The sequence below is a fragment of the Rariglobus hedericola genome (genome assembly GCF_007559335.1).
Taxonomy (GTDB): Bacteria; Verrucomicrobiota; Verrucomicrobiia; order Opitutales; family Opitutaceae; genus Rariglobus; species Rariglobus hedericola.
The window spans coordinates 851872-967214 of the sequence record NZ_VMBG01000001.1; the positions used below are offsets into that span (position 1 = coordinate 851872).

Genomic DNA, 115343 nt, shown 5'->3' on the forward strand with positions numbered 1-115343 from the left:
ACAATCCGCAGCTCCCCGCCGACGTGCAGGCCAACCAGGCCGCCCGCGATTTCCACCTCTCGACGTGGTCGTCGTTCGGAAACTAAGCGCAACGCCGAGACCGGTTAAAAAAGAAGGCGGGCCCACTTGGGCCCGCCTTCTTTTTTTACGAAATCAACCGGTTATTTCCGCGCGCTCAACACGTCGCGTTCGTAGGCCTTCACCGCCGGCAGCCACGAGCCGTCGGGCGCCGTGTTGTTGCGCACGCAGAACTCCGCCCACACCGCGCCCCACGGCAGCGACTTGGCGTCTTCTTGCAACGCGAGGCGCGAGGCGAGGTCGCCGGCGGTCTCGACCGCGACCAGCTTCGTGCGAGGCTGGAGCAATCCCATGAGCAACGCCTTCTTGGTGTTGCGCGCGCCGATGATCCACGCGGCGATGCGGTTGATCGAGGCGTCGAAGAAATCCATGCCGATGGCGATGCGGTCCATCGCTCCGCTTTGCGCGACTTCGGCCAGCATGTCCTTGGTCGCGTCGTCGAGCGCGACGACATGGTCGCTGTCCCAGCGCACGCCGCGCGAAACGTGGAAGAGGATGTGCGGCACGAAGAGCAGCAACGAGGAGATCTTGTCCGCGATGTTTTCGGTCGGATGAAAATGTCCCGCGTCGAGACAGTAGCCGATCTGGTTCTTCACCGCGTAGCCGAGATAAAACTCGTGCGAACCGGTAGTGTAGCTTTCCACGCCGATGCCGAAGAGTTTGCTTTCGACGGCGTCGAGGTTGTGCGCGGGGTTCACCTTGGCGGCGAAAACCGCGTCAAGCGACTCCTGCAGACGGGCGCGCGGCGCGAAACGGTCGGCCGGTGTGTCCTTGTAGCCGTCGGGTATCCAGATGTTGGTGACCGCAGGCTTGCCAAGCGCGGCGCCGAAACCGGCGCCGATGCGGCGCGACGCGATGCAGTGGTCGATCCAGAAGCGACGCACACCGGCGTCTTTGTTGGACAACGTGAAACCGTCCGCCGCGTGGCGGTGTCCAAAGCAGGTCGGGTTGAAATCCACGCCCCAGCCGCGTTGTTTGGCCCAATCCACCCACGAGGCGAAGTGCTCGATGGTGAGCGCATCGCGGTCCGCCTTGGCGGCGTTGTCGGTGGCGTAGTTGGCGTGCAGGTTGAGACGAAGCGGTCCGGGAATGAGTTTGGCGACCTGGTCGAGGTCGGCGGTCAGCTCGGCGAAGTTGCGCGCCTTGCCCGGATAGTTTCCGGTGGCGACGCAGCCGGAGCCGGCGTTGCCGGATGCGTTTTCAAAACCATCGACGTCGTCGCCCTGCCAGCAATGCAGGGAGACGGGCGTGGCGGCGAGGGTCGCGAGGGCGGCCTCGGTATCGACGCCCCAGACGGCGAACTGTTCTTTGGCGGATTGATAGGCGGTGGACATGGAGGGATCGGTGAAGGGTTCGGAAGCGTGGTTCAGGCGAAGATTTCTTTGATGGCGCGCAGGCTGGCGCGGAGTTCGGAGCCGAGGTGCGGGTCGCTGTAGTCGCGGCCGATTTTCGGCCCCATTATTTCGAGATAGCCGACAACGTCGTTGACCGGCCATTCGTCGGCGTGGGCGTCGCAGAGCGCTTTAAAGGCGGCCAGATCGACGATGCCTTTTTTCTTTTCCTCGGCGTTGAAGCCAAAGGTGGAGCCGTAAATGGCGTCGGTATTTTTGAAATGGAACTCGTTCATCATCGGAATCCCGGCGGCGAAGAGTTCGGTGTTGGAGTGGATGACCTTTTTATCGGCGTCGCAGAGGCCGTGGCTGATGTCACCGCACAGATAGGCGGGCACGGTGATCGCCGGATTCGCCGCGTGGTCGGCGCGCATCTCGCCGATGTAGTGGCGCATCTCGGCGGGAGTCGTCGGCGGCTCGGCTAGGCAGGACATCGGTTCCATGGTGATGCCTTTGAGCCCGAGCTGATGGGCACGTCGTGAAAGCTCCTTCAGATGGCGCAGGTAGGTCGCGGTGCCGGCGGCTTTTTGCGCAGCAGGCTGGTCGCGGTAAACGGCGCCGGGGTTGGAGCCGACGTAATCCGCGCCGACGAGCGCACCGACTTCCAACAGGCGGTCAAAGCCTTTGCGAGCGGCGCGTTCCATGCGGACGTCGCCGACGAAGAAGCCGCCGAGTTCACGATGGGCGGTGAAGACGGACTTGATGCGCAGTCCGCGTGCTTCGGCCTGGGCGCGGAGGTCCGTGAAGTAGGAATCTTCGAGGACGTAGAGCTCGTAGAAGGAGCCGAGCTGGACGTTTTGAATGCCTTCCTCCGCGAGGAGGTCGAAGAGCCAAGGAAAGCTGTAGCGGGTTTCAATGCAGTCGGTCTTGAGGCCGAGTTGGATTTTCATGAGAGAGGGGAGGTCGGATTTTTTTCACCACGAAACACACGAAATACACGAAAGTCGGAATAATGAGGGATCGGACCTTTTCGTGTGTTTCGTGTGTTTCGTGGTTAATCGGATTGGAAGTTCAGCCGCAGAGGTCGGGGCTGACTTTGAAGATGACTTTGTGGTGCCAGGCTTTGCGCCCATGGATGCTGGCCATGATCTCCGCGCCATTTTCGAGCGTCGGTGTGTCGCTGATCATCGGCGCGATGTGCAGACCGCGATCCATGAACTTGAGCACGTTGCTCCAGTCGTCGGTGCCAAGGGGAACGACCTTGCTGTTCCACGTGCCGTAGATCGTGAGTTCGCGCCGCAGGATGCTGGAGAAATCCTTTTCGCCGATTTTGAACTCGCCGTGGATGTTGCCCATGAAGACGACCTCGCCGAAGGCGGCGGCGACTTGCGTGGCTTGCAGGAACGTCGTCGGGTGGCCCACGGCTTCGACGACGCGTTGCACGCCTTCGCCGCCGGTCGCGTCGAGAATTTGTTTCACCGCGTCGCCGCCGCTCTTCGGGTTCACCGGGATGCAGCCGAGGGCGGCGACGAGGTCGAGTTTGCGTTGGTCCACATCGACGACGAAGACGCGCGCGCAGCCGGAAATCTTGAGCCACTGGGCGACGAGGTTGCCGATGGGACCCGCGCCGAAAACGGCTGCGTCGTCGCCGGCTTGGACCCGCATCTTGCGCACGCCATGGAGCGCGACCGCGGCGGGTTCGGTGCAGGCGGCGTGGAGCAGCGGCACGTGCGCGGGCACGGGCAGCAGGTTGCGCTCGGGAACAATAACGAATTCGCCCATGCCGCCGTCGCGGCGGGAGCCGAAGTAATCGTAGTGTTTCGTCTGCGCGTAGTCGCCCGTGTCGAAGGCCTTTTCGCCGGGTTTTGGGATCAGCGGGAATATGGCGACGCGGTCGCCTTTTTTGCGCGTGAGTCCGTCGGTCTCGACCACGCCGGAAAACTCGTGGCCGAGCACGAGCGGGTAATGATACGCGCCTCCGTCGAAGGCGCGGGGGATGTCGCTGCCGCACACGCCGCAGGCGGCGACGCGCACGAGGACGGTGTTTTCCACACCGAGGCCAACGGTGGGCGCAGGCGGGATCGGGCGGTCGGCGTGATAGACGAGCTGGCCGTTGGCTTCGAGAACGAGGGCGCGCATTTTTTAAAGTAGCGAGTAGCGGGTAGTGGGTAGCGAGTAGGACGGACAGGCGGCGTTCGGGGCTCAGTCCCAATTAATGATGACCTTGAGACTGTCGGAGTCGGCGGCGCGCTTGATCGCGGCGGCGATTTGCGAGTGGTGGAAACGCTCCGAGGCGTTGGTCATGAGTCCGATCTTGGGGAGCTTGCCGTTGCTAAGGAGATCGTGCGCGAGATTCACGCCGTGCATAGAGCTGCCGTGGGTGGCCTGGTAGCATTGGAGCTTGTAGTGGACCTCGTTGTTGAGATCGACCTCGTGGGCGATGCGGGGCTTGCCACCCGCGCCCTTCACGCCGGCGTGGGCGTCGAGCACCGTGCCGTAGCCCATGAGTTTCACCGAGAGCTCGTAGCCTTCGCGAGCCGGCGCGTTCATCATGACGAAGTGCGGCTCGTTGAAGGGACGGCATTCGCGGAAGACATTTTCGACGACGTTTTCGTCCCAACGCACGCCGACCACGCGCTCGTCGCCGAAATCGCGCAGCACTCGGGCGAGGCGCTCCGCGCCGCGGTTCACAAGGATGATCTTGCGCGCACCCATCGCCTGCGCGCATTGCAGCGCATAGGTGGACTGCGAGCCGGCACCGATCAAAACGACGACTCGATTCGTGATGCAGTTGTTGACGCGGGTCATGCCTTCGAGACCGCACGCGAGCGGCTCCAGTTGGCACGCATAATCAGGGTCGAAGCCTGCGGCGAACTTCACGATGGGGCCGAGATCGACAAACCACTTGGGTAGAATGGCGTGCGAGCGGGCAAAGCCGGGAAACTCGTGGCCGGTCGCCTGCGTGTTCGGGCAACTCGTCCAATCTCCGGTGCCCTCGTCGCCGCAGTAAATGCACGCGCGGTCACCGCACGGGATGTCGCAGCCGAGGCCCACCAGATCGCCGGGCGCGAACTTCGTCACGCTCTCGCCCACTGCCTCCACCGTGCAACTCGCTTCATGCAGGATCACCGCGGGCCACTTTTTGATGCGCGGCAGGCCCACTTTGTGAATCACCACATCCGACTGGCACACCGAGGTCCGGCGGGTGCGCAGGAGAATCTCTCCGGGACCGGGTGCCGGCAGTTGCTCAGTCACGGCGGTGAACACGCCGCCCGCTTTATCAAGGTGATACGAGGTGCAGGAACAGGTCATGATTTAAATAAGAGCTTAAAATGATTGATTAATGATTTAATTGAGAGCACTTATCGATCATAAATCAATCATAAATCCATTAAGCAACCCGTCCGATGACTCGTCCTATTCAGCTTTCTCCTTCGATGATGTGCGCCGATCCGTTCGCCCTGAACGAAGTCGTCGCGAGCTTCGTGGCCGGTGGCGTCGAGTGGCTGCACATCGACGTGATGGACGGGCGTTATGTGCCGAATTTCACACTTGGTCCGGACTACTGCCGGGCCCTCGCGGCGGCCTGCCCGGTCCCCCTCGACGTGCATCTGATGGTCGAGGAGCCGGAGCGGCACGTGGGCCTGTTCACCGGGTTTCCCAACGTGCGCGTGAGCTTTCATCCCGAGACGGTGCGTCAACCGGTGCGCTTGATTGAACGCATCCGTGAGGCGGGGGCGTCGCCGGGCATCGCCATCGATCCGGGAATCTCCGTCGAAAGCTGCGCACATCTGCTGCCGTTGGTCGACCAAGTCATGATCATGACAGTCAACCCTGGTTACGCCGGACAAAAGCTGCTCCCGTTCTGCCTGCCCAAGCTCACCCGCGCCCGCGAACTGCTAAACGCCTGCGGCAACGCGAAAGCGCGGGTGGAAGTCGATGGCAACGTCAGCTGGGCCAACATCGCGCCGATGGTCACCGCCGGCGCGGACATCCTGGTGGCCGGCACGTCTTCGCTGTTCGTCAACGGCCGCGTCGAGGCCGCCGCCATCGCCCGCATGCGCGAACTGGCCGCAACCGCGGTCCCCGCAAAAGTCTGACGACCATCCGCGTGTGCGCGCGCGCGCGCTGCACGATGTTGACCGGTCTCCCGCGCATCCCATTCTCCACGCTCTCATGCAACGACTGGAACGACAACGCGCGCTCATAGCCTTGGTGGAGCGCCAAGGCGATCTCACCTTGGAAGAAGCGTGCCGTTCCTTCGCCATCTCCCCCGCGACCGTCCGCCGCGACTTCACCGAAATCGTTGCCCGCGGCGCTGCCGAAAAAACTTGGGGAGGCCTGCGCAAAAACACGTCGGGCCCGGCGGTCAGCGACGATATGGTTCCCAGCGGTCTGCGCGAGACGCTCAACGTCGCGCTCAAGGAGCGCATCGCCCGCGCGGCGAGCGCGCTTGTGCAGGACGGCGACGTCCTCGCGATCGACGGCGGCACGACTACCCTTTGCATGGCGCCTCACCTGGCCAACCGCCCGGTGCGCATCATCACCAACTCGCTGCTCATCGCCCACCGCATCGACCGTCTGCGCACCACCCGCGAAGGCGCCGAGGTTTTTTTGACCGGCGGACTGCTCTACCCGGGCTCCGGTTCGTTGCTGGGGCCGCAAACCGTGGACAACCTCGGCCAATACCACACCCGCTGGGCGTTTCTTTCCTGCGGCGGCCTTGATGCGGAAGGAACTACCAACACCAACCAACTCGTGGCCGAGGCCGAACGCGCCATGATCCGCATGACCACTCAAGCCATCGTGCTGGCCGACTCCACCAAGTGGAGCAAACGCGACATGGTGCGAGTCTGCGGATGGAAAGAGATCTCACTCTTGGTGACCGATGCACCGCTCCCCGCAGATCTTCACACCTCAGTGAAAGTCCGCATCACGGACGCGTAGTCCGAAGTGGAAAACCAGCGATTTTCACTGACCACAGGAAACAATCACATGGCACTGAAATTATCACGTGACGCAGGCCTCACGGTTGCGCCAAATACGATATCCCGACCAACATGCCTGCTACGTAGCCGTCAGTCTTCGTGTCGCGCGATCAATTGTATCTTTTTACGCTTATTGGCCGCAAAAATTCTAGGCCTTTGGCAGCGAGCAGAAGCACGGCCCCTGCGCTGATATAGACGACGAATGTGTGCCGATTTCAAACGCAATGGCCCACAACAATACTGCACGCCTCCACGTGAAATGCGTATCAGTCCGATGCGATTTTCCTATTGAGAATATTTGCCACGGATTTGTCGCAAACACCATAAAGCTTTCTGTTTTTGGATAAAATGGGTTCGAATCCCTCCCTCTTCGCCATTCGTCTGTATCACCTCGATTCAAGGCAAGATGCCTGCGCATATCGCTTTCTTTTCAGCCGTTCCGGTTTCGCGCGGGCATCCGTTTGTGGACTTGCACGCGACCTGATCCCTTCGCAACTTTGCACCTCTCATGAAGAAAGCCCTCATCACCGGTATCACTGGCCAGGATGGTTCGTATCTCGCCGAGCTGTTGCTCGAAAAAGGCTACGAGGTCCATGGCGTCATCCGCCGTTCCTCGACCTTTAACACGAGCCGCATTGATCATCTCTACAGTGATCCGCATGTGAACGGCGTCCGTCTGTTCCTGCATTACGGCGATCTGGCAGACTCCGTGCAGATGGTGAAGCTGCTCTACCAGCTCCAGCCCGATGAGGTCTACAACCTCGGCGCCCAGTCCCACGTGCGCGTCTCCTTCGACGTTCCTGAATACACCGGCGATGTCGTCGGTCTCGGCGCCCAGCGCATTCTCGAAGCCATCCGCGAAGCCGGTCTCGTTGAAAAAGTCCGCTACTACCAGGCCTCGTCCTCCGAGATGTTTGGCAAGGTCCAGGAAGTTCCCCAGACCGAGAAAACCCCGTTCTGGCCGCGCTCACCCTACGGTTGTGCCAAGATGTATGCCTACTGGCTCACGGTAAACTACCGCGAGTCCTACAATCTCCACGCTTCCAACGGCATTCTCTTCAACCACGAGTCGCCCCGCCGCGGCGAAACCTTCGTGACGCGCAAAATCACCCGCGCCGTCGGACGCATCAAACTCGGCCTGCAGGACTCCATCTATCTCGGCAACCTCGATGCGCAGCGCGACTGGGGCTACGCCAAGGAATACGTCGAGATGATGTGGATGATGCTCCAGCAGGACAAACCCGATGACTACGTCGTCGGCACCAACGAAACCCACAGCGTCAAAGAGTTCTGCCAGGTGGCTTTCGCCCGCGCCGGTCTGGACTGGGAAAAGTATGTCAAATACGACGCCCGCTACGAGCGTCCCGCCGAGGTCGAACTCCTCATTGGCGATCCCGCCAAAGCCAAGAAGCAACTCGGCTGGGAGCCGAAGGTTCGCTTCAAAGAGCTCGTCGAGATCATGGTCGACCACGACATCGCCCTCGCCGAACGCGAGGCCCAGATTGCAAAATTGCCCCCGCTGTAAACGGTGTCCGCCGTGAAGCTCTACATCGCAGGTCACAACGGCATGGTCGGCTCCGCGCTCGTGCGCCGGTTCCAAAACGAACCGGGCGTCACGCTCGTCCTGCGCACGCGCAAGGAGCTAGATCTCACCTCGCAGACCGCCGTCGAGGCGTTCTATGCCGCCGAGAAACCGGACGTGGCCATTATCGCCGCAGCCAAGGTTGGCGGTATCCACGCGAACAATACCTACCCCGCCGACTTCCTCTACGAAAACATGGCGCTGGCCGCCAACACGATCCACGGCGCCTACCGCCAGGGCGTGAAGCGCCTGCTGTTCCTCGGCAGCTCCTGCATCTACCCGAAGCATGCGCCTCAGCCCATGCCCGAGAGCTGCCTGCTGACCGGCGAACTCGAGCCGACCAACGAGGCCTACGCCATCGCCAAGATCGCCGGCCTCAAGCTCGCCCAATACTACCGCAAGCAGCACGGAGTCCTCTTTCACTCCGCGATGCCCACCAACCTCTACGGTCCGGGCGACAACTATCACCCGCAGAACTCGCACGTGCTGCCCGCGCTCATCCGCCGTTTTGACGAAGCCCGCGCCGCCGGCAAATCCGAGGTCGTCGCCTGGGGCAGCGGCACCCCCAAACGCGAATTCCTTCACGTGGACGATCTGGCCGACGCCTGTGCGTTTCTCCTCAAGCAGGATAATCCGCCCGACTGGATCAACGTCGGCACCGGCACCGATGTGACTATTAAAGAGCTCACTGAAACGGTCGCCTCGGTCACCGGTTTCGCCGGCAAGATCACGTGGGATTCGTCCAAGCCCGACGGCACGCCGCGCAAGCTCATGGATGTCTCCAAACTGGCCAACCTAGGCTGGAGTGCCCGCATCGCCCTGCGCGAAGGTCTCGAAAAGACCTACGCCTCTTTCCAGGCCGAGCGCGCCGCCAATACGCTGCGCACCTGAGCACCCAGGCTGATTAATCGGAGCACAAAAAAGCGCGGACCGAAAAGGCCCGCGCTTTTTTATTAGAGTTTTGCCGCGGCCGCTTCGTCCACCAGCCAGACCACGCGGTCGGCGCAGCTTTTCAAAATCTGCGATGGCACGTTGATCGGATCATACGGCCCGCGAATCACGCGATGCAGCGCCTCGGCTTTACCCGCGCCGAGTGTCATCACGACGATGAGCCCGCAGTGGCGCAGACCGGTCGGCGTGATGGTGAGGCGCCAGCCTTTGCCCGGCACTTCCTGTCCGCCAAACATCAGTCCGGCATCGTCCTTGAGCAGCGGCGTGCCCGGAAACAACGAAGCCGTATGGCAGTCATCGCCCATGCCGAGGAAGCACACGTCATAAGTGCGTTCAGGGCCGGCGAGAATCAACATCGTGCGGCGATACGCTTCCGCGGCCTCGGCCACCGGCCAGGCCACCATCCACGGATGACGGCGATCCGTCGGCACCGAGAGCGGCTCGAGCAACTGACGCTCGGCATTGCCAAAATTACTCTCCGCGCTGCTGAGCAACACATGACGTTCATCGCTCACGGTCCACTCGATCATGCCGGCTTCGCCTGCTTCGAGTTTCTTCTCCGCGACGATCCAGTTATACCATTCCTTGGGCGTGCCGCCGCCGGTCAGCGCCCACAGGAAATGCGAGTGAGGCGTGCGGCGACGTGCGGCGACACCGAGCTCGAGTGCATGTTGGAAAAGGTCGGCCTTGGCGCCGACGAGGATGCGACCGTAGTCGGAAGTGATTTCACGCATGGCTCGATTTATTGAGATTTGAATCCGCCGTCGCCGGCTTCTTTAGAAAAACATCGCCTCACCCAGCGCCGCTTCGGGGCTGAGCAAGCTTACGGCCGTGGGCAGCGTTGTCTTGCCGGTGCCGAAATCGGCTGCGAAGTAACCGCTGCCATGGGCGAGATCACCGTTCCAGTGGAAGTGATGATCGTTCGAATAATTGAAGCACAATTCGAAGGAAACGCCGTCGGCGCGTTCACGCATTTCGATCGTCACGTCCTTGGCGCCGCAGTCGGCGAGACGCGCCTTCAGCCAGACGGACAACACACGCGCTTCGGCGGCGACCGACGGCTGATGGCTGAGCGTGATGTGCTGCAGACCGTCGATGATCTTGGCCGGCGCATACGCGCTGAGGAACTGGCCGATGCTTTGGCGCACGGGCAACAACCGCGCATGGGCGAGATCGCGCACGACCTCCGGCTTGGGCCAGGGGAACGTGAGGGAATCCGCCGGCGTGATCGCGCTGTCGAGGAGCACGCGTTGCGAGCGCTTGAGCAGGTATTGGAACTGGCCGATGCGCGCGCTCGAGATGAACCGGTGTGGCCAGTAGTAAAGCGGGAGATCCGACGAAAGACAGATGGACACCTGATCCTCAAGAAACGGTCGCGCCGCGAACGGATAGTTCAGCATCACGAACTCGCAGCAACGGGTGTCGCCCTTGGATTTGCCGAGATGGCATTCGCCGTAGATTTTGGCGCGCATCTCGGTCTCGGTGCTGTCGTCCGGCATCGGGCAAAGCACGACGACGCGGCAGGGGTAACGGCGTGAAAAACGCACCGCGATCTGGAACTGCTCCTGGGCGTCCTCGACCGTGGTGCGCAGGCCGAACTGCACGACGAAGTTCACCTGCGTGGCCTTGGAACCATCGCGCGCCGGCGAGGGCCCGCCTTCGTTGGCGGTGTCGTCCCACATGCGCGTCAAGCTGTGCTTGATCGAGCCAACGGGGACTTCGATGCCCGGCAGGGCGTGGAAAGTCTCGGACATGGCGGGCGCGGGTTAAGGCTGACGCCAGATGTGGTTGTTCTTGGCGGTGAGCGCGTCGCCCGAGGGCGGCCCCCAGGAGCCGGCGGGATAACTGTCCATGCCTTCGCGTCCGGCCTTGGCCCAGGCTTCGAGCACGGGCGTGTAAAGTTTCCACGAGGTCTCGGCTTCGTCGCCGCGGATGAACAGCGTGCCGTCGCCGGTCATGGCATCGAGCACGAGTCGCTCGTAGGCCTCGGGCGTGTTGGAGCCAAAGGTCGTCGAGTAGCGGAAGTTCATCTTCACCGGCTGCGTGCGCGTCTCGAGGCCGGGAATCTTGCCGTTGAGCACGAGGCTCAGGCCTTCATCGGGCTGGATCTGGAACGCGAGCGTGTTGGGCGCGAGATTGAAGCGCTCGCTCTCGGCAAACAAGGTGCCGGGCGGACGCTTGAAGTTGACCGCGATCTCCGTGACGCGGCGCGCCATGCGCTTGCCGGAACGCAGGTAGAACGGGACGCCCTGCCAGCGCCAGTTGTTGATCGAAAGACGGATGCCCGCGTAGGTCTCGGTGGCGGATTGCGGGTTGATGCCCTCTTCCTCGAGATAACCTTTGACGGGTTTTCCGCCCATCATGCCGGCGGCGTATTGAGCGCGGGCGACGTCGCCACCAGGGGCGAGATTGAGCGGCTGGATGGCGCGGAGGAGCTTCACCTTTTCGTCGCGAATCGCCTCGGCATCGAGCGAGACGGGCGGCTCCATCGCGGTAAGCGCGACCAGTTGCATCGTGTGATTCTGGATCATGTCGCGGAGCGCGCCGCTCTGCTCGTAGTAACCGCCGCGAGTGCCGACGCCGACTTCCTCGGCGACCGTGATCTGGACGGAATCGATGTAGTTGCGATTCCAGAGCGGTTCAAAAATGGAATTTGCGAAACGCTGCACCAAGAGGTCCTGCACCGTCTCTTTGCCCAGGTAATGGTCGATTCGATACACCTGATGTTCCTCGAGCACCTGACGGATGGTCTGATTTAGCGCGAGGGCCGAGTTGAGATCCTTGCCGAAGGGTTTTTCGATGATGACCTTCGAGTGATGCGGTTTGCCGAGATACTTGGAAGCGAGACCGCTGGCGCCGAGGTTGAGGAGAATCGACGCGAAGACCGAAGGCGGCGTCGAGATGTAGAAGAGCGCCTGCACTTCGCGGCCGAGGTTTTTTTCGATCTCGGCGATATGAGCGGCGAGACGGTCAAACGCGGCCTTGTCGTCGTAACCACCGGCCACGTAGGTCGTGCGCTGGGCGACGCGGCCCCAGACTTCCTCGTTCAGCTCGCGGCGGGAGAACTCTTTGATGGCGGCGGCGGCATCGGTGCGGAATTCCTCGTCGGGGATCGCCTTGCGGCCGTAGCCGACCAGGAAGAAATCAGCCGGCAACAGGTTGTCGAAACTGAGATTGTAGATCGCCGGGATGAGCTTGCGGGCGGTGAGATCGCCGGAAGCGCCGAAAATGACGACAACCGTGGGAGCACTTCCACGATGCTTGCTGAGTCCTTGAAGAAACGGATGACGTTGGGCTTCGGCCATGATTAAGGACTGAATTTCGCAAAGCCGCACGGGCTCAAGCAAGGCTAATGCGGTGAATTATCCGCATGGATTAGCACAATTCCGGTCATGATTGCTCACGGACGGAAATGCTTGGGGAAAAGCTCAATGTTCTCGTAGTGCCGCACCTCGGGTGCCCCGCCGTCGGCCGGCATGGACACCTCGACGACATCGAAGCGATACGTGAGCGGGGCCGGTCGCAGCAGCCGCAGGTAGGCCGTCGCCGCCCGGCGCACGACCTTCTTTTTACGCGCATCCACCGCATGGTAGCCGGCGACCAGCGCCCCGGCCGCACGGGTCTTTACCTCGACAAACACCACCACTTCGCCCTCGCGGCAAACGAGGTCGATTTCGTCGCGCCGATCCTGCGGGCTCCGCCAGTTGCGCGCCACCACGGTGTAGCCCAAACCTTGCAAGAAGCCCGCCGCCAGCCGCTCTCCGCGTTCACCGGTCGATACCGGCTTGAGAAACGGAATGCATCCCAGACAAGACTTTAAGCGTTGCCACATAAGTCGCACCGCAATCGCCGCGCGTGGTGATTGTCATTGCGAGCCCACGGCGCCGCTGGCAATTCCAGACTCCACCGATTCGCGTCTAAAATCACGTCACATGGCCACGCACTCACTCGCCAACACTCTCCGCCGCTCCCTTCTGATCAAGGTCATCTCCAAGCCGACGCCGAGCCGCGAGGATGTTGCGTCCGTCATCGAGTTGACCGCCTCGAAGATCGTCGAGGCCCTTCAGGCGCAGTCGATGACGCTCTATCTCGTCGAGGGTAACGACATCGTTTTTCGTCACGTTTACTACTCGCCCACCCTGTGGAATGGCGACGAGACCAAGGCCGCCGCGTTCAAGGCCACCGCCGCCAAGCTGCTCGAACTGAAACTTCCCACCGGCAAGGGTATCGTGGGCAAGGTCATCGCTGATGGTAAGCCCGTGTTCTTCCGCAACACCGAGACGCAGGTCCCGATGATGCTATCTATGGCGCAGACGACCGGCTTCGAGGTGCGCTCGATGCTCACGGTTCCCTTGAAGACCGGCAACGTCGTGATCGGCGCCATCCAGCTGCTCAACAAAGAGCCTGCCGTCCGTGCCGACAACGAATTCTCCGACGAAGATCTGCACTTGCTCCAGGAGGTCGCCGAGTATTCCGCCGCGCTCATCCAGCGCATGCTCGATCCGAAGTTCCAGCCCAGCCCCGATGACACCGCCAAGTTCATCGCCCGCCTCACCGACCATCCGCTCGTCACCAAGATCGATGAGATCGCCATCGACGACAATCTCGTCACCGCCATCGGCGACGCGATCATCCGCCGCGAACACATTTTCCCCTGCAAGCGCACGTCGCCCAATTCCATTGGCGTGCTCATGACGAACCCGCTCGACTACGCGCGCCGCGAGTCGTTCCAGCAGGCCACCGAGCTGGTCATCGACGAGATCCACATCGCTTCGATCACCCTCATCGAGGCCCTCCTTAAAAAGCATTTTAAGAACGACGCGGTGGTCAGCAACGGCGATGGCGATATCTCCAAGGTCGCCGATGTCATCACCTCGGCTTACTCCTCCGATGGTGCAAGCGAAGTCAGCGTCGCCGACCTCGAAAACGAGGAGTCCGGCCCCATCATCCAGCTCACCAATCGCATCATCGAGGATGCCTACATTTGCGGCGCGTCCGACATCCACATCGAGCCGCAGGAAAAGGACCTGATCATTCGCTACCGTATCGACGGTCTCTGCCAGGAAAAGCTCCGTCTTCCCCGCCAGGTAGCCAACGGTCTCGTCACGCGCCTGAAGATCATGTGCAACCTCGACATCGCCGAGCGCCGCCTGCCGCAGGACGGCCGCATCGTCTTCAAGAAATACACGAAGAAGAACATCGATATCGACCTGCGCGTCGCCACCGGTCCGATGAACCACGGCGAGAAGGTCGTCATGCGTATTCTCGACAAGACCAAGAGCACCCTGCCCCTGCCCGCCCTCGGTTTCTCGGAGGAGAATCTCGAGCGTTACCGTGAGTGCATCCGCCAGCCCTACGGCATGATTCTTCACTGCGGTCCGACCGGTTCCGGCAAGTCGATGACGCTCTACTCCGCCCTTGGCGAAGTGAACACGCCCGATGTCAACATCCAGACCGCCGAGGATCCCATCGAATACACGCTCGCCGGCATCAACCAGATGCAGATGAGCCGCGCCATCGGCCTCACCTTTGCCCGCGCCCTTCGCTGTTACCTGCGCATGGACCCCGACATCATTCTCGTCGGCGAAATCCGCGACGAGGAAACCGCGCAGATCGCCGTCGAGGCCGCGCTCACCGGTCACTTGCTCGTTTCCACGCTGCACACCAACGACGCGCCTTCCACCATCGCGCGTATCGGCGAGATGGGCGTCGAGCCGTTCAACATCTCCGCCTCGCTCGTCTGCGTCTGCGCCCAGCGCCTCCTCCGCCGCGTCTGCAAAAACTGCAAACAGCCCTATGAGCCCGCCGGTCGTGAAAAGAAGATCATGGACGAGGCCATCGGCTGGAGCGGCCAGATCTTCAAGGCCAACCCGCAGGGCTGCCCCGTGTGCAGCGGCACCGGCTACAAGGGCCGCGTCGGCATCCACGAGCTCATGATCAACAACGAGGAGCTCACCAACGCCATTAACAAAGAGGTCGAGGTCGCCGAGCTGAAGCGCATCGCCATGCGCAATGGCATGAAGACGCTCCACCAGGATTCGATCCTCAAGGTCAAGATGGGTCTCACCACCATCGAGGAAGCCCTGTCCAACGTCCCGCCCGACTTGATCAAGTAAGCGTCGGCGCGGGCTCCTCGGCCGGCGGTTTCAACAGGATCGCCCGGCCCTTGTTCCGGTCGAACGCCTTTTCCCACATCGCGACGACGACCATCGCGACCGCGTTGCCGCAGAGGTTGGTCAACGCGCGCGCCTCGGACATGAACCGGTCCACGCCGATCAGCAGCGCGAGGCCCGCCACCGGAATATGGCTTACCGAGGCGAGCGTCGCCGCCAGCGTCACGAAACCGCTGCCTGTCACGCCCGCCGCGCCCTTTGAGGTCAGCAACAACACACCGAGGATCGTCAGCTCCTGCGTCAGCGTCAGTGGCGTGTTCGTCGCCTGCGCCACGAAGATGGCCGCCATTGTCAGATAGATGGAGGTGCCGTCCAAATTAAACGAATACCCCGCGGGCAGCACGATGCCCACCACCGGACGCGCGCAACCGATGTCCTCCATCTTCTGCATCATGCGCGGCAGCACACTCTCCGACGACGACGTGCCCAGCACGATCAAGATTTCTTCCTTAATGTGCGCGAGCAGGCGGATGACGCTGAAGCCGTGCAGGCGGCCGATGATGCCCAGCACCACGAACACGAAAAACGCGCACGTGATGTAAACGCAGAGCATCAATTTCCCGAGCGAGACCAGACTGCCCAATCCGTATTTTCCGATGGTGAACGCCATCGCGCCAAACGCGGCGATCGGGGCGACTTTGGTCACCAGACTGACCATGCCGAAAAACGCCTTCGACACTTCGTTGAGCAAAACAATCACCGGTCGCGCGTGGTCACCCAAACGCGAGAGCGCGAAGCCAAACATCACCGACACCAGCAACACCTGCAAAATTTCGCCTTCGGAAAACGCGCTCACGAAGGTGTTCGGGATCACGTGCAGCAGGAACTCCACGGTTGATTGATGCGCCGCCGCCTTGGTGTAACTCGCCACCGCGCTCGCATCCAGCGTGCTCACGTCCGCATTGATGCCCTCGCCGGGCTTCACGATGTTCACGACGACCATGCCGATCACCAGCGCCAGCGTGCTGACGACTTCGAAGTAGAACATCGCTTTCGCGCCCACGCGGCCGAGCTTTTTCATGTCGCCCATGCCCGCGATGCCCACGACCACCGTCAGGAAGATGATCGGGCCGATCAGCATCTTGATCAGCTTGATGAACGCATCGCCGAGCGGCTTCATCTGCGCGCCGAGATCGGGGTTAAACTCACCGAGCGCGATACCCAGGGCGATCGCGATCAGGACCTGGACATAGAGGTGCTTGAAAAACTTCATGGGGTAAAAGGGCGGATACTGTTGGCCAACATTTTTATTAATGACCAGCCCTCAGTTACGTCACGCCCCTATCCTCGTCTCCCCATCCACTCTTAGCTCTAGACTCCCTCCGCCTACTCGCTACTCACTACCCGCTACTCGCTACTTTCCCAACATGTCCTTCATCGAAGATCTCCAATGGCGCGGCCTCCTGGCCGACTGCACCGACCTTGATGCGCTCACCAAGCGCCTGAGCGAAGGACCCATCACGCTGTATTGCGGCTTCGATCCCACCGGCGATTCCCTCCACGTCGGCCATCTCATGGGCCAGCTCACGTTGAAACGCTTTCAACTTGCCGGCCACCACGTGCTCGCCCTCGCCGGCGGCGCCACCGGCATGGTGGGCGACCCGTCCGGCCGCTCCTCCGAGCGCAATCTCCTCACGCGCGAACAGCTCTCGCACAATATCGCGTGCATCAAGGGCCAGCTTTCCAAGCTCCTCGACTTCGACGCCCCCGCCAACCCCGCCCGCCTCGTTGACAACGCCGACTGGACCGCGCCGATCAGCCTCCTCGATTTCCTCCGCGACGTCGGAAAATATTTCTCGGTGAATGTCATGCTCGCCAAGGACTCCGTGAAGTCCCGCATGGAGGGTGACTCCGGCATCAGCTACACCGAGTTCAGCTACCAGCTCCTCCAGGCGCACGACTTCCTGCACCTGCGCGACAAGTTCGCCTGCGAACTCCAGATCGGCGGCTCCGACCAGTGGGGCAACATCACCGCCGGCACCGATCTCATCCGCAAAAAACTCGCCGTCCCCGCCTGGGGCTGGACGTTCCCGCTCATCACCAAGAGCGACGGCACCAAGTTCGGGAAAACTGCCAGCGGCGCCGTCTGGCTCGATCCGGAAAAGACCAGCGCCTACAAGCTCTACCAGTTCTTCGTGAACACCGAGGATGCCAAGGTCTCCGAATACCTGCGCAAATTCACCTTCCTTTCCCGCTCCGAGATCGAGGAGCTCGAAGCCAAACACGCCGCCAACCCAGGCCCGCGCGAGGCTCACAAGGCCCTCGCCCGCGAGGTCACGCGTCTCGTCCACGGACAAGCCGCGCTCGACGCCGCGCTCAAGGCCAGCGACATCCTCTTCGGTGCCGAGATCGGCGACACCACCGAGGAGGTCTTCCGCGATGTCGTCGGCGAGATTCCCACCCAGTCAGTCTCCACCGCCCAACTCGACGCCCCCGGCTTCGGCCTCACCGATGCCCTCGTCCACGCCGGCCTCTCGCAGTCCAAGGGCCAGGCCAAAAAAGACATCGAGGGCGGCGGCGTGTATATCAACAACGTGAAGTGCGCCGACATCGCCAAGACCCTCACGCCCGCCGACCTGCTTTTCGGCAAGCACGTGCTCTTGCGCAAGGGCAAGCGCACCTACGCCGTCCTCAACGTCGCCTGAGTAGATCGCACTAGCCCGGCCTGCCCGATGACCGGGGCGTCGCCGGGCCTCCATTGACAACGTTGTGCACGAGGAAGCCGCCCGCTTCCCTCGTGCGCAACAGGTTGCCCGTTAATCTCCGCCTTGGGGCTTGATTAATAAAATTTTTACTATTCTAGGGTAATCACCCCTTACCCCATGAACGATAGCATACTGCCGGTTTACGCGCAGGCGGTCGATGAATTGACCCTGCAAACCTATGACCGGGGCCTTTACGGAAAGGCCCTTTGTGACGCCGAGGGCGATGAGTCTCGCGCCCGGTCTTACTACATCAAAGCCCGCGTCGCGCACCTCAATCAACAGCTCGCGCAGCAACAGCGGAACCTGGAAACCCAGCAACATCTCCAGCGCATCGCCGCGTGGAATGGCAACCGCATCCGCGTGCGCCGTCGTCGCACCTCTGACCATGCTCCGAAGCCGGCCATCACGTTCTGGAAGGGCGGCCAGTCGAGCTTTAGCATCCACCGGGCCTGCGACCCCCTCGTCAACCTGTTCCTAAAGTGGACCACCTTCTGAGCCGCCGTCTCCGGCGCTCATAAACAAAAATGACCGCGGTCGGCCTTTGCCGTGCCGCGGTCAGCAGGCCGACGGGGTTCGTCAGTCGCGACGCTGATTTCCCGCGAGGATCATCAGCACATGGATCAGCGAGCCGAGGGCCGCGACGAAGGCCGCGATATAAGTCAGCGCGGCCGCGTCGAGCGTCTCGTTGGCGCCCTTCATTTCGTCTTTATCCAGGATGCCGAGCGTCACCAGCTGCGCCTTGGCCCGACGGCTCGCATCGAACTCGACCGGCAGCGTCACGAGTTGAAACAACACGATTACGGCGAGCGCGATGGCACCGACCACGAGCAACTGGTAGCCGAGGGGATTTTTGAGGAACGTCAGCAGGAGGACGCCGCCCATGATCACGTAGTTGGAAACACCCGCGGCGATCTGCGTGGCGGGCGCGAGCGTCTGGCGCACGTTCATCATCGCGTAGCCCACCTTGTGCTGGATCGCATGACCGGCCTCGTGGGCGGCGACGCCGAGCGCGGCAAGACTGGTGCCGTTGTAATTGAGCTCCGACAACGCCAGGCGGCGATGGATCGGATCGTAGTGGTCGGTCAGCTGCCCGGGCACCTGCACAATTTCGACATTGGTGATGCCGGCGGAACGCATGACCGCATCGGCCGCCTCGCGACCCGTGATGCGACCGCGCGACAGGATCTTCACGTTTTTATTGTAGGCGCCGTGCACACGCATCTGCGCGTAGAGACCAAAGAGAAACGGACCGATCAAGATGGCGAGATACCAGAGTGAGTTCATGGGAGGAAAATAAGGCTGATGATAAAAGAGGAGTGAACCGCGACTTGCGGTCGTCGCAACCCCGACACGTCAAATCGCTCTGAGTTTCAAATCATTCGTGCGCAGCCCCGTGCAAGTGAAAGTTCCCGCCATGGAAACGTTCCGCCGGTTTATAAACCACCCGCCCGGTCCCGGAATTTGAAACGCAACGACGCCAAACCGCAAAGTAAGAGCAAAGCCCGCTTAATCGTCCTCTAGCCGAACCTTGGCCGGTCCTTCGCTCCCTCCCCTCGCCCTCTGCATTAAACCTCCAGCCTCAGCACCGCCTCCGCCCTCTTCCTCCCTCCGCGATCTCCGCGACCTCTGCGTTAATAACTCCGCCCCTCATCCGCTCCTCCTCCGCTCCTGAAAACCGGAAACGCCGGAGAGGGTTTAAAACCTCCCCGGCGTCGGATTTCCCTAACACACAAACGACGCGCGCAATTGCGCCGTCTGCGAATTGATTTTAGAGGCTCATAGCCCGCTCGCCGCAGGCAGTGAGTCCGACTACTCGTTACTCACTACCCGCTACCCGCTACTTCTCAGCTCGGCTGAGCAGCTCAGGCCAGCTTCGGCACATCGACCCACTTGCGCTTCGCCCACGAGTCGAGCGCGAGCTCGGCGAGCTGAACGCCCTTGGCGCCTTCCTTGAGCGTCCAGGGGAACGGCTCGTCCTTGACGACGTGCTTGAGGAAGAGCTCCCACTGCACCTTGAAGGCGTTGTCATAGACGGCCTGGTCCGGCACGCGGGTCCAGCCGTCTTTGTATTTGATCGGGCTGTCGATGTCGGGATTCCAGGTGCAACGCGGGGTGGCCGCGAGCGACTGGGCTTTGCAATCGCGCAGACCCGCGACCGCCGTGCCGTGCGTGCCGTCCACGTGCAGGGTGAGCAGGTCGTCGCGGTCCACGCGCGTGGCCCACGAGGAGTTGAAGTGAAGGATCGCGCCGTTGTGCAGCTCGAACGTCGCATAGGCGGCGTCGTCGGCGGTGCACTTGTATTTCTTGCCGGCTTCGTCCCAACGCTCGGGGATGTGGGTCGCACCGATGCAGGTCAGGCTCTTGATGTCGCCAAAGAGATTCTGGATCACATACTGCCAGTGGCAGATCATATCCACGATGATGCCGCCGTCATCTTCCTTGCGGTAGTTCCACGACGGACGCTGCAGCTTCTCGTGCTCGCCGGTGAACACCCAGTAACCGAACTCGCCGCGCACGGAGAGGATCTTGCCGAAGAAGCCCTGGTCGATGAGCCACTTGAGCTTCACGAGGCCGGGCAGCCAGAGCTTGTCCTGGACAACGCCGTTCTTGAGGCCGGCCTCGGTCACTTCCTTGTAGAGCGCGAGCGCTTCCTTGGAAGTCGTGGCGGTGGGCTTTTCGCAGTAGATGTGTTTGCCGGCCTTGATGGCCTTGCGCACGCCGGTCGGACGCTGACCGGTCAGGGTCGAGTCGAAGTAGATGATGTTGTTCGGATCGGCCAGCGCGGTGTCGAGATTCGTGGTGATGCGGTCCTCGGGCAAACCTGCGCGCACGGCGAGTGCGGCGAGCTTGGAAGCACTGCGACCGACCAGGATCGGATCGGGCATGATCACCTCTTCGTCGGACAGCTTGATGCCGCCCTGCGCGATGATCGCCGCGATGGAGCGCAGCAAATGCTGGTTGGTTCCCATGCGGCCGGTGACGCCGTTCATGATGATGCCGACTTTATGTGTGGTCATGGTATTTGAGAAAAAGGGACGAAAGGGGGAAAGCCTCGGGGGTTGACTGAGCGGCCACATCATACGCGCAACCAAGTCTTGCCGTTAGAACTAAGCCGACCTTTGCTAGCACCAATCCGACTCACCCCGATGCTAGCCTGGAGCCCCATCCTCATCCAAAAAATCGAGATTCAAGCCCTCGGTTTTGTCCTGCGTAAACTGCAACTCAACCGCCACCGTGAAGCCGAGGTCGCCGAGCACACACACGACTTCACCCAGCTCATCCTGTATCTCTCCGGCGAAGGCTGGCAGACGATCAAAGGCCGCCGCCGCGACGCCCACGCCGGCGACCTCTTCGTGATCCCCGCCGGCATGCCCCACGGCTTTTCGCAACAAGGCTCCAGCCGCCCGCTCTGCCTCGTGCTCGACTACGATCTGGAGACGCACAACCGCGTCCGCAGCGGCCACCGCAAGCTCCCGCAAAGCACGCTCAACGAACTCCACGACCTCCTCGCCCGCGTCCCGCGCAAAGGTCGCCTCACCCTCTCCGACTACCCCGCGATCATCGCCGTGATCGCCCGCCTCCTCGAGTCGTCCCCCGAACGCGCCGCCCCCGCCGGCCCGGTCCCGCTCTTCGAACGCGTGAGCACGTTGCTCCGCACGCCCGCCCCGCTGGCCGCCGTCGCCAAGGAAACGGGCTACCAACCCGACTACCTCAACCGAAAGTTAAAACGCGAAACCGGCGTCGGCCTCCGCGCCCTCCGCGACCGCCTGCGCCTCGAAGCCGCGCAAAAATCCCTCCGCGACGACGCCACCATCGCCGACGCCGCCGCCCGCGCCGGCTTCGACGACCCCAACTACTTCGCCCGCTGGTTCAGAAAGCAAACCGGCTCGACCCCCAGCGACTGGCGACGTTCGTGAAAAGTAGCGCGTAGTGAGTAGCGGGTAGCGAGTAGTCCGAACAACGAACCCTAGCGCGAACTGACAGCTGCTTACTGCCACTGGCGTCCACTACTCGTTACTCACTACCCACTACTCGCTACTTCGCGCAGCGCGCTCCCTTAATCTTCAACTTCCACCTTAAACGGGGCGACAGCCACCTCCGGCCGCCCCCTTCATTCTCGCTAGTAACAGCCGATGGGATTAATCTCCAAAAACCAATCCCATGCGAACCCTCCGGACTTCCCTGGCCCTCCTTGCTCTCACCTGTCTGGCCACGTTCGCTTCGGCGGTGGTGCCGCTGACCACGTTCACGACCGTGTTCTATGCCGATGTCGAGGGCGTGCAGACGCAGGTTGGCACAGGTATTCTGAGCGTTGCGGGGTCGTATCCCGCGGATGGCATCTACGACTACGATCCGTTTACCAATTTTCACATGACGCTCACATTCGACGGCGGCCACGTGTTCACGGAGGACAACTTCTGGTTTAGTCCCGAATATTCCCGACTGGTCATCACCGGCACCGAGTTTCAGTTCACCGGCGGGCCCGATGGCGAGATGGGAGGCTCGATTGATTTCAAGAACCAAGACAACGACTACATCTCCTTCAGCAACGCGGATGATCCCAGCGGCTACACCTACCTGCTGGTGATAAATTATAACGGCCCCAACCCCGAAGAGCACACCGCTTTGTTCGCAGGCCCCTACGGCCCCTTGTCCATCCCCGAACCCGCCTCCGCCGCCCTCCTGATGGGCACGGCCTCCCTCGCCGCCCTCGTCTTCCGCCGCAGATCGGTAGCTTAAAAACGCCCGCCCGCGCGCCGACGGATAGCTCCCCGCTTCTGGTTCTCCTCAGCCTACTCGCTACCCGCTACTCACCACTCGCTACTTTCGGCATCTTCCCCCGAAACCAGCGTTGCGCTAGCCGTTTGCGGGCCTCACAACCCTACGATCCTGCCTGCTTTTTACCTCAAAAAACTCACTGAACGTATCGCCGCATGACGAAACAGGAAAAACAGCAGCTTAGCGAAATCGACATCTGCGATCTGTTCATCACCCCCGCGATCAAAGGCGCTGGATGGGACCACCTCACCCAGATTCGCCGAGAAGTTACCCTCACCCCCGGCCCCGTTATCGTCCGTGGCAACATGTCGTCGCGGAACAAGAAGAAGAAGAAATTCGCTGACTACGTTCTGCTCAAAGAAACAGGCGTCCCCATCGCCATCGTCGAAGCCAAAGAGAACAATTACACCGTCAGCCACGGCCTCCAGCAAGCCTTGGGCTACGCCGGAATTCTCAACGTTCCTAGCGCGTTCAGTTCCAACGGCGACGCGTTCGCCTCTCACAACAAAGTGCCGGCCGCCGGCGAAGACATTGAGTGCGAATTCCCCCTCCCTTCCTTCCCCTCGCCCGACGAGCTCTGGAAACGCTACAAAAAGCACCGGAACATCAAGGACGCCGAAGAGGAACTCGTCCTCGAGCCCTACCATTTGGACGCCTACGGCAAAGAACCCCGCTACTACCAGAGCGAGGCCATCAACCGCACCCTGGAGGAAATAGCCAAGGGCAAGAAACGGCTCCTTCTGGTCATGGCCACCGGCACGGGCAAAACCTACACGACCTTTCAAATCATTTGGCGGCTCTGGAAGGCCAAGAAGGCCAAACGCACTCTCTTCCTCGTCGATCGCAACATCCTCGCCGACCAGACCCTCGTTAATGACTTCAAGCCGTTCGGTTCGGTGATGACCAAGATCAAGAACCGCAAGATCGACCCTTCCTACGAAATTTACCTCGGCCTCTACCAAGCCCTCACCGGACCCGACGAAGAAGACAAAATCTTCAAAAACGTTTCTCGCGACTTCTTTGACCTCATCATCATCGACGAGTGTCACCGTGGCAGTGCCGCAGATGATTCTGCTTGGCGCGAAATCCTCGATTACTTCTCCGGCGCCACTCAGATCGGCCTCACCGCCACGCCCAAAGAAACCAAATACGCCTCCAACATCACTTACTTTGGAGACCCTGTATACACCTACAAATTGAAGCAGGGCATCGAAGACGGCTTCCTCGCTCCTTACAAAGTAGTCCGTTACCATCTCGATAAAGACCTCATCGGCTGGACGCCCCCGCCCGGCATGACCGATGACCTCGGCAAGGAGATCGAGCAGCGCACTTACAACCAGGCCGATATGGACCGCATCTTGGTTCTCAACCAACGCACCAAGCTGGTCGCCAAGTGCGTCATGGAACTGCTCAACGCCACGGACCCGTTCTCGAAGACGATCATCTTCTGCGAAGATATCGATCACGCCGAGCGCATGCGTGTCGCCATCACCAACGCCGCCGGCCGTCTCGCCCTCGATAATCCTAAATACGTCATGCGCATCACCGGCGACAGCGTGGAGGGCAAGGCCGAGCTTGATAACTTCATCGACCCCGAGTCCAAGTTCCCCGTCATTGCCACGACCTCCGAGCTGCTCACCACCGGCGTCGACGCCAAGACCTGCAAACTCATCGTTCTGGATAAAACCATCAACTCCATGACCACGTTCAAGCAGATCGTCGGTCGTGGCACTCGCATTGACGAAGAATTCGGCAAATTCTTCTTCACTGTGATGGATTTCAAGAATGCCACAGAGCTCTTTAAGGATAAAGACTTCGACGGCGACCCCGTCGTAATTTACGAGCCCGGCCCAGAAGACCCTCCCGAACCACCCGACCCGCCCGAGCCCGATGATGATATCGTCGAGGAAGGCCCTGGAGAATACGACTCCAAGAAAATCCACGTCAGCGGCGTAGAGGTCAAAGTCCTCGCCAAGACGGTCGAATACCGCGGCGACGATGGCCGCATGGTCACCGAGTCTTACTGCGACTACAGCCGTAAGCACATTCGTAAGGAATACGCCTCGCTCGACGAATTCATCACCACATGGAACGCCTCCAAGAAAAAGGAAGCCATCATCAAGGAGCTTGAGGAATACGGTATCGAGCTGCCCAAACTTGCCGAGGAGGTCGGCAAGGAATACGGCGACTTCGATCTGATCTGCCACATCGCCTATGACCAACCGCCGCTCACCCGAAAAGAGCGGGCCGACAAAGTCAAAAAACGCGATTACTTCACCAAATACGGCGACAAGGCCCGCGCCGTCCTCGTAGCCCTCTTGGATAAATACGCAGACGAGGGCATCCTCACCATCGAGAGCCCCAAGGTTCTCAAACTCACCCCGTTCAATACGATGGGCACGCCCGTCGAGATCATCAACGACGCCTTCGGCGGCAAAGCGAACTACGAAAGCGCCCTGCAGGACCTCGAGCGCGAACTCTTTAATCAAAAAGCATCAGCATGAGCAACGTAAGCGGAGTCATTAAATCTATTCAGGACATCATGCGAAAGGACGTCGGCGTCGATGGCGATGCCCAGCGCATCAGCCAGCTCGTCTGGATGTTCTTCCTTAAGATCTACGACGATCGCGAGGCAGAGATCGAACTCTTGGAGGACGACTACACCTCGCCCCTCCCCGAGCACCTACGCTGGCGCAATTGGGCCGCTGATTCCGAGGGTATGACCGGCGACGAGCTCAGCGACTTCGTCAACTTGCAGCTCTTTCCCACCCTCAAGTTAAAGCTAACCCTGGAAGGCCCGAACGGCAAACGAGCCCAAGTCATCCGCAACGTCTTCGAGGATGCCTACAATTACATGAAGTCCGGCACGTTGATGCGCCAAGTCATCAACAAGATCAGCGAGATAAACTTCAACAACACCGAAGACCGCCACACCTTCGGCAGCATCTACGAGCAAATCCTCAAGGACCTGCAAAGCGCCGGCAACGCGGGGGAATTCTACACCCCGCGCGCCGTCACCCAGTTCATCGTCAACCGCGTGGACCCGAAGCTCGACGAGATCGTGCTCGACCCCGCCTGCGGCACCGGCGGCTTCCTCGCCTGCACCATCGACCACAAGCGCAAGAACTATCGCAAATCGCCGCAAGATGAGGAGGCCCTCATCGAGAGCATCCACGGCGTCGAGAAGAAGGCCCTGCCCCACATGCTCTGCACGACCAACATGATCCTGCACGGCATCGATACGCCGACCAATATCCGCCATGGCAACACCCTCGCCCGCCCCTACACGGCCTACACCGACAAGGACCGCGTCCACGTCATCGTCACCAACCCGCCCTTCGGCGGCACTGAGGAGGACGGCATCGAGAACAACTTCCCCGCCACCTTCCGCACCCGTGAGACCGCCGATCTCTTCATGGCGCTCATCATCAAGCTGCTGAAAAACCACGGCCGCGCCGCCGTCGTCCTGCCCGATGGCTTCCTCTTCGGTGAGGGCATGAAGACCCGCCTCAAGCAAGACCTCGTGGAGAAGTGCAATCTCCACACCATCGTCCGCCTGCCCAACGGCGTCTTCGCGCCCTACACCGGCATCAAGACCAACATTCTCTTCTTCACCAAAAAGCCCGAGAGCGAGCAGCCTGCCACCTCGCACATCTGGTTCTACGAGCACCCCTACCCGGAAGGCGTCACCAGCTATAACAAGACGAAGCCGATGCGCTTCGAGGAGTTCCAGCCCGAGATCGATTGGTGGGGCGACGAGGCCGACGGCTTTAAGGCCCGCGTGGAAAACGAGCAGGCTTGGCGCGTCTCCATCGACCAGATCAAGGCCGGCAACTACAACCTCGACCTCAAGAACCCGCACACAACCGTCGAGAGCCATGGAGAGGTCGACGAACTCCTGCCCAAATACGAAGACCTACTTCGAGACATCGCCAACACCCGCGCCCGGTTGAAAAACGAACTCCAACGCGCCCTCACCGCCACCGCCGGTTCCGCCGAATGAAGCTGGAGACGTTTTTCGAAAAGTTCGACCTGTTCGCCGACGCGCCCGATGCGGTGCCGAAGTTGCGTGAGCTGGTGCTGGACCTGGCAATTCGCGGCGGTCTGGTGCGCAATATTTCAGAAGAACCTGCGATTTCTTACATGTCCGTAGAGGACGCGACGCCAATAAACACCAATAAGGTCCCGTCAAATTGGCGCGTGGTGCTACTGGCAGACGCCATCAAAAACCGGAGCGGCAACAGTAAGCTAATCAAAGGAAAGCTTCACGAAGCTCCCGCCCCGGGGCTCTTCCAAGGATTCAGTGCTTCCGGAGCAGACGTTTGGTGCGACAACTTCGAGCACGAAGGCCAAGCAATCATCATATCCGCGGTTGGCGCGCGCTGCGGAAAGGCATTCAAGGCGGCAGGAAAGTGGAGTGCGATAGCCAACACGAATATCACGCGTCCCGATTCCTCGCTGTTGGACTTTGATTTCGCCTACTTGGTTTTGAACAACGAACATTTCTGGGTGCGAGGCGGCTCGGCCCAGCCGTTCGTGAAGTTTCCTCCTTCGCTCGATCGGCACTTTGCCCTCCCGCCCCTCGCCGAACAGAAGCGGATCGTGGCGAAGGTGAATGAGTTGATGGCCTTGTGTGATCGGCTGGCTTTGCAGCAGCAGGAACGGGAAACACGACACGCCGCGCTAGCTCGCGCGTCGCTGTCCCGCTTCGCCGCCGCGCCTACGCCTGCGAGCTTAAACTTCATCTTTCATCCGTCCTACCACGTTTCCCCCGCCGACCTCCGCAAAGCCATCCTCACCCTCGCCGTCCAAGGCAAACTCGTCCTTCAAGACCCCAACGACGAACCGGCGGAGAAGTTGCTCGCACGCCTCGCGCGCGATCACACTCCCGAACAAAGCCGCAACCAAGCCTCACCACTCCCGCCAGTTCCGGTTGATGCATTACAATACGAAGTTCCTGAGAGTTGGGCATGGGCTCGCTTCCGTGATGTAGCGATTATCGCTTCAAATCTCGTGAAGCCTGATGAGTTCTTGGCCTTCACGCACCTCGCTCCAGACAACATCGAAAAAGGAAATGGCGTGCTCCTGCCATGTAGGACCGTGCGAGAGGACGAAGTTATCAGTTCGAATCACCGGTTTTTTCCAGGGCAAATCGTGTATTCGAAAATCCGCCCCAACTTGGCCAAGGTCGTAGTCGTAGACTTCGAGGGGCTGTGCAGCGCTGACATGTATCCCATTGATGCGCTCATAGACGCATCCTATCTCTGGCGTTACATGCTCTCGGCGTCGTTCCTCGCGCAAGCGGTGAAAACAGACACGCGAGTCGCAATGCCGAAGATCAATCAGACGGAACTGAACGCGATTGCAGTCCCTGTTCCACCCCTCGCCGAACAACGCCGGATCGTGGCCAAAGTAGAGCAACTGATGGCCTTGGTGGACGCGTTGGAACAACACCTCGCCGCCTCCCGCTCCACCGCCGGAAACCTCCTCTCATACCTCGTCGCCGAACTCACTGGCACTCCGCGCAACGGCAAAGTCTCGAAGCCAGCCGTCTCTGGCACCGGTCGCCGCGGTAGACCCCGCAAGTCGGCATAAAAACCAAGTTTCACAATTGCCGCTACACTACCTTCTGAAGCTGGCACCATGAAACTTCACCGGCTACAGATTAATTAAAGACTTACCGCTATGCGCTTAAGGCATGTCCATATCAGCGATTATAAGAATCTAAAGAACTTCGACCTCACTTTCGACGGTGATAGTTTTCTGGATGTATTCGTTGGCAAGAATGGCACGGGAAAATCAAACCTCCTCGAAGCGCTCATCGAGATTTTCCGCCATCTGGACGGAGCGGACGATGCCCAGATCGATTTCGATTACGACTTAGCCTACGAGATTAAAGGCGAGGAAATCGAGATCACATGGGAGAACTCAATACTCAGCGTAAATGGCAAAGAGCAAAAGACCCTCGGCAGCGCGCCCAAGCCGGACAACATACTGGTCTACTATTCCGGCCATAACGACACCGTCTCTACGCTGATCGAAAAATACCAAACGGCCTTTCGGAAAAACCTGATAAAAGCCGATGCATCCGAAACCCGATTTTTCATCGGCCTTGGCTCAGACTATAAAGAGCTATTGTTGACAACCGTTCTTCTTCAGCCGGAAGCAAGCATATGCCGCCAATACATCTGCCGCCGATTGGGAATTAAAGGTGTCGCGCCAGACCTTAAAGTTACTTTAAAGCGCCCTCATTACGCGCTGAAAAAGACGCAATTCGACTTTCTCACAAACGAAGAAGGGCCACAGTTCTGGGGAGCAGCAGGGAGCGCCAAGGACTTCTTAAGCGTTTTATATAGTTGCACTTCGATCCAGCCAGAGAAAGGCCCCATAAGAACGGAAGGGTATCAAGCCGATGACGATAAATATATTTTCTACGTTAACTGTCAAAAGCTCACTGACGCATTTTCGGGTAGAGACCCGCACGAACTTTTTAACGCCCTCGATAAGCTCAAGGTGCTAGAGATGCTGGACGGATTATCCGTCGAACTCCTGCTAGTTAGTGGGGCGTCTGCATACACAAGCCACTTTAGTGACGGGCAGTTTCAAACCGTCTATATCTACGCAATCACCGAGCTGTTCAAAACACGGCACTGCATCACACTGCTCGATGAGCCCGACTCGTTTCTCCATCCAGAGTGGCAACACGAGTTCCTCAGCCAGATTTCTGAAATCTCAGACGCCGCTGCCAAAACGAATCACACCCTGCTAAGCAGCCACAGCGCATCAACAATTTCATCGAGCAATGACAGTCTCATCAGCCTATTCGAAATCGACGGAGCTACCGTCAAAATCTCGAAGGTTCCCAAAAGCCAAGTCATCACGACACTGTCAGCCGGATTGATCACGTTCTCAGAAAAGGAAGCTCGCCTCACTATTCAGTTATTACTGCGAGGCACGACAAAGCCCGTGCTATTTACTGAGGGGGTTTCAGATGAAGTGATTCTTGAGACTGCATGGGGAAAATTATACCCAGGTGAAACCAGACCATTCGAAATTCAGAACGCGTTCTGTTGTGGCTTCCTCGGCGGTCTCTTACAAAGAGACGACATTTACGACAATCACCCTCGAAAAACTTTCTTTGGGCTTTTCGATTTCGACGACGCCTACAACGAGTGGAATGGTTGTAAAGGCGACAGCGTTGAGACCGACCCGCATAAATGTCTGACCAAAAAGTTAAGAGACAGAAATAGCTACGTCCTACTTTTGCCCGTGCCTACGGCTGGACCAATCAAAGACCAAGTGATTCACGCTCGGTCTGGCGAACACTTTAAGGCCAATTCACGTCTAGCGATGGAGCTACTCTTTCATCAAGTCCCATCGCTTTCAGGACATTTCGAAATCGATCCCAGCCGTCCAGGAAACGTAATCCGTTTTGTTGGAGAAAAAGTCAGATTCGCTAAAGAAGTCGTCCCACGTCTCGCCCCTGCGCACTTCAAAGTCTTCGAACCTATCTTCGATTTTATTAGATCAAAATGCCCCACCCCCGCTGCTGACAACTAACCCACTTATCCCAATGAATTTCGAACAGCCTAAGCCTGATTCAAAAAAATATGCTGATCTCATTTCAGACATCGAAAAAGGCATCATTAAGATCCCGAAGTTCCAACGTGAGTTCGTCTGGGGAATCGATAAGACGGCCAATCTTCTGGACAGCATTTTGAAAGGTTACCCTATAGGCACCTTCATTCTTTGGAAGACCAACGAACGGATCAACGACATCAAGAACGTCGGAAATCTCGATATTCCTCCTACTCCGGACGGCACGAAGGTGGAATACGTTTTGGATGGGCAGCAGCGGATCACCTCCTTGTTTGCCGCCTATCGCGGGGCCAAAATCCAAAAGGTTGGAGAGAAGAAGGTGACGGACTACAGCGACATCGTCGTGAACATCGATATCGATATCAGCGATAGTGACAGACAGGTCATTTCGGCCGAACCGACCGGCAAGAAATACATCTCGTTGAGCACCGTCCTGAACTTCAACTACGCCAAGTCGAAAGAACTGGAATCGCAGTTCAGCAGCAACGAAATGCAGCTCATCGATTCCTACTCGACGGCTTTTCGCACCTACGAATTTTCCACCGTGGTATTGAGGAAAGAAGACATCGATTCCGCGATCGAGGTTTTCACACGGATCAACACAGGGGGCCAGACTTTGACGCTGTTCGAAATCATGTCGGCGAAGACCTACGATGAAGAGCAGCAGTTCGACATGACGGTGAAGTGGGCAGACTTCGTTAAGGAGCTAAAGGACATCAAATACGAAGGGGTTTCAAACTCGGTTGTGCTGAGCCTCCTATCTCTGGTCCTCAGCCGAACCAAGGAATGCAAGCGCAAGACGATTCTTGCATTGGACAAGCAATCGATCATCGACGCTTGGGATGATGCTATCTCGGCGCTGAAGGACAGTATCGACTATTTCCGGACAACCTACCGAATCCCGGTCTCGCAAATCTTACCCTACGACGCACTCCTGATACCCTTTGGTTACTTTTTCTACCACCATAAGGACAAGCCCTCGGGACTTCAAAAGAAGCTCCTAGAAGAGTTCTTTTGGCGGATGTCCCTTAGCTTCCGATACTCCAGCTCCACGGAATCCAGGCTGGCGCAGGACATCAAGAGGATCGACACGATCCTTGAAGAGAATCGTCCCGACTACGCCGACATCAAAGTCGATTTGGATTCACCGCGAGCGCTGGTCGAGACGAACTTCAGCGCTGGGAACAGCTACTGCAAAGCCGTCCTGTGTCTGTTGGCCTATCAGGAGCCCAAAGACTTCAGAGACAACGGCAAGGTGATCTTGGACAATTCTTGGCTCAAAATCGCCAACAGCAAAAACTACCACCACTTCTTCCCCAAAGCCTACTTCAAGACAAAGGAAACCGCGAATGCCAACAGTTTGGTGAACATCACTTTTGTTAGTGATCATCTCAACAAGCGCAAAATCGGAGCGAAAGCTCCTTCGGTTTACATCCGCGATTTTCACGATGAAAACAGCGAGATTAATATCGCGCTGAACTCGCACTTCATCGACCTAAAGGGATTTGGAATCGAGAGCGACGACTACGCTACCTTTCTAGCGAAGCGATCGAAGCTGATTTATGACGCACTAAAGTCGCGCATCGAACTCACCCACCAGGAATCGGTGAACGAAGAGCTGGAGCAGCTCATACACGCGGGCGAAAGTGCTCGAGTAGAGTTCAAGTCCACTTTGCGCTACGATCTAAAAACCAAGGAAGTGAACAATAAACTGGAATTCGTGATCGCGAAGACAATCGCAGCTTTCCTGAATTCCGAAGGAGGAAACCTCCTGATAGGCATCGACGATAATTCGAATGCGTTAGGTCTGGAGAACGACCTACAAACGCTTGGGAAGCAGAATACTGATGGCTTCGAATTACATTTAATCGGGCTCATCAAAAAATACGTGGGCGCAGAATATGGAGGCCACACCAAGATTTCATTCCCCTTCTACGACAGCCAACAAATCTGCCGTATTCAGGTTTCTCGTAGTGGCACTCCAGTGTTCATGTCGTATGAAGGAAAGGATGAATTCTTCGTGCGCACAGGCTGCTCATCCCAATCCCTGAGCCGAGGGGAGCAAAGTATATACGAGAAAGAGCATTGGTTATGAGATAGTAGGGTCTTGGCTCAACTCCTCGCCCACCCCGGCCCCTTCCCTCCCCAGCACACCACCCGCAATCCTGCACCCCGTCTGCCTCCCCGCCCAAACTGCCGCCGTCGCCGACTCCGTCCAAGCCGCCATGGACGAACTCGTCCGCAAACGCCGCGCCGAACGCTCGTGCCGCCCCTGATTCCCAACACTTTTATGCACACCGATCCCGCCATCACCTCGCGCACGAACCATGTGTTCGTTGATTTCGAAAATGTTCATGAGGTCGATCACTCGGTCATTGGGAGCAAGACCACCACCGTCACGATTTTACTCGGACCAAAAGACACCAAACTCGACGTGGGGTTGGTTGAAAAACTTCTGGCCCATGCGGCCTCAGTCCAGCTCGTGCGACTGACAAGCTCTGGGAAAAACGCTCTCGATTTCACTCTCGCTTACTATGTCGGTCGTGCAGCGATCACCGATCCCGAGGGCTATTTTCACATCATATCCAGAGATGCAGGGTTCGATCCGCTGATTCAGCATCTTCGCAGCCGTCATATCCGAGCCCACCGGCACCCCGATTTTAGCAGTCTCTCATTCTCTTGCGCACCCAAGATGGCTGAGCATGTCCCGCCGCCGCCCAGTGACGACATGACCAAGGTGCTGGAGCATCTGCGTAAGAACACCACCAACCGCCCCAAGCGCAAAACAACCCTGACCAGCCATCTTCTTGGTCACTTGGGCAAAAACTCCACCGAAGCAGCCGTCGGTAAGCTGATCGCCGAACTCATCCAAGCCGGTCACCTCAGCATCGGCGACAAGGGCACTGTTTCCTACAGCCTCTAAAATCAAGTCCATGTCCTCCTACAAAAAACCAATCCTCGTTTCTGTTCTTCAGATCATTGGAGTGCTCAACGGTGTGGCCGCAGTCGCAACATCGCTCATTTCTTTTTCCCAAAGTCCGCTGGGTGTAATGCCCGGGATTATGTGCGTGTTGGGCGGAATCGTTGCCGTAACCCTCTTCTTCGGCCTCGCCCAATGCGTCGATTACCTCGGCCGCACCGCGTATCACACCGAGCGCACCGCCGACTTGCTTGAGCGGCAGAATCAACGCCCCACCTCACCCGCCGCCAAAGATGACGCGTGGCGCCGTGCGCAGGGCGGTCTTTAATCGGACAGGGTTCACAGCTTTCAATCTGATAACTTAACCCTTCCGTGTATTTCGGGTGTTCCGTGAAAAAAACCACTCTGAAACCACGCCACCACCGTTCCCTATAGTTTCCTGCGGCCCGCCGATTTTATCCGCTCGCATGAATCGAGTTTAGGACCAAATGTCTTTCAGTCATCGCCAAATCGAGTTCGGACGTAACGAAAGCTTCCACTGTTATCCCAAAAGGCTTCACGGCCATTCCGTTTGAGCCTTTCGCCTTCCCCAAAGCCTCCACGGTCATTCCCGTTGAAGCTATCGTTATCCCGAAAGGCTCCACGGTCGTTCCGTTGCAGCCTTCCGCCATGGCAAATGCCTCCAAACCCAGGAATGAAAGCTTCTGGCTAAAAGCTGTAAGATCCATACTACCAATCATCTAGAATCTGGACCCACTGCCCTCTCATCCGTGCCCCCCTCCGCGCTCTCCGCGTCCTCTGTGTTAAAACTCCTCCGGTCATCCGAATGAGTCCCCACAAAAAAGCCGCCCGCAGGCGGCTTTCGTTAAGAGTTAAAACCCCTCCGAGGGTTCGCTCCCTTCACCTTAAACTTTCGTCTTAACCGTGAGGCGCTGCGCGCATCAGAGCTTCGGGCTCGGCTCAGTCCCGAGCCACTGCGGCGCCGCGCCTTCGGGCAGCGGGGGGATGCCGTCTTTGCCGGCGGGGGGCAGCGTGCCGTTGAGCTCCTGGCGCCAGTGGGCGACGTCTCCACCGGGGCAATACACATACATCATGTGCATCGGCTCGCTGCCGGTGTTGGTGAGCTGGTGGAACTTGCCCGGGGGCATAAACACCGCCTGACCCGCCTTGATCGGCGAGCACTCGTTATCGACGCAGATCTGTCCTTCGCCCTGCACGATGAAATACACTTCCTCCTGCTCCTGGTTGTGCCAGGGCACCTGGCCGCCGTTGGCTTCGAGGATGGAGTAACCCATCGAAAACCCCTTGGCCTGGATCGGCTGCGGACCTTGTCCGACGAGACCGCGGCCCCAACGGCGCGCGGGAAAAGTTCCACCGGGTAGTTTGGCGAGATCAGCGATAATCATGGTGCCTCAACCCAAGCCCCGCCGACCCACCCCCGCGATGCTATTTTCCCCCAAAGACCAGCGACGTGCTAGTCCCCTCCGTTTCCGTGCTATCCCGAGCCATTTGAAACGCAAAGACGCCAAGTCGCGAAGGACGGAGCAAAATTTAGAGAGATAGTTCGGTTCTAACGAAGAGGATCGAAACTTGGATCGTCCTCTTAGCCGCTTCGCGTCTTTGCGTTTCAAGATCGATATCGCTTCGCTCAAAACGGGTGAGCCTACCGGCAATTTTCGACAGGATGAATACCGGGATGCCGATCCGTGGATATCGATCCCTGCCCCATCCTGTCATCCTGTCCAAACTCCCTGCCGGGTTTGGTCCTTCCGTCCGTCTCCCGTCCTCTGTCCTCCGTAGTCCGTTCTCCGTCCCCAGCAACTCCGCGCTCTCAGCGTCCTCTGCGTTAAAAACTCTGCACCTCCGTTGTCTTCAAAACGGAAAGCCCACCGAGAAATGCAGCGTGCCGCTCGGGTCGCCCGGACGCGGATTCACGTTGCGGCCATACTCCAGGCGCACCGGGCCGACGATCGTCTGGTAGCGGATGCCGAGGCCCACGGAATACAGCTGCTCGTCCCACGGGTAATCGCCCAGCGTCGCCGCTTCGCCGAGCGCATCGCCAAACACCACCACCGACCACGTCTTCGTGATGGCTTGCTCGATCTCCAGATTGAACAGCGTGTAGGTCTCCGCACCGATGAAGCGTCCGTCGGGACCGCGCGGGGCCGCCTCGTCTTTTTGAAAGCCGCGGATACTGCTGTCGCCGCCGGGATAAAAGCGTTTGTTCACCGGGATCAATTGTCCGTCGGGCGCGCCCCATTGCGTGATCGCCCCGTGGGTGAGGCCGAGGTGAATCCAACGGCTGCGGCCCCACGCGGTGTGATAGGCGGCACCGGCTTCGAACAACTGGTAATCCACTTCGCCGCCCAGCGTCTCGCTGGCAAACTCCGCCTGCGCGAACCAGCGGTAACCGCGACGCGGACGCAGCGGGTTGTCGCGCCGGTCCTTGGTCAGGCCCACATCGATACTGGCCACCTTCACGTTGTCCGCATCCACCGCGCTCGTGGTGAGTTCGTTGTCCTGATTGCTCAATGACTGGTAAGTGTAACCGAGCGAGCCCTCGGCCTTGAGCCAGGGAATGCGCCGGCGCACGCCGACCGTGCCGCCATACTCTTCGCGATCAAACGACTCTTCCTCGCGGCGCAGACCGAACACGCGCGCGGTGCCGTCGATCGATTCACCGAAGAGCTCGGGCACGGTGTAGGTGTATTCACCGCGCGTGCTCTTCACCGACTGCACCAGCACGAGGCGGCTCTGGTGCGCGCGGCCGAGGAGATTCGTCTGCTGCAACTCCACGCCGCCGCGCAGTTGTTCGTAGCTGCCATAACCGGCCAGCAAGCTCGCATCCCAACGCGGCATCTCGCGCACGGTGAACACGGCGTCGCGCTGCGTGCCGGTGGCCGGATCGTAGTGGAGATCGACCGTCTCAAACGACCCCAGGCGCGCCAGCCGGAAGCGCGAGCGTTCGAGGGCCAGCGGGTCCAACGGCTCGCCTTCGCGCGCCCGCACGCGGCGTCGCAGGATGGATTCGCGCGTATGCTTGTTTCCCTCGAAGCGCACATGCGCGAGCTTCACCGACGGACCGGGGGAGACCCGCACGGCCACGGAGACCTCGCGGCGGCCATCGTAGGGCTCGGCCACCGTCGGGATGACATCGACCAGCATGTCGGCGTAGCCTTCGCGATAAAACGTGCGGCGCACCTGTTCGCTGGTGTCCTGCTGCCAGTTGCGCGACCACGGCTGATTCAGGCGCAGGACGGTCGGCGCCAGCGTCACGCCGGTGTCCTCCGCGCCTTCCAACTGCGCCGCGGTGACCATCCAGCGCGGGCCCTCGACCACGGTCACGGCGACATCAACGCGACCGGTGCGTTCGTCGTTGCGGGTGACCACGGCTTTCACGGTGGCATCGGCGTAGCCGGACTGGCGCAAAGTTTCCGCGAGCGCATCGGTCGAGCGACGCAGGCGGGCCGGCGAATAGGCGCGCGCCTCGGTGCCGACCAACGGCACTTCGTTGGGACGGAAAAATCCGCGCGCCACCACGGGCTTCAACGCGGTGACACCAGTGATCGTCACGTCGTGCACGACGGAGCGCACGCCTTCGTCCACCTCGAAGCGCACGGCCGTCACCTCGAGTTCGCGCGGCAGCAGTGTGACTAGCGAGGCGTCGAAGGTGAAGACCCGCCGTTGCCCGTCGGTCGTGGTCGCGTTGACCGTGACGACCGGTTTCAGGTAACCCTCGCCGGCGAGCGCGGACACGATCATGAAGGCGGCGTCTTCCACGGTGGTCGGGCCGATCACCGGACCGCGTTCCTCGCCCAGCATGCGCTCCAAAGCGAGGCGTTGCTCGCGGTTGCCGAAGAAGCCGAGGCCGGACACCGAGAGCTTCGCCGGATCGGGCTTTTTCTCGGCGGCAGCCACCACGCCGGTCGGCAACAGCAAGAGCACGCACGCGGCGATGAGAGGGGTGCGGTTATTTCTTGGCATCGGTGGGCTTGTCTTCGCGCTTCTCTGAGAAGATGCGCCATTTCACGCCGAGGTTATACTCGTCGTATTCATCGTATTCGCCGACCAGTGACCAGCGCGGACTGAGCTCGTAGGAAATGCCGTAGGTCTCGCGGCCCTGTTCCGACACACGCTCGCCCACATCGATGGTTAATTTATCCGCCGCGGCGGGATCGGAGCCGAGCTGGTTGAGCAACGACTGCCCCAGATACGTGCCGAGCCGCGCGGCGCGTTCGCGGCCGGTGTAGTTGATTTCATTCTGCGGTGTCTCGCCGGCCATCACCATGAGCAATACCTGCTCCGACTCCAACGTGGGCGTGGAGAAGAACGTGATCTGCGGCTTCTCGGTGGTGCCGCTGATTTCCATGCGCAAATCATACCCGTAACGCCGGCTCGTGCCCACAAGGGAAATGCGCGGCTCGAACGGCGCCGATTCCGCGATGCGCACACTGCCCTGCCGCACTACGAAGGTCGCGAACGGCAGCATCACCTGACCTTGATTAATGATCGCATCGCCCGTGGCGCGGGGATCGCCCAGCGTGCCGCGTAACCGGAAGTGCGCTGAGACCACGCCGTTGAACACCGGCGTGCGCAAGCGCAGGAAGCGGTCGCCATCCACCGCCACGTCGATCTCCCACGCGTTGAAGGGCGGGATCGTCACCGCAAAATACGGCGGACGCCGGCCGGGTGCGTTGCGCGGGCCGCCACTCGGCAGGAGCGAACGAACATCCATCAGGAAAAGACTGTCGCCCAATTTCGAGTTGCCGGTGATGCGCGTGACGCCGTCCGCATCCGTAATGATGCGCAGGTCGATGTCGCCGCGAACCAGCAGACCGGCCTGGCGCACGAAGGGCAGTTTCTCACCGCGCAACGCGAGGTTGAGACGCGGGATCTTCGTATCAGTCAGATCGACCGAACCGCTCAACGTAACCGGTTGTCCGCCGGCCGAGGCGCGCACCTGGGTGAAGGTCACCGTGCGTCCGTTCAACTGGATGTCGGCGCTGATGGACTGCAGGATGCCCAGCGGACCGAGCGGCCGCGTCGCCGCATCCTTGAGCTTTACGAAGCCCTGCAGCTGGCCGCCTTTCTTTAGCGAAATATCGATCTGCAGTTTTCCGGCGGGCGAAAGATACGCGGGGGCGAGCGCGGCCAGTGCGGCCACATCCGCATCCGGAATCTCGATACGCGCCTCGCCATCGGCCTCGGCCAGCGAGAGCGGATCGGATATAAGCACCGCCCAGTCCTTGACTGGCAGACGACCGCTGGCGCGCACTTCCTGCCCGGCCACCCGCGCGTTGAACGACTCCAGCGCCAGTCCCTCGCGGGCACCGGTGAGCCGTGCCTTCACCGATTGAATCTCGGGCAAGGAACGCGCCCACACCGCACCGCCCGGAGCGATTTTTTCGATACTGATACTCCCCTCGCCCGTCGGTTTTTTCAACGTGCCGGCGATCTTCAAGTTCACCTCGGGACGCGTGAGCACGAGACCGGTGATCGACGTGATCTCATTCCAGAAGAGGGCGTGCGGCTCGGTCACGGCGTCCAGAACCAGCGGCGCGGAGTCATCGAAGCGCAACAGCGGTTTCTGCGCGGGCCACACCGCAACCGGCAGCCGGCCGGTCGCGCTCACCACCGGTTGCTGATCCATGGTGGCGCTCAATGTATCCAGCACCACGCCCTCGCCGTCGCCATGGGCGGACAACGCGACCTCGGCGGAGCGGCCCTCGTTGAGCTGCATGCGACCCGCGCCCGTCGTCGTAAACCGCAGCGGACCGCGATCCCAGTCGCCCTGCACCGCAAGCGCCGCGACGCTCCACTCGGGGCCCTTCAACTCCAGGAGATCGATTATCCACGACGACGCAAAATTCTGCACGTTGAGCGTGATGCGACCGGTTTCACCCAAAGCGAGTTGACCCTCAATACTGCCGCGCGGGCCTTTGAAAATGACCGGCTCAACCGTCCAGGCCGGCAGGCGCGCGATGCGCACGGGCTGCATCAGCCGCAGGCGATCTTCGCCGGACTGGGCCAGCACCAGCTCGCTCACCTTCACGGCGGAGGCATTGCCACTGGCCACCAGACGCACGCTGGTCTGGCTCGCGGTGGCATTGAGTTTCGCCTCATCGATGGTCGCGCCGGTGCCCGTCCACGAGCCCTGCACCGAGAGCGGGCGCACCGGCGAGACTCGCAAGGCCTGCGCGTTGACCTGCCCGCGATGCGTGATCGCCGGCCAGACGCCGCCCGCCGTGGCCTTGATGTCAAAAGTATCAAAGCCGGCGTCCTCGGGCAGCCAGCGGGCGGCCGTCGCACGGCTGATCTGTCCGTCCAACCGCGCGTCGATCAGCGTGTGTGTATCCGCATTCCAACCACCGCTCAACGCGAGTTGGTCACCCCCGACCAGTCGTATCGATGCCTTGGAGACTTGCACCTGCGGCCATTCCACGCGCACGGCGACGTCGGCCTGGGTCGTGCCCCAGTCGGCAATCGCGGCATCCACCGTGGTGAGCACCGCTTCGACCAAGGGAATGCCGGTGTCGCGCGGCGTCACATTCACCGAGCCGGTGACGCGACCGCGCCCCTTGAACCACGGTTGTTTCGCCAGGTCTGCGGTCAGCTCGAAGCGGGAGGCACCGCTGAACAACTGTCCGTCGCGGCCGATCTCAATCGGCTCGCTGAGTTGTCCGGTCACACCGGGCATCGCCACCTCCAGATGATCGATCGTCAGGCGGTCGGCCTGGCCGGAGCCTTGCAGCTTCACCTGCAACGGCGGCACTTCCTTGCCATCGACCGGCACGCCGGCGGCGTCGAGCTCGACCGAAAGCGTTTTGTCCTTCCAGACCACGACGCCATTGCCGCTGACCGTGGCGTAATACGCACCGAGCTTCGCGCGGTTGCCCGGCACGGTCCATTGCGAGGCCTTGGCCTGCGCTTCAAGCGGCAGCCAGCCGGTGGGCGCAAACTGCGCCGCCACCGTCCACGGTTGATCGAACCAGTTTCCTTTGACCGCAATCTCCGCGCCCGTGCTCACCGCGTCGGCCGTCCAATGCCCGGCCTGCTCGCGCACATCGAGCACCCAACGATCACCGGCAACATCGCACTTCAATCCGACGGCGGCATCGAGCTGCTTCCAGCGCAACGAAGCCACCTGCAGTTCGTTCTTCGTCCAGGTTACATTTGAAAAATCCAGCCGGCTGCCCGGCCACGTCACCGAGCCATTGCGGGCCGTCGCGGGCGGCAGCCAGGTGTCGAGTTTGTCCACGATGCGCCCGAGTAATTTGCGCAACACCAGCCAGCCGCGCGGGGGCTTGGGATTTTTCGACGGCGTCTTCGACGCGGTCACATCCACGCTCCAGTCATCAATCACCACGTTACCCGGACGACCCGCCAGCCAGACGAGCGGCGTGCCGAGCTGGACGCGCGAGGCCTTCACCTCGACCGACGCCACCTTCACATCGACATTCTCCAGTTCGAAGCGCGTGTAACCCACCCGACGATACTCGCCAAACGTGACCCCGTAATGCCCGCCGACCACGTTGAGCGCCGCGCCCAGCCACCACGGAAGCGACACCAGCGCGAGTAATGCGCAGGCGACAACCGAGAGGGTGATAAGAACGAGTTTTCGACGCATGCAAGAATCCTACGCGGCAGGAACCAGACCGTTGCGGGCCAGCAACGCCGCGAGGTCAGGGTCACGACCCATAAAGCGGCGATACAGTTCCGCCGGCTCGGCCGAATTACCGCGACTGAGGATGTGCTCGACGAACTCCGCGCCCACCACGGAGCTGAACACGCCTTCGCGTTTGAAACGCGTAAACGCATCCGCATCGAGCACCTCCGCCCACTTGTAAGAATAGTAACCCGCCGCGTAGCCCACCGGATCGCTGAAGAGATGCCCGAAACGCTTCACGATGGTTTTCCCCGGCGGCTCGGTGGGAATCATGCAATCGGCCACGAGGGCGCGCGCATGCGTCTCGATATCGCCCTCGGCAAATTCTTGCGCGCGCATGTGCAGCAGCAGATCCATCCGCGCGAATTGCACCTGGCGGATCGTAGCGCACGCGGAGCGGAAGTTTTTCGCCGCGGTCATTTTCTGGAAGATGTCTTCCGGGATGGCTGCGCCGGTCTCGTGATGACGCGCAAAGAGATCGAGGCTCTCACGCTCCCAGCACCAGTTTTCCATGATCTGCGACGGGAGCTCGACGAAGTCCCACGCGACATTGACGCCGTTGAGCGACTTGATCTCCACCTCGCCGAGCAAGTGGTGCAACAAGTGGCCGAACTCGTGGAAGATCGTCTCGACTTCATCGTGTGCGAGCAGCGCGGGCTTGCCCTCGGCGGGTGGCGTGAGGTTGCCGCAAATATAACCGAGATGAGGCGTGCGCGTGCCATCGGGCTGCGGGCCGCCGGTGACGAGATAACCCATCCAGGCGCCGCCGCGTTTGGATTCGCGCGGATACCAGTCGGCATAAAACGAACCGAGATGACGCCCGGCCGAGTCCTTCAAATCGTAGAACTTCACCGCCGGATCCCACACCTCGACCGAACCGGCCGGACGCTCCGTGATGCGCAGGCCGAAGACACGGCTCGCGAGATCGAAGAGACCGGCGATCACGCGATCCATCGGCAGATACGGACGCAGCACCTCGTCATCGAAGTCGTAACGCTCCTGGCGAAGTTTCTCGGACCAGTAGCCGACTTCCCACGGCTTCAAGACCGAACGGGGCGCACCGGTGCGGCGGGCCTTGAACTCCTCGAGCTCCGCGCACTCGCGCACAAACGCCGCGTGCGCACGGCTGCCCATGTCCTCCATGAAAGCGAGCGCGCGTTCGCCTGAACCGGCCATGCGGCGCGCGAGCACGAGATCGGCAAAGTGTGGTTTCCCGAGGAGACGCGCCTTCTCGTCGCGCAAGGCGATGATGCGTTTCACCAGCTCCGAGTTGTCATGCGGCGCCTGCCCACCCACGGCGGTGGCGGCGGTCCACACCTCGCGACGCAGGCTCTCGTCGTCGGCATACGTCATGACCGGTTCCTGCGACGGCATGTGCAACGTGAAGCGCCAGACGGGCTTTTCGGGCGAGCCGAGGTTCTTGCTTTCCGCACTGCGCTTGGCGGCGGCGATCGCGTGCTCGGGAATGCCGCGCAGGCGCGTCTCGTCGGTCACGATCAACTCCCAGGCGTTGGTCGCATCGAGGACGTTGTCGCCGTATTTTTGAGTGATCTCGGCCAGCTCGGTTTGCAGTGCTTCGAGCCGCGTGCGTTGGGCATCGGGCAAATCTGCACCCGACTGACGGAACTCCTCGACCGTCTCGTCGATGAACCGGCGGTGAATCCCCGTGAGCGCGACCGCCTCGGGCGTGGCGGCAAAGGTCTTGAGCCGCGACCACAACGCGGGATTGAGGGAAATGCGCGCAAAGAACGCCGAGACCGTGGGCAGCAGCGCATTGTGCGCATCGCGAAGCGCGGGCGAATCGGCGACGGACTGGAGATGCGTGACCTTGCCCCAGGCGTAGTTGAGCTCCTCGGTGGCGCGTTCCATCGCGAGGAACGTGTTGCCATAAGTCAGCGCAGGGGACTCGAGCGCACCGATGGCATCAATGGCCGCCTGCGCGCGGGCGAGCGCGGCCTCGATGGCGGGCGCGATCAGCTCGGGCGTGTGTTGCGACCAGCGGGACTCGAACGTGGTATCAAGAAAAGGATTGGCGGACATGCGTTCGCACCAGCGAAGCCGATGTCCGCCCACGGGCAAGCCTGCTCCCCGAATGATTACCAGGCGTAACGCGCGCCGAGCGAAAACTCACGACGCGGACCGGGCACCAGCGGGACCTCTTCGAAGTAGGTATTCCACAAGTTGTCCACCTGCGCAGACAACGTGAGGCCCTTCACGCGCGGGACGGAATAATAAAGGCCGAGCGAACTCAGCACGACCTCGTCATTGCGACGGCGGAGCGCATTGGACTCCTGCACGCGGAATTCGTTGTCCATGCGGGCCTCGAAGCCGGCGCCGAGACGGGCCACGATCGCCGCCGTCACGCGATGCTCGGGGAAGTTGAACGCATAAAAACTATCCGTGCCCGGCGCGAGGTAGTCCTCGTTTTTGTGCAGCCAGGAATAGCCAAATACCAGGTCAACGTGCTCGAAGCTGCGGCGGGCCACGCTCTCAAAGCCGAGCGTATCCACATCGCCTTGGGCGGCGATGCGCGCCGCACCCGGCACCAACGGATTAAACGTCCAGTCGACCAGGTTTTCATCCTTACGGAAAAAGACCGCGGTCTTAAAAGTCCAAGCGGACACGGCGGTGTCGGCACCCAACTCGAAGTTTTTCGACTCGGAGCGACCGAGGTTGCGATTGCCACGGAAGAAACCCGCGGCCGAATTCGAATTCAACGCCGTGTAGGTCGGCAGCTGCGTGGCCTCGGCATACGAAACATAGAGACGCTTCAGCGCGCCCTTGTCCTGCAGCAACGCAATCTCCGCCACCGGCGAAACGGCGCTTCCGGAGCGGTTGCTCGCATCGTAGTTGGCACCGCCGGTCAGCACGAGCGAACGATCGGCATCGAGACTGATCGTGTGATCGGCAAACGCACCGGCGTAGCCCTGCGTGCGGTCATCATAACGCCCGCGGGTCGGCGCCACGAACAACGCGGTCGAATCGATTTTATCGGCCACGATGCCGGCGCGATAACGGATCGCCGTCGCTTCTGTGATCGAGGCGCGTCCCTCGAATCCGCCGCCGGTCACATCGGTCTGGTGGATGAAGTTGGCGTTGGGAGCGGCGCGGTTGAACTGATATTCGTCGTCGTTGCGACGGTAGTAAGCACCGGCTTGGAAGTAGTCGCCGTCTGCGCCGTAAGTAATGCGGTGATTCAGCGCGATGAGCGTGGTCTGCAGGTCATCGGTCTCGCGAGAGTTGAACGGTCCGGCGTAAAGCTCACGCCAGCCGATGAATTTATCCTGATAACCGGCGAAGAGATCCGTCTGCGAAACATCATCCGCGAGCTGGATGCGGGCGTTGTAGCGGGTGAGTTCGTGATCACCGAAATCACGCGAACCGTTGGACTCCGAATAGGCGACCGACGCATCGGCCGCGAGCACGCGACCGGCGAGTTTTTTGTCGCTCGTGTAACCGGCGTAGGCCTCGGTGCGCAGGAGATTGTCGCTGCCACCCGCCGCGGAAACGAAGCCGGTGTCACGGATGCGACTCCAGCCGTAAGCCACGCTACCGGCGGTGGCGTTCCAACCGTTGATCGAGTTATCCGCGCCGGTGTTGATCGACGGTGCGCTCAACATCGCCGGAGCCACCGGGAGTTCGCCGAAATAGTGTCCCGTCTGCGGATCGTAGATCGGCAGCGCACCGATGCTGAAGCCGGTGTTCTCAAACGTGCCGCCGCGAATGGAGATGTCGGACTGGCCTTCGGCAAAACCACGCGCCTGCACGTCGACCAGCGGCTCGAAACGCAGCGCGGTGATCGGCGTCGCATAGCTCGCCACCGGATCCTGATTGGCGACATCAGGCGAATACACCGTCACCGGCGAGAGCTCGACCGCATCGGTGACCGGAGCGGAATCCTGGGCTCGAAGAACGAGCGATGAAGCGAGTAACAAGGATGCGATACGCAGGCGTTGCATGAGGCGACGGGTAACGAACCGCTCATCGAGAACAAGCCTATTGTTATCTTTAATTAAATTTAGATTAACAATGAACCCAACCCCGACGCCACGCCTGACATTTACGGCCACAAAAAAACCCGCCGGCGAAGGCGGGTTTAAAATCAAATCAGACGAACAGGGCGTATCAGGCGCCGTCGTTGCCGATCGCTTCGACCGGGCAGCCTTCGAGGGCTTCCATGCAGAGAGCGACATCGTCCTCGGTCTCGGGCTGCTTATGGACAAACGAGTAACCACCTTCATCGTGGCGGCTGAAAAAAGCCGGTGCGGTTTCCCGACAGAGATCGCAATCGATGCATTGCTGATCGACGTAGAACTTACCTGCGGCGTTTTGCTCCCATTTGTCTGCGATATTGGCCATGATCTTCGCAAGAAAGACGAATGACCTAGGCTGTCAAGAGACCAGACGATCCTAGGCGTGAAATCGTCCACCGGCGTCCACCCTTAAAAATGCCGGATCAGGGGGCGTGGCGGCTTGTGTTTACGGTCCCTCGTTCCATCTTAAATCACTGCATGATTTCCGACCGGCCCTACATGCGCGACGACTATGGTCGCCAAAAAACTTCCGTGCTCACCTGGGTGCTTTGCATCCTCGGCGCAGCCTTTGTCGTTCAAAACATCTTCATTCGCTGGCTTAACCGCGACATCTCGGGCGCGTTTATGGACGCGGTCGAGCTCTCCCCTGCCGCCCTCGTTTCGGGCAAGGTCTGGACGCTCTTCACCTACGGACTGATCCACGACCCCGATCAGTTGTTTCACATCATCGGCAACCTGCTCGGCCTGTATTTCATCGGCCGCGTGCTCCTGCCGATCATGGGCTCGCAACGTTTTATTGGACTGCTGGTCGGCGCGGTGCTGGTCGGCGGACTGTGCTGGCTCGCGGTCAACTGGCAGCACGGCGGACACCTGCTCGGCGCCTCCGCGGCGGTATGCGCGCTCTTCGTGGTATTCGCCTGCCTGCAACCCAACCAGCCGATCACGTTCCTGATTTTCTTCATCATCCCCGTGAAGATGAAGCCGAAATACATGGCGTGGGGATTATTGGCTTTCGACCTTTTCGGCCTGCTCTTCTGGGAAATGCCCGGACAACACGGCGACGGCATCGCCCACTCCGCCCACCTCGGCGGCATGCTCGCGGGCTGGGTATATTTCCAAGTCATCCATCAACGCTCCGAATTCTCCTATGGTCGCAAATCCGCCATCGAACTGCCCCGCTGGTTTCGCAAAGCCCGCAAATCCGATGCGCCCCCCGCGTCCTTCAAGGTCAACCTGAGTGGCTCCGCCGAACTGCGCGCCGAAATGGATCGCATCCTCGACAAGATCAACAGCGAGGGATTCCAGTCCCTCACCCCCGAGGAAAAGAAACACCTCGATCAGGCCCGTGACCACCTCAGCCGGCGCTGATCAACCGCATTCCCGTCCCGCGACAGCCGCACCTAATCCCATAACTTTGGAAACTTTTCCCGTCCGGACCACTCCAACACCTTTGATGCACCCGCTCACCCGTTCCGTCCGCTCCCTGTTCGCCGTCGCAGCACTGTCCGTTTTTGCCGCGTGCGGACACGCACAACAACCGGCCGGAACCTTCGTCGCGTCGCCCACCCTCGACATCGAGGCGCGCACGCTGATCCGTTTACTTGAGGAGGTTCACTACAACCGCGACGCCGTCAGCTCCTCCAGTTATGCCGAAGTCATCCCCGACTACATGGCCGCACTCGACGGCCAGCACCTGTTCTTCCTGGACAGCGACAAGCAGTCCTTCATCGAACGCAACAAGCCCGATTCCCTTTATTGGACGATTACCTCCATGGGTAAAATTGATCCGGCCTACAGCATCTTTACCGTCTATCAAAAGCGCGTCACCGACCGCGTTGCCTGGATACAGGAAGCCCTCAAAAAGGACTTCGATTTCAAGACCAACGACACCTATGTGATCGATCGCGCCAAAGCCGTCTGGCCCAACACCGCGGCGGATGCCGACACACTTTGGGAACAACGCCTGCGCTTTGAACTCATCAAAGAGTTGCTCAACAAAAAGCCCATCGATGAAGCCAAGAAGGTCGTGAGCAAACGCTACGATCGCCTCCTCAAAAACATGAGCGACATCGAAAGTTCCGACGTCTCCGAGATGTTCCTCGGCAGCATCACGCGACTCTACGATCCGCACTCCACGTATTTCTCCGCGGATACCTACGAAGACTTCGGCATTCAGATGCGTCTTCAGCTCGTCGGCATCGGTGCCTTGCTCGGTCTCGAGGAAGACCAATGCGTCATCAAGGACATCATCCCCGGCGGCCCGGCCGATCTCGATAAGCAGCTCAAGGCAAACGACAAAATCGTCGCCGTGGCACAGGATGGCGCGGAACCCGTCGAAATCATCGGCATGAAGCTCCGCAAGATTGTCGATATGATCCGCGGCAACAAGGGCACCCGCGTGCGCCTCATCATCGAACCGTCCGAAGGCGGCGGTTCCGCGACCCGCAAGGAAGTCGTGCTCATCCGTAACGTCGTCAATCTCGACTCGTCCCGCGCCCACGCCGCCATCTTCGAAGTGCCCGATGCCGAGGGTAATATTTCACCCATCGGCGTCATCTCCCTGCCCACCTTTTACGGCCCCGACATCTCCAGCGATGGCAAGGCCCAGAACAGCGCCACCAAGGACATCGAGGAGCTCATCGTTCGCCTCAACGCCGCCAAGATCAAGGGCCTCGTGCTCGACCTGCGTCGCAACGGCGGTGGCCTGCTTAGCGAAGCCATTTCCCTCACCGGTCTCTTCATCAAGGACGGTCCCGTCGTTCAGGTGCGCTCGTATTCCGGCGAAATCAAAGTCGATGACGACCGCGACTCCGCAGTCACCTACGACGGTCCGCTTTCCGTGCTCGTCGACCGCTTCAGCGCGTCCGCCTCCGAGATCGTCGCCGGCGCCCTCCAAAACTACGGCCGCGCCGTGATCGTGGGAGACAGTTCAACCCATGGCAAAGGCACCGTTCAAACCGTGCTCGAACTGCGCAACCTGGTTCCACAACTCGCACGTGATGGTATCAAGAGCGGCGCCACGAAGCTGACCGTCCAGAAGTTCTATCTGCCCAACGGCGCATCCACCCAGCTCAAGGGCGTCGTTCCCGACATCATCCTGCCCTCGATCGACGATTATCTGCCCATCGGCGAATCCGATCTTCCGCATGCACTCGCCTGGGACAGCATTCCCAGCAGCCGTTTCGACGGACGCCCGCTGACCGCTTCCATGCTCAGCCCGCTGGCCGCCGCCAGCGCCGAACGACAGAAAAAACTCCCCGAGTTTTCCTACCTGCGCCGCAACATCGACTGGTTCAAAACCCGCCAGGAGCAAAAGGCTGTCTCGCTCAATTTCGATGCGCGCAAGCAGCAGAAAGAGAGCGACCTCGCCTTCAAGAAAACCATGAAGACCGAGCGCAAGCAACTCGCCGCCGGCGACTATAAATTCAACGAGGTCATGCTCGCCCCGCCGGCCCCTCCCCGCCCGAAGCTCGACAAAAAAGACGACGACAATCCCCTCGACGAAGACGACGCCGACCTTAGCACCGACGAAAATCTACGTTATCCCTCGGTCGATATTCCGCTCCGCGAAGCCCTGCGCGTGGTGATCGATCTGCTTAAGGCACCTGCCACGAACACCGCAGTCGGCGATCCCAAGGCACACGCCAAAGTAGCCGTCGTGGCCACGCCCTGATCAAGCTCAGGCCGCCGGCTTGCGGGCAAAAATAAACCGGTCGCGATCCGTGAGGTCACGGCGCGATTCGGTTTCCACAAAGCCTGCTTCCGCGAGCAGGCCCAGCAACTCGGCATGCTGCGCGATCCCCGTCTCCAGCGCCAGTAAGCCGCCGGGGCTCAGGAATTGCCCCGCACCCGCAATGATCGTGCGCAGATCGGCCATTCCTTGATCCGCTGCCGTAAGCGCAGACACCGGTTCATGCACGCGCACCTCAGGTTCGGCGGCCGAGGTTTCTTCGGCGGTCAAATACGGCGGATTCGAAACAATCAGATCATAGGACTCCGCGGGCGTAAGCGCCTCATACCAACTCGAACGGATAAACTGGACGCGATCCGAGAGCTCGAGGAGGCGCCCGTTTTCCGCAGCGAGCGCCAGGGCTTCTTCGCTGTAATCAACCGCCGTCACTGCGGCATCAGCGTAGTGTTTGGCCAAGGCGAGGGCGATGGCACCCGAACCCGTCCCCAAATCGAGAATCCGCATCGCAGTCCCGGCGCAACGCGACGTGACCAGCTCGATGAGCATCTCCGTTTCAGGACGCGGAATCAGTGCGCGCCGGTCCACTTTTAGTTTCAGCCCCGACCACTCCGTTTCGCCGATGATGTATTGCAGCGGCTCGCGCAGACTGCGGCGTTTCACGAGCGGACGGATTTTTTCCAGTTCAGCCTCGGCCAGCACCCGCTCAAATTGCAGATACAGCTGCATGCGTTTCAAACCGAGCGCATGACCCACGAGCAACTCGGCGTTGAGCCGCGCCGACTCAACGCCCTTGGTCGTTAAAAAATCCGTGGTCTTCTGGATGATCTCAAGAAGTGTAAGTGGAGCGGCCATGATAACGGATAGTGGGTGGATGCAGGTTATTCGTCGTCGGACGAACCCGCACGGCGCGGAGTGTAAGGCTGGCCGGTCAACGCGGCAAATTTCTCTTCAAAGTCCGCGCGTTGCAGCGCCTCGATCACGGGATCAATCGCGCCCTGCATGATCTGGGAAAGACTGTAGAGCGTGAGCCCGATCCGGTGGTCGGTCATCCGACTTTGCGGGAAATTGTAAGTGCGGATGCGCTCGCTGCGCCCGCCCGTGCCGATCTGGCTGCGACGTTCGTCGGCATATTTGGCGCGCTCCGCATCTTCCTTCAGCTGCAACAGACGCGAACGCAGCACCGACATGGCACTGGCCTTGTTCTTCTGCTGCGAACGACCGTCCGCGCAATACACCATCATGCCGGTCGGTTTGTGAATGATACGCACGGCCGAGTCGGTTGTATTAACGCCCTGACCGCCGGGACCACTCGCGCGTTGGACGCTGATTTCCAAATCCTGCGGATCGATGTGGATATCGACTTCCTCGGCCTCAGCCAGCACCGCCACGGTGACCGTGGACGTATGAATACGTCCGTTCGCCTCGGTCAACGGGACGCGCTGCACGCGATGCACGCCGCTCTCAAACTTTAGCTGGCGATACACATCCTGGCCGGTGATCAAAAAGCTCACTTCGCGATAACCGCCGCGCTCGCTCAGGCTGCTGCCCATCGGCTCGATTTTCCAACCGCGCTCCTCGGCGTAGCGTTGATACATTCGCGTCAACTCGGCGGCGAACAAAGCGGCTTCCTCGCCACCCGTGCCAGCGCGTATTTCCATGACCGTGTTGCGCGAATCCGCCGCATCCGGCGGGAGCATCGCGCCCAGCACGGCTTCGTGCAGACGAATCCGCGCCGCCTGCAAATCGGGCAGTTCGGCTGCGGCGAGCTCCTTGAGTTCCGCATCGCCTGCGGGATCTTTGAGCAACGCCTGCGCCTCGGCGAGTTCCACGCCCGTCTTCTCGTAGGCCTTATGATCAGCGATGAGCTGGGCGAGCTTTTGCTGCTCGCGTGAAATCTCGGCGGCCTTGCGGGCGTTGGAATAAAACGAAGGCTCCGCCATCTGCGCATCGAGTTCATCGAGGCGACGTTGAAAGGGAAGAATCTCGGGCAGGGAATCCATGCGGAAAGAAAACGATCTGCGTCAGCGCGGGTCTATTTGCGCATTGCGAAGGCATGCAAGAGCGGCTTGCTTGAGCCCACTCAACCAAGAGCTACGGCACGTATGCCTAGCGGTGTTGATATGATGCAATGGCCACGACGCTTTTCACTCAGAACATAATCGCGTGCATCTGGGATTTCGACAAGACCTTAATCCCCGAATACATGCAGTCTCCGTTGTTTCGCCGTTACGGCGTCAACGAGCCCAACTTCTGGAACGAGACCAACAACCTCGTTTCCACGTATCATAAACGTGGCTACCAGCTCTCCAGCGAGATCGCCTACCTGAACCACATTCTCACCCATGTGCTCGCGGGACAAATGGCCGGCCTCAACAACCGCATCCTTCGCCAATGCGGTGCCGACATCAATTTCTACCCCGGCATGCCGTCCTTCTTTGACCGCAGCCGCACGTTCGTCCGCGAGAAAACCGAACACATCAAGCACGAGATCTCGCTTGAACATTACATCGTCAGCACGGGCTTGGCCGAGATGATCCGAGGCAGCGCTGCCGCCCCCGGCGTGGATGGCATCTGGGGCTGCGAGTTCGTGGAGAACCCGCTCCAGCCCGGCTTCCTCAAGCAAAAGGAAATGGATCTCACCGCCGAGGCCGAGATCGCCCAGATCGGCATGGTCATCGACAACACGACCAAGACGAAGGCCATCTTCGAGATCAACAAGGGCACCAACAAGAATCCGTCCATCGACGTGAATTCCAACATCAAGCCCGAGGACCGCCGCATTCCTCTGCAGAACATGATCTACATCGCGGACGGTCCGAGCGACATCCCGAGCTTTTCCGTGGTCAAGAACGGCGGCGGCAGTGCCTACGCGGTTTACAACCCCGATTCGACCGCCGAGTTCGAGCAAAACGACCGCCTGCGCCAAGCGGGTCGGATCGACCATTACGGCCCCGCCGACTACGAGGAAAAGAGCCAGACCTCCCGCTGGCTGCGCCTGCAGATCCACAAGATGTGCGACCGCATCGTGGCCGACCGCGAAGCCGCCGTGGCCCAGCGCGTCTCCCGCCCGCCCCGACACCTCTCGACCACTCCGGAAGAAGAAGCCGCCCGTCAGGCCGGCAAGGGTCCGCGCCAGACGTCGTTTATCGACGAGACGCCCTGAGGGATACCAGACGTCCGATTACCTTCCCACTGATTCAGCGCTCCATGAGTTAAAGTCATAAAACAAAAAAGCCGGCTTCTCTTTCGAGAAGCCGGCTTTTTTAAAGACCGATTACGTCTGGCTGGAAGGGCTGGCAATAGTCGGATCAATTACATTGGTATCGCTGTTGTTATCTTTGGTTTCAGATGTAGAGCCTTCTTCGGCGGCTTGGGATGCTTCGACAGGGCCCACGCTGCCATCAGACTGAACGGTGACCTGTTGACCAGGGAGAACCGTGACTTGGCCGCTAGGCGTGTTGAAGATGACAGCTCCGGCCGTGACCTTGAGCGTGACAACGCCAGAGGGAGAAACGGTGACCACGTAGACCGTGCCACGAGCAGCGGCAACGCCCTTCGGCGTGCGGATGGAGTAGTCGTTGATGGCCTTCTTGGAAGGATCGAGCTTGGAAACGACGTTGCCGACCTTGAGGTCAATCACGGCGCTCTGCTTGGTGACCGCGCCACCATCGGTGGTGAGGGACAGCTTGCTCAGCTCAGCAGTGGTGCTGGGCTTGATGGTGGTGGTGGAACCGGAGAAAGCACGCAGCTCAACCTCGGATGTGTCCGAAGTGGTGATGACGGTGCCTTGTGCGAGTTTGTCGCCAACCTTGATGGCGGATTGCTGACCACCGACAGTCGCAACAGGCGAACCGGTGACTTTAAGCACAACCGCTTCAGAGGCGGCTTCGGCAGCTTGAGCACACACGGCGGTCAGGCTGACGATAGCAGCGATGAACAGGGAATAGATCGATTTTTTCATTTTAGAGAGTTTGTCCTAGTAGAATTTGAATACTGCTGGCGATATGTAAAACACAGAGCGCATTCACAGCAAGCAAGAAGGCGGGCGAGAGGAAAATAACTGAGCCCGATCACTCCATCAACGTTAAGCCTTAACCTTAGCTGCACTTGGAAATCTTTAGCTCATTGTCGCCACGCAAACGGAACCCGTCAGGCCAGACTATTCCGCAATTCCAACACCCTGCGACGTAGATCACCGGCAAATATCTTCCTGTCAGCAATCGAACTCTTCAGGGGATCTCCCCACGCAACTCGCGCATTCACCCATGGCAGCGTCGTGAAATTCCACAAGTGCGGTGCCAGCGTCATGTCGCCCCACCAGCACACTTCATTTTGCACTGATCGCCCGGCAGGCACCGCGTAAACCAGCCCTGCCGGCACCACCAACCAATCGTTGCACACCGCCGGCTCCAGCAACGATGCCTTGAACGGCAGCACGTCCCGCCCGTCCGTCGTCGTTCCTTCCAAAAACAAAACAATCGTCAGCCCCGCCGCCATTACCGGACCGATCTCCTCGCCGATCCGCGCCACGTCGCCGCGCCGGCTGCGGTCGATGAACCGCGTCCCCGCCTTCTCCGCAAACCACCCGAACAGCGGCCAGCTCCGCACTTCCTTCTTCGACACAAAAACCACCGGCGTCAGCGATGCGATCACCAGAATATCGAGATAACTCATGTGGTTTGCCACGATCACCGCGCCGTGCGCCGGTTCGCCTCGTGACTCCACTTTCACCGCGAGCACGCGCAACGACCGCCGGCAGGTCAGCTGCAACCACCGCGCCTTGCTCACCGCATCTTTACGCTTCGATCCGCACACCGCATACGTTACCGCCCCCCACGCGATCACCGAAAACAACGCCACCAGCCGCCCCGCCCCGCGCACATTGTTCCAGAGTGTTGCCATCGTCGTCAGTGCGCCCGAGCAAACTCACCCCATGAACTTGCGCAACACCCGCGCAGGCATCGCCTGCAAATCCATCCACGTCAAAAAATCGATGGTCTTGAACTCCCGGTCGATCGCCGGCTCGCCGCACACCGCCGCCCCCGCCGCGAGATAAGCCATCATCAACCTCGGAATCGTTACCCGCGCCTTCGCCGCCTGCACCGCCTCCGCCGTCGCCTCGCAACGCCACGCCGCCAGCGGACGCGTCCGCCACTTCTCCGCGACCAGACTTCCTCGCGCGATCACCGCATACGCCGCCAGCCCTTCCGCCGCATCTTGCGATGTCAGCGAGCTGCACCCCACGAGATAACGCGCCCCGCGCTCCTGCGCATACTGCGCGATTCCGCGCCACAGCAACCCGAGCACACTCTGGTTCCGATGCTCCGCCGCCACGCACGCGCGCCCCAGCTCCACCATCTCACTTCGCACCGCCTCAAACGGCGCAAAATCAAACTCCCGCGCACTGTAATAACCCAGTCTCGACGCGCCTGCCATTACACCCGTCTGCAACCGATACGTGCCCACGATCGCCCCCGTCTCACGCTCCACGATCAGCAGGTGGTCGCACACCGCATCAAACTCGTCCGCATCCAGCCCCGTCGCCTCCGCGTCGGGCAAGCCTTCGCCCAGCTCCACGTTGAACACCGCGAATCGCAACCGCTGCGCCGCACGCACGTCGTCCGCGTTTTTCGCCAGCCTCAACTCATAACGCTCCGTGTTCATCGCAACAGCTCCCGTATCTCCGACACGCTTAACACCCGCGCCCCGCGCGCCCGGTTCGCCGCGCCGATCTCAAACGCCAGCGCCCACTGCCTGCACAACACCCGCCACCCAAACCACACCGAGTGCTTCGGGTCATAGATACTCGTCGCCTCCGATGTCAGTCCGTTCAGCTCGATCACCGTGAACTCCCCGCGCCGAAACGCCTCCGCCGACGTCGTCCGCACATCATACCGCCCGAAATAAAACCCCTCAAACGTCCGGCTCACCCGCTCCACTTCCTTCGTCAGCTCCGTCGTCATCAGTTCCGTTCCATCCAAAAACACTGCACCGCGGCAATGCGTGCCGAGCTCCGTCAACACCACGCGCGCCCCCGCCGCCGGCACTTCGTCCAACCGCACCGCAAACTTCTCCAGGAAAAACCGCCCCATACACACCGCTCGGTCATCACAGAGGATCAATTTCTCCAACGTGCTTCGTCCGTCCCCAATCAGTTCCACCATGCGCTTGTCCGTGATCGCAAAAATCTCCCCGCGCTCCGCCCCCGGTATCCGCACATAGAATACACCATACTCCACTCCCGCCACATACCGTTGCGCAATCAACACCCCCGGCTCGCCCGCCAGCGCCGCGCGCGCCTGCACCTCATCCCGCGCGATCACCACACCCGAACCGCGCTCGCCCACATCCGGCTTCACCACCACCGGCCAACCGTGCGTCTCTGCGAACCGTTTGACCACGTCCCAACGCGTCTCCACCTCGCCTGCATCAACTCGCACCCACTCCGCTACCGCGTCACCCGCACCCGCCAGCGCCGTCAGGATCTCGCTCTTCGATTCACCCACCAGTCCGCCGCCCGCGCCGATCCCCGGATTCGCCGCCGTGAACACGGTCGCCCCGCGATGTTTCACCGCGAGCCAGACACAATAAACCACCACCGGCGGATACACCGCCCACCTCGGCCAGAATTCCCACCTCGTCACCCGCCGCCATTTACCGAGCAGCAACCGCCGCCCGCGCCACGTCGCCGCCTGCACCCCAATCTTCGCCACCAACCACACGACCACGCCCGACGCGAGCAACCAGCCCACCGCCTCCGTCCACACGTCAAACCATCCCAGCACCGCATTGCCCGCCAACGCCGCTCCGCCCACCAGCAGCGGAGTCCACAGCGCGCATGCCAGCGCGAACCACAGCGTGAATTTCCTCCACGGCATCCGCAGCACGCCCGCCGCCACATACGTCGGCAACCGCGTTCCCGGCATGAACCGGCTCGCCAAAATCACCCACGCTCCACGTTCCGCAAACCACCGTTCCGCGCGCGTGACCGCCTCGGCCGACACCCGCCCGCGCAACGGCCACCGCGTCAACACCCCGCGCCCCAGCACCCGGCCCGCGAGCACGAGCAGCAGATCACCGATAAAAATCCCCGCGAAACACGCCGCCACCGCCGGCCCCAACGCCAGCTTGCCCGCCGCCACCAGCAACCCCGCCGCGATGCACGCCAGGTCTTCGCTCACCAGCGTCGCCAGCGCGAGCCCCACCAGCGCCAGCATGACGTCACCACTATTCAAATACGCGTCAACCCACTCGAGGTTCATAGGCGCCACACTCCGCGTTCGCCGCCGGTCATCGATTCATAATCCAATTCCCGCACACCCGTCCTCACGCGCACCGCGCACACACTGCGTGTGCAGGCGTCCGCCCTCCGCATGAGCACCGACTCCGCACCCGCCGCCGGATCATACTGACGCTGAAACGCCGCCAATCCCTCCGCTGTCCGTTCGTCCCACGCCGCCCAGCGCGCGGCCCGCGCCGCCTGCACGCGCTCGGGTTCAAACGACGACGAGGTCAAAAACTCCGGCGCCTCCGCCTCGTGCATCGCCTGGCCATCCCACCGCAGCCACACCGACCCGCCCGCCGCATCCACCGCCACCAGATGAAACGGCGCGAACCGCTTCAGCTCCACCGCGTGCATCACCCGCACCACGTCCTCCGCCCGCACGCACTCCGCGCACATCAGCGGCAACCGCCCGCGGCTTTCCAAGCCCGTCTCCACGACGCCACGCGGATAATAATTCAACAAACACACCGTCACGCCGTGCTCGTTCAACATCAGCCAGGTCCCGCCATGATCGCCATCCGCCGGCGCGACATAACGCACGCCGTCCTCCGTCCGTTGCTCGACCGGCGCACGTTCCTCCGCACGCACATGGCGTTCATCGCGGTTGAAAAACAAATCATAGCCATCCGCCTCCGCGGACGCCCGCCAGGTCAGTGTGCACATGCGGCGGCCTGGGACTGCAAATACCGCAGCGTCGAGGGAGCCATGCCGAAATCCTTCGGCAGTTTCTGGCCGCCCAGCTGACAGATCACTCCGATCAACGCGTAGTGATGAATCGTGTGGCTGAGCAAAAACTCCAGCTCGCGCACGACCGACGACACGCCCCAGGTCGTCGTATCCGCCGGCGCGCACTCTGCGCGCACGCGCAACGCACGGTCCGCCTCCAGCCGCTCTAGCCGTTCACCGATCGCCTCCAACTGCGCCGCCGCATAGCCGGGATCTTTCTCGATCAACGGATCACGCGCCCGCGCTTCGTAATCGATCTCGCCGGTCTCCGTCCCTTGCAAAAAACTCAGGTAGTGCTCGATCACATGTCTCAAATGTCCGCCGGTCGAGCTGTTGAAACACGCCGGAGTCCGCTGTGCATATAACTCCGCCGAAAGCCCCGCCAGCAGTTCACTGCCTTGGCGCAACGCCGCCACGTTGTCGCGAATACTTGGTGTGATCATGAAATGAAAGGGAGGTCAGTTTTTAAGGATCTTGGGCCAGTTCTCCTCGGCCTTGGAAATGTTATCGGGAATATTTTCAGCCCATTGAGACTGCACTTTCGCGTTGTAGTTCAGGTAAAGACGGTTGTTTACGATTTTCCAAGCGTCCGGATCGATGCCCGCCGTGTAGCCGCGGCTCACCGCCCACGCGCAATATCCGCCGAACTGCGGCGCGTATTTCACCGGGTCGGCCTTGAAGAGATCGCGGTGAGCCGCGCTCGCGAAGCGCCACTCCGCCCCGTTCCACTCGTGGATAAAATCCGAACTGCCCTTCACCGGTTTCGAGTCCGTGAAGTAAGCCACCGGATCATAGCCCTTGATCGCCACGCCCGTGAAGGTCGTGTTCACGGGCTTCTCCGCCCGCAGCACCGCCGTTGAGAATAACGCGAGCACCACCGCCGCCAACCGGATAAAGAGTTTCATATAAAAATGAATTAAGAGTTAAAGTTTCGAACCGATCACCGGCAGGTCGTGCCGGTGAATCCACGCGATGAACGCGCTTCCAAAAAACACCACGACCGCGAGCCCGAACAGCAGTCCGCCATCATCCTGCACCACGATGCCGAGCTTCGTGAGATGGAAAAAAATCGCCCCGCTGATCACACCGAGCGAGATCACTGCACCCACCGGCACCAGCGCCGGCACGAAGAGCAGCACCGCCGCGATCAGCTCGACCACGCCCGAACCGTAGCGGCCCCACGGCTCCTGGCCGACGGTTTCAAAGATATAGACCGACTCCGGCGCACCGGAGAATTTGAAGAACAACGTCTGGAGAAGGATGATCGCAACGATCACGCGAACCACCCAACTCGCGACACGCAAGGGAACCGGCAACGATTGATAAGCAGAGGATGACATAAGTGTATGACCCTACGAGTCGCGTCGCCGCGCTCTTATTCCCGCCATTTTAAAAAACACTCCGCAGGGCCTGCGCACCGTCCGGCGACACGAGCACATAGGCATGCTTCGTATCCATCCACGCGACCGACGCCACCGTGCCGCGCTCACGGAACATCGGCGCACTGTCGCCTTTGAAATCACCGCGCTTCGCCACGTAGATGTGAAATCCGCTGCCGCCGCGCTCAAAGCACACTTCCAAGACATCGCGTCCACCGATCTTCAACGAGCGACAGCCATCCGCCTTGAGTTGGTCAAAGTCCATCGGCAAGCCCGACGCAAGCCGCGTAGCCGGGTCGCTCAACACCGTGCGTAACAAACCGCGCGGCTGGGGCATCGCCGCATGGTGAGCCTCGGAACCGACTTCACCCATCACGCCCATCGCGAGTTGATCCACCTCGACAGCCGGACGCATCGCCGGCCAGGCCGCCACAAGGCCAAAAATAATCGCCACACTCGCCGCCATCGCCAGAACCTGCGGACGCCCCCAGAACGGAATCGGCCGGCTCGCCCGCGCTCCCGCCAGAATCGACGCACGCAAATCCGCCGGCGGCTGCACCGCGCGCAGTTTCTGCGCAACCGCCGCGTCAAACGCCTGCTCGCGCACCAGCCATTCGCCCAGTGCTGGATCACGACGCGCCTGTTCCAACGCATCACTGAAACGCGGATCAGCGTCGTCCGAACCATCCGGACGGCGCGCCTGCAAAATGAATTTGGCTTCAGTGGTGTTCATGACGTCTTCCTCTCAGAAATGGGGAACGGGATTATTTTTTGCGCGGACTCCTTCTTCGCCAGCACCGCGCGCAGCTGGGCTTTTCCACGCGACAACCGCGACATCACCGTGCCGATCGGCACCTCCAGCATGTCCGCGATTTCCTGATACGGCAGGTCTTCCAGATAGAACAACGTGAGCGGCGCGCGAAACGCCTCATCCACTTCCTGCAATGCCTCGACGACCGTCTGCGCATCCATGTTGAGCGCCAGATCGATCTCCGCCGCCGGCACATCATCTTCGCCCGGCGGCAGGTCCTCGATGGCCGTGAGCCGCGACCCGCGCCGGCGTCCGCGCAAAAATTCGCGATACAACGTCGTGAACAACCAGGTCTTCACTTTCGACGCATCGCGCAACGCCGCGCCCTTGGTCGCCCACACATAAAACGTCTGCTGCGTCAGGTCGCACGCGTCCGCTGAATTGCGCGCCAGGCTCAGCGCAAACCGGTAAAGCGGCGCGTAGTAGGCATCGACCAATTGAGTGAAGGCATCCTGTCCCATGTAGGCGTAAGAGCCGCGACCCGCCGGCTTATTCCCGCAAATCCATAAAGTTTTCCACCCTACCCGCGAGCGCGGAATAAACTCACTCCGCGACCGCTCGCACTCGCATGCTGAAACTCCCCGGCCTCCCCGCGTTCCTCGTCCTCGTCGCCATCGCATCCTCCTCTTCCGCGCGTGCCCAAATCTTCCAAAGCGACGCCGTCGCCACTCCACTCATCGAACTCTACACCAGCGAAGGCTGCAGCAGTTGTCCGCCCGCCGAGCGCTGGCTCAGCGCCCTCAAAACCGACGCCGGCCTCTGGTGCAAATTCGTCCCCGTCGCCTTCCATGTCACCTATTGGGACTACCTCGGCTGGAACGATCCGTTCGCCCAATCCGGCTTCACCGACCGCCAGCGCGCCTACGCCGATGCCTGGAACGCACGCTCCGTTTACACCCCCGGTTTCGTCCACCAAGGCCGCGAATGGCGTCCGGGTAACCCCGTCGCCTCGCCCACCACGCCCGGCATCCTCACCGTCGAGCGTTCCGCCGCCGGCTCCGGCACCGTCCGCTTCTCGCCCACGTCACCCGTCCGTCAGAAAACTTACACCGCCACCATCGCCCTCCTCGGCAGCGACGTGAGCATCGCCGTCAAATCCGGCGAAAACGCCGGCCGCTCCCTCCCCCACGATTTCATCGCGCTGCACATCGCGACCGTCGCGCTCACCGCCCAACCCGACGGCACGTTCACCGGCACGTTCGCCGCTCCTCCTGCCACGCTTCCGTCAACACCGCGCCGCGCCCTCGCCGCCTGGGTCTCCACCACCCGCGACCAGACCCCGCTTCAAGCCACCGGCGGCTGGTTGCCGTAAAACCGGCCCTGCAAAAGTCCCGATATCGCCACTAGACGCGGAGACTGCGGGTCGTTTTAGTCGATTGGTCCATGCGCCTGAAAATCTCTGAACGCCAACGCGAGTTGGTCGTATCCGTGCTCAATCCGATCACCGTCCTCTGCGGCGTGTGCTCTCTCGGGCTGCTATTGTTCATCATCGGTTGGGAACTCGATACCAACACGCGTATATTCGTGCGCGCGGTTACCGCCGCAGTCCTCGTAGCTTTTATCGGCCAGGAGGTGCTGCGCCTTGCCGTCCAGTCCCGCATCCGCCTCTACCTGCGCACGCGCTATCTCGAAGTTTTCCTCGCCTGCGCCGCCGGCCTGGAACTCCTCCTCGGCGAACCGATCCAAGGATGGATCGGCCAGCGCGCTCCTGACCTCCCGGCCTCGACCATCACGGTTCTCTACCTAGCACTCACCCAGCTCACTCTGGTTGTCCTCACCGCCCTGCGCGCACTGCGTCGCAACAGCCTGCTCTCGGGCCGTCTTCTGAGCCCCGGCATGGTGTTCATTCTCAGTTTCGCCATCCTCATCACCTCCGGCACCCTGCTGCTCAAGACCCCTCAGGCCACGCATGACGACATCAGTTTTACCGATGCCTGTTTCACCGCCACCAGCGCCGTCTGCGTGACGGGCCTGATCACGGTCGACATGGAGAAAACCTTCACCCGCCACGGTCAATGGATCATTCTCGGACTTATCCAGATCGGCGGTCTCGGTGTGATGACGATCACCTATTTTTTCGCCTACTTTTTCGCCGGCGGAGTCACCTTGCGGAACCGCATCGCCCTCCAGGATTTGCTCTGCGAGGAAAACCTCAGCCACATCGGCACCGTTCTCGGGATCATCATCGGCTTCACCTTCATCACCGAGATCGCCGGCGCGATCGCCATCCACACCTTCCTCGGCACCGGCGGGCTGCCTGGCGACGACCGCCTGTTCTTTTCACTGTTCCACTCCATTTCCGCCTTCTGCAACGCCGGCTTCTCCACGCTCAGCAACGGGCTCGGCGATCCCGCGCTGAAGGGCCAGTTCGGCGTCTTCTCCGTTATCATGGTCTTGATTGTCGTCGGCGGCATAGGCTTCCCCGTCATTAAAAATCTCTGGCTTGTCGCCCTCGCCCGGTTGGGCCGCAGGCTAGGCGTGCGCACCGCGGTGCCGCCGCGCCTCATGGCCAACAGCCGGCTCGTGCTCGTCACCACGTTCGTCCTGCTCGCCGGCGGCACCGCCACCATCTGGGTCACCGAATTCTTTTTCGGCAACGGCCACACCAACGGCCCCGAACTGTTCACCGCGCTTTTCCACTCCGTCACCGCCCGCACCGCCGGCTTTAACATCACGCCCGTGGACGGCCTGCTACCCGCGACCGGCGCCATCATGATGTTTCTCATGTTCGTCGGCGGCAGCCCGTCGAGCACCGCCGGCGGCATCAAGACCACCACGCTTGCCGTCGCCGTGCTGTCGTTGCGCCGCGTGCTGTTCGGTCGCAGCGATATCGAGGCCTTCGGCCGCCGTCTCGGCGAAGACGTCGCCAATCGCGCGCTCGCCATCTTGTTGCTCGCGGTCGGCTTCATCACCGTCATCGCGGTCTCCCTTTGCGCGCTTCATCCCGAGATGTCTCCGGCCGACGTCACCTTTGAAGCCGTCAGCGCCGTCGGCACCGTCGGGCTCACCCGCGGAATCACACCGCTGTTCGGCGACCCCGCCAAATGGGTGCTCATTTTTGCCATGTTTGTGGGGCGCATCGGCGTGCTCGTGTTTCTCCTTTCCTTCATTCGTAAACGTTCGTCCCGCGGCTACCGTCTGCCCGAGACCACCGTCGTCATCACCTGAATCTTTCCCGCTTTAATCACATGAAATGCTGCATCATAGGTCTTGGCGTCTTCGGTAGAAACCTCGCGGTCAACCTCGCCCAGCTGGGCGCCGAGGTCCTCGCCATCGACCGTCGTGAAGACAACGTCTCGCTCATCAAAGACGAGGTCGGCGCCGCCATCATCATGGACTTCGCCGACACCTCGCCGCTGGCCCGTCTCGCCATCGATGAAATGGACGCCGTCGTCGTTGCCATCGGCGATGACTTTGAGTCCTCCATGGCCATGACCGTCAAAGCCCAGGAGCTCGGCGCCAAGCGCATCGTCTGCCGCGTGCTTTCGCCCATGCATGCGCGACTCTTGCGTCTCATGAAAGTGGACCGCCTCGTCATTCCCGAGGAGGTCGCCGCCCGCGGTCTCGCTCATTCGTTGCTCATGCGCGGTGTCGTGGACGGTTTTGATATGGGCAGCGGGCACGCCATCATCGAGGCCGATGTCCCCGGCAAGCTCCTCGGCCGCAACCTCTCCCAGACCGCCGACATCTTCAAAAAACACGATGTGCGCCTCGTCACCATCAAGCGGCGGAACGACCGCCCCATCGGCACGTTCTTCAAGGGCGGCGACATCGAGGTCAACCGCCGCACGCTCGGCGTCATCAACCTGGGCGACACCTTCACAGAAGGTGATATTTTTGTGCTCTTTGGCGCCGAAAAAGGTCTCCGCGACTTCCTCGACGAAAACTCAGCCGACTGATGCTCCGCCTGCTGCTACCTCCCAACCTCGCTGCCGCCGCGCCGCGGGACGCCATCGCCGTCAAGATCGACCTCGATCCGTCCGCCGTTCCCGCGCCTGCACTCTTCCCCGCGCTCGCTGTTCTCCAACGTCTTTGCGGCGGTGCCACCGTGCCCCCGCCGTTCGTCCAACTCACCCGCGCCCAGCTCCGCGAACTGGTCAACGCCCTCAAAGGCCAGCCCGCCTTCGCCTTCGTCAACGCCCCCACCGTCCCGCTCCTCTGGATCGGACCCCGCCTTCGCGGCGTCAGCGAACACTTGGACGAAGCCCCCGCCCCCAAACAGGTCGCCGCGACTGCCCCTCGTCCGGCTCCGAAGCTCTCAACCCTCAACTCTCAACACTCAACTTCCTCCACCTCCACTCCGCTGACCATCGACGGCAGCGAACACTTCCTCGCCATCAGTCTGCCGTCCCGCGAACAGAGCAGCTACGCCGCGGCCCTCGATCTCGTAAAATCCAACGGCTTCGCCCTCGATGCCCTCACCCGCAAGTGGTGGCTCCGCGACCGCCACAAAACGCTCAACTTCCTTGCCGTCCACCTCGACGCGCTCCGCAACACCTGGCACGCCGACTTCACCGACAACTTCGAGAAGAACACCGCCAAGCTCGCCGAGATCGACATCCAGTGCGACATCTCCGAAACCGGCGGCGAGTTCTCCCTCACGCTCGGCATCGCCGCCGCCCGCGTATCCGAGGAAACCCTACGCACTGCCCTCGCCACCAACCGCGGCTACGTCGAGGACAACGGAAAGGTCTTTCTGCTCCCCCCCGAGAAGGTCGCCCGGCTCACCACCGCCCAGCGCGCCCTAGCCGGTAGTTCCACCGCTCCCGCCGCCGCCCGTCGCACGTGGCGCATTCCCGCCGCCCGCGTCGCCGAGGTCCAGGACCTCATCGACGAGCTCGTCCCTCACTACCAGCCGCCCGCCGGCTGGAAATCCCGCAGCGAGGCCCTCCGCAATCTCTCCACACTCGCGCCCGCCCCGCTCGATCCCGCGCTCGCCGCGTTGCTCCGCCCTTACCAACAGATCGGAGTCGCCTGGCTCTGGCATCTCCACCGCCTCGGCCTCGGCGGCATCCTCGCCGACGAGATGGGCCTCGGCAAAACCCTCCAGGCCATCTCCCTCCTCACGATTCTACACGCCGAGCGCGCTGGCGACAGTCCAGCACCTAGAGCCCACAGCCCGAGAACTCCGAACCTCCGTTCTCTCAACTCTCAACCCTCAACTCTCAACTCAGGACTCCCTTCGCTCGTCGTGTGTCCGGCTTCGCTCGTCGAAAACTGGCGACGCGAAACCGCCCGCTTCGCCCCGCACCTGCGCGTCTTCATCCACCACGGCAACCAGCGTCTCACGGACGAGGCTCATGCCAAATCCCTCGACGTCGTCATCACGTCCTACGGCACGCTCGCCCGTGACCGCGACCGGTTCGCCGACTTCACCTTTGCCGCCCTCATCGCCGACGAAGCCCAGCACATCAAGAACCGCCGCACCCAGAACGCCGCCGCCCTCCGTTCACTCAACACCAAGAGCCGCTTCCTCCTCACCGGCACGCCCGTCGAAAACTCCCTCGACGATCTCCGTGCTCTCTTCGATCTGCTCATGCCGGGCTACCTCGAAAAAGTCCCCGCCGGCACCAAGGCAGACGAGCGCAACTGGTTCGACGAACGTCTCCGCGCCAAGACCGCGCCCTACATCCTCCGCCGCACCAAAAAAGTCGTCGCCACCGAGCTCCCCGACAAAATCGAGCAGGTCCTCTACTGCGAACCCACCGCAACGCAGACGCGCCTCTACACCGAGTGGCAGAAAAAGTCCGAACAGGAACTCGACGCCCTCGCCGCCGACGGCGCATCCGAAAACTCGATACGCATGGCCACGCTCACGCAGCTCCTGCGCCTGCGCCAGATCTGCTGCGACCCGCGTCTCGTCGTTCCGGCCACCGCCGCCGATCATTCGTCCAAACTCGAGACCTTCCGCGAGCTCCTCGCCGAGTCCATCGACGACGGACACCGTCTGCTCGTCTTCTCCCAGTTCACCTCGCTCCTCGGTCTGCTTCGCGCCGAGCTCGACGAACAAGGCCTGCCTTACTGCTACCTCGACGGCAGCACGCCGCAGAAACAGCGCCAGACCGAGGTGGATCGTTACAACAACTCGCCCGACATCCCGGTCTTCCTCATCTCGCTCAAAGCCGGCGGCACCGGCCTCAACCTCACCGGTGCCGATACCGTCGTGCACTTCGACCCGTGGTGGAATCCCGCCGTCGAAGCCCAGGCGACCGACCGCGCCCACCGTATCGGCCAGAAAAAAGTGGTGACGAGCTACAAACTCATCTGCACCGGCACCGTCGAGGAAAAGGTCCTGCACATGCAGGAAACCAAACGCGCCCTCCTCGCCGACGTCTTCGAAGCCAGCGACGCGAGCAACTCCAAGCTCACCCTCGCCGACCTCAAGTCACTCCTGCAGAGCTGACCGCCCAGTCTTTGGACAGGATGCACAGAATTCGATCCGGATATCCGAACTCCGACATCCTGCCTTTCATCCACTCTTCATCCTGTCCCAAAACTCCGACTCTCCGCGCCTCTGTGCCTCTGCGTTAAACCAATCCCCCTACATACGAAATTTGGACAGGATGAACAGGATTCGATCCGGATATCAGAATTCCGACATCCTGCCTTTCATCCACTCTTCATCCTGTCCAAAAACTCCGACTCTCCGCGCCCCTGAGCCTCTGCGTTAAAAACGCGTCTGCTCACTCCAACCCAAGCGCCTTGCGGCCCGCGTCGGAGATCATCTGCGGTGTCCAAATCGGATCCCACACGATGTGCACCTTGGCCGATTCGACCGTGGGCAGCGCCGCGATTTTCTGGCGCGCATCTTCCGCGATCACCGGCCCCATGCCGCAGCCGGGCGCGGTCAGCGTCATCTTCACTTCAAGCGCATGGCCGCCGGTCGGCGTCTTCTCGACGCTCAAATCATAAACCAACCCGAGATCGACGATGTTCACCGGAATCTCCGGATCGAAACACGTCTTCATCGCGCTCCACACCGCCGCCTCGCTGAACTCGCCCGACGCGACCGCCGCCGGTTCGGCGCCGCCGAGCTTGGATACATCGAAGCCCGCCAACGCATCCGCATTCTCCCGCGTGATGCGAAACAGTCCGCCGTCCGTGCGCACCGTCACGCTGCCGCCCAGCGTCTGCATGATATGGGCGGACGTGCCGGCCGTGAGCGTATGCGTATCGCCCGCCGGAATGACCGTGGCGGTGATGTCGCGAGTGAGTGTGGTGTCGTTGGACATGTTTAAAATGAATCTTCTTTTGCGTTCTTTGCGGTCCTTACCGCCTGTGCGTCTTTGCGTTAAAATCTTACAGCGCCCTCACCGCACGCTGATCTCCAGTGGCAGGCGAGCGTAAACGCCGCGCGGATCGTTGAACTCTTGCAGCGTCTTCGCCTGCTCTTGCACGCGTTCGATCACTTGCGCGACCACGCCGCGTTGCGTCGCCTCGGCCGGACGCACGTTCTCGAACCACATCGTCAGCATCTCGGCAAACGTCTGCGTCTGGGGGAACTCCACCAGCTTGTAATCCGTCCCCAGGTTCGCCTCTTCCGCCGCGTGGAGGATGGCCGCATCCAGTCCGCCGAGTTCATCAACAAGTCCCAGCTTGATCGCCTCGCGCCCCGACCACACGCGACCGCCGGCGATCTTGCGCACTTCGACCGGGTCCAGCTTCCGTCCCTCGGCCACCTTGCGAATGAACTCGCCGTAGATCCACTCCACCATGCCTTGAAAAATCGCCAGTTCATCCGCCGTCTTCGGACGCGAGATCGTGAAGATGTCCGCATACTTGCCGGTCTTCACGCCGTCGAAGGTCACGCCGAGATCGTTCGCCAGTTTCTTGATGTCGAAGTGGATTCCCACCACGCCAATGGAGCCCGTGATCGTCGTCGGCTCGGCGTAGATGCGGCTCGCGTAGGCCGAAATCCAATACCCGCCCGACGCCGCGTAGCTGCCCATGGAAACCACCACCGGCTTCACCTCGGCGGCCAGTCGCAGTTCGCGCTGGATGTGCTCCGACGCCGTCGCCGAACCGCCCGGGCTGTTCACGCGCAGCACGATCGCCCGCACGTCATCATCCTGGCGCAGCGCCCGCAACTCACGCGCAAATTTCTCGCCACCCACTTCATCCGCCTTGCCTTCACCATCCACGATCGCGCCTTCCGCATAAATCACCGCGATTTCATTCGACGAGTGCGCCTTTTGGGCGGGCAACGCCTTCACATAATCCGCCAGCCGCACTTGTTTGAACGGCTCTTCCACATCGGTGACTCCCGTCGCGGTCTTGAGCTGCGCCAACACTTCATCGCGATACGCCAGACGATCAACCAGCCCCGCCTTGACCGCCGATTCCGGACGGATGACGCCTTCCGTATCCACCACGGCTTGCAGCGCGTCCGGCGTGATTTTGCGATCCTGCGCCATGTCGGCGCGCAGATCGCTCCACAGGTCGCCGAGCAGCTTTTCCATCTGCAGGCGGTTTTCGGGGCTCAGGTCCTTGCGCACAAACGGCTCGGCGTAGGATTTGAACTCACCGACTTTCGTGACCTGCACACCCACGCCGAAACGCTCAAAGGCACCGGCGAAAAACGTCGGTTCACTCGCCAGTCCCGGCACCACCAGCGAGCCGTAGGGATCCAACGCGAGATCGGTCGCCGCCGCCGCGAGATACAGGTCGCGCGTCGTCGCAAAATCCAGATACGCCACCACCGGTTTGCCCGATTTCTTGAAATCCGCGATCGCCCGGCGCACTTCGCTCAACGCCGCGAAGCCCGTGCCGTAGCCCGACGGCTCCAAGCTGCCGAGGAGCACCAGGCCCGTGATGCGTTTATCCGTGCCCGCCTCGCGCAGCGCCCGCGTCACCGCGCGCAACTGCAGCGTGTGCGCATCGCCGCCGCCAAAGAGCGCGGCCGGTCCGGCTCCGTCGAACTCGGGCGGCGCGTCGGTGATGTTCGCCCCCAAGTCAAACACCAGATAGGAGCCTTGGGCGACGGTGTGAACCTCGGCCGGCTTGAAAGAAGCCGCTGCCATGATCAGGCCAAAAAACACCACGACCACCAGAGTCACGGCCAGCGCCAGAGCCGCCAATGTGCCGAGGAACGACGCAAAGAAATTCTTCATAAGGTGCCGCAGCGTAGCCAACTCGTCTTCCTCCGCCAGAGCTTTTCCATCACCCCGGCACGATCTCCGCTAGTGGGTGGTTAAGCCTCTGTCGTCACCGCACCTTTGCTTTCGCAGGGTTGCGGTCCGCTTTCCGCCACTTTTACTATGCCGCACATGTCCGAGCAAAAAGACCTGCTGACCACCAACCGCAAGGCCCTCACGATCAACCTCGACGAGCCGAAATACGGCACGTTCGCCGAAATCGGCGCCGGCCAGGAAGTGGCGCGCATCTTCTTCCAGGCGGGCGGCGCCGCCGGCACCATCGCGAAATCCATGTCGGCCTACGACATGACCTTCAGCGACGCGATCTACGGCAAGGCCCCGCGCTACGTCTCCCGCGAGCGCCTCGGCCTCATGCTCGACCACGAATACACGCTGCTCATCGAGCGCCTGAACGAGAAACGCGGCGCCAACACCACGTTCTTCGTCTTCGCCGACACCGTCGCCGCCCGCAATTACAAGGGCACCAACGAAGCCCACGGCTGGATGGGCATCCGCTTCCAGATCGAGCCCCACGGCCCGCCCAGCGACCTCATGATCCACGTCCGCATGTGGGACAAGGACAACCTCCTCCAGCAACAGGCCCTCGGCATCGTCGGCACCAACCTCATCTACGGCGCGTTCTACTACCGCGACAACCCCGAGGAACTCATCCGCTCGCTCCTCGATAACATCGGCCCCGACCGCATCGAAGTCGACATGCTCAAGATGAGCGGCCCCGCCTTCGGCCCCGTGGACAACCGCCTGATGTCGCTCTACCTCGTGCGCCACAAGCTCACCAACGCCGTCATGTTCGGCCCCGGCGGCGACGTGCTCCAGCCCTCCGAGATTCTTTACAAGAAGGCCGTCCTCGTGGAACGCGGCAGCTTCCGCCCCGTCACCCACGTCAACGTCGACATGCTCAACTGCGCCTGCGCCCAGTTCATGCAAGAGCCCCAGGTCAAGGGCAAGGACCTCGTCGTGCTCATGGAGATCACCATGAACAACCTCCTCGCCGACGGTGAACTCGACGCGCAGGACTTCCTCTCCCGCGTCGATCTCCTCGGCGACATCGGCTTCACGGTGCTCATCTCCGACTACTCCGAATACTACCGCCTCACGACCTACTTCCGCCGCTACACGCAGGAGATGATCGGCGTCACCATGGGCATCAACAACCTCCTGGAGATCTTCAACGAGAAGTATTACGAGCACCTCGCCGGCGGCATTCTGGAAAACTTCGGCCGCCTCTTCCGCAATGCCGTGAAGCTCTACATCTACCCGATGCAGCAGCTCGCCTACGACCGCTACCTCGCCGCCGGACACCCGGCCGTGGACGCCGCCGGCCACATCGCCGGCTCGCCCTTTGCCGCCAACGTGCTGATCAACGCCAAGAACCTCCAAGTCGAAGACCACCTCAGCAACCTCTACGCTCACTTGCTGGAGAATCACTACATCGAGTGCATCGTCGGCTTCGACAAATCCATCCTCTCGATCTTCTCGCGCGACGTGCTCCAGCGCATCCAGAAGAATGATATCACCTGGGAAACGATGGTCCCCCCGCCCGTAGCCACCGCCATCAAAAAACGCGGCCTCTTCGGCTACACCGCGCCGGTGACGGGGTAGTAAGAAGTAGCGCGTAGTGAGTAGCGGGTAGCGAGTAGTTCGAAAAACCAGCTCCGAGCTCTAGACTCCGGAAAGTGCGGTTTCACCGCACTTTCCAGAAACCATCGTTGCGCTAGCCGTTTGCGCTCGTCAGAACCTGCGACGTTCACGCATGTCGCTCACCCCTGAAGCTCTCGCCCGCCAACAGATCGACGCTCAACTCGTCGCGGCCGGCTGGATCATTCAGGACTACAAGGCCGTCGATTTCTCCGCTGGCCGCGGCATCGCCCTCCGCGAAGTCCCGCTCAAAACCGGCCCTTGCGACTACCTGCTCCTCGTCGATCGCCACGCCGTCGGCGTGATCGAGGCCAAGAAAGAAGGCACCACCCTCTCCGCGCGCCTCCAAGCCACGGCACATTTATCATTTCATAACGCCGCTTAACATGAACGAAAACGCCAACTTCAAGGTAGACCCACGCCTCGCAAGCCTTCTCGGAGAAACGTATCGTTCAACGGAACACGCAATAAAGGAGTTAATAGATAATGCGTGGGACGCTGATGCGCCGACAATTGCCATTACACTTCCAGATCCAATGACTGCCGACTCGATTGTCATAGAAGACACTGGCAGTGGGATGACTGAACTCGAGTTGCGGAATGAATACCTGGTCGTGGCAAATGATCGCCGTTCACGTAAAGGCGACCGAACAAAACAACTCAAACGCTTAGTTAAGGGCCGAAAAGGTATCGGGAAATTCGCCGGCCTGATGGTAGCCAATATCATGGCGATTGAAACAACGGCCCACGGAAAAACTACCCGCGTCGTAATATCGAAGGAAGATTTACTGAATGCGACTCGTGATCTGGAACGCATTGATCTCCCACTGACCGTTGTTCCTGCACCGGATGGAGTATCCGGCACGAAAGTGACTCTGACATCCCTGAGCGACCGCTTTGAATTTCCTCTGCCCGAAAAGCTAAAGACACTCTTGATGACCGAATACGGACGTGAGGAGGATGTGCGCATTAGCGTCAACAGTGAGGCCCTGTGTTTGGATGATTTGCCCGGAGAAAAATTTCAAAAAGACGACACCATCCCAGATGCCGGTGCTATTAAACTTAGTTTCAAGGTATCTGATGGCGCCAAATCCTTAAAACAGGCAGGTATCGCGCTCCGCGTTGGCGGAAAGATAGTTGGAAAACCTGGATTCTTCGGACTTGAGGACGATCCGGAAATCCCGCCGAAACTCCTTAAAAAACTATACGGTGAAGTAGAGGCAGACGGGTTATCGGAAAGCGTGACTGCGGACTGGGGCGACATCGTCGAGAACAGCAAAGCATTCCACGCGCTAAAGCCCGTCATTCAGGCCCATCTCAAAAACGCCGTTGAGGAAGTATACAAGCGCGAGGTCGGTCTTCAACGTGCACGCATTCAACGCCAAATAAACCTCCGCTTAGCGGAAATGCCCGAACACCGCCGCCGCTTCGCTCAAATCGCACTCGAGAAAGTGATGAAACGCTTCTACGGCGAGAGCGAAGAGAAGGTCGAGACCGTCGCCTCCGTCATCCTCGATGCTTTCGAGAAAGACGAATACTGGTTAGTGCTGAAGCAAATCGACGAAAGCAAAGGCGGCGATATCGAGACGTTTGCGTCCGCGCTCGAGATATTCGGATTACTCGACATGGCGCTGATGGCGAACCAAGCCAAAAGTCGGCTTAAAGTCCTAGACCATTTAGACGATCTCGTCCGCAACCCGGCCACGCTCGAAAAGAACGTCCACAGCGTCATCGAACGAAACCTGTGGGTTCTCGGCTACGACCATTCGCTCATCTCCTCGAACAGAACCCTCGCTCGCACCATCGAGGAATACACTTCCGCAAAATTCACCGGTGACCGCGCATCCAAACGTCCCGATTTATTTCTGGCACAGAACCTCCGCGGTGGTTTTTTCCTGATAGAGTTCAAACGCCCAGCCAAAGAGATTGACCGACAGGATCAGCGACAAGCTCAGGAATATAGAGACGACCTTGAACCCAAGTTCGGCCAAATTGAAATCCTGCTACTTGGCAAAGGTCGCGATGTAACTGCAACGATGCAGAATGATCCGCCCCGCTTACAGGTTTTCAGCTACGAGGCACTAATAAGCAGTGCCCGCACGCAGATCGATTGGTTACTTTCCGAACTTAAGAGCGGAGAATCCACAAGCGCTTAAGCAAAGTGAATGAACTCGGCCTAGACCCCAGTCAGGTTCTTACGTGGTTCGCCCATGAACAGGAGACTCCGTATACTCTTGTGCGAGTTAGTGCTACAAACGCAAATGGGTGGGTGGCTGCCCTTCGTGATGCTGTCCGTCGCTGTTATTTAAGTGATGAGAAGCTACTCACACAGGCTCAAATATTGGAACTGGAACTCGGAGGCACCTTCGAAAGCCGGCAAACTGAAATTATAAAATCCAAACTTCCCGATCCCAGTTCAACTATGGCTGGCGATTTTGGCGAAATACTTATCTATGCCTATCAAGCAACCAAAGCTTTACCAAGTGTTACAATCGGCCCAAAAAAATGGCGACTGAAGCAGGACCGAACTAAACCTGCTCCGTGTTCGGATGTGGTTCATTTTATCCTGCCGACATGGCCCGTATCGAGCACTCGCGATGAGGTATTGTGTGCAGAAGTAAAAATGAAGGCAACCAATGGCGCTTCAACACCAATTCAAGACGCTATCACTGATTGTGAGAAAGACCGCATAAGCCGCCTATCAAGAACACTACAGTGGCTCAAAGAGCGAGCGCTGACGGAAAATATCGGAGAAGTTCAAATAGCACACCTCAATCGCTTCATCAAAGCGACGGACCACCCACCGGCTATTAGACGTTTCCGCGCTGTAGCGGTTATTAGTGAGAATCTCGTAGATACAGAACTTCTAAATGCGCCTCAACAGGCATCGCCTGAATACGAGCTTGTAGTTGTGGCGGTGCCCAATCTTCACACTGTTTATAATGCGGTTTTTGAAGCCGCAAAATCTTATACACTACCGGCAGCGCCACAACTATGAGCCCGGCCCTTTTGACTTGGATCGGAGATGCGGATGCGCTTCGGCATATGGACCGGTTCGCCGTGCGGGAAATTCCGCTCGCGCTTGCATATCAACACGCTCGCAAGGACGACCTTTACGTGGCTCTCGTTGGCGAACTCTTCGACGGTATGCGCAACGGGTCGAGTCAAGCCGATTGGGGCCGACTAGGCAATGCGCTGGCTCATTATGCGGCGGTCGATAGAGCAGCTGAGCTTCGCACGGCAGGCATATCGCAGGCTGAGGCAACGCTGTTCTCCGCAGCTGCATTTTACTTTGGTGGTTTCTCGGCCTCCGCCTATGTGACAATTAAAAGCCTAACCCACCCATTAGTAGGCGATGGCGAACGAGCATGTTACGACCTATTAGCGAAACCGAAGGAAATCGGTTCCCCCTTAATCCGAGACCTTCAATCGGCACTTATTCGCGGCGACCTCGCAAGAATTGCGGAAATCGAGGCGCAAGTCTCGGACTCAGCACGAAAGGCCTTAGCAGTTGGTCCAGACGAATGGATTCCGCTACGGCTACTTCAATCCCTTCTTAATAAATTTAGCGTAACTAACCTTCGCGCAATACTACCAGACGGCAGCTGGCCATTCTGGACGCCTCTGGTTTCATCGCTGGTAGCACGTGGCAGCTGGGATTTTTTCCCATCGCAGATCGCAGCTATTCAACGCGGGCTACTGCTTGAATCCGAGACATTCTCGCTCCAGATGCCCACTGGGGCAGGAAAAACCGCCTTGTGTGAAACCCTTCTTTTTTACCATCTCAGCGCGCACCCTGAAACAGCAGCCGTGCTCTTGGTCCCATATCGATCGTTGGCGTCGGAATTGAGGGGCTCACTTGTTCGTCATCTTAACGGAATGGGGATTTCCGCACGATGCGCATATGGTGGCACGGTTCCCTCGGGTGATGAAGTGCGTGCTTTTGATAAGACTAGAGCGTTGATCGCAACGCCTGAAACACTCTCCGGCATTCTCAGTGCAAATACCGATTTCGCGAAACGCATTACACTGGTTATCTGTGATGAGGGCCATCTTCTTGATGCAGCTTCTCGTGGCGTTGGATTGGAGTTGCTCCTCGCGCGGATGAAAATTCGAGAGACTGGTGTTCAACGATACGTTTTTGTCTCCGCAATCGTTCCAAACATCGATGAGATAAACGCATGGCTTGGGGGAACTCAGGATTCACTTGTAAAAAGTGACTACCGCCCAGCTATTGCCGAGTTTTCAGTCCTTCGTGTCGTAGGACAAAGAGCAGGTGCTCCCCTCGATCTCGAGATGCATCCTCACGAAGCAGCTCCAATTCGTTATAGAATTGAACGGTTCCTACGACGCGAAGACTTCCATTGGGTAAATCCTGACACCGGAAGAACGAATACCTACGGGTTTTCATCTGTGAAAACCCGTGCCGTCGCTGCTGCTAGGAAAGCATTACCAATGGGTGCTGCGGTAGTATTCGCAGCAAACAAGCGAGGCAATCAAGGGGCGATGGGGCTTGCCGAAGAGCTACTGTCCCAAATCGAGAAAGTGTTACCACTGCCCAATCCTATTCAGTTTGCCGACGTTAACACCGTCAACTTCGCCGCTGATTATCTTGAGACTGAATATGGAGCGGATTGGGTGGGAACACGCGCACTAAAAACAGGTGCAGTGCTTCATCACGGGGATATTCCACAAGAGACTCGAGAGGTCCTTGAAACGCTTCTTCGAACTGGAAAAATATCGTTTGCAATCTGCACGAGCACTTTGGCAGAGGGTGTGAACCTGCCAATTAGAACTCTTGTTCTATATTCAGTTCAGAGAATGGGAGCCGATGGGACTCGAGAAGACCTATTGACTCGAGATATAAAGAACCTTGTTGGAAGAGCCGGGAGGGCAGGATCTACCACGAAGGGATTAGTCATTTGCGCGAACGAAGATCAATGGCCGTTAGTTGCGGCGGTGGCACAGCAAGCTGAGGGGGAACGAGTCATTGGTGCGCTACTCAAGTTGATTAATCAGGTCCGCACTAGACTTGTCGCAAGAAATGTGGTGCCGACAAACGCCCTGCTAGAGCGGAGTCCTTTAGTTTATAGTCTCATTGATGGAATCGACTCCACACTTGTCGAGCTTGCAGCGGTGGAAATAGGTGAACCAGAACTAATCCGGTTGGCCACTGCGCTCGCAGATCAAACATTCGCATCGCGCCAGGCCAGCGAAGCGTCGAAACAGCTTTTGCGTGACGTCTTTACTCTTCGTGCCCAGCGAATTTTTGCAATGAAAGCAAATGGACGGCTCGAATGGATTAGAGAGACAGGAACCAGAGCCCGAATGGTTGACGTTGTTGAAACAGGTCTTCTTCCGATGCGTGCAACTTGGAGTGATGTGGTTGATCCAACCGATCAGAGTTTAGTCGATCCGATTCTCCAATGGACGTGGACCCAGAAGGAACTACAACATTCGTTAAGAGATGCATACCGTGTCGGGGATGATGTTGATTTAAACTCTCTGCGTGAGGAATTTTTCACCACGGTTAAACTTTGGCTCTCAGGCGCAAATTTCCTTCAAATTGCAAGCGGTGCAAACCGATCTGTCGATGAGATCCTTGGAATCCATTCGCAAGTCTTCACATTTTCACTTCAAACAATTATTGAACAGGCTATAGCATTACTCGAGAAAGCCCTACAATCGCAGGGTCAGGAGATATCTCGGATGGCACGCCAGTTTCCAGAGCACTTAAGGTTTGGCGTTCCTTCTGTTGCCGGATGCACTCTCGCGGCCGGCGGTGTTACTCATCGCAGAGCTTTCGTAGAAATCGGGAATGTTCTGATTCCCGGAAACTTTAAAATGGATGACAAGGCACACGTTTTTGATGTCGCCCAGCGATCATTGGAAGCGCATCGGGAAGAATGGCGAACCCACCTCGGAGGGCTCGTATTTCAGCGAACAATGCAAGATTTGTCGTCCGTCACCGGGCGGAGACCTACAGGCGAATAGGATTTTGAATGCATTATACATCTATCAAAAAGAGCAGCGCACCAGCATCGGTGCCGACGGCGACCTCCGCGCCGCCCTAGAGCAGTTCGCCGCAATCGAAGACGATCTTAAAGACGAAACCTAATTCACACATAAACAAGTGGAACCTATCCATCTAAGCTCTTGGCAGCGAAGTTTTGTAGACAGATATGTTGCGGGATACCCCCGCAAAGCCCAATTGGCCGCTGCGGCCGGGAGCGGAAAAACCGTCGCCACTTTAATTGCCGCTAAAGAACTACTCCACACCAACAAGTGCGATTTGGTTCTTACCATAGCTGACCGCATCGTTCTCAAAGAGCAATGGCGCCAAATGGCAGAAACCCACGCTGGCATCAATGCACAGCAAGGCAGGTCGATCACGTTACAGTCTCTCGACAACCTATCTCAAAGAAAAGAACTGATATCCATATCTAAAAAAAACAGAACTCTCATCGTCGTTGATGAGGTCCATAGATCACTAGACAGTGACACTTCGTTCAGGCCTCTCCTAGAGGCAAACCGGGATAATCGAATACTATTCTTAACTCGACCAGGGGAAAGTAATGGAGGCGAAAACAAATTTAATTATACATTCGAGGCTGATGAGGCGCAGGATCATCAAGGAAACGCCCCCCCATTATCACTACCCGGCTCGCCCTCGTTTGAATTGTTGAAACGGCTAATAAGCGAAGGGAAAAACCTTGAAGACCTCTCTTGGCGTTCATTTGAAATACTTGTGGCCGAGCTATTAAAGGCTGATGGTTATGAGGTCGAGCTGATGCAAGGGACAAAGGACGGCGGCGTAGATGTCATAGCAACTCGCGACATGGGCCCCGCAGGAGTGGTGAAAACCCTTTGGCAAGCTAAGAAATACAGTAAAGGGAAGGTCGGACTTAGCGTTATTCGAGAACTTGCCGATACTCGCGCCGAGCACGGTGCTAACAAAGCCCTCGTAGTTACATCCACTTTTCTTACGAGGGGCGCACTTCAACGAATCGAACGAGAGAAATTTTTATTGGGAAAGGTAGACAGAAATGACCTCAGGCAATGGCTCGTTCGGTATGCAAACGGAACGTGGAGTCCCGATTCTTTTATCTAAATGAGCGACATCAAACTATTCCGTTTCGGTGCCAACTCGGCGGTCGAAATCCACAGCAGTTCCGTAGCACTGGAAAAACCGCTACAACTCATCGAGCGCCATCTCGACATGTTGCTTGGCGTCACGTTTCTATCCACCGAATACAGCACCGGAGCCAAACGTGGCGGTCGTATCAATACGCTCGGCATCGATGAAAACGGCTGTCCGGTGATCATCGAATACAAGCGATCACTCAGCGAAAACGTCATCAACCAAGGGCTCTACTATGGGAGCTAACGTATTTCGCCTTTCATGCCACGCGCTCGGCCCAATCGACTTCAATAGCCGAGTGGATGGCGCAATAGTCCTTCCATCCAAAGCGCGAAATCAAGTTATTCTAGAAAAGAAACTTGAAGCCCTAGAAGCCGACACTGCTTCCAAATGGTATCAATGGGCTCGCAATAACATAAAATTAATCGTTATCGGCCTAAATCCCGGCAATCTCGTTGAACGGAATGAGCGAAAAATAATGGCCTCAGGAAATGAGGACACTATCGATTGGCAATTGTGGGACGATGCGAAGCGGGATTCTGATTTACCGAATCTATACTTAGCAACCTCCAGACTTCTTGAGCATATTGCGAACCAAAGTTTAATAGACGACAGCGGCTCTGTTCAGATTGGCACGGCACTTATCCTCAATCTTGGAAGCGTCGTCGAAACAGAATCGAAAATAGTGCTGAAAGATGAAAATTTGATAACACCCTCCTTGCTGAGAAAAGCAGAGCGAGACTTACTATTAAATTCGTTAGTAGATGAATCAAAATACCCTCTAAATAAAGTGCGCCGCGTATGGGTCGCGTGGTCGAAGTTGACGGGGCATAACGCTATCACCTCAAAACACCTGAAGGATGTCGTCTGCTCCTTGGCGAGTGTGGTGAACGCTAGCGCCAAGTTCGTCTGGCTTACTACTGGACCACATACACCTCCAGTGGATGCGGCCCACCCTAACGGAGTGAATAGTGACTATTTTATAAAACCTATCAAGAAGGCCATGCAACGAGGTGAAAAGTCTCAGCTCTTTTGCTCTGTCGACCTCGAATCAAAAATAGAGATACTCGATTTAGAAAAATGGGCGTAATACTGGCAATTTGACGCAATGGGGGGCTCAAGCCATAGATTCATGGAGTGGTCGGGCCGTTACTTGCTACTTTTCTAAATGAATTTCGTCCTGCGGATTCTCCTGCTCGTTTTCATCGGCATGGCACTGTTGATCGGCGGCTGTGTGTGGACCGTGAAACAGGAGATATATGAGTCGATGGGCACCAAGATCGACGTGGCGCGTTACTCCGAGATCGTCGAAGCACGCCGGGTTTGGGGCGAAGGCTATAAATTCCTCCCCAAAGTCGTCCCCTTTGAGACCGAGGAAGCCTCCTTCGTGCACACGCCCCATTTTCTTCAAGGAGGTGATTATCTCACGCTACGCGTGCGTCTGCCTGCAGCGCACATCGCAAAATTGCTTACAGAACTCGAGCAAAGCGGCCGAACTGAGGTGAAGACGTTTACTCCAGCTCCGACGCCTCGTTGCTATCCAAAATGGAACCTCACTGAGGACGACATGGAAAAACGTAGTTACGAGAGCATCACCGAACTACCGTCCGATTTCCGCGTGTTTCTTTTTCGAACCGACCTCAAAGACATTGAGAAGAACTGGAATCACAACTTCCTCGCCTTGACCGCGGTGTCGGTGGAACGACGAGAAGTCGTCTACCACGTCGAGAACTGGTGACCGATTGCTTGATGGCATTAATGCCGCAAAAACATAACTTTCATGAAAAGAATCCTCGTGCTTGTGGTGGCCGCATTCCTCACCGGTTGCAGCCCCGAAAAAATGATAGAGAAGTTCGCGGATGATGCGAAAGAACACATTGCCTTGGACTACATCCAACGGGTCGTTTCTGGCGATCTGGTTGCGCTCACTACGGAGCTCGATCCGGCGGTGCCTTCAACAAACGCCCTCGCGGCGTTGGAGCAACTGCGAGCAAACATTCCGAAGGAGACGCCCACTGTCACCAACCTGGTCGGCTACAACGTCAGTTATTCTTCGTCCGAGGGCACTCAAAACAATCTGATTTACCAACTGGGTTACGACGGAAAGAAGTGGCTGCTGGTCTATGTGACGTGGAGTGAATTGCCCGGCGGAAAACGCCAGATCGTTACGCTGAAGGCGCAGTCGCTTCAGCAGTCATTGCAAGAAGCGAACCGGTTTTCATTTCGTCACGCCGGCGCGCTGCACTTCCTTTTTTTGGGCGCTGCAACCCTCGTTTCCTTGTTCATTCTGACCACTCTCGTGGTGTGCATTAAAACCAAGCTACCTCGTCGAAAGTGGATGTGGATCCTGTTTATCCTCGTGGGCGTGGTTCCCTTCTCCATCAACTGGACCACGGGCGAAGTGGGATTCAACCTGCTATCGATCCTTTTCTTCGGCGCGAGTGGGATGGCCGCCAGCCCCTATTCACCCTGGATTATCTCCTTCGCAATTCCCATCGGCGCGATCCTGTTCTGGTTTCGTCGGGCTAAGTTGATGGGCCCGGTCGTCCCGCCCCTGCCGCCCATGTCGTCGCCCAAAGACCTCGATGAAAACCAAGGCCGGACCGGAAACATAAACCACAACTGATACAGGACTGGACGCGTTCACAAAAAAGCCCGTGAGCATCGGCGGGCGTTTTCCCACCGGCACTCACGGGCGCGTTTTTTTAACTCAACCCAATGCGCGATCCGGCGAGAGTTTGAACTCTATGCGGATGGCGGCGTTGGCTTTTTTCTTGGCGGGCCAGTGGGCGTCCACCGCGTATTGGATCTCGCGGCGCAGGCGGGACACTTCTTTCACCTTGGCTTCATAACTGGCCCGCGCTCCGCTTGCCCCGCTTTGGTCGCCGGCCTGGATCGTTTGCACCGCGAGGTAGGCGGCGAGCGCCGCTTCCAATGCGGGCACGTCGCCTGTCTTCATCCCCGGCAGCTCATCCGTTGCCAGGTGCGCGATGATCGACCGGGTGCTCGTCTCCAGCACCGCGCGGTTGGCGGCGATTGGCTCGGAGATGAAGTAATTGGCCCGCAGCGGATCTCCCATCGGATACTTGCGCTTGGCCCGCGCCTGGATGACGCCGATCAATTCCAGCAGCGCCGCCTTGCGGGTCTCTTCCGCCTTGGTGGTGGTTTCCTTGGCGGACGTCTTGCCGCCCGCGTTGGCGACCAGCGCGGCGGCTTCGGTAATCTTGGAACGGAGGTTGGTAAGAAACGGCGCGTCGATCCCCTCACCCGCCAGGATGGTGGCGTAGGCGGGCAGTTCGGCGGTATTGGCGATCTCGCCGGCGAGCGTGATGTCGGCGGCGTGTCCTTGGTTGACGAGTGAACGGTTGCGCTTGGCGGCCTGAGCAGGTGTCTCGGGCGGTGTCGTATTGTCGGGCGGTGTGTTATTGTCGGGCATGATGATGAGGACTGGGCTGTCGTTGTGGGTGAGGCGCGTTCCCCAAAACCGGGAAGCCGCGCCGTGTGGTGGCTGCAGGGCCTCGACTCGCCTTCCTCCTGCCGGCGGGAGCCCGTTTTCCACGGCCACCCTTCGCCAAACCAGCGGTTGGATACGAATTAACGCCCTTCGACTCAAATTTAGCACCGCAAATGCCACCGGAAGGCGTTTACATCGTCCGTTAGCGAAAAAAGAAAGAAAGTTAGCGCATTCTGAAAGCCAGTTAGCGTTCTGCTATAAAAAGTTAGCATACTCTGACTAGTTGTTACTAGGTTCGGAACGCCGGTCAGGGCATTGGGAACGCCGGCCCGCCTCCTGTGAAAGCCCGCTAGCGTGTTGAGTGACCAAATTAGAGCGCTGCGATGAACGGTTATCATTCCACGAATCCCCGTTAGCATCCTGAGAAAGTCCGCCAGCCTTCCCCGAAAGCCAATTAACGATTCGTGAACCCCGATTAGCTTTCCGTGAAAGCCAATTAACGTTCCGTGAAGACGAATTAAGGTTCCGTGAAAGCCCAATAGCCTTCCGTGATCGCCGCCGATCCTTCCGCGAACGCCAATTTTAATACCTACATCCAGAGTTTAGACAGGATGAACAGGATTCGATCCGGGATATCCAAACTCCGAAATCCCCGCCCTTCATCCCCCATCCTGTCCAAAAACTCCGTCTCCGACTCTCCGCGCCTCTCTGCGCCTCTGCGTTAAAAAAATTCCTCTTCCTATCCTACGCGTCCTACCACCTCTGCGTTAAAACCACGCCTCGAACGTGAAACCGGCAGGCCGCACAGATTTTCCGTGTCATCGGCCGTTTTGGCAGACAATGCTCACGGCTCTTTTCATTCCATGCGCTTCTACAAATACCACGCCCTCGGCAACGACTACATCGTCTGCGATCCCGTTGATTTCCCCCAGTGGAAGAACGGTCCGTCCGTCGATGAGATCCGCGTGATCTGCCATCGCAACTTTGGCGTCGGCTCCGACGGCATTCTCTGGGGCCCCCTGCCCTCCGAAAAATCCGAGTTCGGTCTGCGCATCTTCAACCCCGACGGTTCCGAGGCCGAAAAGTCCGGCAACGGCCTGCGCATTTTCTCCCGCTACCTCTGGGACCAGAAGCTCGCCAAGAACGCCACGTTCACCATCGAGACGCCCGGCGGCCAGGTCACGTCCGTCATCAAGGAAGACGGCAAGCTCATCACCGTGGACATGGGCTCGGTCTCCTTCGTGAGCACTAAGATTCCGCACACCGGCCCTGAGCGCGAAGTCATCAACGAGCAGATCACCGTCCTGGATCGCACGTTCACCTATTGCTCGGCCACCATCGGTAACCCGCACTGCGTTCTCCCGCTGCCGGAAGTCTCCGCCGAGCTCGCGCACAAATACGGCCCGCACCTGGAAACCCACGCGAACTTCCCGCGCAAGACCAACGTCCAGTTCCTGCAGGTGCTTGATCGCAAAAACATCCGCATCGAAATCTGGGAGCGCGGCGCCGGCTACACGCTCGCCTCGGGCAGCAGCTCCAGCGCCGCCGCCTCGGTCGCGCACAAGCTCGGTCTGGTGGACAACGACATCACCGTGCACATGCCCGGCGGCACCATCGGCATCGAGATCGGCGCCAACTACGCCATCCGCATGACCGGCACCGTGAACAAGGTCGCCGTCGGCGACATGCACGCGCAGCTCTTCGAAGTGAAGGTCTGAGGCGAAAACAAAAAGGAGGAAATTAACGCAGAGGCCGCAGAGCTCACAGAGCAGCGGACCGAGAAGAAGAACCTCTGCGTCCTCCGCGACCTCCGCGTTTAAAACCTCTGTATTCCACCGAACACACGCCCACGGCCACTCGCCCCATAAAAAAAGCCCGCCGATGAAGGCGGGCTTTTTGCTGGGTTAAAATTAACCCAAAGGACGCAGCGATCACCGAGGACAGAGCACAAAAACCACTCTGCGTTCTCCGCGACCTCTGCGTTTAAAACCTCAGTATTAAAACCTCAGTATTTCACCGAGCAGCCATACGGCTGCGTGGTGGGCTTGGCGACGGCGTGGCCGGCCTTCACGGCGGCGAGCGCGGCGGCGGCATAGTTCTCAGCCTTGGTGATGTCCTCGGCGTCGGCGGATTTGATGCTATCGATCGCGCCGTTATAAACGACCACGCCCTCGGGGTTGATCACAAAGATGTGCGGGGTGGTTTTAGCGCCGTAGAGTTTGCCCACCGAGCCATCGGTGTCGCGCAGATAGGCAGTCGGAGCGGCCTTCGTTTTTGCGGACCACGCGGCGACCTTGGCGGCATCGAAGTCACCCTGTTTGCCGGCGGCGGCGGAATTGATGGAGAGCCAGATGACGCCGTCGGCCGTGGCGGTTTTCTGGAGCGAGGGGATGTTGTCGCTCTTCTCGTAATGTTTCACGACGAACGGGCACTCGGGGTTGACCCACTCGAGGACGACGGTCTTGCCCTTGAAGTCGGCGAGGTTGTGCGTCGTGCCCTTGATATCGGTGAGCTTAAAATCAGGAGCGGGCTGACCGACCACGGCGGCGGCGTGGAGACCGGCCGCGAAAACAACGGCCGTGACGGCCGCAAAACAGGAGCGAATGAGTTGGGTTGTCATGATGGGGAGGTAGTCTGTTCAAAGCGTGTTTTGTTCCCTTGGTAAATCCCGTTGTTGCTGAAAGGAAAGCGGGGCAGCCAGGGTGTGTTTGCTAAATAAACCGGACCAGCGTGAGTGAGAAAAGGCGCTCGGCCAAGGCGACCGAGGCGGAGGCGACCCAGAGGGTCGTGCCGCCGAGGGCAACGCCGGCCCAGTGCTTTTTCTCACTTAACTCGTAGAGCGCCCAGCGATGGGCTGGTTTATTTAGCAAACACACCCTATTCTGCACGGACATGGGATGGATCACTGATTTTTTCCGCCTCGCGTGGGGCCTCCTTTATTGGAACGCACGCAAGACGGTTTATCGCCGCCGGCTGAAACACGGCCGCGGTCGCTGCCCCTGCCAGCATCCCAGTGATTCGGGGCGCGCGTTCGAGACCGGCTGCGCGGCGATGATCCACTGGAACGAGCCCGCGCGCTTCCGGCGGGTGTGCCCGCTGCTGCAACAAACCGAGGCCGGCCCGTGGCGTTGCTCGGTGAACCGGACCGACGTGCGGCCGTTCTGGGGACGCGCGGGCGTGTTTTACGGGACGGCGTTCGTCACGTGTTACCTCGTGGCCGGGTTGTCGGCTTTCATCTTCATGCGCTCGGTCGGTTATCAGGTCACGTATGCCGGCGTGCTGTGGCCGCCGGCGTGGTCGAAGTTCACGCCCATCCGCACGGAGTTTTTCCTGCAAAAGTATCAGGCCGGCGTTGCCTCGGGCGACATGCAGTCGGCGGTCCTCGCTCTGTCCACCGCCTACAACCTTGATCCGACGAACTACGCGGCCGGCCGCCAGCTCGCCCACTTCTGGCAAGTGCCGCAGCCGAGTTTGTCCAACCAGGTTTACAGCCGCCTGCTCCACGAACACCCCGAAGAAGCCGAGGCGACCGCCCAAGTCTGGTTTCTCGCCCTGCTCGCCCGCGGTGATTTCCCCGCCATCGAAGCACTCGCCGTCGAACGCATCATCGCCGCACCCGATCAATCGGGCGCGTGGTTGAACGCGTTTCTTTTCGCCAACCGCCGCACGGGCAACGCCGCGGCGCGCGAACAAATCGCGACCACCGCGGGCATGCCGTCGACCGTCACATTTCTGCTCACGCTCTCGAAAGACCTGCAAAAAAACAAGCCCGACCAAGCCCGCGCGCGCTTGCTCACCGCCGCGGCGGGTGCAGGTGATGCGCTGTCTTTTTTCCAAGTGTGCCGTCAGCTGATCGACCGCGGGTTCGCTCAAGAGGCGCTCCAATGGATTGATAAACGCTCCAGTCTGCTCGGCCCGCGCGACCTGATCGCGCTGCGCCTCGACGCCATCGCCACCCTGCGCTGGGGCACGACGCTTCGCAGCGAAGTCGAAACCCTCCTCGTCACAAAACCCGAACCCGTGATCATGGAACTGCTCAGCGCCCACTTGATCCGCTATCCCGACGCAGCGGTGCGCGACGTGGTCTTCGCGCGCTTGGAACGTGATCCGCTGCCAATCGAAGCAACGAGCTACTCCGCGTATCTTTCTTTATTCTGCGCCGCGGGTGTGGGTCGTGATGAGACGCACCTCCGCTGGGTCTCCGCGCGGATCAAGCAAATCGTGCGCACCGATTTCCGCTCACTCGATCTCATCGGCGACACGTTGATGAACGCCTCCAGTAACCGGCGCGTGGAAAACTACCTGCAGGCATTGCAACCGCTGCCGTTGGAGGTCAGTTACGCGTTGTTCGACCACTACGCTCCCGTCCCTTGAGCACCACCCCGATCAATTTATCGTCACTTCGCCCGTCGGGCTGGATGGTGGTAACGCTGGCCGCCGTGCTCACGGTCGCGCTGTGCCTGCAAATGCTGCCGGAGTGGCTGCACAACCCCGATCTCTCGCACGGCCTGTTTGCGCCGGTGTTGTTTATCCTGCTGCTGCACGAAAGCCGCCGTCGCGGGCCGTGGCATTATCTCGACGACACCACCGGAACCCGCGTGCTGCGCGCCGCCGCACTCACCGGCGGCATCGTGGTCACCTGTGTCGCCGGTCTCTACGCCGCGGCCGTCGAATGGACGCATGCGCTCGTCGGTTTCTCGCTGGCGGTGGCGTTGTCGGGATTGTTGCTGGCGGCGCTCCTCTGGCTCTCGACCAAGCGGGTGCGCGCGCTGCCCTTTAATTGGACCTCGTTCGTCGCGGTTGCCTTGTGGCCGCTCTGCGCACCGATTCCGCCCGGCACGTATTCGCGCATCACGCTGCAACTCCAGTTGTGGGTGACCAACATCGTGCTCGAAGCGCTCCACCTGCTTGGCATAGCGGCATCGACCTCGGGCAACATCATCCAACTCGCGCACACCAACGTCGGCGTCGAGGAAGCCTGCAGCGGCGTGCGCAGCCTGCTCTCCTGCGTCGTCGCCGCGGTGTTCTTTTCAGCCACGCTCGTTCGCAGGCCGTGGGCTCGCGTGCTGTTGATCGCCCTCGCCCCGCTGCTCGCGTTCGGGATGAACATCATTCGTTCGCTCGGCCTCACGCTCCTCGCCAACGCCGGCGTGGACATCGGCGGCAAGTGGCATGACCTCACCGGATTCGCCGTGCTCGGCGTCACTGCAGTGATCTTGGGAGCGCTCGCTGTGTGGTTGGAAGACCCTGCGCGCGACACGCGTTCGCCCGAGACCATCGCAGCTGAACCGCAGCCCGCGCCCGTCGCGCCGTGGGGCATTCTTTCCGGTTACGCGCTCGCCTGTGCCCTGGTGGCGTTCTTCGTTCTCAACACTCACGGTCCGGTTCGCGAAAGCCGGCCGGCGCCAGACTTGGCGGCGATTCTTCCCGTTACGCCGACGGGCTGGGATATCGTGCGAACCGAAGACCTCTATCAGTTCACCTCGGTTCTTGAAACCGATCACCTCATCCAGCGCACCTACGTGCGTCGTCAGCGTAAACTCAACACCGACGAACCGCTGCAGATCAGCGTTTATATCGCCTACTGGTCGCCGGGTCAGGTGCCGGTGAGTCTTGTCGCGGCCCACACCCCCGCCGCCTGCTGGCCGGCCGGCGGCTGGACGGAGCAACCCGTCGCGCCGGTCGCGATCCCGTTTCAAGCCGGTTCACGCACCCTGCCTGCGCCCGAATATCGCGCGTTCACCCAATCGAACTTCCTGCAAAACGTCTGGTATTGGCATCTCTACGACGGCCGCTCCATCACCCAGAACGACCCGCGCTCCGCCGTCGCCCTGCTGAAACTCGCCTGGGACTACGGCTTTCGCACCGCCGGCGAGCAGCTGTTTGTGCGTGTTTCCAGCAACCACCCGTGGGAGGAAATCAAAGACGACCCGCTGGTCACCGGCATCCTCGACCACCTCCAACCCTTCGGCCTGTAACCACCATGCTTTTCCGTCTCACCGCCCGCGAACGCTACGCCCTCGGCCTCGTCGCCTTGTTGCTCGCCCTGGGCGTGTTGGGCTTGGTCATTCTTTGAACGTATTGGCCAAGTTTTTCGTTGCCGCCCCTCCGCCGCCGCCAAGCATCTCCCGACCGTGGTTCCCGACGCCGATTATCGCATCAAGCTCCCAGTCTTTGAGGGGCCCCTCGATCTCCTCCTTTTTCTGATCAAGAAAAACGAGATCGATATTTACGATATTCCGATCGTCTCGGTCACCCGCCAATACATCGACGTGCTCCATTCCCTGCGTGAACTGGACCTCGATATCGCCGGCGAATTTTTCGTGATGGCCGCCACGTTGATGGAGATCAAGAGCCGCATGCTCCTCCCCCGCGGACAAGCCGCCGTCGATCCCAACGCCACCGAGGAGGAAATGGATCCCCGCTGGGAACTCGTCCACCAGCTCCTCCAATACAAAAAGTTCAAAGAGGCCGCCGCCAAGCTCGACGAGCTCGCCGTGTTCCAACGCGATCTGCTCGCCCGCTACGTTTCCGAGCTCCGCCTCACCGAATCCGAACGCCCGCTCAAGAGCGTTGATCGCATCGAGCTCTGGAACGCGTTCAACATCGTCCTCCGCCGTCTCGCCGAGAAACTCGTCGTCGGCCAGATCCAGGACGAACAGGTCACGGTCTCCGACAAGATGGAGGAGATTCTTGAATACATCCGCACGCGGCAGAAATTCGTCTTCACCGATCTTTTCGGCGACCAGCAGATCACCGTCCGCCTGCTCGTTGCCACGTTCATCGCCGTCCTCGAGCTCACCCGTCTCGGCAAGCTCCGCGTCCGCCAGAACGACGCGTTCACCGACATCGAATGCAGCGCCCGCGACGACTCGCTCCCGCCGCCCGCCGCCGAGCCGGTTGAAGAAACACCGCCTCCCGTGACCGCTCCGGACGCACCGATCGCGCCCGAAGCGACCGGCTCCAATTTCGAAAAGCCGCTTGAAACACCCGTGGAAGCAAGCACCGTAACCGAGTGAGCAAACAGCCCCCCAAGTCCACTCGCAAAGCCCCGGCAAAACCCGCCGGATTGCTCGGCGTGGGTCTGGACAATGAGGACGGCCACAAGCGCATCACCAAGGGCGAACACTTTGTCCTCGTGGGCGGCTCCGAGGAAACCCACGGTCGCATGACCGAGACCACGTTGAAGACGTTTGAGGAACTTAAACGTCGCGATAAACACCTTGCTACGGTTGATGTCCGCGAGCTCGCCGAGATCATCCACAAGTCCACCCCGCGCTAAACCCTTTTTTACCCATTATGAACCTGAACCCCGACAGCCCGACCCCTAGCCCCGTCCCCGTGCCCCCGCCTGCGGCCCCCCACGCTCCGCTGATGCAACCGCCTGCGGCACTCCCGCCGACTTCGATTCCGTCCGCTCCTGTGCCTGCAGCCGCCGCACCCGTCGCGCCCGTCGCCGCACCTTACTCTCCGGTTCCCGGTCAGACCCCGCTTAAACTCCCCACCGCTCCCGCTGGCGGTCTGCGTGCGCCCACGCCGGTTGCGCCCGCGACCGCGCCCATGGGCCTGCGCCCCGCTGGCAGCCCTGTCCCGAGCGGTGCTCCCACCCTCAACAAACTTCCCGAGGCTCCGAAGTTCGTCTCGCCGATGCCCGTGATCGAAGAAACCGATGACTCCATCCCCGGCTTCCTGCCGATCGTTGCCGGCTTTGCCGCCGCGGTCGCCATCGCCTTCGCCGTTTTGCTTTTCCTGAAACGCTGATTCCTTTAACCACATGTCCGACAAAATCGCCCACCTGAACGCCGACACCTTCAAGACCGCCATCGCCTCGCCCGCCCCCGTCCTCGTGGACTTCTGGGCGCCGTGGTGCGGCCCCTGCAAAGCGATCGCCCCCATCCTCGCCGAGCTCGCCGACGAACTCGACGGCAAGGTGACGATCACCAAGGTCAACGTGGACGACAACGACGCCATCGCCGCCGAATACGGCGTGCGCGCCATCCCCACCATGCTCCTCTTCAAAGGCGGCGTGCTTGTGGAAACCCTCGTCGGCATGATGCCCAAGGCCACCCTCAAGGAAAAGCTCATCGCCAAGATCTGAGCTCCGAGGCCCACCGCCTCTCCTTAAAAAACCGCTGCCTCACCGCAGCGGTTTTTTTTGGGCCTTGATTCCTCAGCCCCAAATCAATCCGGCCGAAAGCACCAAGGCGTAAACGGCCAGATACATACCCGTCTGCCCGAGCAGGCGGATGAGCTCCGCAGGACCCGTCGCCCGCGCCAATCGGCGTGATTGTATCCAACCAGCCACCACACACACCACGGCGCCGGTAATCACGAAGGCCGGATGCCAGTCACCCGCGCCCACCGCCACCAAAGCCGCCAAGGCCAGCCCATGCCCCGTGATAAACTGTGCTCGGGCGAAGCGACGGCCAAAGCGCACGACGAGTGTGCGCTTGCCCGCCTTCGCATCGGTTTCCACGTCGCGATAATTGTTCACGACCAGGATATTTGCGGCCAGCGCACCGATGCCCGTGCCGATGATCCAAGCTTCCTGCGTGATCACGCCCGCCTGCACGAAGTAAGTGGCTCCCACCGCCACCAGTCCGAAGAAAATGAATACAAAAATATCGCCGAGGCCGTTGTAACCGAGCGGATACGGACCGCCCGTGTAAGCGACTCCGCACACGACGCTGGCAACTCCGATGATCAGCAGCGGCCAACCGCCATAAGCGAGCAACGTGAGACCGGTGGCAAACGCCACGGCAAACACCGCGATCATCGCGCGCTTCATCGTCGCCGGCGCAACCAACCCCGAGGCGACGGCCCGACGCGGGCCCACGCGCTCGGCGGTGTCGGCACCCTTCACGAAATCATAATAGTCGTTGGCGAAATTGGTCCCGATCTGGATCAACAGAGCAAAGGCGAGACACACCCCTGAGGCGGGTGCCTCGAAATCCCCGTCCCGCCACGCGAGTGCCGAAGCCGCGAGCACCGGCGCGATCGCCGCCGGCAACGTGCGCGGACGTGATGCCCCCACCCAAATCGAAAGGACCGAGGGAGCGGTAGAGGCGGCCGCCATGATTATGCGCGGCGGGATTGCCGGCCCTTTTTATTCAACCGCACCAGGCGCCGTTTGGTAATCGCGCTAAACAGGACCGGCGTAATCGCCAGTGCTGCCGCGAGCAGGGCCGAACGCGTCGTCGCCTGTTGTGGCAGGATCAGGCCGAAGCACACCTGGAGTCCGGCGAAGACAAAGAGGAAAATGGCCACGCTCGGCAGCACCAGATTGATCACCCAGATGGCAACGCACGCGAACAGCGCCGCCTTCCAACCAATGATGCCGAAGCTCAGGCCGAGAATAAAAAACACCGGGGCCGACAGCGTCACCTTACCCTCGAAGCGAACGGTCTGGATGACCACGGCCACGAACAAGAGGACGCACTGGAGAATAAAAATTTCCGTGCTCACGGATTTCACCGCCTCGGGCGCGCGCTCAAAACACGCATAGGAAATGGCCAGCGAACCCGCGATGGCGCGGAGGAAATCTACCCAGTTGCGCGGCTTGCTGAACTCTTCGCGATATTTCAGCGAGACATCGCGCGTGTCATGGTCGTCACGGCTCTGTCGCGAAGGGCGCGGAAGTGAAATCACCTTGCCGCCAAAACGGAGCCACTGGCGGGGAAGCCAGAGCAGTAACAAGGCGATGGGCAGCAGCCAATAATTGACGATCACTTGATTTGGAAAACGACGGGCGACTCAAGCCAGCCGGCCGATCCGTGTCAAAGGATCATGCCGGCGGCCACCGTCGCATTGCTGAATTCGTCGATCAAGATGAAGCTGCCGGTGTTGCGGTTGCGCTGATAAGAATCGGAAATCAGCGGCACCGCGGTGCGCAACTGGATACGACCGATGTCGTTCATACCGATCTCGAGATCACCCTCGGCCTTGTGAAGCGTATTGATGTTCACCTTGTAGCGCACGGCCTTGATGACCGACTTCGCTTCGCGCGTGGTGTGGCGGATGATGTATTTGCCGTTCGGCACGAGTTTCTTGTCGGAGAACCAGCAGATCATCGCCTCGACGTCCTGCGTGACGTGCGGCGGGTTGTTGGCCTTGGTGATGGTGTCGCCGCGGGAAACATCGATCTCGTCTTCGAGCGTCATCACGACCGACATTGGCGCGAACGCCTCCGCGATGTCGCCCGATGGACCCTGGATGGACTTGATGCGCGACGTGAGACCGGACGGCTGCGAAACGATCTCGTCGCCGACTTTGAAGACACCACCGGCCACGCGTCCCGCGAAACCGCGGAAATCATGGTGCTCGTCGGTATTGGGACGGATCACGGTCTGCACCGGAAAACGCGCGTCGATGTGGTTCACGTCGCTACCGATGTAAACGGTCTCCAGCGTGTAGAGCAGCGCACTGCCCTGATACCACGGCATCTTCGCCGAACGATCGACCACGTTGTCGCCGTGCAGCGCGGAGATCGGGATGAACTTGATGTCAGGGATCTCCAGGCGGGAGGCAAACTCGCTGTAGGACGCGACGATCTCGTTGAAGCGTGCCTCGGAATAATCGACGAGGTCCATCTTGTTCACGCACACCACGACGTGCGGAATGCGCAGCAGTGAAGCGATGAACGAGTGGCGGCAGGTCTGCTCGATCACGCCCTTGCGCGCATCGATCAGGATGATGGCGAGGTTGGCCGTGGAGGCGCCGGTCACCATGTTGCGCGTGTATTGGATGTGGCCGGGTGTGTCGGCCACGATGAACTTGCGGCGCGGCGTGGCGAAGTAGCGATAAGCGACGTCGATGGTGATGCCCTGCTCGCGCTCGGCGCGGAGACCATCGGTAAGGAGCGAGAGATTCAAATGCTCCTCGCCGCGCTGCTCGGTGGCGCGCTCGATGGCGTCGAGTTGGTCTTCGAAGATCGACTTGGAGTCGTAGAGAAGACGACCGATGAGCGTGGATTTGCCATCATCCACGCTGCCCGCCGTGGTGAAACGGAGCAGGTCCATGGCGAGGTAATGCTGGTCGGTGTGCTGGTGGGCGGGAGCGGGCGTGGAGGCGGTCATTCTCTGGAAATTGATTTCGATTTTTTTAGGTCAAAGGCGCGCAGGCGCGAAACGCTGCTTAGAAATAACCCGCCTTCTTGCGGTCTTCCATGGCGGTTTCGGAGCGCTTGTCGTCGGCACGGGTGCCGCGTTCGGTCTGTCGCGCGGAGGCGACTTCCTGGATGATCGCGCCGAGATCGGCGGCGTCGGACTCGACGGCACCGGTGCAGGTGCTGTCACCGACGGTGCGGTAACGCACAGTGCGGGTCTCATACTTCTCGCCTTCGAGGAGCGTGATGAAAGGCGATTTGGAAAGGAGCACGCCGTTGCGATTCACAATTTCGCGCTGGTGCGTGAAGTAGATCGACGGGATGTCGAGCTTCTCGCGGGCGATGTATTGCCACACATCCATCTCGGTCCAGTTGGAGAGCGGGAACACGCGGAAATGTTCGCCCACGTTTTTGCGTCCGTTGAACAGATTCCAGAGCTCGGGGCGCTGGTTCTTCGGATCCCACTGGCCGAACTCGTCGCGGTGCGAAAAGAAACGCTCCTTGGCGCGGGCCTTTTCCTCGTCGCGGCGGGCGCCACCGAGGCAGGCGTCATAACGAAACTCTTCGATGGTATCGAGCAGCGTGATGGTCTGAAGACCGTTGCGAGACGGGTTGGGCCCCTTCTCTTCCTGGGCGCGACCGGCCTTGATGGAGTCTTCCACGTAGCGAACGACCAGGCGGCTGCCGGTATCCTTGGCGAGCCAGTCGCGGAACGTGATCGTCTCCTCGAAATTGTGACCGGTGTCGATGTGGACGAGCGGGAACGGAATCTTGGCGGGAGCGAAGGCCTTTTGTGCGAGGCGCACCATGACGATCGAATCCTTGCCGCCCGAGAAAAGCAGCGCGGGTTTCTCGAACTGCGCGGCGACTTCGCGCATGATGAAGATGGCCTCGTGTTCGAGTTGGGCGAGATGCGTGAGGTTGTAGGAACTCATTACGATTATTGGAAAGTGATGCGCGGAACGACCGCGGCGTGAAGTTGCGCCAGCGAGGCCTCGGCCGGACCGGCTTCGGTGTCGATCACGAGTGCGTCGACGTCCTCGGCGGACGCAGGCTCGAAGGAAGAATCCTTGCCCGTGAACTGCTGGACGCCACCGGCGCGGGCCTTGGCATAGAGCCCCTTGGGATCGCGCACGGCGCAGGTTTCAAAGGATGCGGCCACGTAAACTTCAAGGAAGTCGTCCGCACCGACGATCGAGCGCGCGAGCTGACGATGGGCGCGCAACGGCGTGATAAACGCCGCGATGACCACGACGCCGGCCTGCACGAAGAGCTTGGCCACTTCCGCGATACGGCGGATGTTTTCGGCGCGATCGGCATCGGTAAACCCGAGATCACGGTTCAGACCGACGCGGACGTTATCGCCGTCGAGCAGATGCGTCACCCGACCCTCGGCATGAAGTTGGCGCTCCAAGGAAATCGCCAAAGTGCTCTTCCCCGAGCCGGACAATCCATAGAGCCAGATCACCCGCCCACGCTGTTTCAGTTTAGCTTCTTTATCAGCCCGGCCCAGAACGCGGTCAAAAATGGGATAGAGGTTGTCGGGCGTAGAAGCGGCCATGAAGTTTAGTAAACTGATGACCTTTCAGAGGTAATCTTTTCCGTGCAAGATAAAATTCCCTGAACCCAATTCAAACTATGGTTTAAAATACTCTGCATCAGGAACATTCAATTCCTGCTCCAATTCACGAATTCTTTCCAACACTACCGGAGCCATGGCGGAATCGACCTGGAATTCGGTGATGCCTTTGGCCGGATCCGCCTTTTTCGGCAGTTTGGGATAGAGCTCCTTAAGCCAGGCATAGGCTTCGGCCTGCCGGCCCAATTTGCGCAGAAGCTCGGGATAAATGCGCGCCGCATAATAAGGTGCGTTCGCTTGCAAGGACGCCTTCCGGTAAGCCTCGGCGGCGGATGCGGTGTCCTTGAGGCGGTTCAGATAAACGTTGGCGATCTCCACATACAGCAGCGCGGAATCCGGATGATGCCCAAAGGCTTCATTGAGGTATTTCAAGGCCACCGCGGATTGCTGTTCATCGATCTGGCGTTGGCGGGTCTGCGGAACCTTGTCGTAACCACCCTCGGCGCTGATGCGCCAGTTGGGCATGTCATAAGCGATCATGCGTGAACCGTTTTGCCAGAAATACAGCGGCCGCGGATCAATCGCCGTGACCAGCTTGATGAAGGTCTGCGTGGCCGGCAGATCGTTATCCTCCCAAACGGAGTTCGTCTTGATCCAAAAGAAATCCGCCACGATGGCGCGGAAGCCGCCGAGCAGACCGACCGTGACGCCCTGCCCCAGCGCGCCCTGCAACGAATCCAGTTTCAACGCGGGTTGCTTGCTGCGCACGAATTCCCACGCCGGTTGCTCAAACGGACGCACCGCGATTCCGGCGACGGTCAGCACGACCACCACCAACAGCCCGGCCCACAACGGACGAAAAGCGGCGAGGTTAGATTTCACGATTACGGAAGCTGTAAACCGCGAGACCGCCAATCACCGCGATGTAGATGAACGCATAGCCGGCCACGCGAAGAAACACCTGCGTATCGATGCCTTGGCCGATGCCGATCTGGTCGGTCAGATTGAACACTTGGAAGTTCGGGAAAACGTAACCCAACAACTGCACCAGCAAGCGCAGCGGCAGCGCGGCGACCTGGCCGTAGGCATCACGAGCGAGATATTGCAGATGACAGATCACCAGCACGAAGAAACCCATGACCACCGTGTAGAGATTGGTATTCGAAAAACTGGCGATGAGCAGCGTGATCGCCGCCAGCACGCCAAACTTCAACCACTGCAAGATACCCATCAAAACGAGGTCACCGTAATGAATGATTCGCCCGCCTTCAAACGCATCGGGATTCGCGTTCATCAACGTCGTCTCGCGATGATACAACAGCCCGAGCAGCAAGAGAGTCGTCAGTGCGCAAAACACACCTACGACCGCGAACACACCTAGGAATTTCCCAAAGATAAACTCCGTGCGCCAGATCGGCTTCGCCAGAATGGTGAGCGCAGTGCGATTCTCGATCTCGCTAAAAAACAACTGCGCCGTCGCGGCAATGGTCAGCGTCGAGCCGAAGAACACCATCGCGCCGAAACCGAAATCGGAGATGAACTTCAACTCGGACGAACCGAAGTTGAACTCGCGGAAAAGCTGCGCGCTGGCTACCAAGGCGACCGCGAGGAGCAGCAGGAAGTTGAACAGCTTCTGGCGCACGGCCTCGAGGAAGGTGTTACCCGCCACGATGCCGAGACGGCCCAGTGAAAACGGAACTGTGCGTCCGGTGGATACAGTTGTGACGCTCATTTGATGTCTCCTCCTTTTTGCGGACGGGATACTTTGCTAAGAAATAGTTGATCGAGTCGCGTGCGCGGCTGTTCGACGGCATTCAGTGCATGACCGCGGGCCGCGAGCCATCCGCGCAACTCCTCGAGTTCGGCTGGTGGCAATGAATCCACGATGAGCGACTGACGGTTGCTCACGCCCACGAGTTCGTTGACCGATCCCTCCACGATGAGCTTTCCCTTGTCCAGAATAGCGACGCGATCACAGATGTCCTCGATCTGCGCGAGCAAGTGCGAGGTGATCAAAACAGTTTTACCCTGGGTTTTGAGTTTAAGAATGAGTTCGGAAATCTCCGCCGATCCCACCGGATCCACACCCGCGGTCGGTTCGTCCAAAATGATCAGACGCGGATCATGCACGAGCGCCTGAGCAAGGCCGATGCGCTGCAACATGCCCTTGGAATAAGTGCCCACGCGACGATGCGAAGCACCGCTCAAGCCCACCCAATCGATGACCTCGCGGACACGATCTTTGAGGATTTTTTTCGGCACGCCGCAGATCCGCCCGTAGAACCGCACGAGTTCTTCACCGCTCAGATAACGATAAAAATAAGGTGCCTCGGGCAGATAACCGACATTGAGACGCGAATCGACGCGGCCACTGGGCACACCAAAGACTTTGCACTCGCCAACGGTGGGATCGAGCAAGCCGAGGATGATCTTGATGGTCGTGCTCTTGCCGGACCCGTTCGGCCCGAGCAGACCGAAGACCTGGCCCTCGGGGACGTTAAGGGTGAGGTTTTCGACCGCGCGCAACTTAATGCCGCGCAGGTTAAGGGCGAAATCCTTCGTCAGACCGGTGATCTCGATCGCGGAGGCGGGGTTGGTTTGGGTCATTGGATGCGAAAGTCCTGATACTTTGCGGGGCCTTGGGCAGAGGTGCGTTCGACGCGACGGATGTAGCCATGCATACGCTCCTCCACGGCCGTTACGAACGCATTTACATCGCGAAGGTTCCCTTGAACTTCGAGTTGCACGCGTCCGTCGGTCTGATTGCCTACGCGTCCCGTCACTTCAAATTCCTTGGCCACCTGCAGCGTGGTGTAGCGAAAACCCACGCCTTGGACATGACCTGTGAAGTAAACCGTCTCGTGATGAACATCTGCCATGAATAAAGGCGGGAAAATAGCGGGTCATCCGCGCGGGATTCAACTCGCAAAGTCAACGGAGCGAAATTCCTGCGCAACTGCCGCCGGCACCCTGTTTCGCGACCGCCCCCTGCATCGACGCCGTCCTGTCGCCAGCAGCCTGCGAAGCATTGGATAAATCGCGGAATTTTCGTTGCATTTTAGGACCTCCGGCGCAGCTTGCAAATCAAGGTCTTCGGACCCCACCAAAATGAGCAAATTTGAAACTGACGGCCCCTCGGATAACGAGTGGGAAGATCGTGGAGAGCTCGCCTGGAATGAATTTGATTGGGAAAAGTATCTGCGCGAGCAAGACGACGTAATTCACCGTTACCTCGCCCACTACGAGCAACTCAAGGATCAGGATGATCGCATCGATGAAACCGCGCACCTCATGGGATGGGACGAGGATTCATGGAGCTCCGATCCTTCCGATTCCCTCGACCGCGATGACGACGACAACGAGAGCGAATCGCCATCCGCTGAGATCAACGAAGGCAAGGACGAGCCCTACACGCTCCACAAGAATCCGATTTTCATCTCCACCAAGGCGATTTACCTGAGCCTGAAACGCTCGTGGGAAGGCGTTGGCGCCAACCCCGCCAAGGTCCCGCAAGCCACCGCGCTCGACATCCACGCCTCGATCTATCGCGGCGAAGAACAAGCCATGCTGGCGATTCAGGCACTCGACTTCGGCGACTACGCGATGGCGATCAGCCTCTTCAAGCGCGCACTCGGCGAACTCAACCGCACGTTCTCGCTACTCAATGCCGCGAGCGTTTCAAAGTTGACCGCCGTGGCCGACTACCGCGAAGACGCCCAGCCGCGCCTGTTCGATCTCCGGGAAATCTGGCTGCGCGTCATGAACGAGTGCCGCGAGGAACTCGAGCGCCCCGCTGAAGACGACGACGCGTCGTAACCTCACCACCCTGCCCGCCCGCTATTAAAGCTGGCGGGCAGGGCAAGGGTGACCGGCGCTGATATCAGTCGCGCCACGGAGCCGGCTGGTGATGGCCAGTTGAGCGACGTCGAATTGAAACGCACGCGAGAAAAGGCCTTGCACTTTGCGTTCCGCGCCTTTGCTTCATCCCTTCTGTTTTCAATCCGGAGAGGTGGCTGAGTGGTCGAAAGCAGCGCTTTGCTAAAGCGCCGTAGGTGTAACAGCCTACCGGGGGTTCGAATCCCCCCCTCTCCGCCAGTTTACTCGTTATGAATTAACGAGTTAATATTTGGATGAAGCTAGGTTTCCCAGTTTACGCGGCAACCTAAGCATGAATCAGTCGTTGTTCACTGTCGGACGATTTGAAAACCGTAACGGAGTGATTTCCTGGAGAGTGGACGGCTACCTCCACGGTGTTCGTATCCGTAAAAATTTTAAGTCGCGCGAAGAGGCCATCGCCGAGAAGGCCACCCTTGAGATCAATGCCCTTCAAATCGAGGCCGGCATGCAGTCTGCACCGACGTTTCTCTCGGAGGTGCAACTGCGCGAGGCCGAAACCGTTTTCAATCGGCTCAAGGACTCCCCTCGGCCCCTGTCCTTCTACCTCGATTTTGCCCTCGCGAACTACCGCGAACCCGAAACTCAGAAGCGTCTTTCCGCTGCCATCCCGATTTACACAGAGGCAAAAGACCATGAATTCCAGCAGGACCAGATTTCCGCGCCGCAGCTGGAGAGGATTAAGCGCGACCTGAAACGTCTTCTTAAACATTTCCCCAGCGTGACCGTCGCCGAATTAACAGCGGAACGGTTGATTGGTTTTTTCAATTTGGGAAAACCCAAGCTTAAAACCTACAACAACCGACGCGGTATCGTCTCCACCTTCCTCAAGTTTTCCTTTCAGCGGGGATGGCTCAGCGAGAATCCAATGACTAAGGTTCCCAGTCATCGGATTCGCCGGAAGCGGGAAGCCATCTCAACGTTCTCCGCTGCGAAAGCGGAGAAACTCATGCGGCATGTCGAAAGCTTGGAGGGTGGTCGGTTCGTCCCCTACTTCGCCTTGTGCCTGTTCGCCGGCATCCGCCCTTGCCTGCGCACGGGGGAAATTCTCCGCCTCAAGCCCGAGCTGGTTAATCTGGAGGCCGGTATCATCAACATCACCGCCGAGGTGTCCAAGGTGCGTGAGCCGCGCAAAATCACGATTCAGCCAAATCTCGCCGCCTGGCTCAAAGCCTACCCGTTGGACAAGTTCCCTATCATTCCGGCAAACCTCCAGCACGTCAGGGCGAAAATCGCCAAGGCGTTTGAGCTCTCGCACGACATCATGCGGCACACGTTCATTTCGATGTTCGTCGCCAAGTTCCGCTCCATCGGAGAGGCCGCGATTCAGGCGGGCAATTCCGAGGCCATCATTCGCAAGCATTACCTCGACATGAAGAGTCAGACCGAGGCCGAGGCGTTTAACGCGATCATGCCGAAAAAAACCGCCGGAGAGCAGGAGTCGAAAGCCCTGCCTGTCGCCGCTTGACCACTTCGCCTGACGCGGCGCCACATCAGCGGTGCGACACACATCGTGTCGTTTCTACGCCAAAACTCGACGCGACTCATTGCGTTTACGCCGGCACCAGAGTATGGAAACGCAACTAAGCATACGGGCATACAAGGCTGGTGCCGACCGGCATTTTTCGGAGGCGACCGCGATTCAATACCTATCTGAAACAAAAACTACCCGGGCTGGGATAGCATCGAGGTTGGTTGATCGGCTAACAGCGGCAAGAACTGACTAGTATCCGGTATTGAAATACAAAATCGATTTCGAATCGACATCTCAACTGACCGGCACCGCTTCGTTCCAATACAAGGTCGGTCGAGTCGGACATCTGCAGGACCGCCAGTTTTTGCTGGCTGACTTTGAATTCAAGCAGGACGGCGTAGGGATTGGCGAACTTCCCATGCGGGATCGATAAGATGCTCGGCGGGATGCTCGAAGCGGCCTCGTCGGCCGGTTTGGATGAGATTTTGACAAGCACTGACTGCACGAGAGAAACGCTGGGCATCGCAGAGGAGGCAACCGGACACGGTCCCATACGGGTCCGACGAATCGTCGACTGCGATGACCGCTGCGTAGGGTCGACGATCAAGCAGATCGCCTCCTCCGCGCTGTCGAAGGCGACCGATAAAAGCGAAATGGTCGAAGAGAATTACGTCGGCCCAGTCGGAGCTGAGCAGGTCCATTGCGGTGCTCATGGATTCGTGATCCAGATCGCCGTCGATGGAACTGATGCGCAGCCGCACGCCCCCACTCTTGTTTCGGCTCTGGAAGGCGAGCGCGGCACCTAAACGCTCGTCGTCGTCGTATAGGCTGATGCTGCGGTGAAGGATCACTTGGATGCGCCGGAAGCCGGCGTCCCGTAGCTTGACCAGGGACTCGTGCATGTAAGCGAAGGCGTGGTGGCGCACGATCTCGAAGCCGCCGAACCTGAAGTCGCGCGCCATCCCGACGATGGAAAATAGACTCCAGTCGAAGTCCTTCATGTCGGCCTCTGTCCAGGCAAGTTTATACGGGGAAACGATGAGGGCGTCCACCCCCCAGGCATAAAGTTCACGGGCCGCCGCCTTGGGTCCGGCAAATTTTTTTGGGGCCACACAGAGACCGCGCATACCTCGGTTTGCGCAGGCCTGCTCGAAATAGGCATCACTCACGCCGGACTCGTGGCGCAGGAAAGCGACGAGGATCTGATCCTTTTGATGGAGGTGGAGACGCTGGCCAGCGAGCGCCCGGGCGGCGGCGTTCGGCCGATACCCGAGCTCACGTGCGGCCGCGAGCACGCGGGCCCGGGTAGCGGGCGCCACACCGAATTTATCGGCCATCGCCCGCGAGACAGTTCCAAGTCCCAGCCCCGACTGTTTGGCGACGTCCTTCAATGTCACCCGCAAGGACACTTCGTCTTTTGAGCGAGGCATGGGCCTTGGCTAGCTAATGGCGCTTGGTCAGGCAAACCCGAAATCGGCGCCGATGGACGGACGATGACCAATCGCATGCCTTGATGAGTCTTTTTCAGCTAAGGGACCAAGCACCCTATCGGGCAACCCGCCACGACTTCTCCGGCGACACGGCTCAATCTGCCAGGTTGACGTTCACGAGCGCGGCACGTTGATCGGCTGAGGCGATCGTGGCCGATAACGTCGACGGGAACACCGACGTTTCCCGCAAATGGAAACGCTTCCATTTTAAAGATGTCGCCACGCTAGACCCGTCTCCGGAGCTTAAGCCTGATTTTAGAGCTCGCTTGGCTCAACCCTCGCTCGCGCACCTCCGTCGGCCCCAACCCCTATCACTTACATCATGAAAAGCTTCCTTCTCGCATTCGCTTCCTTTGCCTTGGCCGTCGGCGCGGCGCAGGCGCAGATCTTCTCAAACGGCACAGGCGGCGGTGCATTTACCACAGGAAGCACCTGGATCGGGGGCGTCGCGCCGACGGCCGCCCAATCATGGATTATACAAGCCACCGACATTGTCACGGCGACGGCCAGCCTCACTCCCAGCACCGACGCTGCTCACACGATTAATGGCACGTTCAATATGGCGGCGGGAGCCCACTACAACATCGTTGGTGGAGGCGTAACCCTCAACATCAACGGTTCACTCACCACAGAGCGCATTTTCACAAATGGATCTATAGCGAACTCCACCGCTCGTATCACCCTTTCCGGGGGCAGCCTTACCATTACCAACCGGCTCCATCTTATCGCTAGCAACACAACTAACACCGCCATCAATAAATTCACGCTTAGCGGTGGCACGGTGGACTTGAGCGCGGCGAGTGGCGGCTTCAAACTGTACGGGGCCGATGCCGACGATAGAGCCCAGTTTACTGTCATCGGAAATGCCGGCACGTTCAACGCGACCGGCCGAGAGGTGGCCCTCTACAACACTACTGTCGGCTTTGAAAATTCCGCCGCAGCGATAAATTTCACATTCGGATCAACGGCCGGAGCGGGAGCCGTGACAGTGGTGAATTCCGGCTTGCTCACGTTCAGCAACAATCAATTCACGATCGACTTCACAAGCATCGCCCGGCCACTGACCACCACCAGTTACTCAACCACGTTGTTTGATTACACCTCGTTCTCGGGTTTGTTTACCGCCGCTAATCTGACAAGCATCGGCTTGGGTGCCGGCGAAAGCGCCATGCTCGTCAAGGATGACATCAACAAGCTTATCCGGGTGGACTACACACTGACTTCCTCCATCCCCGAGCCGTCCACCTTCGCCTTCGTTTTGGGTTTACTGGCTCTCGGATTCGTCTCCCTGCGCCGCCGCGGCAGCAAAAATTGAATACACTCATTCTGGGTTGCTCCTAGGCACTCACAAATCTCAAGCCGCCGGTCTTCCAGCGGTTTTTTTATTGCAGGAACTGAACCCCGCCCCTCGCCCGCGGTTTGCCGGTCCGTTGGCTGACCGTCGCGTTTTCTCCGCCTTATGGCGGCATCCAAAGCTAGTCCGCGCAATGCACCGTTTTCATCGGCAAAAAACCGCTCGTTGATCCAGCCATTTTGGGTATCAACCGCGGTTTCATCAATCTCGGGTCGCTCCCCGCACCGCTTAGTCAGCCTGCTCTAGATGTGCGCCATCTGTGTTGTCTCTACACACAATTTATCGGAGGGACCGGTCCCTTACAGCGGCGATTGAAATGCCCGACACAACCGAAAGTGATGACTTATGGCCCGATACACAGTGTTCCAGCAGACAATTCAGTTCTCCAAATGAAAACGGTTTTGGAAAACGGTCAGAAAATCATCTTTATCGGCGACAGTATCACTGATGCCGGTCGCCAGCAGGAGGCTCCCCCGCTGGGCCGTGGTTATGTCCGTCTGTTCGCGGATTTGCTCACCATCCGGGAGCCCGATAAAACCATCACTGTCGTCAATCGCGGCATAGGCGGTAACACGACCGACGATCTCCGCAGCCGGTGGGACGAAGACGTCCTTCAGCAACGTCCCGACTGGCTGTGCGTCAAAATCGGCATAAACGACCTTAACCGCCACCTGACGGACCCCAAGTATGCCTTCCTCGACCTAGCGGCCTACCGCGACATCTATGACCAAGTGCTGACGTTGACCCGCGCACATCTCCCCGCGTGTCACATTCTACTGATCTCACCTTTTTACATGAGCCGCGACCAGACGCCGCATTCCTACCGCGCAAAAATTCTGGGGCAGTTGCCAGCCTACATCGAGGTCGTCGAGGAACTCAGTCGGAAACACGCGACACGTTTCCTCAATCTGCATGCAGTGTTCCAAAGCCATCTTCGGCATCGGCACACCGACTCCTTCGGCACCGAGCCAGTCCATCCCCATGCAACCGGCGCGCTCTTGATTGCCGAGGAAGTTTATCGCGCGCTCAACTGATCTTCCCCGCACGCCTCCCGTCTCTTTCTGGCTTTTCCCATGACGCTCGTTACCTCCATGCATCGCTCCCAACTGCCGCGCTCCGGTCTTGCCCTCGGTGGCATCGGAACCGGGTCATTCGAAATCCGCCAGGACGGAAGTTTCCAAAATTGGAGCATTTTCAACAATAACCCCGTCTTCGCTGGCGCACCCTATCCGCACAACCCGAAGGAGACGCTTTTCTTCAAGCTCTGGGTTCGCGTTGAAAATGAAAACCCGCGCATGGTCCTGCTTCAGATTGAGGACAGCCACAATGCCGGCGCCATTGAACGCCAGTTCCAGTATATTTTCCCCTGGCTCTCGGGGGTGGACGTCATTCGCACGACCGCCAGCTTCCCGTTTGCCGACCTCGAGTTCGAGCAAGACGGACTACCGCTTCGCGTGTCACTGCGCGCATGGTCCCCCTTCATCCCCGGCAATCTCAAGGACTCCGCCCTTCCCTTGGTGTATTTCGATTTCGAGATCAGGTCGATCGGTGATCGCCCGGTGGACGTGCAAGTGCTCGCCGTCATGCGCAACGCCGTCGCCTACGACCAGCCGCAGCGCATCTACGTCAACCGCCGTGTGCGCGACGGCGCGTTCTCCGCGGTCGTTTGCGAGGCGGAGCAGACCAATCCCTCCGCCTCCACCACCGGCGCGCTCTGCCTCGCGTCCTTCTCGGACCGGTCCACCGCCTACATGGGCTGGGAACACAATCATCCGTATTACGAACGGTGTCTTCGTGAGTATCCGATTTCCGAATACGATGACACCGCCGGTCGCAACAATGTCGACAAGGCCACCGGCGCGCGTCGCGCCGATCCGCGTTGCTTCGTGACCATTGGCACCCATGCCACGTTGCGCGACTCCAGCGACATCTTCCGACACACCTTCGCGCTCTCCTGGCACTTCCCCAACAATTATGCCAAAGGCAATCAGGCCCTCGCCGCAGGCTACCTCGAAGACGCTTCCTTTCCGGGCCACACCGGCAGCACCGCGCCCGCCGCCGCGACCACCGAAAAACGCCCTCGTCCGCTGGAGGGGCATTTCTATGCCACTCACTTTAACTCCGCGGAGTCCGTCGCCCGCTACGCCATGCAGGAACGCGCGCGACTCCTCTCCGAATCCACCGCATTTCACCGGACGTTCTTCGACAGTTCGTTGCCGACGTTTGTTCTCGACCAGATCAACTCCCACCTGAACACGCTGCACACCAGCACCTGGCTCACCCCCACCGGAATGTTCGGCGTCTTGGAAGGCCTTAGCCCGACTCGCTCGTTTGCCGGCATCGCCACCACCGATGTCGCCATGTATGGTCAGATCGCCGTCAGTCTCCTCTTTCCCGAGCTCGATCGTATAACCATCGATCTCTGGACCAAATTTCAAAATCCCAACGGCTCCGTCATCCACTCGGTCTGCTGCGATTCCACCACCGCCAGTCCAAGCGAGGCCACCGGTCACCGTCTCGACATGCCGGCCCAATACGTGTTCATGGCCCTCCGTGCGGCCGTGTGGTCAGGGGATCGCCGCTACCAGGAAAAGCTCTGGCCTCACGTAAAGGCGGCGCTCGCCTACGTCCTGCGCGAACGCGACAAAAACGGCGACCACCTCCCCGACATGGAGGGCGTGATGTGCTCCTACGACAACTTTCCCATGTTCGGGGTGGCTCCCTATGTCGTCTCCCAATGGCTCGCAGCAATTGCCGCTGCCCTCATGGTGGCTCGCCGGCTCGGTGACGCCGCGTTCATCTCCGAATATGCCGCGTATTTCGACCAAGGCTGCGCCACCTTGGAAAAAACCACCTGGAACGGCCGCTACTTCAATCTCTCCTCCGACGTCCGCCCCGAAGATCCCACCGCCCATCTCGGCTGTCTCGCGGATCAAATAATCGGTGACGGCGTGATACGTCAGCTCGGGCTCCCTTCGATTATCGATCCTGCAAAGACGACGACCGCCCTGCGCACGATCCTTGAGATGAATTACAAAGCCGACCAGGGCCTGCGCAACTGCCAGTGGCCCGGCGACACCTTCCTTCACGAAGTCACTTCCAACTGCTGGGTCGATCAGGCCAACACGTGCTGGACCGGCGTCGAACTCAACTTCGCCGCCCAGCTCTACTACGCCGGGTTTAACGAAAGCGCCGAGGAGATAATCCGCAACGTCGATGTCCGCCACCGCCGCTGGGGCATGTATTGGGATCACCAAGAGTTCGGCGGCCATTACTTCCGGCCGCTCTCCGCGCTCGCAATTCCGAATGCATATCTGGGTCTATCCTACGACGGAGAAACCCTTCGCATCGCGCCCGCGCGACCGCTTCCCATCGGCCGCTGGTGTGCGCTCTTGCCCGGTGCCACCGCGACCCTGTTCAAAACTCATGACGGCGTCCGCCTTGAGTTCAGGATCGGCTCGGTGCCTCTGACTTGTCTCGAGTTCGCCTGCGGTTCCTCCGGCACGCCTTCGCTCCGTGGGACCGAAGTCCGCCCTCTTGCTCACACCTCGGAAAATGAAGTCTGCCGCCTGATGTTCGTCCCGGGCACACGGCTCGCGGCGGGTGCCGTGATCGAGATCACATCCTGAACGCGGTGTTGCAGACCGGTGCGTCCTGCCGGTTTCGGGACCGATCCCTAAACCGGCGGATTGTGCGCCCGAGAAAGGCTTGGACACTGTTTCTTTCGCCTGCGTCCCGGCATGGCCGTTACCCTCCCCATGTCCACTCCCGCCCCCGTCCCCGCCGCATCGTCTTCCTTGCCGGAAGCCGATGCCTCGCGCAAAGAGATCATTTATTACTCGTTGGGAAGCCTGGAGGGTGGTCTCTCCGGATACTTCTTCAATTCGCTCAGCACGCTGATGATCGTCGCGCTGGGCATGAACCCGGTGCTGCTAGGCCTGATCCTCGCCATCCGGACCTTCTGGGACGGTTTCATCGATCCTTTCATCGCGCAGATGAGCGACAAGACCCGCACCCGTTGGGGTCGTCGCCGACCTTACATCTTTGTGGGTGGTTTTGGACGCCTGGCCCTGCTGGTCGGCATCTACCTGCTGTTTCCTCAAAACGGTCACATCAAGTCGAACGCCGAGTTCAAATCCGAGCAGACCACTCATCAACAAGCGGCCCAAGCCGCCGCTGCCGTGCCTCCGGCCCCGCCGGCTGCGGAATCCTCGGTCGCCGCTTCCGTCGAGACGCCCCCGCCCGAGGCAAAACCCGCCGCACCGGCCGTCAAAAAACCCAACCCGGGCATGATCGAAAGCATCCGCCTCGGCATCGTCGCGTTTGGATCCGACGAAAACGCCTACCATCGCCAGGTCGCCATCTATCTGCTCGTCGCGGGTCTCTTGGTCGCGACCATCGGCAGTCTCAGCGACACCGCCTACTACGCGTTGGGCATCGAGCTTTGCCCGTCCTACGACGGTCGCACCCGCGTCGTCACCTATCGGTCGATCGTCCAGAAGGCAGCCGCGCTGATCAACCCGTGGATACTTCCGTTCTGCTTTCTCCCGATCTTTACCAACATCATCCAAGGACTCACTTGGTATGCCCTCGCCTGCTGCGTCATCAGCGGCCCCCTGCTTTGGCTCATGCTGAAAAACAGCCGTGAGCGCGTCGTCATCACCAACACCAAGACCGGTCCCAGCTTCTTCAAGTCCATCTGGCTCACGACCCGCAACGTCCACTTCCTGAAGATTCTTTTTCTCTACGTCTTCATCGGCCTCACCAACGGCATCTTTGTCCAGCTCGGCACGTTCCTCACCATTTACTGGGTGTTCCAAGGCGACGCCCTCGCCGGCACCACCCTCAGCGGCTACGCGTCCACCCTCGCAACCGTCCTGGCCTTCATAGCGCTCCCCGCGGTCAACTGGGCCTGCCGTCGCCTGCAAAAACACCGCGCCCTGCGTTTCGCCCTCATTTGGATGAGCGTCGGCACCGCCTTGAAATGGATCCTCGTCGATCCGGCGTATCCCTATCTGCAATTAATCCTGCCCTTCTTCTTCTCCATCGGCATCAGCAGCGTTTACACGATCCTGCCGTCCCTGATGGCGGACGTGACCGACATCGACGAACTGCAAACCGGCGCGCGCCGCGAAGGCATGTTCGGCGCCGTGATGTCGTTCATGACGAAACTCCTTGGCACCTTGCAGCCCTTGATCGCCGGAACCGTTCTCGTTCTCGCCGGATTCGACGTGGGACTCGGCGCCCACCAAACCGCCGAGACCATCATGAACATGCGCCTGATGTTCTCCATCGTGCCCGCCGGCCTGCTGCTTCTCGCCCTCGTCGCCCTTTGGCGCTATCCGCTCACCCGCGAATACATGGTCGAAGTGAAGGCAAAGCTTCAGGCACGCCGCGCCTTGGCTGCGGCCGCCAGCGTGACTCATTGAGCCGCCGGCCTTTCCTCGCCGGTCAAATACGCCCGCTTCCACGTGCCGTGGTCGAAACATCCATGCGCGTTTCGGGACCGTTCCCGCAGCAGGCCCATTGCGGAGTGATTTGCCTGTCTCACGCTTATTCCTGTTCCGCAGGCCCCTGACGCTTTCCTCGTCTCGGCTCCGACGGTCCGCACTTATGTCGAAGTTTCTCGAATATCCCGCCGCGCTTCGCACCGCCTCCCCCTTCTCACAGGCGGCGTATTGCTGGGTCGCCAATTTCCCCCCGGGCCGCAACCAATTCGTAAGCTTTGAGCGACGCTTCAGGATCTCCACGCGGGGAGCGGCCACGTTGCATCTTTTTGCGGATACGCGCTACCGCCTGTTCATCAATGAACGCTTTGTCGCGTATGGTCCCGGACGTTTTATCACCACTCACCCCGAGTTCGATACCTATGCGCTCGGCGACTACCTTCAGCCCGGGGAGAATCTCATCCGCGTGGAGGTTAATTATTACGGCTGCCCCTCCTTCCAGACCATGCCCGATGGGCTGCCCGGTTTCATTGCCGACGGAGGCACCGCCGATGGCCAAGAAACGTTTGAGACTCCTGGCGAATGGCTCTCACGCATCCATCGTGCATGGAGTTCGGACGCACCTCATTTTAGTTTCGCCCAAAATCCCTCCGAAATTTGTGACACCCGGGTTTTGGCGGCCGAACTCTCGAACGAAGAGCTGCTACCGGTTGTCCCGCTCGGACCCGCGTCCACCCCATGGGGAAAACTCGTCCCCCGCAGCGCTCCCTATCCCGACTACATGCTCCGCCGCCCCAAAAACCTGCTGGTCGCCGGTCCTTTGATGCAGACAGAGCGTTGGGGCCTGCAATTGCTCCATCCGGCTTTTTCCCGCAAGGACCGATCCACCCATCCCCGCTACGTTGCCTTCATCACATGGATCCATTCTTACGAAGAACAAATCGCGACGATGGATTGTTTCTGGTCCGAACTCTTTCTCAACGGGCAGCCGCTCGAGCTTAGAGAGCCCGGCATGTTGGGTAATCACCGTGAAGCGACCCTCTCGCTTCGCAAGGGATGGAACTTTCTTGCCGGCAATGTCGAACTCCTCACGAGCCATTGGCCGCTCCTGCTTGGTTTTCCCTCCTGTGCGCAGATTTCGTTGCATGCGAAACCGGATCTCTCCTGTGACGAAGCCTTCGGCCTTTCGCCAATTCTGACCGCCCGCTTCGTCGCGTCTTGCCCGTCCGGGCCGGGAGCTTTCCGGGCGATCCCGGGATGGAGCAACGCGCGGAACGATCTCCTTTCGGTGACCCCTGCGCGCCTAGTCGCCTGGGACCAGCCCGCCCCCTCCGCCGTGCAGCGCGACATCCCCATCGGACGCTTCGCCGAGGTCGCAAGCATCACGGCACGCGCGGCGGTCTGGTCCTTCGATTTCGCGTTGGAGTATTATGGCCATGCGCTCATCGAGGTGGAGGCGCCCGCCGGCACAATTCTCGATATCGCCTATGATGACTGGCGGCGCGTCGACGGGTGCGTGAACCTGTATCACTCCAACCCCTACACCGATACGACGGATCGCTTCATCCTTCGTGGAGGGCGCCAGCAGGTGGAGGTGCTTAATCCGCGCGGGGGGATTTTTCTCCAAGTCATCCTGCGTGCCCCTGTCACGACCGGTGCCACGCACCTTGCGGTTCACAACGTCGGCATCCGTCGCCGCACGACCATCAACACGCTGGCGGGCGACTTCAGATGCGGTCACGAGGTTCTTGACTGGACCTGGCGCACCTCGATCCAGACCCTACAGGCCTCCACCGACGAAGCCTATGCCGATTGCCCTTGGCGCGAACGCGGCAGTTACATCGGCGATACCCTCGTCAACCTGCACCTCCACCGGCTTGTCTCCGCCGATCTGTCCGTGGCACGACGGACGCTTTCCCTGTTTGGAAATACCCAGCGCCCCGACGGTCTCGTGATGAGCTGCGCACCGTCGTGGCTCGATCACGATCACGGTGACTTTTCTTTGATCTGGGTTCAGGCGGTCCGCGATTTTTGGGCTCTCACGGGTGACCTCGCCTTTGCGGCCACCCAATGGCCCGTCATTGAACGCATCCTGAACAGTCCTGCTTGGAAGCCCGATGCTGACAACCTTTGGAGCGCCACTGATCGCCACATTTTCATGGACTGGGGAGCGCTCCATTCCGAACGCGTCGGTCCGGCCAACACCTACCTCAACATCATGCGCGTCGCCGCCCATCGGGCCGCGGCCGAACTGGCGGGCGTCTTGAACCTGCCATCTGCGGTGTTGCGCCACGGACGTGAAGCCGCCGCGGTTTCACGAACTCTCTCCCTTCGTCTTTGGGACGATAAAGAAGGGAGTTTTTTTGCCAGCCGCGGCGCCACCACCCCCGCGATCCACGCCAATGTCATGGCTCTTCGCCATGGCATCGGGCCGGCCGATCGGATTCTCGCCTACCTCGAGCCGAAGCTGCGTGCCAACTTCACCGTCGGTTGCGGATCCGCACACCACAATGGTTTCGTTGAACTCTATTTTTTCCACTACCTGCTTCCCGCCCTCGCCCTACATTCGCGCTACGATCTGGCAGAATCATTGATCGAGGAGACCTACGGGTTTCTTAAATCGCTTGGCTATCAAACCCTCGTCGAATGCTTCCATCGTGCTTCTCAACGCAAGGGAAGTTGCTGCCATAGCTGGAGCGGCTCGCCTGCCGTGTATGCAAGCACGTTTATCCTCGGCCTTCGTCAGACCCAACCCGGGAAACCCGATGCGTTCACGCTTGATCCCGTGTCGTCGGCTCACCATTCCGCGCAAGGAGTGCTGCCGCACACACGCGGCTCGATTCGTCTTCGCTGGGAACGACGCGGCGATCGCATTCACGCCCGGGCCACACTTCCTCCAGGGGTAACACTTGCGCCCGCAGCGCATGTCGATCTGACCATCGACTGAACTCTAGACATCTTTGCACTTATCGGGACTGGTCCCGATTCGGGTCCGTTGAAGCCCACGGGGAATGGACAACTCTTTCCGTGCTTCAGTTTTCCATTCCGCCCCGCCGCAGAACCCCGCTTCCCCATGGCCGTCCTTGCCCAGTCCTTGCTTGTGCGCTTCCTCGCAGCCTCGCTGCTCATCGCCAGCAGCGGGCTCTCTCTTCTTTCGCCAGTCTCCGCCGCTACTTGGCCCCCGGCCGCCAGTTCATACGACCAAGCCGTGCCGATGGAAGCGACCGTGACGGACGTTCCGCCGTCCATAGCCCTGAAATTTTCGCGCGCGGGAGCCTACACGATCTATCGTAAAGCCGCCAACGTCACCACGTGGGGTGCGGCGCTGGCCACTTTGCCTGCCAATTCGACGTCCTGGACCGACACCGCCGTGAGCACGGGTGTGCTCTACGAATACAAAGCCGTGCTCTCCGGAGCCAACACAGGAGTTTATTGGTCAAACAGCGCGCCGGTGGGCCACATCCTCAGCGGCATCAAAGTCGATGAGACCCAGCCGCGCGGACGCGTCGTCCTCGTGGTCACGAGCGATGTGCAAGCCGCCCTTCCAACCGAACTCGCCCAATTCAAATCCGACTTCGTGGCCGATGGCTGGACCGTTCACGAGATCTCCTGCACGCGCGTCGCCAAGTATGACGCGTATGGCGTCGACACCAATGGCGATGGTGTGGCCGACAGCGGTTTCCCCGCCGACCACATCGCCCTCCGCAACCAGATCATCGCGCTCTACAACGCGTATCCGGGCGAAGTTAAAAATGTCATCATCCTAGGGCGCGCCCCCGTCGCGCGCACCGGCATCGCCGGTATCAATCCCGACGGACATGGTGATCGTTGCACGCTCTCCGCCGACGCCTATTACGCCGATGTGAATGGCACTTGGACCGACACCGGCAACAATTTTGCCAACACCACCAACAGTATCAATAGACCGGGTGACAACCGGTTTGATCCGATCAACACTACTCAGACTGGACCCGTGGAGATGGGATTCGGCCGCATCGACCTGTCGAATAGCATCGTCTTCGAATACGCCGCCCTTCGCACCTATCTCCAGAAGCTGCATCGCTACAAAACGGCCAGCGCCGATTTTCAACCCGGCCGCAAGATCGCGATCCGCGACGGATATTCCAACGTTGACGAGACCGGCTGGTCCACCGGGCCCGCCGTTTCTGGATTGGTCAACGTGGATGCATTTAATCGGACCGATCTGCCTCTACCCGTTTCCGGTAATGATGCCGACCAAGCCTACTCGGCTCTCCATGGCCCCTATTTGTTTTACTTTAAAGGCGATGGCGCGCCGGCTTTCTCGCCCGGCGGCAAGGCAGTGTTCGTGACCGGTATGCAGAGTAATTGGGGCTATTGGTGGGAGACCCAAAACGCCATGCAGACGCAGCTCAGCGAGGACAATTTCACGCTCAGCGTAACTTGGAGTATCTGGGGCGTCCGTTATTTTTATCACCGCATGGCGATGGGATTGGATGCCGGTGACATGATGCGCATGAGCATCAACAACACTTCGCCCGTGACCGGAACCTACCAATGGGCCACCGACACATATGGCAACGGAGATTACTCCGGCTCGCTCTTCATGTCGCACATGGGCGATCCCACGCTTCGTCTATTCATGTTTGAACCGCCTTCCGATCTCGCGATCCGCAAGAACAACAATGCCCCCTTGCTGACATGGTCCGCTTCTCCCGCCACGGGCGTCATCGGCTATCATGTTTATCGAGCTTCGACCGCCGCCGGGCCATTTGTGCGCATCACATCCTCTCCTGTCGCCGCCACCCAATTTGTGGATTCAACCACAGCCACGGGCCCGGTGAGTTACATGGTCCGCGCCGTGCGCCTCGAAACCTCCGCCTCGGGCAGTTTCTACAACGCCAGCCTCGGTGCAGTCAGCTCAATCGATTTTGATGCGACACCCGCTGCGCTGCAGGTCCCAGGGACCACATTGCCTGACGCCCGCTGCGCCCAGGCTTATTCCGTCGCTCTTCCGGTGACGGGCGGAATCCCCGCCTACACGTGGACGCTCATCAGCGGCACCCTGCCGCAAGGCCTCACGCTCATCAGCAATGGCACGATTTCCGGCACACCCGTGCGCCAGGAAACCACCACTTTTATCGTCCGGGTCACCGATCTCGTCAACGTCTCTGCCGACCAGACCTACACCATCAACACGCTCTCCGAGCAGACGCTCGTGGTGCCGGCCACCATCAGCGCAGCCACCGTCTCCACATCCACCGGCACCAACTACAGTGGGTCCGACTCATTCCTCGTGAATAATCAGCGAGATGCCTACGTCCGCTTTGATCTGTCCACCGTGCCTTCCCGCAATGTGTATCTCCGTGCCCGGTTACGGCTCTTTGCTTCGCCGAGCACGGCCAATGGATATCCGTTTCTGGAAGCGGCGCTGCTCAGTGACAGCGACGATACGATGGCCGAAAACACGATCACCTACAGCCACTCTCCCGCCGTCAACGATGCCTTCATCACAGTCAGGACCGATACCCTTCCAACTCCCGGCGGGTATGTGGACATCGATGTGACGCCCCTTTTCCAAGAGACCCTCGCCAACGATCCCGCCCGTATTCTTGGACTGAAAATCTTCACCAAGACTGCGAACCAATCGCTCACGGTCGGTAGCCGACGCGCATTTGGCGATAACCAGGTGAGGCTCATCCTAGACGTCACCGACGCGCCCAAGATCACGATGACCAGCCCCGCCTCCGGGGCGGCATTCGCCCGCCCCGGCACGGGCTTGCAACTCCAGGCAAATATTAGCCCACTTTCGCCACGCACCGCCTCGCTTACTTGGTCGCAGGTGGCCGGCCCTGGCACGATCACTCTGGGCACCCCCGCCGCAGCGACGACCACGGCCACCTTTTCCACCCAAGGCGACTACACGCTCCGGCTTTATGCGGACGACGGCACATTGCGCTCGTCACGAGATATCGTCGTGCGCGTCTTCGATTCGACAGTGAAGGGACCGGTGTCCGGCCTGAAAATGCGCCTGCCTCTCGACGAGACCTTCGACACCATGGCCGGGGATGTTTCGGCAAACACTCCGGCCAACTCGGGCACCGTCATCGGAAACAACACATCATGGATGCCCGCGGACGGCCGGGTCGGCGGCGCACTGAACTTCACAGGCAGCGCTCAGCGTATTCAGATTCCGGATAATTCATCACGCCCCCTCGACGGAGACACCGCGATTTCGCTTTCGTATTGGATGTATATCAACGGCATCGATGCGACCACCCGTGCGATTCTCTGCAAACGCACGTCGGCGGGAGTTGGCGAATCCTACACGGTCACGCTCAGTAATCCCGCCAAGCTCACCGTGAATATCGGCACCTATGGGCCGACCAATCGCCTGACCAGCGCGACCACTCTCGTTGCAGGCCAATGGTATCATGTAGCCATCATTTTCGACGTGGCCCAGCGCCCTGCTGAACGGCTGAAGCTTTATCTTAATGGCATACCGGACAAGTTCCTGACGACCACCCAGACCGAGGTTCCTCGTTTCACCTCACCGCTCTATGTCGGCGGTTTCGACAGCACCAATGGTAACAGCTTCAACGGCCGCCTTGACGAGATCCGTATTTACAACCGCGGGTTGACTCCGGCCGAGATCACCGACCTCGCATCCGCTTCGCCTGTCAACCTGGCGCCGGTTCTCACGGGATCCTCCACCTTCACCGGAAACGTCGGTCAATCGCTCCCAATCATCGCCGGCGTAGTCGACGACGCCCTGCCCGGTCCTTCGCTCCTGATGAACTGGCAGCAACTGTCCGGGCCCTCCACCCTGTCGATCGCCAACGCGTTCTCCACCTCGACGACCGCCTTGGGCAGCACCGCCGGCACCTACGGCCTGCGGTTTACCGCAACCGATGGCGATGTCACCAGCTTCGTCGATTTCAGCGCCACGCTCGAAGGTCAGACTTACGCGGGGTGGGTGTCTGCCCACGGCTTGACCGGCTCGGACGCCGGAGAATCCGCGACCCCCGACAATGACGGCGTGCCCAACCTCCTCAAGTTCGCCACCGGCCTTGAGCCCGGCACATCCAGTTCGTCGGGACCCGCGACTGTCTCGACCACGAACAACCACCTCGTGATTGCGTTCAACCGCCTAAGTCCCGCTCCGCTCGACTACGTGGTCGAGGCCACTCAGGACCTCGTCGCATGGGAGCCAATTGCCACCCTTGCCTCCGGTTCCAGCACTTGGACCGGCTCTGCCAGCGTTACCGAAACCGGCACGGGCTCTCTGCTCTCCGTCTCCGTGACCGACCCTGTCGCCCTTATCGAACAACCCCGCCGCTTCCTTCGCCTCAGGATCACCTTACCCTAATAGTTCCGGGACCAAGCGCCTGGTAATTTACATCATTATTAAGCAGGCCTCTCGGTATTCGCGGCACCCCAGTGATCCCGCCCTGCTTCATATGCCAAGCCTTACGGCGCGTGCACAGCCACCGCTTGCTCGGCGATGTGGCGTTGTTCCACCTCTACCAAAGCCGCCTGCAGTCGGGTATTGTCCAAATTGTGACCGTTCGTGATCATATGAATCATTTCCTTGGGCGCGGTGACTTGATTGTAGGCGGCGTAGACACTGGTGGGCGGACATACCACGTCGACAAAGCCCACCCAAAAGTAACCCTTCGCCTTGATGCGTGGCGCGAAGTTCACCATGTCGAAATAGCGCGCCGCCTCCAACACCGCCGCCTCCGGCACGCCGTCCTTCACCGGGACAATTTTTGGCCATCCGGCAATCCGTCCTGCAACCATGCCGCTGTGATCGCACATCGCCGTGATGATTGCCGTATAAAATGTCACGCGTGGATCGAGCGCGGCGCCGGCCATGGACTGCGCGCCGCCTTGACTGCCTCCCTCGATGATCAAGGTGCGTCCATCCCACTCGGGTTGCGCGGCGAGAAAATCCAGCGCCCGCTGGACGCGCAGGAACATCCCCAAGAAATACCAGGTGTCCCGTGACTCGCGTCCTTCGACCCGGTAAAGTTTCAGTGCGCCCTTGGTCAGCTCGTCATAGAATGCCTCGGGCTTCGCGTTGGGAATGCCGTGAGCATTGATTGCGAGAGATATCACATCCCGGCGCGCCCAGTCTTTCGCTTGGAATAAATGGGCGCTGCGCACGCCCGCCCCGTCCACATACAGGCGGGCCGGGTAACCGCCGGCGCGACCGGACGCAGGCCGTGCGTAATAGCCCGACACCGGCGCACCCACGCAGTCAACCTGCACGTCGAAGGCCTCGATGTGCGCGTCTTGTTCGTTCGCAAGCGGCACCGGTGTCAGTCGGCTTTTCAACGGCACGGCCGCGAGGCGTTTTTTCTGGGTGGTCCAAAACGCATCGAAATCATCCGGACAGGGCAGGCTGGGCTTGATCTGCATCGGCTCGATCCCGGCAGCGGCCATCGCGGTGTGCGTGACGTCGCCCTCGACCACCGTCACCTTGCACTGGAGAAAACCCGGCTCATCCAGCGACCCCGTCACAGTGGCGTGTCCATCTTTGAGGGATAGAGTGCCTTCGCGCACGGGTGCCACGCCGTCTTTCGAAACGCGCCAGTGGACTTCGCGCGGAAAGGACGCCGCGGGTTCGGTCGTGGTGTTCTTCCACTTGATTTCAAACGACACCGTTTCTCCCCGGCGATACAGGGCGTCGGGCCGGTCCGTGGTCACGGAAAGCTTAGAGGAAAAAGGTCCGCCAAAAGCAGCGAGAGGAAACGCGAGGAGAGACATTAAAAGCACAGTGGTTTTCATCGGACGGAGAAGGACGCAAGGGGCGGACGCGCACGGCGGCGCAGGTCGGCCGCATCGTCCGGTCGGAGCGCGGGCGGAACGAAGCCGGCAGGCGCCTCATCCGCATTGAAAAGCGACTGATACCAGACACATGCTCCCAGATA

The 115343-nt window shown here is 59.8% G+C and carries 95 protein-coding genes, 1 tRNA gene and 1 pseudogene (2 of these 97 only partly in view); 50 read left to right on the forward strand and 47 right to left on the reverse strand.

Annotation, left to right across the window (positions count from 1 at the left end; translation table 11 throughout):
• Positions 1-86, forward strand: the 3' portion of a protein-coding gene (locus tag FPL22_RS03820; protein WP_144228778.1) for an RCC1 domain-containing protein. Its footprint begins 4420 nt before the window's first position; 86 of the gene's 4506 nt are visible here — the last part of the coding sequence; its start codon lies beyond the left edge, outside the window; the stop codon is at positions 84-86.
• A 75-nt stretch (positions 87-161) separates the two neighbouring features.
• On the opposite strand, the gene FPL22_RS03825 is transcribed toward FPL22_RS03820, so the two are convergent.
• The 4 genes from FPL22_RS03825 to FPL22_RS03840 all read right to left on the reverse strand — a co-directional run bounded on the left by FPL22_RS03825 (position 162) and on the right by FPL22_RS03840 (position 4721).
• On the reverse strand, positions 162-1412 hold the full coding sequence (locus tag FPL22_RS03825) for an L-rhamnose isomerase (RefSeq protein ID WP_144228779.1): 1251 nt from the start codon (positions 1410-1412) through the stop codon (positions 162-164).
• A gap of 32 nt (positions 1413-1444) precedes the next feature.
• Complete coding sequence (locus FPL22_RS03830) at positions 1445-2359, reverse strand: sugar phosphate isomerase/epimerase family protein (protein WP_144228780.1); 915 nt, start codon at positions 2357-2359, stop codon at positions 1445-1447.
• A gap of 121 nt (positions 2360-2480) precedes the next feature.
• Positions 2481-3548 (reverse strand): galactitol-1-phosphate 5-dehydrogenase, encoded by a 1068-nt coding sequence (locus FPL22_RS03835; protein ID WP_144228781.1) that lies wholly within the window; start codon positions 3546-3548, stop codon positions 2481-2483.
• Positions 3549-3611: 63 nt separating this feature from the next.
• Positions 3612-4721 (reverse strand): alcohol dehydrogenase catalytic domain-containing protein, encoded by a 1110-nt coding sequence (locus FPL22_RS03840; protein ID WP_144228782.1) that lies wholly within the window; start codon positions 4719-4721, stop codon positions 3612-3614.
• 95 nt (positions 4722-4816) lie between these two features.
• Between FPL22_RS03840 and FPL22_RS03845 the strand changes: the two genes are divergently transcribed.
• The 4 genes from FPL22_RS03845 to FPL22_RS03860 all read left to right on the forward strand — a co-directional run bounded on the left by FPL22_RS03845 (position 4817) and on the right by FPL22_RS03860 (position 8870).
• Positions 4817-5509, forward strand: a complete 693-nt coding sequence (locus tag FPL22_RS03845; protein ID WP_144228783.1) for a ribulose-phosphate 3-epimerase — start codon at positions 4817-4819, stop codon at positions 5507-5509.
• 76 nt (positions 5510-5585) lie between these two features.
• Positions 5586-6356 (forward strand): DeoR/GlpR family DNA-binding transcription regulator, encoded by a 771-nt coding sequence (locus FPL22_RS03850; protein WP_162525181.1) that lies wholly within the window; start codon positions 5586-5588, stop codon positions 6354-6356.
• A gap of 549 nt (positions 6357-6905) precedes the next feature.
• Entirely contained in the window at positions 6906-7922 is a 1017-nt protein-coding gene (gene gmd, locus FPL22_RS03855) for a GDP-mannose 4,6-dehydratase (protein ID WP_144228785.1), read from the forward strand.
• Between the two features lie 12 nt (positions 7923-7934).
• Complete coding sequence (locus tag FPL22_RS03860) at positions 7935-8870, forward strand: GDP-L-fucose synthase family protein (protein ID WP_144228786.1); 936 nt, start codon at positions 7935-7937, stop codon at positions 8868-8870.
• 62 nt (positions 8871-8932) lie between these two features.
• Here the strand turns inward: FPL22_RS03860 and FPL22_RS03865 are convergent, their stop codons facing one another.
• The 4 genes from FPL22_RS03865 to FPL22_RS03880 form a co-directional block, all read right to left on the reverse strand.
• A complete protein-coding gene (locus FPL22_RS03865; RefSeq protein ID WP_144228787.1) occupies positions 8933-9664 on the reverse strand; it encodes a 6-phosphogluconolactonase in 732 nt (243 codons plus the stop codon).
• Positions 9665-9706: 42 nt separating this feature from the next.
• Positions 9707-10684, reverse strand: a complete 978-nt coding sequence (locus FPL22_RS03870) for a glucose-6-phosphate dehydrogenase assembly protein OpcA (protein WP_144228788.1) — start codon at positions 10682-10684, stop codon at positions 9707-9709.
• Positions 10685-10696: 12 nt separating this feature from the next.
• Complete coding sequence (zwf, locus tag FPL22_RS03875) at positions 10697-12235, reverse strand: glucose-6-phosphate dehydrogenase (protein ID WP_144228789.1); 1539 nt, start codon at positions 12233-12235, stop codon at positions 10697-10699.
• 95 nt (positions 12236-12330) lie between these two features.
• On the reverse strand, positions 12331-12762 hold the full coding sequence (locus tag FPL22_RS03880; RefSeq protein WP_144228790.1) for a YraN family protein: 432 nt from the start codon (positions 12760-12762) through the stop codon (positions 12331-12333).
• 100 nt (positions 12763-12862) lie between these two features.
• Here FPL22_RS03880 and FPL22_RS03885 point away from each other — a divergent pair, with 100 nt between their 5' ends.
• A complete protein-coding gene (locus FPL22_RS03885) occupies positions 12863-15046 on the forward strand; it encodes an ATPase, T2SS/T4P/T4SS family (RefSeq protein WP_162525182.1) in 2184 nt (727 codons plus the stop codon).
• On the opposite strand, the gene FPL22_RS03890 is transcribed toward FPL22_RS03885, so the two are convergent.
• Positions 15039-16316, reverse strand: a complete 1278-nt coding sequence (locus FPL22_RS03890; protein WP_144228792.1) for a dicarboxylate/amino acid:cation symporter — start codon at positions 16314-16316, stop codon at positions 15039-15041. The two genes, FPL22_RS03885 and FPL22_RS03890, sit on opposite strands and share 8 nt — an antisense overlap.
• A gap of 154 nt (positions 16317-16470) precedes the next feature.
• Here FPL22_RS03890 and tyrS point away from each other — a divergent pair, with 154 nt between their 5' ends.
• Together tyrS and FPL22_RS03900 are read left to right on the forward strand one after the other, a co-directional pair.
• Positions 16471-17748, forward strand: a complete 1278-nt coding sequence (gene tyrS / locus FPL22_RS03895; RefSeq protein WP_144228793.1) for a tyrosine--tRNA ligase — start codon at positions 16471-16473, stop codon at positions 17746-17748.
• Positions 17749-17925: 177 nt separating this feature from the next.
• Positions 17926-18303, forward strand: coding sequence for a hypothetical protein (locus tag FPL22_RS03900; protein WP_144228794.1), 378 nt, complete (start codon positions 17926-17928; stop codon positions 18301-18303).
• A gap of 81 nt (positions 18304-18384) precedes the next feature.
• On the opposite strand, the gene FPL22_RS03905 is transcribed toward FPL22_RS03900, so the two are convergent.
• Together FPL22_RS03905 and FPL22_RS03910 are read right to left on the reverse strand one after the other, a co-directional pair.
• Complete coding sequence (locus FPL22_RS03905) at positions 18385-19092, reverse strand: zinc metallopeptidase (protein ID WP_144228795.1); 708 nt, start codon at positions 19090-19092, stop codon at positions 18385-18387.
• A gap of 578 nt (positions 19093-19670) precedes the next feature.
• Complete coding sequence (locus FPL22_RS03910) at positions 19671-20825, reverse strand: Gfo/Idh/MocA family protein (RefSeq protein ID WP_144228796.1); 1155 nt, start codon at positions 20823-20825, stop codon at positions 19671-19673.
• Between the two features lie 129 nt (positions 20826-20954).
• Between FPL22_RS03910 and FPL22_RS03915 the strand changes: the two genes are divergently transcribed.
• The 9 genes from FPL22_RS03915 (at position 20955) to FPL22_RS03955 (ending at position 33434) form a co-directional block, all read left to right on the forward strand.
• A complete protein-coding gene (locus FPL22_RS03915; RefSeq protein WP_144228797.1) occupies positions 20955-21725 on the forward strand; it encodes a helix-turn-helix domain-containing protein in 771 nt (256 codons plus the stop codon).
• A gap of 244 nt (positions 21726-21969) precedes the next feature.
• On the forward strand, positions 21970-22548 hold the full coding sequence (locus FPL22_RS03920) for a PEP-CTERM sorting domain-containing protein (RefSeq protein WP_144228798.1): 579 nt from the start codon (positions 21970-21972) through the stop codon (positions 22546-22548).
• Positions 22549-22742: 194 nt separating this feature from the next.
• On the forward strand, positions 22743-25091 hold the full coding sequence (gene hsdR / locus FPL22_RS03925) for an EcoAI/FtnUII family type I restriction enzme subunit R (RefSeq protein ID WP_144228799.1): 2349 nt from the start codon (positions 22743-22745) through the stop codon (positions 25089-25091).
• The gene (locus tag FPL22_RS03930) at positions 25088-26590 is read left to right on the forward strand and encodes a type I restriction-modification system subunit M (protein ID WP_144228800.1); all 1503 of its coding nucleotides are present in this window, start codon (positions 25088-25090) and stop codon (positions 26588-26590) included. The genes hsdR and FPL22_RS03930 overlap by 4 nt, the downstream gene beginning before the upstream one ends.
• Positions 26587-28182, forward strand: a complete 1596-nt coding sequence (locus tag FPL22_RS17800; protein WP_203235112.1) for a restriction endonuclease subunit S — start codon at positions 26587-26589, stop codon at positions 28180-28182. Before FPL22_RS03930 ends, FPL22_RS17800 begins: the two co-directional genes overlap by 4 nt.
• 90 nt (positions 28183-28272) lie before the next feature.
• Positions 28273-30147 (forward strand): AAA family ATPase, encoded by a 1875-nt coding sequence (locus tag FPL22_RS03940; RefSeq protein ID WP_144228801.1) that lies wholly within the window; start codon positions 28273-28275, stop codon positions 30145-30147.
• A 13-nt stretch (positions 30148-30160) separates the two neighbouring features.
• A complete protein-coding gene (locus FPL22_RS03945) occupies positions 30161-32281 on the forward strand; it encodes a GmrSD restriction endonuclease domain-containing protein (RefSeq protein WP_144228802.1) in 2121 nt (706 codons plus the stop codon).
• Between the two features lie 195 nt (positions 32282-32476).
• Positions 32477-33109 carry a PIN domain-containing protein gene (locus FPL22_RS03950; protein ID WP_144228803.1) on the forward strand — a complete coding sequence of 211 codons (633 nt, stop codon included), beginning with the start codon at positions 32477-32479 and terminating at the stop codon, positions 33107-33109.
• A 10-nt stretch (positions 33110-33119) separates the two neighbouring features.
• Entirely contained in the window at positions 33120-33434 is a 315-nt protein-coding gene (locus FPL22_RS03955; RefSeq protein ID WP_144228804.1) for a hypothetical protein, read from the forward strand.
• 127 nt (positions 33435-33561) lie between these two features.
• Here the strand turns inward: FPL22_RS03955 and FPL22_RS17650 are convergent, their stop codons facing one another.
• The 7 genes from FPL22_RS17650 to FPL22_RS03985 all read right to left on the reverse strand — a co-directional run bounded on the left by FPL22_RS17650 (position 33562) and on the right by FPL22_RS03985 (position 45131).
• Complete coding sequence (locus FPL22_RS17650) at positions 33562-33834, reverse strand: hypothetical protein (RefSeq protein WP_162525183.1); 273 nt, start codon at positions 33832-33834, stop codon at positions 33562-33564.
• Positions 33835-34047: 213 nt separating this feature from the next.
• On the reverse strand, positions 34048-34512 hold the full coding sequence (locus tag FPL22_RS03960; RefSeq protein WP_144228805.1) for a cupin domain-containing protein: 465 nt from the start codon (positions 34510-34512) through the stop codon (positions 34048-34050).
• A 466-nt stretch (positions 34513-34978) separates the two neighbouring features.
• On the reverse strand, positions 34979-37090 hold the full coding sequence (locus FPL22_RS03965) for a BamA/OMP85 family outer membrane protein (protein ID WP_144228806.1): 2112 nt from the start codon (positions 37088-37090) through the stop codon (positions 34979-34981).
• Complete coding sequence (locus FPL22_RS03970; RefSeq protein ID WP_144228807.1) at positions 37077-40733, reverse strand: translocation/assembly module TamB domain-containing protein; 3657 nt, start codon at positions 40731-40733, stop codon at positions 37077-37079. The genes FPL22_RS03965 and FPL22_RS03970 overlap by 14 nt, the downstream gene beginning before the upstream one ends.
• Before the next feature lie 9 nt (positions 40734-40742).
• Positions 40743-42812 (reverse strand): M3 family metallopeptidase, encoded by a 2070-nt coding sequence (locus tag FPL22_RS03975; RefSeq protein WP_144228808.1) that lies wholly within the window; start codon positions 42810-42812, stop codon positions 40743-40745.
• A gap of 56 nt (positions 42813-42868) precedes the next feature.
• The gene (locus tag FPL22_RS03980; RefSeq protein ID WP_144228809.1) at positions 42869-44731 is read right to left on the reverse strand and encodes a TonB-dependent receptor; all 1863 of its coding nucleotides are present in this window, start codon (positions 44729-44731) and stop codon (positions 42869-42871) included.
• A gap of 166 nt (positions 44732-44897) precedes the next feature.
• On the reverse strand, positions 44898-45131 hold the full coding sequence (locus FPL22_RS03985) for a ferredoxin (protein WP_144228810.1): 234 nt from the start codon (positions 45129-45131) through the stop codon (positions 44898-44900).
• A gap of 152 nt (positions 45132-45283) precedes the next feature.
• Between FPL22_RS03985 and FPL22_RS03990 the strand changes: the two genes are divergently transcribed.
• On the forward strand, positions 45284-46174 hold the full coding sequence (locus FPL22_RS03990; RefSeq protein WP_162525184.1) for a rhomboid family intramembrane serine protease: 891 nt from the start codon (positions 45284-45286) through the stop codon (positions 46172-46174).
• Between the two features lie 85 nt (positions 46175-46259).
• Positions 46260-48479 carry a carboxy terminal-processing peptidase gene (locus FPL22_RS03995; protein ID WP_144228812.1) on the forward strand — a complete coding sequence of 740 codons (2220 nt, stop codon included), beginning with the start codon at positions 46260-46262 and terminating at the stop codon, positions 48477-48479.
• A 6-nt stretch (positions 48480-48485) separates the two neighbouring features.
• On the opposite strand, the gene prmC is transcribed toward FPL22_RS03995, so the two are convergent.
• A complete protein-coding gene (gene prmC, locus FPL22_RS04000) occupies positions 48486-49349 on the reverse strand; it encodes a peptide chain release factor N(5)-glutamine methyltransferase (protein WP_144228813.1) in 864 nt (287 codons plus the stop codon).
• A gap of 26 nt (positions 49350-49375) precedes the next feature.
• Complete coding sequence (gene prfA, locus FPL22_RS04005) at positions 49376-50497, reverse strand: peptide chain release factor 1 (RefSeq protein ID WP_144228814.1); 1122 nt, start codon at positions 50495-50497, stop codon at positions 49376-49378.
• 128 nt (positions 50498-50625) lie between these two features.
• On the opposite strand from prfA, the gene FPL22_RS04010 reads away from it, so the two are divergent.
• Positions 50626-51660, forward strand: coding sequence for a haloacid dehalogenase-like hydrolase (locus FPL22_RS04010; protein ID WP_144228815.1), 1035 nt, complete (start codon positions 50626-50628; stop codon positions 51658-51660).
• 111 nt (positions 51661-51771) lie between these two features.
• Here the strand turns inward: FPL22_RS04010 and FPL22_RS04015 are convergent, their stop codons facing one another.
• The 10 genes from FPL22_RS04015 to FPL22_RS04060 all read right to left on the reverse strand — a co-directional run bounded on the left by FPL22_RS04015 (position 51772) and on the right by FPL22_RS04060 (position 59159).
• A complete protein-coding gene (locus tag FPL22_RS04015) occupies positions 51772-52458 on the reverse strand; it encodes a FecR family protein (RefSeq protein WP_144228816.1) in 687 nt (228 codons plus the stop codon).
• A 188-nt stretch (positions 52459-52646) separates the two neighbouring features.
• Entirely contained in the window at positions 52647-53399 is a 753-nt protein-coding gene (locus FPL22_RS04020; protein ID WP_144228817.1) for a lysophospholipid acyltransferase family protein, read from the reverse strand.
• A gap of 24 nt (positions 53400-53423) precedes the next feature.
• The gene (locus tag FPL22_RS04025) at positions 53424-54161 is read right to left on the reverse strand and encodes a GNAT family N-acetyltransferase (protein ID WP_144228818.1); all 738 of its coding nucleotides are present in this window, start codon (positions 54159-54161) and stop codon (positions 53424-53426) included.
• Positions 54158-55759, reverse strand: a complete 1602-nt coding sequence (locus FPL22_RS04030) for a DedA family protein (RefSeq protein ID WP_144228819.1) — start codon at positions 55757-55759, stop codon at positions 54158-54160. Before FPL22_RS04030 ends, FPL22_RS04025 begins: the two co-directional genes overlap by 4 nt.
• Positions 55756-56445, reverse strand: a complete 690-nt coding sequence (locus FPL22_RS04035) for an NRDE family protein (RefSeq protein ID WP_144228820.1) — start codon at positions 56443-56445, stop codon at positions 55756-55758. The genes FPL22_RS04030 and FPL22_RS04035 overlap by 4 nt, the downstream gene beginning before the upstream one ends.
• Positions 56433-56951, reverse strand: a complete 519-nt coding sequence (locus tag FPL22_RS04040; protein WP_144228821.1) for a DinB family protein — start codon at positions 56949-56951, stop codon at positions 56433-56435. Before FPL22_RS04040 ends, FPL22_RS04035 begins: the two co-directional genes overlap by 13 nt.
• A gap of 15 nt (positions 56952-56966) precedes the next feature.
• A complete protein-coding gene (locus FPL22_RS04045; protein ID WP_144228822.1) occupies positions 56967-57413 on the reverse strand; it encodes a YHS domain-containing (seleno)protein in 447 nt (148 codons plus the stop codon).
• 18 nt (positions 57414-57431) lie between these two features.
• A complete protein-coding gene (locus FPL22_RS04050; RefSeq protein WP_144228823.1) occupies positions 57432-57848 on the reverse strand; it encodes a DoxX family protein in 417 nt (138 codons plus the stop codon).
• 49 nt (positions 57849-57897) lie between these two features.
• On the reverse strand, positions 57898-58620 hold the full coding sequence (locus tag FPL22_RS04055; protein WP_144228824.1) for a DUF3379 family protein: 723 nt from the start codon (positions 58618-58620) through the stop codon (positions 57898-57900).
• Positions 58617-59159, reverse strand: a complete 543-nt coding sequence (locus tag FPL22_RS04060) for an RNA polymerase sigma factor (protein ID WP_144228825.1) — start codon at positions 59157-59159, stop codon at positions 58617-58619. The genes FPL22_RS04055 and FPL22_RS04060 overlap by 4 nt, the downstream gene beginning before the upstream one ends.
• A 107-nt stretch (positions 59160-59266) precedes the next feature.
• Here FPL22_RS04060 and FPL22_RS04065 point away from each other — a divergent pair, with 107 nt between their 5' ends.
• The 4 genes from FPL22_RS04065 to FPL22_RS04080 all read left to right on the forward strand — a co-directional run bounded on the left by FPL22_RS04065 (position 59267) and on the right by FPL22_RS04080 (position 65101).
• On the forward strand, positions 59267-60010 hold the full coding sequence (locus FPL22_RS04065) for a DUF1223 domain-containing protein (protein WP_144228826.1): 744 nt from the start codon (positions 59267-59269) through the stop codon (positions 60008-60010).
• A gap of 71 nt (positions 60011-60081) precedes the next feature.
• Positions 60082-61866, forward strand: a complete 1785-nt coding sequence (locus FPL22_RS04070) for a TrkH family potassium uptake protein (protein WP_144228827.1) — start codon at positions 60082-60084, stop codon at positions 61864-61866.
• Between the two features lie 20 nt (positions 61867-61886).
• A complete protein-coding gene (locus FPL22_RS04075; protein ID WP_144228828.1) occupies positions 61887-62597 on the forward strand; it encodes a potassium channel family protein in 711 nt (236 codons plus the stop codon).
• The gene (locus FPL22_RS04080; RefSeq protein ID WP_144228829.1) at positions 62597-65101 is read left to right on the forward strand and encodes a DEAD/DEAH box helicase; all 2505 of its coding nucleotides are present in this window, start codon (positions 62597-62599) and stop codon (positions 65099-65101) included. The genes FPL22_RS04075 and FPL22_RS04080 overlap by 1 nt, the downstream gene beginning before the upstream one ends.
• A gap of 280 nt (positions 65102-65381) precedes the next feature.
• On the opposite strand, the gene FPL22_RS04085 is transcribed toward FPL22_RS04080, so the two are convergent.
• Positions 65382-65930 (reverse strand): iron-sulfur cluster assembly protein, encoded by a 549-nt coding sequence (locus FPL22_RS04085; RefSeq protein WP_144228830.1) that lies wholly within the window; start codon positions 65928-65930, stop codon positions 65382-65384.
• Between the two features lie 78 nt (positions 65931-66008).
• The gene (gene sppA / locus FPL22_RS04090) at positions 66009-67808 is read right to left on the reverse strand and encodes a signal peptide peptidase SppA (protein ID WP_144228831.1); all 1800 of its coding nucleotides are present in this window, start codon (positions 67806-67808) and stop codon (positions 66009-66011) included.
• A 156-nt stretch (positions 67809-67964) separates the two neighbouring features.
• Here sppA and FPL22_RS04095 point away from each other — a divergent pair, with 156 nt between their 5' ends.
• The 10 genes and pseudogenes from FPL22_RS04095 to FPL22_RS04140 all read left to right on the forward strand — a co-directional run bounded on the left by FPL22_RS04095 (position 67965) and on the right by FPL22_RS04140 (position 79258).
• Entirely contained in the window at positions 67965-69455 is a 1491-nt protein-coding gene (locus FPL22_RS04095) for a TonB-dependent receptor (protein ID WP_144228832.1), read from the forward strand.
• 151 nt (positions 69456-69606) lie between these two features.
• On the forward strand, positions 69607-69876 hold the full coding sequence (locus FPL22_RS04100; protein WP_203235113.1) for a hypothetical protein: 270 nt from the start codon (positions 69607-69609) through the stop codon (positions 69874-69876).
• A 1-nt stretch (position 69877) separates the two neighbouring features.
• Positions 69878-71647: an ATP-binding protein gene (locus tag FPL22_RS04105; protein ID WP_144228833.1), complete on the forward strand. Its 1770-nt coding sequence runs from the start codon at positions 69878-69880 to the stop codon at positions 71645-71647.
• A 5-nt stretch (positions 71648-71652) separates the two neighbouring features.
• Positions 71653-72489, forward strand: a complete 837-nt coding sequence (locus FPL22_RS04110) for a Hachiman antiphage defense system protein HamA (RefSeq protein ID WP_144228834.1) — start codon at positions 71653-71655, stop codon at positions 72487-72489.
• Positions 72486-75485, forward strand: a complete 3000-nt coding sequence (locus tag FPL22_RS04115) for a DEAD/DEAH box helicase (protein ID WP_144228835.1) — start codon at positions 72486-72488, stop codon at positions 75483-75485. Before FPL22_RS04110 ends, FPL22_RS04115 begins: the two co-directional genes overlap by 4 nt.
• A gap of 139 nt (positions 75486-75624) precedes the next feature.
• The gene (locus FPL22_RS04120) at positions 75625-76602 is read left to right on the forward strand and encodes a restriction endonuclease (RefSeq protein WP_144228836.1); all 978 of its coding nucleotides are present in this window, start codon (positions 75625-75627) and stop codon (positions 76600-76602) included.
• Positions 76603-76869, forward strand: a pseudogene (locus FPL22_RS04125) (DUF91 domain-containing protein); the annotation flags it as partial.
• Positions 76868-77722 carry a hypothetical protein gene (locus FPL22_RS04130; protein WP_144228837.1) on the forward strand — a complete coding sequence of 285 codons (855 nt, stop codon included), beginning with the start codon at positions 76868-76870 and terminating at the stop codon, positions 77720-77722. The pseudogene FPL22_RS04125 and the gene FPL22_RS04130, both read left to right, overlap by 2 nt.
• A 78-nt stretch (positions 77723-77800) precedes the next feature.
• Positions 77801-78370: a hypothetical protein gene (locus FPL22_RS04135; protein ID WP_144228838.1), complete on the forward strand. Its 570-nt coding sequence runs from the start codon at positions 77801-77803 to the stop codon at positions 78368-78370.
• 42 nt (positions 78371-78412) lie between these two features.
• Positions 78413-79258, forward strand: coding sequence for a hypothetical protein (locus FPL22_RS04140; RefSeq protein ID WP_144228839.1), 846 nt, complete (start codon positions 78413-78415; stop codon positions 79256-79258).
• Between the two features lie 84 nt (positions 79259-79342).
• Here the strand turns inward: FPL22_RS04140 and FPL22_RS04145 are convergent, their stop codons facing one another.
• Entirely contained in the window at positions 79343-80068 is a 726-nt protein-coding gene (locus FPL22_RS04145) for a hypothetical protein (protein WP_144228840.1), read from the reverse strand.
• An 881-nt stretch (positions 80069-80949) separates the two neighbouring features.
• Here FPL22_RS04145 and dapF point away from each other — a divergent pair.
• The gene (gene dapF / locus FPL22_RS04150; protein ID WP_144228841.1) at positions 80950-81804 is read left to right on the forward strand and encodes a diaminopimelate epimerase; all 855 of its coding nucleotides are present in this window, start codon (positions 80950-80952) and stop codon (positions 81802-81804) included.
• 287 nt (positions 81805-82091) lie between these two features.
• Here the strand turns inward: dapF and FPL22_RS04155 are convergent, their stop codons facing one another.
• Positions 82092-82706: a redoxin domain-containing protein gene (locus FPL22_RS04155; protein ID WP_144228842.1), complete on the reverse strand. Its 615-nt coding sequence runs from the start codon at positions 82704-82706 to the stop codon at positions 82092-82094.
• 91 nt (positions 82707-82797) lie between these two features.
• The gene (locus FPL22_RS04160; RefSeq protein ID WP_144228843.1) at positions 82798-82980 is read right to left on the reverse strand and encodes a hypothetical protein; all 183 of its coding nucleotides are present in this window, start codon (positions 82978-82980) and stop codon (positions 82798-82800) included.
• Between FPL22_RS04160 and FPL22_RS04165 the strand changes: the two genes are divergently transcribed.
• The 6 genes from FPL22_RS04165 to trxA all read left to right on the forward strand — a co-directional run bounded on the left by FPL22_RS04165 (position 82979) and on the right by trxA (position 88184).
• Positions 82979-84460, forward strand: a complete 1482-nt coding sequence (locus FPL22_RS04165; RefSeq protein ID WP_144228844.1) for a tetratricopeptide repeat protein — start codon at positions 82979-82981, stop codon at positions 84458-84460. The two genes, FPL22_RS04160 and FPL22_RS04165, sit on opposite strands and share 2 nt — an antisense overlap.
• The gene (locus tag FPL22_RS04170) at positions 84457-86064 is read left to right on the forward strand and encodes an exosortase/archaeosortase family protein (RefSeq protein WP_144228845.1); all 1608 of its coding nucleotides are present in this window, start codon (positions 84457-84459) and stop codon (positions 86062-86064) included. Before FPL22_RS04165 ends, FPL22_RS04170 begins: the two co-directional genes overlap by 4 nt.
• Positions 86065-86220: 156 nt before the next feature.
• The gene (locus FPL22_RS04175) at positions 86221-87105 is read left to right on the forward strand and encodes a segregation and condensation protein A (RefSeq protein ID WP_144228846.1); all 885 of its coding nucleotides are present in this window, start codon (positions 86221-86223) and stop codon (positions 87103-87105) included.
• On the forward strand, positions 87102-87368 hold the full coding sequence (locus tag FPL22_RS04180) for a hypothetical protein (protein ID WP_144228847.1): 267 nt from the start codon (positions 87102-87104) through the stop codon (positions 87366-87368). Before FPL22_RS04175 ends, FPL22_RS04180 begins: the two co-directional genes overlap by 4 nt.
• A gap of 17 nt (positions 87369-87385) precedes the next feature.
• Positions 87386-87847: a hypothetical protein gene (locus FPL22_RS04185; RefSeq protein WP_144228848.1), complete on the forward strand. Its 462-nt coding sequence runs from the start codon at positions 87386-87388 to the stop codon at positions 87845-87847.
• Positions 87848-87860: 13 nt separating this feature from the next.
• Positions 87861-88184: a thioredoxin gene (gene trxA, locus FPL22_RS04190; protein WP_144228849.1), complete on the forward strand. Its 324-nt coding sequence runs from the start codon at positions 87861-87863 to the stop codon at positions 88182-88184.
• Between the two features lie 72 nt (positions 88185-88256).
• Here trxA and FPL22_RS04195 read toward each other — a convergent pair whose 3' ends face one another.
• The 9 genes from FPL22_RS04195 to FPL22_RS04235 form a co-directional block, all read right to left on the reverse strand.
• Positions 88257-89162, reverse strand: a complete 906-nt coding sequence (locus FPL22_RS04195; protein ID WP_144228850.1) for a 1,4-dihydroxy-2-naphthoate polyprenyltransferase — start codon at positions 89160-89162, stop codon at positions 88257-88259.
• A gap of 2 nt (positions 89163-89164) precedes the next feature.
• Positions 89165-89815, reverse strand: a complete 651-nt coding sequence (locus FPL22_RS04200) for a hypothetical protein (protein WP_144228851.1) — start codon at positions 89813-89815, stop codon at positions 89165-89167.
• A 47-nt stretch (positions 89816-89862) separates the two neighbouring features.
• Positions 89863-91161: a sulfate adenylyltransferase subunit 1 gene (locus FPL22_RS04205; RefSeq protein WP_144228852.1), complete on the reverse strand. Its 1299-nt coding sequence runs from the start codon at positions 91159-91161 to the stop codon at positions 89863-89865.
• A 58-nt stretch (positions 91162-91219) separates the two neighbouring features.
• Positions 91220-92125 (reverse strand): sulfate adenylyltransferase subunit CysD, encoded by a 906-nt coding sequence (gene cysD, locus FPL22_RS04210; RefSeq protein WP_144228853.1) that lies wholly within the window; start codon positions 92123-92125, stop codon positions 91220-91222.
• Positions 92126-92130: 5 nt separating this feature from the next.
• On the reverse strand, positions 92131-92751 hold the full coding sequence (gene cysC / locus FPL22_RS04215) for an adenylyl-sulfate kinase (protein ID WP_144228854.1): 621 nt from the start codon (positions 92749-92751) through the stop codon (positions 92131-92133).
• Positions 92752-92826: 75 nt separating this feature from the next.
• Entirely contained in the window at positions 92827-93651 is an 825-nt protein-coding gene (locus FPL22_RS04220; protein ID WP_238991310.1) for a tetratricopeptide repeat protein, read from the reverse strand.
• A complete protein-coding gene (locus FPL22_RS04225) occupies positions 93641-94501 on the reverse strand; it encodes an ABC transporter permease (RefSeq protein WP_144228855.1) in 861 nt (286 codons plus the stop codon). The genes FPL22_RS04220 and FPL22_RS04225 overlap by 11 nt, the downstream gene beginning before the upstream one ends.
• Positions 94498-95376, reverse strand: coding sequence for an ABC transporter ATP-binding protein (locus FPL22_RS04230; protein ID WP_144228856.1), 879 nt, complete (start codon positions 95374-95376; stop codon positions 94498-94500). The genes FPL22_RS04225 and FPL22_RS04230 overlap by 4 nt, the downstream gene beginning before the upstream one ends.
• Entirely contained in the window at positions 95373-95648 is a 276-nt protein-coding gene (locus FPL22_RS04235) for an acylphosphatase (protein WP_144228857.1), read from the reverse strand. The genes FPL22_RS04230 and FPL22_RS04235 overlap by 4 nt, the downstream gene beginning before the upstream one ends.
• Positions 95649-95877: 229 nt before the next feature.
• Here FPL22_RS04235 and FPL22_RS04240 point away from each other — a divergent pair, with 229 nt between their 5' ends.
• The 3 genes from FPL22_RS04240 (at position 95878) to FPL22_RS04250 (ending at position 98131) form a co-directional block, all read left to right on the forward strand.
• Entirely contained in the window at positions 95878-96585 is a 708-nt protein-coding gene (locus tag FPL22_RS04240; protein ID WP_144228858.1) for a hypothetical protein, read from the forward strand.
• 187 nt (positions 96586-96772) lie between these two features.
• Positions 96773-96864: transfer RNA gene (locus FPL22_RS04245), tRNA-Ser, on the forward strand.
• 73 nt (positions 96865-96937) lie between these two features.
• Positions 96938-98131: a tyrosine-type recombinase/integrase gene (locus tag FPL22_RS04250; protein WP_144228859.1), complete on the forward strand. Its 1194-nt coding sequence runs from the start codon at positions 96938-96940 to the stop codon at positions 98129-98131.
• 389 nt (positions 98132-98520) lie between these two features.
• On the opposite strand, the gene FPL22_RS04255 is transcribed toward FPL22_RS04250, so the two are convergent.
• Positions 98521-99567, reverse strand: coding sequence for a LacI family DNA-binding transcriptional regulator (locus FPL22_RS04255; RefSeq protein WP_203235116.1), 1047 nt, complete (start codon positions 99565-99567; stop codon positions 98521-98523).
• Between the two features lie 382 nt (positions 99568-99949).
• Here FPL22_RS04255 and FPL22_RS04260 point away from each other — a divergent pair, with 382 nt between their 5' ends.
• The 6 genes from FPL22_RS04260 to FPL22_RS04285 all read left to right on the forward strand — a co-directional run bounded on the left by FPL22_RS04260 (position 99950) and on the right by FPL22_RS04285 (position 113776).
• On the forward strand, positions 99950-100942 hold the full coding sequence (locus tag FPL22_RS04260) for a hypothetical protein (RefSeq protein ID WP_144228860.1): 993 nt from the start codon (positions 99950-99952) through the stop codon (positions 100940-100942).
• Between the two features lie 428 nt (positions 100943-101370).
• Complete coding sequence (locus tag FPL22_RS04265) at positions 101371-102015, forward strand: SGNH/GDSL hydrolase family protein (protein WP_162525185.1); 645 nt, start codon at positions 101371-101373, stop codon at positions 102013-102015.
• A 39-nt stretch (positions 102016-102054) separates the two neighbouring features.
• Positions 102055-104610, forward strand: coding sequence for a GH116 family glycosyl hydrolase (locus FPL22_RS04270; RefSeq protein ID WP_144228862.1), 2556 nt, complete (start codon positions 102055-102057; stop codon positions 104608-104610).
• Positions 104611-104721: 111 nt separating this feature from the next.
• On the forward strand, positions 104722-106410 hold the full coding sequence (locus FPL22_RS04275) for an MFS transporter (protein WP_144228863.1): 1689 nt from the start codon (positions 104722-104724) through the stop codon (positions 106408-106410).
• Positions 106411-106594: 184 nt separating this feature from the next.
• A complete protein-coding gene (locus FPL22_RS04280; protein ID WP_144228864.1) occupies positions 106595-109375 on the forward strand; it encodes an alpha-L-rhamnosidase-related protein in 2781 nt (926 codons plus the stop codon).
• Between the two features lie 126 nt (positions 109376-109501).
• On the forward strand, positions 109502-113776 hold the full coding sequence (locus FPL22_RS04285) for a LamG-like jellyroll fold domain-containing protein (protein ID WP_144228865.1): 4275 nt from the start codon (positions 109502-109504) through the stop codon (positions 113774-113776).
• A 101-nt stretch (positions 113777-113877) separates the two neighbouring features.
• Here the strand turns inward: FPL22_RS04285 and FPL22_RS04290 are convergent, their stop codons facing one another.
• On the reverse strand, positions 113878-115119 hold the full coding sequence (locus FPL22_RS04290) for an acetylxylan esterase (protein WP_162525186.1): 1242 nt from the start codon (positions 115117-115119) through the stop codon (positions 113878-113880).
• Between the two features lie 77 nt (positions 115120-115196).
• Positions 115197-115343, reverse strand: the end of a protein-coding gene (locus FPL22_RS04295) for a DUF4886 domain-containing protein (RefSeq protein WP_144228867.1). It continues 777 nt past the right edge of the window; only the last 147 of its 924 coding nucleotides appear in the window; its start codon lies off the right edge, out of view; its stop codon occupies positions 115197-115199.

Coding starts and splice junctions, on each gene's coding strand:
- FPL22_RS03880 (WP_144228790.1), bottom strand. CDS start 12,762: ATGTGGCAACGCTTAAAGTCTTGTCTGGGATGCATTCCGTTTCTCAAG.
- FPL22_RS04050 (WP_144228823.1), bottom strand. CDS start 57,848: ATGTCATCCTCTGCTTATCAATCGTTGCCGGTTCCCTTGCGTGTCGCG.
- FPL22_RS03915 (WP_144228797.1), top strand. CDS start 20,955: ATGCTAGCCTGGAGCCCCATCCTCATCCAAAAAATCGAGATTCAAGCC.
- FPL22_RS03920 (WP_144228798.1), top strand. CDS start 21,970: ATGCGAACCCTCCGGACTTCCCTGGCCCTCCTTGCTCTCACCTGTCTG.
- dapF (WP_144228841.1), top strand. CDS start 80,950: ATGCGCTTCTACAAATACCACGCCCTCGGCAACGACTACATCGTCTGC.
- FPL22_RS03940 (WP_144228801.1), top strand. CDS start 28,273: ATGCGCTTAAGGCATGTCCATATCAGCGATTATAAGAATCTAAAGAAC.
- FPL22_RS03835 (WP_144228781.1), bottom strand. CDS start 3,548: ATGCGCGCCCTCGTTCTCGAAGCCAACGGCCAGCTCGTCTATCACGCC.
- hsdR (WP_144228799.1), top strand. CDS start 22,743: ATGACGAAACAGGAAAAACAGCAGCTTAGCGAAATCGACATCTGCGAT.
- FPL22_RS03950 (WP_144228803.1), top strand. CDS start 32,477: ATGCACACCGATCCCGCCATCACCTCGCGCACGAACCATGTGTTCGTT.
- FPL22_RS03845 (WP_144228783.1), top strand. CDS start 4,817: ATGACTCGTCCTATTCAGCTTTCTCCTTCGATGATGTGCGCCGATCCG.
- FPL22_RS04260 (WP_144228860.1), top strand. CDS start 99,950: ATGAAAAGCTTCCTTCTCGCATTCGCTTCCTTTGCCTTGGCCGTCGGC.
- FPL22_RS04010 (WP_144228815.1), top strand. CDS start 50,626: ATGGCCACGACGCTTTTCACTCAGAACATAATCGCGTGCATCTGGGAT.
- FPL22_RS04250 (WP_144228859.1), top strand. CDS start 96,938: ATGAATCAGTCGTTGTTCACTGTCGGACGATTTGAAAACCGTAACGGA.
- FPL22_RS03930 (WP_144228800.1), top strand. CDS start 25,088: ATGAGCAACGTAAGCGGAGTCATTAAATCTATTCAGGACATCATGCGA.
- FPL22_RS04025 (WP_144228818.1), bottom strand. CDS start 54,161: ATGAACACGGAGCGTTATGAGTTGAGGCTGGCGAAAAACGCGGACGAC.
- FPL22_RS04015 (WP_144228816.1), bottom strand. CDS start 52,458: ATGAAAAAATCGATCTATTCCCTGTTCATCGCTGCTATCGTCAGCCTG.
- FPL22_RS04045 (WP_144228822.1), bottom strand. CDS start 57,413: ATGAAACTCTTTATCCGGTTGGCGGCGGTGGTGCTCGCGTTATTCTCA.
- FPL22_RS04230 (WP_144228856.1), bottom strand. CDS start 95,376: ATGACCCAAACCAACCCCGCCTCCGCGATCGAGATCACCGGTCTGACG.
- FPL22_RS04270 (WP_144228862.1), top strand. CDS start 102,055: ATGACGCTCGTTACCTCCATGCATCGCTCCCAACTGCCGCGCTCCGGT.
- FPL22_RS03975 (WP_144228808.1), bottom strand. CDS start 42,812: ATGTCCGCCAATCCTTTTCTTGATACCACGTTCGAGTCCCGCTGGTCG.
- FPL22_RS03870 (WP_144228788.1), bottom strand. CDS start 10,684: ATGTCCGAGACTTTCCACGCCCTGCCGGGCATCGAAGTCCCCGTTGGC.
- FPL22_RS04255 (WP_203235116.1), bottom strand. CDS start 99,567: ATGCCTCGCTCAAAAGACGAAGTGTCCTTGCGGGTGACATTGAAGGAC.
- FPL22_RS04035 (WP_144228820.1), bottom strand. CDS start 56,445: ATGTGCACACTGACCTGGCGGGCGTCCGCGGAGGCGGATGGCTATGAT.
- sppA (WP_144228831.1), bottom strand. CDS start 67,808: ATGAAGAATTTCTTTGCGTCGTTCCTCGGCACATTGGCGGCTCTGGCG.
- cysD (WP_144228853.1), bottom strand. CDS start 92,125: ATGAGTTCCTACAACCTCACGCATCTCGCCCAACTCGAACACGAGGCC.
- FPL22_RS04055 (WP_144228824.1), bottom strand. CDS start 58,620: ATGAACACCACTGAAGCCAAATTCATTTTGCAGGCGCGCCGTCCGGAT.
- FPL22_RS04130 (WP_144228837.1), top strand. CDS start 76,868: ATGGGAGCTAACGTATTTCGCCTTTCATGCCACGCGCTCGGCCCAATC.
- FPL22_RS04160 (WP_144228843.1), bottom strand. CDS start 82,980: ATGTCCGTGCAGAATAGGGTGTGTTTGCTAAATAAACCAGCCCATCGC.
- FPL22_RS04080 (WP_144228829.1), top strand. CDS start 62,597: ATGCTCCGCCTGCTGCTACCTCCCAACCTCGCTGCCGCCGCGCCGCGG.
- FPL22_RS04205 (WP_144228852.1), bottom strand. CDS start 91,161: ATGACCGCCTCCACGCCCGCTCCCGCCCACCAGCACACCGACCAGCAT.
- FPL22_RS03890 (WP_144228792.1), bottom strand. CDS start 16,316: ATGAAGTTTTTCAAGCACCTCTATGTCCAGGTCCTGATCGCGATCGCC.
- FPL22_RS04155 (WP_144228842.1), bottom strand. CDS start 82,706: ATGACAACCCAACTCATTCGCTCCTGTTTTGCGGCCGTCACGGCCGTT.
- FPL22_RS04040 (WP_144228821.1), bottom strand. CDS start 56,951: ATGATCACACCAAGTATTCGCGACAACGTGGCGGCGTTGCGCCAAGGC.
- FPL22_RS03825 (WP_144228779.1), bottom strand. CDS start 1,412: ATGTCCACCGCCTATCAATCCGCCAAAGAACAGTTCGCCGTCTGGGGC.
- FPL22_RS03995 (WP_144228812.1), top strand. CDS start 46,260: ATGCACCCGCTCACCCGTTCCGTCCGCTCCCTGTTCGCCGTCGCAGCA.
- FPL22_RS04095 (WP_144228832.1), top strand. CDS start 67,965: ATGTCCGAGCAAAAAGACCTGCTGACCACCAACCGCAAGGCCCTCACG.
- FPL22_RS04100 (WP_203235113.1), top strand. CDS start 69,607: ATGTCGCTCACCCCTGAAGCTCTCGCCCGCCAACAGATCGACGCTCAA.
- FPL22_RS04195 (WP_144228850.1), bottom strand. CDS start 89,162: ATGGCGGCCGCCTCTACCGCTCCCTCGGTCCTTTCGATTTGGGTGGGG.
- prfA (WP_144228814.1), bottom strand. CDS start 50,497: ATGGATTCCCTGCCCGAGATTCTTCCCTTTCAACGTCGCCTCGATGAA.
- FPL22_RS04075 (WP_144228828.1), top strand. CDS start 61,887: ATGAAATGCTGCATCATAGGTCTTGGCGTCTTCGGTAGAAACCTCGCG.
- FPL22_RS04140 (WP_144228839.1), top strand. CDS start 78,413: ATGAAAAGAATCCTCGTGCTTGTGGTGGCCGCATTCCTCACCGGTTGC.
- FPL22_RS04225 (WP_144228855.1), bottom strand. CDS start 94,501: ATGAGCGTCACAACTGTATCCACCGGACGCACAGTTCCGTTTTCACTG.
- FPL22_RS04135 (WP_144228838.1), top strand. CDS start 77,801: ATGAATTTCGTCCTGCGGATTCTCCTGCTCGTTTTCATCGGCATGGCA.
- FPL22_RS03840 (WP_144228782.1), bottom strand. CDS start 4,721: ATGACCTGTTCCTGCACCTCGTATCACCTTGATAAAGCGGGCGGCGTG.
- FPL22_RS03905 (WP_144228795.1), bottom strand. CDS start 19,092: ATGAACTCACTCTGGTATCTCGCCATCTTGATCGGTCCGTTTCTCTTT.
- FPL22_RS03970 (WP_144228807.1), bottom strand. CDS start 40,733: ATGCGTCGAAAACTCGTTCTTATCACCCTCTCGGTTGTCGCCTGCGCA.
- FPL22_RS03850 (WP_162525181.1), top strand. CDS start 5,586: ATGCAACGACTGGAACGACAACGCGCGCTCATAGCCTTGGTGGAGCGC.
- FPL22_RS04145 (WP_144228840.1), bottom strand. CDS start 80,068: ATGCCCGACAATAACACACCGCCCGACAATACGACACCGCCCGAGACA.
- FPL22_RS04065 (WP_144228826.1), top strand. CDS start 59,267: ATGCTGAAACTCCCCGGCCTCCCCGCGTTCCTCGTCCTCGTCGCCATC.
- FPL22_RS03990 (WP_162525184.1), top strand. CDS start 45,284: ATGATTTCCGACCGGCCCTACATGCGCGACGACTATGGTCGCCAAAAA.
- FPL22_RS03900 (WP_144228794.1), top strand. CDS start 17,926: ATGAACGATAGCATACTGCCGGTTTACGCGCAGGCGGTCGATGAATTG.
- FPL22_RS03830 (WP_144228780.1), bottom strand. CDS start 2,359: ATGAAAATCCAACTCGGCCTCAAGACCGACTGCATTGAAACCCGCTAC.
- FPL22_RS17800 (WP_203235112.1), top strand. CDS start 26,587: ATGAAGCTGGAGACGTTTTTCGAAAAGTTCGACCTGTTCGCCGACGCG.
- FPL22_RS04165 (WP_144228844.1), top strand. CDS start 82,979: ATGGGATGGATCACTGATTTTTTCCGCCTCGCGTGGGGCCTCCTTTAT.
- FPL22_RS04235 (WP_144228857.1), bottom strand. CDS start 95,648: ATGGCAGATGTTCATCACGAGACGGTTTACTTCACAGGTCATGTCCAA.
- FPL22_RS03965 (WP_144228806.1), bottom strand. CDS start 37,090: ATGCCAAGAAATAACCGCACCCCTCTCATCGCCGCGTGCGTGCTCTTG.
- tyrS (WP_144228793.1), top strand. CDS start 16,471: ATGTCCTTCATCGAAGATCTCCAATGGCGCGGCCTCCTGGCCGACTGC.
- FPL22_RS04020 (WP_144228817.1), bottom strand. CDS start 53,399: ATGGCAACACTCTGGAACAATGTGCGCGGGGCGGGGCGGCTGGTGGCG.
- FPL22_RS03910 (WP_144228796.1), bottom strand. CDS start 20,825: ATGACCACACATAAAGTCGGCATCATCATGAACGGCGTCACCGGCCGC.
- FPL22_RS03980 (WP_144228809.1), bottom strand. CDS start 44,731: ATGCAACGCCTGCGTATCGCATCCTTGTTACTCGCTTCATCGCTCGTT.
- FPL22_RS04265 (WP_162525185.1), top strand. CDS start 101,371: ATGAAAACGGTTTTGGAAAACGGTCAGAAAATCATCTTTATCGGCGAC.
- FPL22_RS04240 (WP_144228858.1), top strand. CDS start 95,878: ATGAGCAAATTTGAAACTGACGGCCCCTCGGATAACGAGTGGGAAGAT.
- FPL22_RS04030 (WP_144228819.1), bottom strand. CDS start 55,759: ATGAACCTCGAGTGGGTTGACGCGTATTTGAATAGTGGTGACGTCATG.
- FPL22_RS04185 (WP_144228848.1), top strand. CDS start 87,386: ATGAACCTGAACCCCGACAGCCCGACCCCTAGCCCCGTCCCCGTGCCC.
- FPL22_RS04115 (WP_144228835.1), top strand. CDS start 72,486: ATGAGCCCGGCCCTTTTGACTTGGATCGGAGATGCGGATGCGCTTCGG.
- zwf (WP_144228789.1), bottom strand. CDS start 12,235: ATGGCCGAAGCCCAACGTCATCCGTTTCTTCAAGGACTCAGCAAGCAT.
- FPL22_RS03945 (WP_144228802.1), top strand. CDS start 30,161: ATGAATTTCGAACAGCCTAAGCCTGATTCAAAAAAATATGCTGATCTC.
- FPL22_RS04285 (WP_144228865.1), top strand. CDS start 109,502: ATGGCCGTCCTTGCCCAGTCCTTGCTTGTGCGCTTCCTCGCAGCCTCG.
- FPL22_RS04105 (WP_144228833.1), top strand. CDS start 69,878: ATGAACGAAAACGCCAACTTCAAGGTAGACCCACGCCTCGCAAGCCTT.
- FPL22_RS04085 (WP_144228830.1), bottom strand. CDS start 65,930: ATGTCCAACGACACCACACTCACTCGCGACATCACCGCCACGGTCATT.
- prmC (WP_144228813.1), bottom strand. CDS start 49,349: ATGGCCGCTCCACTTACACTTCTTGAGATCATCCAGAAGACCACGGAT.
- FPL22_RS03960 (WP_144228805.1), bottom strand. CDS start 34,512: ATGATTATCGCTGATCTCGCCAAACTACCCGGTGGAACTTTTCCCGCG.
- cysC (WP_144228854.1), bottom strand. CDS start 92,751: ATGGCCGCTTCTACGCCCGACAACCTCTATCCCATTTTTGACCGCGTT.
- FPL22_RS03885 (WP_162525182.1), top strand. CDS start 12,863: ATGGCCACGCACTCACTCGCCAACACTCTCCGCCGCTCCCTTCTGATC.
- FPL22_RS04275 (WP_144228863.1), top strand. CDS start 104,722: ATGGCCGTTACCCTCCCCATGTCCACTCCCGCCCCCGTCCCCGCCGCA.
- FPL22_RS03985 (WP_144228810.1), bottom strand. CDS start 45,131: ATGGCCAATATCGCAGACAAATGGGAGCAAAACGCCGCAGGTAAGTTC.
- FPL22_RS04060 (WP_144228825.1), bottom strand. CDS start 59,159: ATGGGACAGGATGCCTTCACTCAATTGGTCGATGCCTACTACGCGCCG.
- FPL22_RS04280 (WP_144228864.1), top strand. CDS start 106,595: ATGTCGAAGTTTCTCGAATATCCCGCCGCGCTTCGCACCGCCTCCCCC.
- gmd (WP_144228785.1), top strand. CDS start 6,906: ATGAAGAAAGCCCTCATCACCGGTATCACTGGCCAGGATGGTTCGTAT.
- FPL22_RS03955 (WP_144228804.1), top strand. CDS start 33,120: ATGTCCTCCTACAAAAAACCAATCCTCGTTTCTGTTCTTCAGATCATT.
- trxA (WP_144228849.1), top strand. CDS start 87,861: ATGTCCGACAAAATCGCCCACCTGAACGCCGACACCTTCAAGACCGCC.
- FPL22_RS03865 (WP_144228787.1), bottom strand. CDS start 9,664: ATGCGTGAAATCACTTCCGACTACGGTCGCATCCTCGTCGGCGCCAAG.
- FPL22_RS04070 (WP_144228827.1), top strand. CDS start 60,082: ATGCGCCTGAAAATCTCTGAACGCCAACGCGAGTTGGTCGTATCCGTG.
- FPL22_RS17650 (WP_162525183.1), bottom strand. CDS start 33,834: ATGGATCTTACAGCTTTTAGCCAGAAGCTTTCATTCCTGGGTTTGGAG.